General features: G+C 50.2%; 84 protein-coding genes, 4 tRNA genes and 2 pseudogenes (1 of these 90 running past the window's edge). 28 read left to right on the top strand and 62 right to left on the bottom strand.

All coding sequences use genetic code 11. The features are described 5' to 3' along the window. The first annotated feature begins 452 nt into the window (after positions 1-452). Positions 453-1,937: a peptide MFS transporter gene (locus ACVB80_RS09670; RefSeq protein ID WP_481081082.1), complete on the top strand. Its 1,485-nt coding sequence runs from the start codon at positions 453-455 to the stop codon at positions 1,935-1,937. 69 nt (positions 1,938-2,006) lie between these two features. On the opposite strand, the gene ACVB80_RS09675 is transcribed toward ACVB80_RS09670, so the two are convergent. Further along, positions 2,007-2,675, bottom strand: coding sequence for a hypothetical protein (locus tag ACVB80_RS09675; RefSeq protein WP_481081083.1), 669 nt, complete (start codon positions 2,673-2,675; stop codon positions 2,007-2,009). 43 nt (positions 2,676-2,718) lie between these two features. Further along, entirely contained in the window at positions 2,719-3,126 is a 408-nt protein-coding gene (locus ACVB80_RS09680; RefSeq protein ID WP_481081084.1) for a c-type cytochrome, read from the bottom strand. A gap of 109 nt (positions 3,127-3,235) precedes the next feature. Here ACVB80_RS09680 and ACVB80_RS09685 point away from each other — a divergent pair, with 109 nt between their 5' ends. From ACVB80_RS09685 to ACVB80_RS09700, 4 genes are all read left to right on the top strand, one after another. Further along, on the top strand, positions 3,236-3,826 hold the full coding sequence (locus ACVB80_RS09685; RefSeq protein ID WP_481081085.1) for a cytochrome b/b6 domain-containing protein: 591 nt from the start codon (positions 3,236-3,238) through the stop codon (positions 3,824-3,826). A gap of 14 nt (positions 3,827-3,840) precedes the next feature. After that, positions 3,841-4,269 carry a MarR family winged helix-turn-helix transcriptional regulator gene (locus ACVB80_RS09690; RefSeq protein ID WP_481081086.1) on the top strand — a complete coding sequence of 143 codons (429 nt, stop codon included), beginning with the start codon at positions 3,841-3,843 and terminating at the stop codon, positions 4,267-4,269. Between the two features lie 409 nt (positions 4,270-4,678). Beyond that, positions 4,679-6,115 (top strand): Na+/H+ antiporter NhaC, encoded by a 1,437-nt coding sequence (gene nhaC / locus ACVB80_RS09695; protein WP_481081087.1) that lies wholly within the window; start codon positions 4,679-4,681, stop codon positions 6,113-6,115. Positions 6,116-6,649: 534 nt separating this feature from the next. Next, positions 6,650-9,274 carry an ExeM/NucH family extracellular endonuclease gene (locus ACVB80_RS09700; protein ID WP_481081088.1) on the top strand — a complete coding sequence of 875 codons (2,625 nt, stop codon included), beginning with the start codon at positions 6,650-6,652 and terminating at the stop codon, positions 9,272-9,274. A gap of 58 nt (positions 9,275-9,332) precedes the next feature. Here ACVB80_RS09700 and ACVB80_RS09705 read toward each other — a convergent pair whose 3' ends face one another. From ACVB80_RS09705 to ACVB80_RS09790, 18 genes are all read right to left on the bottom strand, one after another. Beyond that, positions 9,333-10,829 (bottom strand): pilus assembly protein, encoded by a 1,497-nt coding sequence (locus ACVB80_RS09705; RefSeq protein ID WP_481081089.1) that lies wholly within the window; start codon positions 10,827-10,829, stop codon positions 9,333-9,335. A gap of 1 nt (position 10,830) precedes the next feature. Beyond that, on the bottom strand, positions 10,831-11,352 hold the full coding sequence (gene tadF, locus ACVB80_RS09710) for a tight adherence pilus pseudopilin TadF (protein ID WP_481081090.1): 522 nt from the start codon (positions 11,350-11,352) through the stop codon (positions 10,831-10,833). Continuing rightward, positions 11,349-11,942, bottom strand: coding sequence for a TadE/TadG family type IV pilus assembly protein (locus ACVB80_RS09715; protein WP_481081091.1), 594 nt, complete (start codon positions 11,940-11,942; stop codon positions 11,349-11,351). The genes tadF and ACVB80_RS09715 overlap by 4 nt, the downstream gene beginning before the upstream one ends. Before the next feature lie 66 nt (positions 11,943-12,008). Then, positions 12,009-12,629 (bottom strand): OmpA family protein, encoded by a 621-nt coding sequence (locus ACVB80_RS09720; protein ID WP_481081092.1) that lies wholly within the window; start codon positions 12,627-12,629, stop codon positions 12,009-12,011. Further along, positions 12,626-13,375, bottom strand: a complete 750-nt coding sequence (locus ACVB80_RS09725) for a hypothetical protein (RefSeq protein WP_481081093.1) — start codon at positions 13,373-13,375, stop codon at positions 12,626-12,628. The genes ACVB80_RS09720 and ACVB80_RS09725 overlap by 4 nt, the downstream gene beginning before the upstream one ends. Next, on the bottom strand, positions 13,372-14,232 hold the full coding sequence (locus ACVB80_RS09730) for a type II secretion system F family protein (RefSeq protein ID WP_481081094.1): 861 nt from the start codon (positions 14,230-14,232) through the stop codon (positions 13,372-13,374). Before ACVB80_RS09730 ends, ACVB80_RS09725 begins: the two co-directional genes overlap by 4 nt. Beyond that, positions 14,232-15,149: a type II secretion system F family protein gene (locus ACVB80_RS09735; protein WP_481081095.1), complete on the bottom strand. Its 918-nt coding sequence runs from the start codon at positions 15,147-15,149 to the stop codon at positions 14,232-14,234. Before ACVB80_RS09735 ends, ACVB80_RS09730 begins: the two co-directional genes overlap by 1 nt. 4 nt (positions 15,150-15,153) lie before the next feature. Then, positions 15,154-16,422 (bottom strand): TadA family conjugal transfer-associated ATPase, encoded by a 1,269-nt coding sequence (locus ACVB80_RS09740; RefSeq protein WP_481081096.1) that lies wholly within the window; start codon positions 16,420-16,422, stop codon positions 15,154-15,156. Further along, positions 16,419-17,693 carry a CpaE/TadZ family protein gene (locus ACVB80_RS09745; protein ID WP_481081097.1) on the bottom strand — a complete coding sequence of 425 codons (1,275 nt, stop codon included), beginning with the start codon at positions 17,691-17,693 and terminating at the stop codon, positions 16,419-16,421. Before ACVB80_RS09745 ends, ACVB80_RS09740 begins: the two co-directional genes overlap by 4 nt. Beyond that, positions 17,694-18,200 carry a hypothetical protein gene (locus ACVB80_RS09750; protein WP_481081098.1) on the bottom strand — a complete coding sequence of 169 codons (507 nt, stop codon included), beginning with the start codon at positions 18,198-18,200 and terminating at the stop codon, positions 17,694-17,696. It lies immediately after the preceding gene. Then, entirely contained in the window at positions 18,197-19,534 is a 1,338-nt protein-coding gene (locus ACVB80_RS09755) for a type II and III secretion system protein family protein (RefSeq protein ID WP_481081099.1), read from the bottom strand. The genes ACVB80_RS09750 and ACVB80_RS09755 overlap by 4 nt, the downstream gene beginning before the upstream one ends. A gap of 10 nt (positions 19,535-19,544) precedes the next feature. Beyond that, on the bottom strand, positions 19,545-20,342 hold the full coding sequence (cpaB, locus tag ACVB80_RS09760) for a Flp pilus assembly protein CpaB (protein WP_481081100.1): 798 nt from the start codon (positions 20,340-20,342) through the stop codon (positions 19,545-19,547). Beyond that, positions 20,339-20,800, bottom strand: a complete 462-nt coding sequence (locus ACVB80_RS09765; protein WP_481081101.1) for an A24 family peptidase — start codon at positions 20,798-20,800, stop codon at positions 20,339-20,341. Before ACVB80_RS09765 ends, cpaB begins: the two co-directional genes overlap by 4 nt. After that, on the bottom strand, positions 20,801-20,989 hold the full coding sequence (locus tag ACVB80_RS09770) for a Flp family type IVb pilin (RefSeq protein WP_481081102.1): 189 nt from the start codon (positions 20,987-20,989) through the stop codon (positions 20,801-20,803). A gap of 635 nt (positions 20,990-21,624) precedes the next feature. Further along, positions 21,625-24,234: a TIM-barrel domain-containing protein gene (locus tag ACVB80_RS09775; RefSeq protein ID WP_481081103.1), complete on the bottom strand. Its 2,610-nt coding sequence runs from the start codon at positions 24,232-24,234 to the stop codon at positions 21,625-21,627. A gap of 67 nt (positions 24,235-24,301) precedes the next feature. After that, complete coding sequence (locus ACVB80_RS09780) at positions 24,302-26,665, bottom strand: glycoside hydrolase family 31 protein (RefSeq protein WP_481081104.1); 2,364 nt, start codon at positions 26,663-26,665, stop codon at positions 24,302-24,304. Between the two features lie 126 nt (positions 26,666-26,791). Next, positions 26,792-27,955 (bottom strand): LacI family DNA-binding transcriptional regulator, encoded by a 1,164-nt coding sequence (locus ACVB80_RS09785; protein ID WP_481081105.1) that lies wholly within the window; start codon positions 27,953-27,955, stop codon positions 26,792-26,794. A 99-nt stretch (positions 27,956-28,054) separates the two neighbouring features. After that, positions 28,055-29,347 (bottom strand): glycoside hydrolase family 18 protein, encoded by a 1,293-nt coding sequence (locus ACVB80_RS09790; protein WP_481081106.1) that lies wholly within the window; start codon positions 29,345-29,347, stop codon positions 28,055-28,057. A 228-nt stretch (positions 29,348-29,575) separates the two neighbouring features. On the opposite strand from ACVB80_RS09790, the gene ACVB80_RS09795 reads away from it, so the two are divergent. Together ACVB80_RS09795 and ACVB80_RS09800 are read left to right on the top strand one after the other, a co-directional pair. Further along, a complete protein-coding gene (locus ACVB80_RS09795) occupies positions 29,576-30,451 on the top strand; it encodes a LysR family transcriptional regulator (protein WP_481081107.1) in 876 nt (291 codons plus the stop codon). A gap of 120 nt (positions 30,452-30,571) precedes the next feature. Next, a pseudogene (locus ACVB80_RS09800) lies at positions 30,572-30,835 on the top strand (transposase); the annotation flags it as partial. 170 nt (positions 30,836-31,005) lie between these two features. Here ACVB80_RS09800 and icmH read toward each other — a convergent pair. The 5 genes from icmH to ACVB80_RS09825 are packed head-to-tail and all read right to left on the bottom strand — an operon-like array spanning position 31,006 to position 35,583. Continuing rightward, positions 31,006-31,797 carry a type IVB secretion system protein IcmH/DotU gene (gene icmH / locus ACVB80_RS09805; RefSeq protein WP_481081108.1) on the bottom strand — a complete coding sequence of 264 codons (792 nt, stop codon included), beginning with the start codon at positions 31,795-31,797 and terminating at the stop codon, positions 31,006-31,008. Then, a complete protein-coding gene (gene tssK / locus ACVB80_RS09810) occupies positions 31,794-33,119 on the bottom strand; it encodes a type VI secretion system baseplate subunit TssK (protein WP_481081109.1) in 1,326 nt (441 codons plus the stop codon). Before tssK ends, icmH begins: the two co-directional genes overlap by 4 nt. Positions 33,120-33,133: 14 nt before the next feature. Beyond that, positions 33,134-33,634, bottom strand: coding sequence for a type VI secretion system lipoprotein TssJ (gene tssJ / locus ACVB80_RS09815; RefSeq protein ID WP_481081110.1), 501 nt, complete (start codon positions 33,632-33,634; stop codon positions 33,134-33,136). Then, on the bottom strand, positions 33,627-34,976 hold the full coding sequence (gene tagH, locus ACVB80_RS09820; protein ID WP_481081111.1) for a type VI secretion system-associated FHA domain protein TagH: 1,350 nt from the start codon (positions 34,974-34,976) through the stop codon (positions 33,627-33,629). The genes tssJ and tagH overlap by 8 nt, the downstream gene beginning before the upstream one ends. 10 nt (positions 34,977-34,986) lie before the next feature. After that, entirely contained in the window at positions 34,987-35,583 is a 597-nt protein-coding gene (locus ACVB80_RS09825) for a hypothetical protein (RefSeq protein WP_481081359.1), read from the bottom strand. Positions 35,584-36,421: 838 nt separating this feature from the next. On the opposite strand from ACVB80_RS09825, the gene ACVB80_RS09830 reads away from it, so the two are divergent. The 3 genes from ACVB80_RS09830 to ACVB80_RS09840 are packed head-to-tail and all read left to right on the top strand — an operon-like array spanning position 36,422 to position 41,656. Beyond that, complete coding sequence (locus ACVB80_RS09830; protein ID WP_481081112.1) at positions 36,422-37,741, top strand: type VI secretion system ImpA family N-terminal domain-containing protein; 1,320 nt, start codon at positions 36,422-36,424, stop codon at positions 37,739-37,741. Between the two features lie 18 nt (positions 37,742-37,759). Further along, positions 37,760-41,158: a type VI secretion system membrane subunit TssM gene (gene tssM, locus ACVB80_RS09835; RefSeq protein ID WP_481081113.1), complete on the top strand. Its 3,399-nt coding sequence runs from the start codon at positions 37,760-37,762 to the stop codon at positions 41,156-41,158. A gap of 12 nt (positions 41,159-41,170) precedes the next feature. Further along, entirely contained in the window at positions 41,171-41,656 is a 486-nt protein-coding gene (locus ACVB80_RS09840) for an Lrp/AsnC family transcriptional regulator (RefSeq protein ID WP_481081114.1), read from the top strand. 1 nt (position 41,657) lies between these two features. Here the strand turns inward: ACVB80_RS09840 and tssG are convergent, their stop codons facing one another. The 13 genes from tssG to ACVB80_RS09905 all read right to left on the bottom strand — a co-directional run bounded on the left by tssG (position 41,658) and on the right by ACVB80_RS09905 (position 56,933). Continuing rightward, positions 41,658-42,650: a type VI secretion system baseplate subunit TssG gene (gene tssG, locus ACVB80_RS09845; RefSeq protein ID WP_481081115.1), complete on the bottom strand. Its 993-nt coding sequence runs from the start codon at positions 42,648-42,650 to the stop codon at positions 41,658-41,660. Further along, a complete protein-coding gene (gene tssF, locus ACVB80_RS09850) occupies positions 42,647-44,395 on the bottom strand; it encodes a type VI secretion system baseplate subunit TssF (RefSeq protein WP_481081116.1) in 1,749 nt (582 codons plus the stop codon). The genes tssG and tssF overlap by 4 nt, the downstream gene beginning before the upstream one ends. A gap of 12 nt (positions 44,396-44,407) precedes the next feature. Continuing rightward, the gene (gene tssE, locus ACVB80_RS09855) at positions 44,408-44,818 is read right to left on the bottom strand and encodes a type VI secretion system baseplate subunit TssE (protein WP_481081117.1); all 411 of its coding nucleotides are present in this window, start codon (positions 44,816-44,818) and stop codon (positions 44,408-44,410) included. Positions 44,819-44,865: 47 nt separating this feature from the next. Beyond that, on the bottom strand, positions 44,866-46,344 hold the full coding sequence (gene tssC / locus ACVB80_RS09860) for a type VI secretion system contractile sheath large subunit (RefSeq protein WP_481081118.1): 1,479 nt from the start codon (positions 46,342-46,344) through the stop codon (positions 44,866-44,868). 9 nt (positions 46,345-46,353) lie between these two features. Beyond that, positions 46,354-46,863: a type VI secretion system contractile sheath small subunit gene (gene tssB / locus ACVB80_RS09865; RefSeq protein WP_481081119.1), complete on the bottom strand. Its 510-nt coding sequence runs from the start codon at positions 46,861-46,863 to the stop codon at positions 46,354-46,356. A gap of 32 nt (positions 46,864-46,895) precedes the next feature. After that, positions 46,896-48,431 carry a type VI secretion system protein TssA gene (gene tssA, locus ACVB80_RS09870; protein WP_481081120.1) on the bottom strand — a complete coding sequence of 512 codons (1,536 nt, stop codon included), beginning with the start codon at positions 48,429-48,431 and terminating at the stop codon, positions 46,896-46,898. A 5-nt stretch (positions 48,432-48,436) separates the two neighbouring features. Further along, entirely contained in the window at positions 48,437-50,416 is a 1,980-nt protein-coding gene (locus ACVB80_RS09875; protein ID WP_481081121.1) for a serine/threonine protein kinase, read from the bottom strand. Positions 50,417-50,585: 169 nt separating this feature from the next. Further along, positions 50,586-51,524 carry a hypothetical protein gene (locus ACVB80_RS09880; RefSeq protein WP_481081122.1) on the bottom strand — a complete coding sequence of 313 codons (939 nt, stop codon included), beginning with the start codon at positions 51,522-51,524 and terminating at the stop codon, positions 50,586-50,588. Between the two features lies 1 nt (position 51,525). Beyond that, positions 51,526-52,506 carry a DUF2169 family type VI secretion system accessory protein gene (locus ACVB80_RS09885; protein WP_481081123.1) on the bottom strand — a complete coding sequence of 327 codons (981 nt, stop codon included), beginning with the start codon at positions 52,504-52,506 and terminating at the stop codon, positions 51,526-51,528. After that, positions 52,487-53,764 (bottom strand): hypothetical protein, encoded by a 1,278-nt coding sequence (locus tag ACVB80_RS09890; protein WP_481081124.1) that lies wholly within the window; start codon positions 53,762-53,764, stop codon positions 52,487-52,489. The genes ACVB80_RS09885 and ACVB80_RS09890 overlap by 20 nt, the downstream gene beginning before the upstream one ends. 13 nt (positions 53,765-53,777) lie before the next feature. After that, positions 53,778-54,257, bottom strand: coding sequence for a hypothetical protein (locus ACVB80_RS09895; RefSeq protein WP_481081125.1), 480 nt, complete (start codon positions 54,255-54,257; stop codon positions 53,778-53,780). 8 nt (positions 54,258-54,265) lie between these two features. Further along, the gene (locus ACVB80_RS09900) at positions 54,266-56,344 is read right to left on the bottom strand and encodes a type VI secretion system Vgr family protein (protein WP_481081126.1); all 2,079 of its coding nucleotides are present in this window, start codon (positions 56,342-56,344) and stop codon (positions 54,266-54,268) included. Positions 56,345-56,414: 70 nt separating this feature from the next. Further along, positions 56,415-56,933 carry an Hcp family type VI secretion system effector gene (locus tag ACVB80_RS09905; RefSeq protein ID WP_481081127.1) on the bottom strand — a complete coding sequence of 173 codons (519 nt, stop codon included), beginning with the start codon at positions 56,931-56,933 and terminating at the stop codon, positions 56,415-56,417. A gap of 417 nt (positions 56,934-57,350) precedes the next feature. On the opposite strand from ACVB80_RS09905, the gene tssH reads away from it, so the two are divergent. Both tssH and ACVB80_RS09915 read left to right on the top strand, forming a co-directional pair. Continuing rightward, on the top strand, positions 57,351-60,023 hold the full coding sequence (gene tssH / locus ACVB80_RS09910; protein WP_481081128.1) for a type VI secretion system ATPase TssH: 2,673 nt from the start codon (positions 57,351-57,353) through the stop codon (positions 60,021-60,023). After that, entirely contained in the window at positions 60,010-61,578 is a 1,569-nt protein-coding gene (locus ACVB80_RS09915) for a sigma 54-interacting transcriptional regulator (protein ID WP_481081129.1), read from the top strand. The genes tssH and ACVB80_RS09915 overlap by 14 nt, the downstream gene beginning before the upstream one ends. A 56-nt stretch (positions 61,579-61,634) precedes the next feature. Here ACVB80_RS09915 and ACVB80_RS09920 read toward each other — a convergent pair whose 3' ends face one another. The 6 genes from ACVB80_RS09920 to ACVB80_RS09945 all read right to left on the bottom strand — a co-directional run bounded on the left by ACVB80_RS09920 (position 61,635) and on the right by ACVB80_RS09945 (position 80,990). Continuing rightward, positions 61,635-66,194 carry an OmpA family protein gene (locus ACVB80_RS09920; protein ID WP_481081130.1) on the bottom strand — a complete coding sequence of 1,520 codons (4,560 nt, stop codon included), beginning with the start codon at positions 66,192-66,194 and terminating at the stop codon, positions 61,635-61,637. Between the two features lie 143 nt (positions 66,195-66,337). Next, positions 66,338-67,399 (bottom strand): TolB family protein, encoded by a 1,062-nt coding sequence (locus tag ACVB80_RS09925; RefSeq protein ID WP_481081131.1) that lies wholly within the window; start codon positions 67,397-67,399, stop codon positions 66,338-66,340. Positions 67,400-67,469: 70 nt separating this feature from the next. Further along, a complete protein-coding gene (locus tag ACVB80_RS09930; protein WP_481081132.1) occupies positions 67,470-68,534 on the bottom strand; it encodes a TolB family protein in 1,065 nt (354 codons plus the stop codon). Between the two features lie 32 nt (positions 68,535-68,566). Then, complete coding sequence (locus tag ACVB80_RS09935; RefSeq protein ID WP_481081133.1) at positions 68,567-70,261, bottom strand: hypothetical protein; 1,695 nt, start codon at positions 70,259-70,261, stop codon at positions 68,567-68,569. Positions 70,262-70,890: 629 nt separating this feature from the next. After that, entirely contained in the window at positions 70,891-79,875 is an 8,985-nt protein-coding gene (locus ACVB80_RS09940; RefSeq protein ID WP_481081134.1) for an Ig-like domain-containing protein, read from the bottom strand. Positions 79,876-79,994: 119 nt separating this feature from the next. Next, a complete protein-coding gene (locus tag ACVB80_RS09945; RefSeq protein WP_481081135.1) occupies positions 79,995-80,990 on the bottom strand; it encodes a sugar-binding transcriptional regulator in 996 nt (331 codons plus the stop codon). Positions 80,991-81,428: 438 nt separating this feature from the next. On the opposite strand from ACVB80_RS09945, the gene tal reads away from it, so the two are divergent. The 4 genes from tal to ACVB80_RS09965 all read left to right on the top strand — a co-directional run bounded on the left by tal (position 81,429) and on the right by ACVB80_RS09965 (position 87,140). Beyond that, complete coding sequence (gene tal / locus ACVB80_RS09950) at positions 81,429-82,379, top strand: transaldolase (RefSeq protein WP_481081136.1); 951 nt, start codon at positions 81,429-81,431, stop codon at positions 82,377-82,379. 134 nt (positions 82,380-82,513) lie between these two features. Next, positions 82,514-84,505, top strand: a complete 1,992-nt coding sequence (gene tkt / locus ACVB80_RS09955; protein ID WP_481081137.1) for a transketolase — start codon at positions 82,514-82,516, stop codon at positions 84,503-84,505. Positions 84,506-84,715: 210 nt separating this feature from the next. Beyond that, positions 84,716-86,356: an ABC transporter substrate-binding protein gene (locus ACVB80_RS09960; protein ID WP_481081138.1), complete on the top strand. Its 1,641-nt coding sequence runs from the start codon at positions 84,716-84,718 to the stop codon at positions 86,354-86,356. Between the two features lie 157 nt (positions 86,357-86,513). Continuing rightward, positions 86,514-87,140, top strand: coding sequence for an outer membrane beta-barrel protein (locus ACVB80_RS09965; protein ID WP_481081139.1), 627 nt, complete (start codon positions 86,514-86,516; stop codon positions 87,138-87,140). Positions 87,141-87,155: 15 nt separating this feature from the next. Here the strand turns inward: ACVB80_RS09965 and ACVB80_RS09970 are convergent, their stop codons facing one another. Then, positions 87,156-87,602, bottom strand: a complete 447-nt coding sequence (locus ACVB80_RS09970; protein ID WP_481081140.1) for a MarR family winged helix-turn-helix transcriptional regulator — start codon at positions 87,600-87,602, stop codon at positions 87,156-87,158. A gap of 193 nt (positions 87,603-87,795) precedes the next feature. On the opposite strand from ACVB80_RS09970, the gene ACVB80_RS09975 reads away from it, so the two are divergent. Both ACVB80_RS09975 and ACVB80_RS09980 read left to right on the top strand, forming a co-directional pair. Further along, a complete protein-coding gene (locus ACVB80_RS09975; RefSeq protein ID WP_481081141.1) occupies positions 87,796-89,325 on the top strand; it encodes a YjjI family glycine radical enzyme in 1,530 nt (509 codons plus the stop codon). After that, positions 89,315-90,166: a YjjW family glycine radical enzyme activase gene (locus ACVB80_RS09980; RefSeq protein ID WP_481081142.1), complete on the top strand. Its 852-nt coding sequence runs from the start codon at positions 89,315-89,317 to the stop codon at positions 90,164-90,166. Before ACVB80_RS09975 ends, ACVB80_RS09980 begins: the two co-directional genes overlap by 11 nt. Here the strand turns inward: ACVB80_RS09980 and ACVB80_RS09985 are convergent. The 5 genes and pseudogenes from ACVB80_RS09985 to ACVB80_RS10005 form a co-directional block, all read right to left on the bottom strand. Then, a complete protein-coding gene (locus ACVB80_RS09985; RefSeq protein WP_481081143.1) occupies positions 90,141-91,082 on the bottom strand; it encodes a LysR family transcriptional regulator in 942 nt (313 codons plus the stop codon). The genes ACVB80_RS09980 and ACVB80_RS09985 overlap by 26 nt on opposite strands. Before the next feature lie 168 nt (positions 91,083-91,250). Continuing rightward, the gene (locus tag ACVB80_RS09990; protein ID WP_481081144.1) at positions 91,251-92,357 is read right to left on the bottom strand and encodes a carbohydrate porin; all 1,107 of its coding nucleotides are present in this window, start codon (positions 92,355-92,357) and stop codon (positions 91,251-91,253) included. Between the two features lie 422 nt (positions 92,358-92,779). Then, positions 92,780-93,238: pseudogene (locus ACVB80_RS09995) on the bottom strand (carbohydrate porin). A gap of 94 nt (positions 93,239-93,332) precedes the next feature. Then, a complete protein-coding gene (locus tag ACVB80_RS10000; RefSeq protein WP_481081145.1) occupies positions 93,333-94,937 on the bottom strand; it encodes a glycoside hydrolase family 32 protein in 1,605 nt (534 codons plus the stop codon). A gap of 87 nt (positions 94,938-95,024) precedes the next feature. After that, positions 95,025-96,014: a LacI family DNA-binding transcriptional regulator gene (locus ACVB80_RS10005; RefSeq protein WP_481081146.1), complete on the bottom strand. Its 990-nt coding sequence runs from the start codon at positions 96,012-96,014 to the stop codon at positions 95,025-95,027. A 222-nt stretch (positions 96,015-96,236) separates the two neighbouring features. On the opposite strand from ACVB80_RS10005, the gene ACVB80_RS10010 reads away from it, so the two are divergent. The 3 genes from ACVB80_RS10010 to ACVB80_RS10020 all read left to right on the top strand — a co-directional run bounded on the left by ACVB80_RS10010 (position 96,237) and on the right by ACVB80_RS10020 (position 99,699). After that, positions 96,237-97,670, top strand: coding sequence for a sucrose-specific PTS transporter subunit IIBC (locus ACVB80_RS10010; RefSeq protein WP_481081147.1), 1,434 nt, complete (start codon positions 96,237-96,239; stop codon positions 97,668-97,670). Positions 97,671-97,888: 218 nt separating this feature from the next. After that, complete coding sequence (locus ACVB80_RS10015) at positions 97,889-99,016, top strand: GGDEF domain-containing protein (protein ID WP_481081148.1); 1,128 nt, start codon at positions 97,889-97,891, stop codon at positions 99,014-99,016. Positions 99,017-99,051: 35 nt separating this feature from the next. Further along, positions 99,052-99,699 carry an HAD family hydrolase gene (locus ACVB80_RS10020; protein WP_481081149.1) on the top strand — a complete coding sequence of 216 codons (648 nt, stop codon included), beginning with the start codon at positions 99,052-99,054 and terminating at the stop codon, positions 99,697-99,699. Here ACVB80_RS10020 and ACVB80_RS10025 read toward each other — a convergent pair. The 5 genes from ACVB80_RS10025 to amrS all read right to left on the bottom strand — a co-directional run bounded on the left by ACVB80_RS10025 (position 99,683) and on the right by amrS (position 104,788). Then, positions 99,683-100,963, bottom strand: a complete 1,281-nt coding sequence (locus ACVB80_RS10025; protein WP_481081150.1) for a rhodanese-like domain-containing protein — start codon at positions 100,961-100,963, stop codon at positions 99,683-99,685. The two genes, ACVB80_RS10020 and ACVB80_RS10025, sit on opposite strands and share 17 nt — an antisense overlap. 20 nt (positions 100,964-100,983) lie before the next feature. After that, positions 100,984-101,313 carry a hypothetical protein gene (locus ACVB80_RS10030; RefSeq protein ID WP_481081151.1) on the bottom strand — a complete coding sequence of 110 codons (330 nt, stop codon included), beginning with the start codon at positions 101,311-101,313 and terminating at the stop codon, positions 100,984-100,986. Between the two features lie 3 nt (positions 101,314-101,316). Then, a complete protein-coding gene (locus ACVB80_RS10035; RefSeq protein WP_481081152.1) occupies positions 101,317-101,925 on the bottom strand; it encodes a cytochrome b/b6 domain-containing protein in 609 nt (202 codons plus the stop codon). 16 nt (positions 101,926-101,941) lie between these two features. Next, a complete protein-coding gene (locus tag ACVB80_RS10040) occupies positions 101,942-103,534 on the bottom strand; it encodes a tetrathionate reductase family octaheme c-type cytochrome (RefSeq protein ID WP_481081153.1) in 1,593 nt (530 codons plus the stop codon). Positions 103,535-103,726: 192 nt separating this feature from the next. After that, a complete protein-coding gene (gene amrS, locus ACVB80_RS10045) occupies positions 103,727-104,788 on the bottom strand; it encodes an AmmeMemoRadiSam system radical SAM enzyme (protein ID WP_481081154.1) in 1,062 nt (353 codons plus the stop codon). 82 nt (positions 104,789-104,870) lie between these two features. On the opposite strand from amrS, the gene amrB reads away from it, so the two are divergent. From amrB to ACVB80_RS10070, 5 genes are all read left to right on the top strand, one after another. After that, complete coding sequence (gene amrB, locus ACVB80_RS10050) at positions 104,871-105,656, top strand: AmmeMemoRadiSam system protein B (RefSeq protein ID WP_481081155.1); 786 nt, start codon at positions 104,871-104,873, stop codon at positions 105,654-105,656. Beyond that, positions 105,625-106,233 carry an AmmeMemoRadiSam system protein A gene (amrA, locus tag ACVB80_RS10055; protein WP_481081156.1) on the top strand — a complete coding sequence of 203 codons (609 nt, stop codon included), beginning with the start codon at positions 105,625-105,627 and terminating at the stop codon, positions 106,231-106,233. Before amrB ends, amrA begins: the two co-directional genes overlap by 32 nt. 71 nt (positions 106,234-106,304) lie before the next feature. Beyond that, positions 106,305-106,610, top strand: a complete 306-nt coding sequence (locus ACVB80_RS10060; RefSeq protein ID WP_481081157.1) for a hypothetical protein — start codon at positions 106,305-106,307, stop codon at positions 106,608-106,610. Positions 106,611-106,649: 39 nt separating this feature from the next. Continuing rightward, positions 106,650-107,249 (top strand): thiol:disulfide interchange protein DsbA/DsbL, encoded by a 600-nt coding sequence (locus ACVB80_RS10065; protein ID WP_481081158.1) that lies wholly within the window; start codon positions 106,650-106,652, stop codon positions 107,247-107,249. Between the two features lie 54 nt (positions 107,250-107,303). Continuing rightward, a complete protein-coding gene (locus ACVB80_RS10070; RefSeq protein WP_481081159.1) occupies positions 107,304-107,852 on the top strand; it encodes a GDSL-type esterase/lipase family protein in 549 nt (182 codons plus the stop codon). Between the two features lie 72 nt (positions 107,853-107,924). Here the strand turns inward: ACVB80_RS10070 and ACVB80_RS10075 are convergent, their stop codons facing one another. From ACVB80_RS10075 to ACVB80_RS10105, 7 genes are all read right to left on the bottom strand, one after another. After that, positions 107,925-110,117, bottom strand: coding sequence for a COG1361 family protein (locus ACVB80_RS10075; protein ID WP_481081160.1), 2,193 nt, complete (start codon positions 110,115-110,117; stop codon positions 107,925-107,927). Between the two features lie 338 nt (positions 110,118-110,455). Continuing rightward, positions 110,456-112,009 (bottom strand): L-lactate MFS transporter, encoded by a 1,554-nt coding sequence (locus ACVB80_RS10080; RefSeq protein ID WP_481081161.1) that lies wholly within the window; start codon positions 112,007-112,009, stop codon positions 110,456-110,458. Positions 112,010-112,228: 219 nt separating this feature from the next. Next, positions 112,229-112,302: transfer RNA gene (locus ACVB80_RS10085), tRNA-Cys, on the bottom strand. Positions 112,303-112,319: 17 nt separating this feature from the next. After that, positions 112,320-112,395, bottom strand: a tRNA-Gly gene (locus ACVB80_RS10090). Positions 112,396-112,409: 14 nt separating this feature from the next. Beyond that, positions 112,410-112,496, bottom strand: a tRNA-Leu gene (locus tag ACVB80_RS10095). A gap of 56 nt (positions 112,497-112,552) precedes the next feature. Next, positions 112,553-112,645: transfer RNA gene (locus tag ACVB80_RS10100), tRNA-Gly, on the bottom strand. Positions 112,646-112,796: 151 nt separating this feature from the next. After that, the gene (locus ACVB80_RS10105) at positions 112,797-113,042 is read right to left on the bottom strand and encodes a nitrite reductase (protein WP_481081162.1); all 246 of its coding nucleotides are present in this window, start codon (positions 113,040-113,042) and stop codon (positions 112,797-112,799) included. Between the two features lie 183 nt (positions 113,043-113,225). Between ACVB80_RS10105 and ACVB80_RS10110 the strand changes: the two genes are divergently transcribed. After that, positions 113,226-114,179 (top strand): CHAD domain-containing protein, encoded by a 954-nt coding sequence (locus tag ACVB80_RS10110; protein ID WP_481081163.1) that lies wholly within the window; start codon positions 113,226-113,228, stop codon positions 114,177-114,179. Between the two features lie 193 nt (positions 114,180-114,372). Next, positions 114,373-115,343 carry the 5' portion of a Na/Pi cotransporter family protein gene (locus ACVB80_RS10115; RefSeq protein ID WP_481081164.1) on the top strand. 844 nt of this gene lie beyond the right edge of the window, so 971 of the gene's 1,815 nt are visible here — the first part of the coding sequence; the start codon lies at positions 114,373-114,375; the stop codon falls past the right edge of the window.

A 115,343-nucleotide genomic window follows, 5' to 3' on the forward strand; every position in this document is an offset into this window, starting at 1 on the left:
TGGGCTCTGGGCTCTGGGCTCTGGGCTCTGGGCTCTGGGCTCTGGGCTCTGGGCTCTGGGCTCTGGGCTCTGGGCTCTGGGCTCTGGGCTCTGGGCTCTGGGCTCTGCAAGCACGGTTTCTTATCCAGATCTTACTGTCAACACGATAGCTCATCTTCCCACTTCACTTATCGCAAACTCCCCCAGGGCCTGGCGCCTCGTGCCCAGCGCCTTTAAATAACATTTCCTCATCCAACGTCAACTTAACCGTACAGAGTGTTTAATCTAATTAACAGCTTTGACACCAGCTGTACAAAATAAACACAATACAAAATTATCTAACCACATTGATTAGAAATTGTAATGTGAGCAATCGATAAAACACGAAATAAGGCCATTTTGTAAATAATTTTGTCTGTTACTATTATCGCCGTAATAAATACTAGTTTATGAATACGCAAGAGGATTTTGTTATGTGGAATAGACTAAACAAATCCATGATGTTCTGCCAAATGATGTTTGGCTTATCCTTTTACGGGGTCATGGTAATTCTTACCCGGTTCTTCCTTGAGAATCTGGGTTACAGCGAAGCCGATACAATGATGGTCGTGGGGGCCTTCTCTTCTATCGGTCCTTTGTTTGCAATCGCCGGCGGCTTTATTGCCGACAAATTTTTGGGCGCTTACCGCTCACTAACCATCGCATACGCAGGCTTTAGTGCAGGTTATGCGCTGCTGGTACTGGGTGCGTCGACTGTGAACATCCCGATGAGCCTTGCAGGTATCGCCCTGGCGAGTTACGGACGTGGCTTGATGTCCCCTTCTTACCCAAGCCTTTACAAGCGTACGTTCGCAACTCAGGAAGATTTCGAAAACGGCTTCCCGGTAAACTACTCAGTAAACAACGTGGGTGCACTGCTGGGTCAGTACCTGTTCCCGATGTTTGTACTGGCGATCGGTTTCTACGGCAGCTTCATGCTGTCCGGGATCCTGGCATTTGCTGCGCTGTTCATGCTGATCACTTTCCGCAAGCCTCTGCAGAACGTAGGTGCCGATATTGATAAAGCTCCGGTAAGCACCAAAAACTGGATGCTGTTCGGCCTGACTTCTGTTGCAATGATCGGCATGGTGTTCTTCATGTTCAGCAACATGGATATTGGCAAGAACATCGTATACGCCATTGGTATCGCGGCTATCCTGTACTTCATCAGCCTGATGTTTAAAGCAGAAAAAGCTGACGCACTGCGCATGGGTACCATCATCATCGTTACTGTGCTGACGACTGCATTCTTCGTTTACTACGGCCAGATGATGACTTCCATGACCATGGTAACCATCAACACTATGCGTGGTGATCTGTTCGGTATCATCCCTATCGCACCGGAAGCGTCAATGTCGATGAACCCGCTGTGGTGTATCGTGGCAGGCCCGGTTATCGCGGCGACCTTCTCTGGTCTTGAAAAACGCGGCATCAACTTCACGACCGCGACCAAGATTGGCTTCTCATTCATCCTGACGGCTATCGCATTTGGTATCCTGGCGTTTGCAGTGAAGAACGTTGGCGAAAACGTGATCATCCGTCCGGAAGTATTCCTGGTAATCCACTTCTTCCAGGCATTCGCAGAAGTAATCGTGGGTTCTCTGGTAGTGGCGTTCATCCTGTCGGTTGCACCTAAGCATATCGAGAACTTCTCTGTAAGCCTGTTCTCTGTAGCTATTGCCCTGTCAGGTATCGTTGGTGCGGTATTCTCGACGTCTATCGCGGCAGAAAAAGGCCAGGAGATCACCCAGGAGTTCGTTCAGACGGTTTACGGTGACTACTTCGGTCTGCTGACCATGCTGGCAGTTGTGATGATGGTTATCGCGTTCGCGGCATCAATCGCGATTCGCAAGATGCTGGCAGCGGCTGACAAGCACCAGCCTCTTGAGCAGAACGAACTTGCTGAAGCAGAAAGCTAATCGCTTATGTCTTCTGTTAAGTGAAAAAGGCAGCCAACTGGCTGCCTTTTTTGTTCTGCATACTTGTCTTTACTTCAGCTCTTCCATATTGAGCTTCTGGCCCAGGTAGGTCACTTCAACTTTGGCGTAGCCCAGATTTACTGCTTCAAACTGTTTGGACAGTTCTTTCGCCTGCTGCGCGTCTTTTGCCAGCATGGAAATCAGGTACACAGGACGAATATCACCACCAGCAAGCTCCTGTGTGTTCAGGTACGCAGAAGTGATGTAGCCGGATTTGTTCAGCGCGATCACACGGGCAAGGTCCACACCCAGCACACGGTCCATCTCCATGCTGTCAACATGATGATTCCAGGTCAGGATCACGCCATAGTTGTTGCTCATCGGAGTATTGTCCAGCCACTTCGCCCCCAGGTTTCGGATGTTGGAGATCTTCACCAATTCTTTTTTATACAGAGGCAGATGTGAAAGCTGATCCCGCGCTGCCTGTTCGTTGTCAGCCGAGATCACAAAGCGAAGCAGTTTAAGCGGTTTGCCATCAATCTGACTGTCGGTGATATACATATCTTTGATCACACCGGCATCGATAAGCTTTGCGAACTCAGTACGCTGCTGCGTCATGTTCGACATCACTTCACCAATATCATTGGTGTTCCATTCCAGTTCCACCCCATAGTCAGCGGCAAAAGTAACAGAGCTGAACATAACAGCGGCGGCAGTGAGCATTTTTACTAATTTCATGATTTTCTTCCTATTGTCGGTTGTCTTTATTGTGTTGTTTTATTTACCAGCGGGAGCGATAACTGCGGTGACAGGAGCGGCAGGTGTCAGTTGCCTGCTCCAGACCGTCCATCGCTGCCGCTGAATCCTGTTTCCCGGCAGCCTGATTGAGCTGCTGATAACCTTGTTGCATCTCACTCAGCAGCCGGCTGAACTTCTCCGGATTATCCCAGACTGCTGACTTTGCTTTGCTGCCTTCACCGCTTCCCTCAGGAAACAGGCCCGACAGTGACTGTGAGTAACGAACCAGTTTTTCACTCTCCAGGCTGAGCGTTTCCCAGGCCATGTCATTAATCAGCGCTTCGGCTCTGTCTGTAATCGCTTCTATTTCACTGAAAGCATGTTGTCTCTGTTCAACTTCTGCCGCGTTGAGCGTCAGCGGCAAAAGCGCCAGTACCATTCCCCACTTCATGGGATTCCCCTCTCGTTGGTTAGTTTCGATACAATTTACACAACAATTGTTGCGTGCGCAACTATTGTTGTGTAAATTTATTGGACATTCACTGAAGAGGAACACTGAGATGAAAGTTTGGGATTTACCAACAAGGGTTTATCACTGGCTTCAGGCCGGCCTGTTTATCGCACTTATGGCGAGCGCAGGGAACGGACCACACGTTATATTCGGGTTACTGCTGCTGACTCTGCTGATCTGGCGGGTCGTCTGGGGATTTATTGGCAGCGAAACCAGCCGATTTAAACAGTTTATAGCCAGTCCGGGACGTGTATTTGGTTACCTGCGCGGCAAGGAGCCTGAAAAGGCGGGGCACAATCCCGCTGGCGGCTACATGGTGGTTACCCTGCTCCTTGCACTGTTGATCCAGTGCATCAGCGGCCTGGTCCTCGCCGGCTGGCCTGAAGTATCCGATGCCACTTTTGAGCTGTTTGAATCTGTTCACCTGGGTATGACACGGGTATTACCTGCACTGGTTGCCATCCACCTGGCTGCCATTCTGGTATACAAACTGCTCTCTAAACCCCTGCTTTGGGCGATGATCTGCGGAAAACAGAGCAAACTGACCGGTGAAAGTGTGGTTATGGTTTCAAAATGGCGGGCGCTGGGGGTGTTTGTTGCCAGTGGATTAGTTACTATTGCAATAGTTGTATTAGCATAAGTTGATGAATAAATATGGAAGAAGAATTTGATCGTCAAAGCAGCTTCGGCTGGCTGGTAAACGTGGTAGCAAATCAGGCTGCCAAGGCTTTTGAAAAAGAGCTCAAAGAGCACGGGCTGACCCTGGCACTCTGGCCGACCCTGATGTGCCTGTGGGAAGAAGAAGGGGTAACCCAGCGGGAAATCGCCGCGAAATCCAAAGTGGAAAACTCCACTACCACCCGCACTCTGGACAAGCTGGAAAAACTGGAACTGGTTGAGCGCAGAAATGATCCGAACAGCCGTCGCTCGTTCCGGATTTACCTGACCGAACAGGGGCACGCGTTAAAAGATTCCCTTCTGCCTCTGCCGGTAGAAGTGAACCGGCAGATGCTGTCCTCACTCGAACCAAAAGAACAGCAGCAGCTGATCGCTCTGCTGCAAAAAATGGTGGCTCAGCTCTGATTCCCTGACGCCCCGCCACACAAACCGCCCGCTGTTTGCAGTGGGCGGGCCCCTCCTTCCCCCCTTCTTACCCCACCAGAGCGGCCTGAAACTGTATAAACACTAAATTAGCAAAGCATAAACACTCATTGACACAGGTTTTAAATTAACTACATACAAGTGGCGGGTAATATTTATCCAAGTAGCACATATTAACCAACCTACATACAAAATAATAATCTCTTGCAACGTTATTGCAATATAATTACCCCATTTATTAGTTGATAAATCTACCAAAAAGAAAAATTAAAGACGAATATCACGATTAACGACCAGAGATTCGAAATATTATAGGCATTCATGTAAGGTGAGCGACGAAAATCAGGGGGCGTTATTCCTCTATAACGTTCCGACTATTAAAGAGGCAACTATGCAACAAGCAACCACTCGCTTACCAAACCTTTTGCAGGTTATCGTGTCACTGGGGCTATTCCTTCTTTTAGCCTTTTCGTTTACTGCCAAACTGGACCTTCCCATCCAGCTGGCGCTGTACATTGGCTGGTTTGTGATCATCACACTGGGTCTGAGACTCGGCCACAAGTACAAAGATCTTGAAAAAGCCGCTCTTAACGGTATCTCCAACGGCCTTGGTGCTGTTCTGATCCTGCTGGCAGTGGGTGCACTGGTCGGTACCTGGATTTCAGGTGGTATCGTACCAACTATCATTTACTACGGTCTTAACGCCATCCATCCTTCGATTTTCCTTCTGGCGACCATGATCATCTGTTCCCTGACTGCGCTGGCAACCGGTACCTCCTGGGGTGCGGCCGGTACCGCCGGTATCGCAATGATGGGTATCGGCCAGGGTCTGGGCGTTCCGGCTCCTGTAACAGCAGGTGCAATCCTGTCTGGCTGTTACTTCGGTGATAAGATGTCGCCGCTGTCTGACTCAGTGATCCTGGCATCATCTATGTCTAACGTAGAAGTGGTTGAGCACATCAAAGGCATGCTGCCTGTTGCGCTGATCAGCTACATCATCACAGGTATCATGTTTACTGCGTTTGGCTTCCACTACGCCGGTAACATCGACATGAGCCAGGTAGACTCTGTTATCGCGGCTATGGAACAGCAGTTTGTCATTACTCCGTTCTCGTTTGTGCCAGTGGTTATCGTACTTGCCCTGCTGGCCATGCGTATGCCTTCTTTCCCGGTGATCAGCTTTGGCTCTCTGCTGGGTATCGTGTGGGCGGTAATGATTCAGGACGTCGACTTCCTGACCGCATTCAACACCGCGTGGGCACCATTCAGCATTACTTCCGGCGTTGATTTCATCGACTCTATCCTTAACCGTGGCGGCATGTCCTCTATGCTGGGCTCGGTAGCGGTTATCGTGTTCGGTCTGGGCTTCGGTGGTCTGCTGGACAAAGTAGGCGTGCTCGAAACCATCGCCAAACTGTTCGAGCGCCGCGTACAAAGCGCTGGCTCTCTGGCGAGCAGCACCATCACGACCGCGTTCATGGGTAACGTATTCGGTTCTGCAATGTACGTATCGCTTATCCTGACGCCTAAGATCTGTGCCAAAAACTACGATCGTCTGGGCTACCAGCGTAAGAACCTGTCACGTAACGCAGAGTTCGGCGGCACCCTGACCTCAGGTATGGTTCCATGGAGTGACAACGGTATCTACATGGCCAGCATCCTGGGCGTGGCTACCCTGTCCTACGCACCATTCATGTGGCTGAGCTTCGTATGTATTATCGTGACTATCTTCACGTCATACATGGGCTGGTTTGTCGATAAGTGCGAACCAACGGCTCCGGCTGCAGCTGAAGAAGAGCAGGCAGAGCTTAAGACGCAGACTGCGTAATGCTCTGACTCTGAGTGATAAGAAGCGCGGCCTTTGGGTCGCGCTTTTTGTTTATCAACGAAAACACTGTCTTCTCCCCGACAACCATGCCCCCTTCAGTAACTCCCGCCTCTTCTTAGCCATTTATCACTGGCCTGCCCGGATACTTCGTAAATAAAGTGAGCCTGTCTGTATCTTTACAGAGAGCAGACGCGAATAGCTCATTTCGCACTGAGTATGACTTCCGCCTCTCCCTGCCTCCTGATAAAGACTGCACTCTGTAACACCAGCCCGCAAACCATAAAATTATATTTATTATCAGGCACTTACCAGCATGGAGCACTTGACTATTCCCGCTTAAAAAACTAAATAAAGCTTCCCAAATAATTCATTACCTTTTCTGGCTTTTCATTTGTTGAACCCCTGCCCGTACAGCGTATTTTGATAGCCATAATTATATCTATATATCAATAACCTGGATTCAAACACCAACATCAGCCAGACCAAAATCCACTATGAATAATCCTCCAATGGAAACATAAGGCACTCAACAAAATGAAACGTAAAACAGCGCCCACTCCTGCGTTACTGGCTGTGGTAATTGCAGCAAGCTTCTCCTCCCATGCAACTGCTGACATTCATATTTCGCAATATGCCAAAGACAGCAGCTTGCTAAATACCTCAACACCACTACCAGCCTTCAACTGTCTGGTTGATGGCAACGAGCCAGAGTTCACCACCATCCAGCAGATCCAGGGCGAAGGCGGCCGCTCCCCTCTCATTCCGGATGGTCAGTACGAAACCAGTCATTCAGTGTTTGTAAAAGGCGTGGTTTCGGCTGTCACCAAAAGTCTGACCAAAGGCTTTTACCTGCAGGCCCTGGAGAGCGATAACAACCCAAACACCTCTGACGGCCTGTTTGTCTACACTAAGAGCGCGCCTGACCTTGCGCCGGGCGATGTGGTTTGTGTTTCAGGTAAGGTGAGCGATTTCTACAAGCGGACTCAGCTAAAATCCGATTCAAAGAGCTTTATCAAACAGGGAAGCCAGCAAGCTCCCGCCGCGACTAAGCTTATCGTCAATGAAGGAGAAAGCCTGCATCAGGCACTCGAACGCCATGAAGGAATGCTAATCGAGCTCGATGCTCAGTCTCAGTTGCACGTCACCCGTAACTTCAGTTTCGACTATGACGCTAAGCGCAACAATATGGTTCTTTCTCACAAAGAGCCACTGATGAAGCCAACCCAGGTTTTTGCGGCAAAAACAAAGCAGGCCATCGAACTGGCAGAGCAGAACCGGGTCAGCCAGGTTGTGATTGAATCAGACAACAAAGCCAAAAACGGTGAAGTCCCTTATTACCCTGATTTCGCCAAAGACGATAACCAGGATGGCAGCTCAGAAAACCATATCCGCCTCGGCTCAAGAGTGGAAGGCATGCAGGGCGTGGTTGATTACAGCTATGGCCAGTACCGCATTCTGGTAACCAATCAGCTGGACCGCAGCAACTTGGTCGATAAAGCGCTGGATGCACACGGCAGGGTCCTGTTTGATGTTGGCCGCAGGGATAAACCGGCAATTACCAGCTCTGGTCTGAAAGTGGCCAGCTTTAACGTACTCAACTACTTCACCAGCCACAGCGATATCGGCGGAGAGATCAACGCGACCTGTAAAGATCAGGCAGACGCAGATAAGAGCAAAGGCTGTAACCGCGGCGCCAAATCCCACGATGAGTTTCTGATCCAGCAGGCCAAAATCGTGAAAGCACTCGGGGCGATGGATGCGGACATCATCGGTCTGATGGAAGTGGAAAACAATGGCTTTGGTGATTCCGGCGCCCTGCATAATCTGGTGGAAGCACTGAACAGCAGCATTGATAACACCGATAGCAAATACCAGTACATCAAAGTCGCCGCCAAAGACAGATTTGAGGGTGAGTATTTCGGCAGTGACGCCATTATGGTCGCACTTATCTACCGCCCGGCAAAAGTATCACCTGACGGCAAAGCCGGGATCATCGAAACGCCTGAGCAACACGCCCTGAAAGGTGCTGCACAGCGCACCAAAGCGGATGGAAGCAGCGAGTCGAGCCCACAGTACGATAAGTACCAGCGCCATACACTGGTGCAGACCTTTGAGGTAAAAGGCAGCCGCACCCCTCTGACCATTGCAGTGAATCACTGGAAATCAAAAGGCTCCGGTTGTCTGGAGGACTGGGTAAACTTTGATGAAAACCGGGATCCGGCCGATCTGCAGGGCAAATGTAACCGCTTCCGGGTTTCTGCGGCCAAAGCTGTTGGTGATGCACTGAGCAAAAAGAAAGGTGACGTGCTGATAATGGGTGACCTGAACGCTTACGGTATGGAAGACCCGGTACTGGCGCTGACCGACTACAAGCCGTCAAAACTGGGCCGGAAACTGATCACTGCATCATACACGACTCTGGGCAAAGATGCGGAAGGCAATCCAAAACCTTACCAGCAGACCGGTGAAGAGCTGAAACGCGGGTACGGCTATATCAACCTCAATACCAAATTCCACGGCAAAGAGACCTTCTCCTACACCTATGGTGGCGAACTGGGCAACCTTGACCACGCTCTGGCAAGCAAGTCACTGGCTAAAAAAGTCCTGGATGTCACCGACTGGCATATCAACTCGGCAGAGAGCAATATGTTCGAGTACTCGTCGAAGTACACAGGAAAAATGCCGAAATATCACGATATGTTCTCCGCTTCTGACCACGATCCGGTGATCATTGCCATCGACTACAGTAAGTCACTGAAAGCCATGAAGCTGCCATCACAGGGCAAAAAGCTGAGTATCAGCTATTACCTTCCTGCCATCGCAGAAGCAGGCGATACCGTTACGGTTCGCTTAGCCAAAAAACCGGCGTTGACCGGCGCCTACAAAACAGTTGCAGCACAGAGCGCTTCCGTTCTTCTTACCCAATCCCACCTCGAAGAGGGTCTGGTGGATGTTGGGTTCGACCAAAAGCCGGAACCAGGTTCGTATCTGATGGAACAGGTGCTTTCCGACCCATTGGGCATCGAGAAGTTCTCACAGCAGGCAGAGGTCTCATTTGAGGCAGCTGATACACGGGAAACAGGGACTTCGGGTGGCTCTGCAGGCCTGGGGTTACTGATAAGTTTGCTGGGACTTGGCTGGCTTCGCAGACGCTGGTAATTTAACTGTAAAGAGCATCCCGATGGATGCTCTTTTTTTCAGGCTGGTACGGCTGTTGTCACCGCTCCACGTTATAAGACGCCGTAGAACTCAACAGATCCATAATCACATCATTGAGCTGGTTCAAATCCCTGACTTCGTAGATATGTTTTCCAAAGCACTGGCGGTAGGCCCAGTCGTCTTTATTGTTAAACTTAAGCCCGATAACAAACATCTCAAAATTGGTCTTCTCTCTGTTGCCGTTCACCGACATTTGTTTGCGGATATTGGTACACAAACCATTTTGGACCAGTGTCCGGAAAGAGTTGGTATTTTCCCCGCCATCGGATAGCACGAAAATAAAGCGGTTTTTGTTGGTCGCTTTTTCGAACTGACCTGGCGCGGCCAGCAGGCCCTGATACATGTGGGTGCCACCATTCGCTTTCATTTGCCGTATTGAATCATTGAAAGCATCGAGACTCCTTCTGCTGTCCAGAGGTTTACGATCAATGTTGTAATAGTAGGGCTTACCTTTGTAAGACTTACAAAAACTGCCGGAGTTAAACCCTCTGTAACCCATCTCCATTGGGGTAGAAAGAACATACTGACTTTTCAACTGCAGATCTGAAGCCGTTCTGGAGTAACTGATGTGATTTTTATAACCCCTCTCGCAGTACCGCCCACGACTATTGCAATCAAGAGCGGCGTTTCCATCCTCAGCAAGCCTCAGATATTTTTTGGCCACCTCCTCCTCTGAACCGGAATAATCTTCATCTTTGAACCAGAGATCCAGATCATCGTCGCTCTTTTTTGCCAGCTCACTAAACGCCTGTTCCTGCATCGGCCTTTCGAACCTGGAACCTGCAGGAGGCCGCAACATGGAACTGCAGTAATACCTGCCATTACGTTCCACTACGATTCGTTTGGTAAAAGGCACAAAGCCAAAACTGGAATCTTTTATCTCCTCTCTGGGGTGCTTCGCTTTCAGCTTTTCCGTCGCATCAAAAATCGTTGTCGTTACTGAGCGAATCGCTTTTTTCAGCTCTGTAAGCTTATCTCCGCTTTTCATTGAACCTGAGAAATCCGACACGAACACCACATCCACAGGTTCAAAATCGGTCCTTATCCTGGCTGCCGTCGCCCGGTTTGCCACTTTTTGCTCACGCTCAAACGACGGAAGATCCTGCATATGCAACCAGGAGTCTTTAGTCGCAACCCCGGTAAGCTGGTAATGATGGAGAGTACGGGTAACCGGCAGGCCAAACGGCACGTCAAACTGCAGGGTTTTCTTGCTCCTGTTGATGCTGAACTGAGAAGTTTTGATATCCGGGATCAGATAGCCCGCCCAGTTACGCGCAATAACCTGTGCCTGCTGCTGATCAAACACTTTGTCCTCACGCATGTCATCACTCTCAGAAATCGCAACTGCGGTCGCTTCCATCACATCACCAAGTTGCGCCTTATCGGTAATATAACGGGCTCCTTCAATCGCCAGTGCGCCGATACCGAGAATCGCTACAGCTACAAACGCGAAATAAATCGAAGCTACACCTTTTTGCCTTTTGTTCGACTGCATCTCAGCGCCCCACAAATAACGATGTTGACTGAATAACCCGGCGGCCGGAGTCAGACTCCCCCAGCATAACCGGCTCAAAGAACGCCGGAATGTGGCGGCATACTGTTACCCGGTATACATTGAGGGGAAACTTGCCGCCATAAGTTAACGAATTATCCACGGGTGCCGGGTGACACGGGATGGCACCGCTTCCCGCAAACAGGGTCTGCTCGCTCTGATCCCCCGTTTTTCGGCTGATACTCACCCGGATCTGAGCATCCTCTTCTCTCAGCAGTCGTTCTGCCATCTCATGGAGTTGCTTCGCCTGATTCTGATCGATGTCCCATACAATATCTTTACGCCCCTGACTGTAAAAGGCGCTGCGCTCTTTAAGTACCGACACCAGCGCGTACGAAATACGATTAAGCTGACTGCGCTGCACGACCTGATAACCGGCGTCATAAATGAAAAACAGAAACATCCCCATTCCAAACAGAACAAACACCAGTTCGATACTGAATACTCCGCGCTGTGCTCTTATCATGATGTTTTTCCTAAGTTAGCCCGGAACAGTGCCGTGTCCTGCACCACCAGCAAACGGCGGGTGATGGGTATTGCCCCGACAGCAGACGGGAAGAACAGAGGACGATAAGCATACGTCACCTGATACTCGGCCAGGGCTGCCTTACTCCAGACGTCACTGCCACGATAAACCTGCCGACTGACATAAGCCTTCGGATCGAGATAGGGTTGAACCGAAAGCTGATAATCACTCTGGCTGGTAAACACACGCATCAATGTGCTGGCATTATCTTTGAGAAAGGCGTAATACCAGATCACCAGGTCATTACCCTGCATCCCCTGGATGCGTTTACATTCGGCAATCGCGTCCGGGTCGCCCTGATAGTCAAGCTCGCAGTCCTGTCCCTGGTAATCCTTCAGTTGCTCGTTTTTCTGAAGCTGCACCCGGGCGTCTCTGGCCGCTTCAGATGTAGAGTAGTCGAGTACTGCACAAATATAAGTCAGCCGCGAGACCTCGAAGATAAACATGGTGAACATAAACAGCGCGATAAAACCCAGCGAGAACTCGATACTGAGTACACCCCGCTGGCGTGATGAAAATGAAAGGTTCATTGTTTTTCCTGCAGAAAAAAACGTTCAGCCGCCTGAGAGGTGGCCGTAACAGAAAACGTGGAGAGTTTAAATCCGGACTTCTACCCGGCGGTTTTTCTCCCTTCCGTCTGCGCTTGCGTTATCCGAAGCCGGCCGGGTTTCACCCCTGGAAGTTGCCTGAAGTGTTGTCGGATCGAGACCTTTTTGAATCAAGTACTGCTCCACTGTTTTGCTGCGCTTAAGACCCAGCGCCATATTGTAGGAAGCTGGACCCTTCGAGTCGGTATGTCCTTCAAGCGTAATAACGCGGGGGTTTTGCTTCAGCTCTCCGGCGACCCTGTCCAGGATCTGCAAAGAGGTATCGCTCAGCACAGCACGATCAAAAGTAAAATAAACACGAGCCAGCACATTCTCGTCTCCCGGCTTCACCTGAAGAACGTCGCTCTGCTGCAGGTATGCAAGACAATCCCCCGTCACATAAGAATCTGACACCAGCAAATCAGTGAACGGCATAACATCGATCTGATGACCTGGAACTTCTGCCAACATACGGCCGTTGCTGTGGTGGGTAATCACAACCGGTTTCTCTGCGCTGACCGTCAACTGCTGATTGAGCGTGCGGGTTTCACACAGCTGCTCCAGCAGTGTCGTTTGAGCCTGCAGGTTTGCGGAGATGGCGAACAGGGCGCCAAACAGCCATTTGTTCATGATGTTTCCTCGTCTGTTTGTGCCTGTCCGGTCTGCCCCGGCCAGGTATTCATATCGTTGTTGAGTTCGGCAAAGATGCGCAGCGCTTTTGGCTGGTCATACTCCTGCAGCAGCATCTGCTTAACACTCTGTTGCTGGCCTGATCGCATCAGGCTGATGATCAGGTTAGCCCTTATTGTCGGGTCACTCTGACCGCTCTGGTAGAGCGGCATCAGGCGTCTGGCGGCACCTGCGTAGTTCCCTTCCATCATCTCCAGCATTGCCAGATTATTGAGAATGGCACTCTCGTCCTCCAGGCCTAACCGGGCTTCAAAAAAAGTGTCCTTTGCCTGGTGGAAATGCCCCTCGCTGGCAAGAATGATCGCCAGCAGATTCTTGGCCGGATAGATGTCCTGGCCCGCAGCCAGACTGCGTTCAATATGGCTTTTTGCGAGCTGACACTGTCCGGCGTTATAGGCCAGCTGCGCCTTTTGCAGCCAGCATCCTGCCAGACGATCACAGCTTTTTTCCGGGATCTGGCTGAGGTAGTAATCCGCCGCCTCTTCATCCCCGGCTTTAACATGTGCCCCGGCAAGCTTTACCCTGGCCGCGTGGTCATCCGGGTTCTTTTGCAGACGCTCCCGGTAGAGCTGCATCAGTCCGGTGTAGTTTTCTGTGACCGACATACGCTGCTCATCGCTGACCGTCTCGGGGGCAGCCTGGCAACCGGCAAGCAGCACTGCCAGGCATAAAATCAGTGTTCTCATGGCATTAACCTCATTACACCCGGTGCGATAATCAGGATCACAATCGGCATCATGATAAAAATAATCAGCGGGATACTCATTTTGGCCGACAGCGCGCCTATCTTTTCTTCGGTTTCCAGCATCTGTACCTCCCGGATATCTTTCGACAGGGTGATCAGCACCTGATAGATGGAGCTGCCGTGCTGCAGACTTTGCAGCAGGGTAAAGGTAAAGCTGCGCACTTCCTGGGTGTTGATGCGCACCGCAAGTTCAGTCAATGCATCCTCCAACCCGGTCAGCCTGGCCCGCTCTGCGGTACGCTTGATGTGAAAGGCAAGGTGCTTGTCAAAGCCTTCCAGCTCATCAGCGAGATAAGTGAGCGCAGATTCCAGCGTCATGCCGGTCTGAACGCATACCGCCATCAGGTCGATAAGATACGGAAGTTCACGGCCAACACTCCGCTCTACCGCTCGCTTTTTTGCCGCCAGCAGAGTGTCCGGTACAACGATCACCGCAACCAGAGTCAGGACAACCGGCGGGATCACATCCAACACATCCCAGCCCTCAGCCATCACCAGAAACGCAGCAACAGCAAACGACAGGCCGATGATGCCGAACTTGGCCGGCAGGTAGTAAATCGCCAGTCCTTTGTTATAGAACCCGGCCTGCTCGAGCTTGTCTTCAAACTCTTCTTTGTTCTCGGCGCTTAACTTCTTCATAGCCTGGCGGAACCTGCGCCGCGCTTCAGACTCAACCTGCTCGGTTTCGAGCAGCTTGTTCATTCGCAGCCGCTGACGGGACTGGGCCGCGCTTCTCAGCAGGCTGAAAGCAACCACACCGAGCAGAAAACTCACTACAGAGAGCGTCATGGACGTCATCAGCCTATCCTCCGAATCAAAAACCAGATAATGCCAATACCGATCGCTTCACTGCCGATAAGGTAATAGAGGATCATCCTTCCCTGTGGGTCATGCAGAACAAAGTCGAAGTTTTCCGGGCTCATATACTGCATCCCGAAAAGGAACAGAAACGGGATTGCCGCGACTATCTTTGCCGACAGGCGCGCTTCTGAGGTCATCGCCAAGGTCTTTTTTTCAATTGAGCGGGCGTCAAACAGCACCCGGTTCAGCCGGGTCATCAGTTCTTTCAGCTGGCCGCCGCGCATCATGTTGGCGCGCAGAGTCACGATGAAAAACCGGTAACTCTTGTACGGGCAGTTCTGACAGGTACGGCGAAACACTTCGTCCGGCGATTCGCCGATCTGAAGCCGCTGCCCTACCCACTTAAACTCTTCCCCTGCAACACTGTCGAGCTTTTCACCGACAAACTGTATCGCCTGCATCACGCTCTCACCGGAGCTGACCGCACTGGTCATCAGGTTGATAGCATCAGGAAACGAAGCTTCAAACTGCTTCTGCCTGCGCCGGAGTAAAAGGCGGAACAGGATCAGGGTCAGTACCAAAGGCGTAACCACCAGGGCACTGACCGCAGGTGCAAAACCGAGAGCAAGGTAAATCCCCGTGAGGTAACTCATCGCCAGGCTTATCAGGGCAATACCGAACACGGCCAGCGCTAACCCTTTGCCTCCCAGTTGCCTGGCTGCGCTGTTCATGCGGAGCATGATCCGGTCTTTCAGTTGCTCCCCTTTAAGCGATGACAGATTGACCAGGTTGAGCTCATCACCCTGAGTTTCGTGGCCGTCTTTGCGGATATGCGCGGTCTTCTGTTTTTGCAGCCCCCGGCTGTAAAAAAAGGCCACCGCCCCTACAAGCAGCAGATAGAAATAGAGTTTCATCGGCTTACCTGAACGCTGCCATCAGCTCTTCATACAGGCCGAAGTAGCGGGCTTTTTTGGCCAGTTCTGAGCGCTGCATCAGGCCCGGAGTCATAAAGCGGCCGTTTATCTTCTCCCCCTCCCCCTGATGTTCGTCCGGCTCAAAGCGGAAGATCTCTTCTATCACCACGTTCTCCCCTTCAAGGCCGACCACCTCTGAAATCGACATCACCTTACGGCTTCCGTCATGGAGCCGGTTAACCTGCACTACGATGTTGACCGCGCTGACGATAGTGCGGCGAATCGCATCAAGCGGCAGCGACAGGTTGGCCATCATGATCATGCTCTCTACCCTGGCCAGCGCATCACGGGGCGTGTTGGCGTGCAGGGTCGACATTGATCCATCGTGGCCGGTATTCATTGCCTGCAGCATTTCAAATGCTTCCGGCCCACGGCACTCACCGATAATGATCCTATCTGGCCGCATCCGCAGGGCGTTGATCACCAGATCCCGCTGATTGATCCGGCCAGAACCTTCCGTACCGGCGACCCGGGTTTCCAGACGCAGTACGTGAGGCTGGCGCAGACGCAACTCAGCCGCATCCTCAATCGTCAGGATGCGCTCTTTCTCCGAGATATACTGAGACAGGCCATTGAGCAGGGTCGTTTTACCCGAACCGGTACCGCCTGAGATCAGAATATTGCAGCGACAACGCGCAGCGATCATCAGCACCTTAACCATTTGCGGACTCAAAGCGCCAAACTCCACCAGCTCAGGCAGGCCGATGCTCTGCTTTTTAAACTTACGGATAGATATCGCGGTACCGTCCAGACTGATTGGGCTTATCACCACGTTGACCCGGCTGCCGTCCGCCAGACGGGCATCTGCCATTGGGCTGGCTTCATCCACCCTTCTTCCCACACGGGAAACGATGCGCTGGGCTATCTGGCGCAACTGCTTGTCATCAACAAACGTCACGTCGGTCTTTTGTACCTGGCCGTAGCGTTCAACAAAGACCGCATCCGGGCCGTTAACCATGATGTCGGTAATGTCATCGTCGTCCATCAGCGACTGCAGCGGCCCGAGACCGGTCAGCTCATCTATAAGATTCGTGACAAACTGACGGCGCATGACCGCCGGAACCGGCTGCTCCAGACGTTCAACCAGCATATCGACCCCGTTGGTCAGCTGATTTCTGAGCTGCTCTTTGCTGGCGTTCTCAATCGCTGTGGTATCCAGTGCCTCATAAATACGGCTGCGAATATCAAGATAAAGGGATTTCGCGACACTCATGCAGTTAACTCCTTCCACTTACGGCCGAGGCGGCCAAACAGCGCTTTGGCCGGGTGAACTTTGTTCACCACTTTGCGGCCAAGTACCTGCATTGCCAGTGCCTGCATAGAACCGGAGAAACGGCCGCCAGCCTCAGTAAAGCGCTTACCCGAGAGCACCATCGCCGGAATGCTTTTCTCATAAGCGATCTCCAGATCAACACTGCGTTTGAGCTGCTGCTCGATCTCTTTGCGATAAAGCACACCATCGCGGAATGTCCGGTGCTGGTTCAGCACCACCAGAGCCCGGGGTGCCGGAGTTTCATTCTGCGCCGCCGCTTCAAGCCGGCTGAGTATCCGTTTGGCCGAGCGCACAGCAGAGACTGTTGGGTCGATAACCAGCACCACAGAGTCAAACTGTTCATGCAGCGCGTCATAATCGAGGGGAAACTCCCGGGAAGCCGACAGATCTTCCACCACCAGGTTATAACGGCGCAACAGCAGCGAAACCATGGCACTGGTATGGCTCTGGCAATCAGGGATCGACGCTCTCTGACCGTCTAATGCCAGTACTCCGATATCCCCATGCACTTTCTGCAGCATCGACAGGGCAGATTCCTCATCAAGCTGAGAAACCTTTACCGATGATTTGCTGACGTTAAGCTTGTTGTACTCATCGAGCCCCATCAGCACGTCAAGATTGGAGTCTCCATAACTGTGATCAACCAGCATCACCCGGGAAAAACTCTCCCGGCGCAGGAAACTCGCCAGTTCACAGGCGATAAGCGTACAACCGACGCCGCCTTTGGCACCGATTACCGCAATGCGTTTGGCAGTGCGCTCTTTACCAAGCCCGGCACCAGCGCGGTGGTTTTTCACCACATGGCGCAGGAAATCACTCAGCTCTGCTTTCACCACAGGCCAGAACAGGTAGTAGAAACCCATCTCTTTAAGTGAGCGGATGGTTGAAATGGCGTCTTCAGTGCCAATCACCACTACAGATGCAGAGTTTGGAAGTACTGCCGCCAGCTCGTTGATCCGGGTAATCACATCATCACAATCGGTCAGCTCGATCAGAACCAGATCCAGCCGCTGCGTATTACGGGTGAAAAACTCATCCCATGCTGCAGGCGTCATCTCATTAACATCCGGCGTACCGAGCGAATCAAAACGATATACTTCGCTCACCAAATCCCGGCAGTGTTCACTCTGATAAAACAGAACCGAGTTCAGGCGCTCATTGCTTTCCGAGAGGGATTCTGTGGCTTTCAGCGCTTCTGTCAGGTCTAACATTTACCGCTCCTTTGAAAGTTCAGATGCCACCGGAACCAGCGATGACGGACTGGCCAGGGACTTATTGCGGGCCCGGTCGGTAAAACAACCGTCCGTCGCTGACCAGATGTCAGCACTGCTGAGTGGCGCACACTCAGACATCAGCACTTCCGTACGACTTGCACGCAGCGTTAGCCTTGTTAAGCCTTTGGTGCTCTTTCCAACCCTGTAGCTGATGCGCGGCTGATAGCGAACCAGCTTCTTCTTCAGCAGGCTGACCGTACGGCCGGCTCTTTTTCCTGACGCCAGCACCTCGATATGCTCAGCGCCTCGCGTAAACTCACCGATAATGAACTGCTCTGCTTTTTCAGCAACTTCGGCGTCACTGCCGGATGATTTTTCGCTCAGGCTAAGCTCGCTGTTCACAGGAACCAGCACAGCTGAAGCGCCGTTTAGCTGGGGATGAGAGCAGCCGCTAAGCAGGCCGGTTATGATGATCAGAAGTGGGGCAATAAAACGCAGGATCATTGCTTAAATCCTCCTTCGGAAAGAAGCTGGCTGGTCGACGGGTACTGAGGCGCTTTTTCCAGACCAAACAGGCGCTGCACTGCAGTGCTGGCATGAATAACCGGCAACTGAATTTCAGACGCATGCTGGGCTTTAACCCGGTTGACAGTCGCAACAATCACCAGCTCGCGTTTCTCGCGCTTGGTGGTTGCATTACGGAACATCGCCCCCAGAATCGGGATATCCCCCGCCCCCGGGATCTTTGCCATGCCTTCAACATCTTCGCTGCTTAACAGGCCGCCGATCACAAAGCTCTCGCCATCTTCAATCTCCAGCGTGGTCTCCGCTTTTCTGGTACGGAGAGCAGGAATATAGTCATTCCGGAGCTTGTAGCCCTGATCAATTGAGCTCACTTCCGGCTTGAGTTTTAACCGGATACGACCGCTTTCCAGCGTTTTCGCCGCAAATGCCAGCTTAATGCCGTACTCTTTAAACTCAACGTTGGTGCCATGTGAGCTGCTGGTTACAATCGGCAGCTCGCCACCAACCAGAAAAGCCGCAGATTCACCGGACAGCACCGACAGGTTGGGCTCGGCAAGCATCTGCCCCAGAGTACTGTCGTCCAGCGCGCTGATCAGAGTGCTGAGATCCGCCGCTTTAAAATCTGTCAGCAGGAACTGGCCAAACTGCGAGCCCTGAGTCGCCCACTTAAAACCCAGCTCTTCGTTAAGCTGACGGCTGACTTCGGCAATCGAGAGCTTAACGTTGATTTGATCGCTGCCGCCAACTCTGAGCTTATCCACCAGGCCGCGGTACTCGACACGCTTTTGAAAGTCCGCTGCAGCAATGATCATGTCAGCCGGGCTGACATTTTTCTCGTCAGCCTGCTTACGCTTCTCTTCCAGCTTTTCCAGCTTCAGCAGCTCACCAACCAGCTCGATCACCTCAAAGTGCTGACTCTGATCCGTCACTTCACCACTCAGCAATACCTGCTCATCGATCGCTTCCAGTTTCAGGTTCTGGTGTGGGTAGTGCATTTTCAGCTGACGGTTCACCAGGCTGACGTCACGCACCACGCTGATTTTGCGGTCGTAGATTTTCTGGTTGTTCTTGCCAAACACCATGATGCGCGACTCACCGCGCTCCACGCCGAATATCACCAGCTTATGGGTATCCAAAATCTGATAATCCACGACCTCAGGTGCTGAAATAAACACAGTGCCGATCTCTTCGGCTGTAACGACGCCGGACGCGTCACCCTGCGCTATAGTCAGTGCAGCGGACCAGGCCGGCAAAGAGGCGCAGGCAGCCACAGCCAGCGCCATTCCGGCCCTGGCCATAATTCGTAAATGCATAGTTGTAACCTTATCCGCGGCGGGTGCCACGTAATTCCACTATCCCCTGATAGCCAGGCAGAATGTCTTTGGTCTGCGCCTGTGGCAGATACATCTGATGACGTGACTTATACACTTCCAGCGCAGACAGACGGCGGGCCAGTGTCAGCTTACTGACAAACTGATGAGGAACCTCCAGCACCAGGGTGACCTTCTGAGCTTTACCTTCACCTGCGTATTCTGACAGTTGCTGGTCGTCATAAGTTTTGCCCTGTACGGCAAGGATACGGACCTGGTTGAGCAACGGCTTAACGTCTATATCCATCCCCCGGAGCATATCAACGCTGCCTTGCTGCGCCATGTTCTGCTCCAGTGAGGTCAGCGACAGAATATCGACAAAGTCCCCGGCTCTGATCCCGCCTGCCAGCAGGTTTTGCTCAGCCATCATCAGGGGAAACGGCGTCATATCCGGTTTGATGATGATGTCGATATAATCAGGGTCCTGCGGCATCACCAGATCTCCGGGGCTCAGAATATGTCCGGGTTCAAAAGGGAGGCGGAACACGGCGCCTTTACCATAGGGAAGCTCGCTCAGAACATAGCCGGCTTCGCTTTCGTTTAGCGTATCGGCCGACACCAGACCTGAAGCGAAGTTTTGACCGGATCTGACGGCATTGGACAGCCGCCAGACCCGGACTTTCTTTTCTGCTGACTGAACCTGAGTCTGAGTGACCGAATCTGGCCCGGCAAATAAGACTTCGCTTAAAATGCCGTATACGCCGACACCCAGCGCAAGCAGTGCCAACAAATGAGTGAATCTCTGTTTCATAACCGGGATGGATCCAGTACCAGTTGAACAATATTAAATGTGCTGACGGCTGCGATAGCGATACCGTAAGGTACGCCCCGCGTTTTCAGCTCCTGATAGCCTGCGGTGAAATATGCCCAGCCAAACTGGAACGCCACCACCAGACCACCAGCCAGCAGAAAGCCAATCAGGTTCTGCACTGCCAGGGGGAAGGAAAAACAGAGCGAGTAACCCATCAGCAACTTGATATCTCCGGCGCCAAAAACTTTAAAGCGAAAAAGGAACAGCCCCAGAACAAAAGTTACTGACGATATAATCAGCCCCTGCCAGATCTGAGAAATATCCAGCATTGCCGCCAAAATTAAGCAAACGACAAAGTTAAGGCTGACCAGTGAATTACTGATCCGCCTTTCCTTCCAGTCTGAATAACAAACATTGACCGCAATAACGGTCAATATTGAAATCAGAATAAGCAGCACTTAAGCTTTACCTGCTTTACCGATATTGGTTGTGATATCAGTGAATGCTTTTGTGATTGCCTGGCCCATAGAACCATCTTTACCGACAATTGCGCCCAGAAGCACAGCCATAGCAACACCAATCATTGCGTACTCAATCGCAGTTACACCATCTTCGTTTTTTACAAACTGACTAATCAGATTTTTCATCGTTTTCTCACTTATCGAATAAAAAAGCTCCTGGCCAGAAAAATGAGGTTCAGCCGGACCAGGAGAGGAAATACTGTCGTAAATTTGACAGGGCTAGTGTCGTGAAAAATGATACTGACCACAATCCCACCCCAGAGCCGAACTCGACCTAAAAAGTTCTAAAAAAGCAGAAGACTCAGACAGTTAAGAAGGAAAAAACCACTAAAAAACAAATCAGAACAAACTTACACAAAAGCATAATAAATATTAGTTAAATCAGGGACTGGTAAAGTGGCTGAATTTGCAGTCACAAATCGGCGTCAAACAGGATAATAAGAATGACATGCGGAAAAGAATTTTGGGGGAAATGACGCCAAAAATACAGATACGGCAGCAAGTAGAGCGAAAACTCTATTTAAACAGCTAAATAGCCGGCAGGTTACGGGGCAGTGAACGGTAAAGGCAGATGCAATATAATGAGCCGATTTGACTAAAATGATCACACAAGAAATAAATAGCCAACGGTTTAGAAATTTAACAGATGGGAAAGTCAGAGGATTATGCAATATTCTGACTGAACGTTTTAAAACAGAGCAATTTCAAACCAACTTCCGGTTAAAACAGGGCTGCTAAATTAACAGCCCTGTATGGTTAGGCTATTTACCTGCTTCCAGAACAATATTATGAGCCTGCGAAACGTCGAGCTCTGACAGTGTGAGCTCCAGTTTATTTCCTTTCTGCCGCCAGCCTTTAAACGGTTTTCCGTCAACAGTCACTGACTTCACCTTCTGACCGCTCAGGTACCACTCCAGAGCAAGAGCGCGAACGGTTTTCATGCCCGGGTACTGACCCTGTGTGGTAAGGCTGAGTTGCAGAGTGTTATCACCTGTGCGCACTCTGAGGTTCGTTCTGCTCACCTTACCATCGCGATATGCCAGTGTCTTACCGTCATCTTCAAACAGGGTGAACTCCCCATCTGCGGTGCCAAACACTTTCACACCCAGCGTCTCCGGTACATCACTGCCCTGCTCCGGATTTGGGTTAAATGGAACAATCGCGCCTTCACGGGCAAACAGTGGCAGCTGATACACGCCGTCACGCTCAAGCGGATACTGCCTCAGCAGTTCACCTTTCGAAACGTGATATTCACCGGTATGGAAATCAAACCAGCCCCCTGCCGGAAGGTAAACATCGGTACTCTTAATATCCAGCTTCGCCACCCCAACACTCAGCAGGGCATCGCCCATCATGCGGTGATTACTGTGCTTCCAGGCCTGTTCGTCCTGCGGATAGTGATAGCTCAGCGCCGGGAAGAGCGGCTCCTGATGCCAGTACGCCTGATGAGCAAGAGAGTAGTGATACGGAATCAACTGGTAACGCAGGCGGATATTAGCCAGGTTGCTTTTCTCATCGCCAATCCGGTCCGGGGCGGTCTCTTTACAGTTACACAGATTTTCAGTGTGCGGGCGGACCGGCACATCAAACAGTGAGCTGTAGGCAAACCAACGGGTATAGGTCTGGTCCAGCTTGTCACGCTGTTTAAGCGCGCCGCGGTGGAAGCCGCCAATATCCGAGCCATAGTAGTCAATCCCGGACAGGGACATATTGGTTTGCATGCCGATATGCACCGCAAGACTGTCGACGTCTGAGCCAATGTCACCGGACCACATTGATGCGCCGAAACGCTGGATACCAGGTGCACCGGAACGGGACATCATGAACGGACGCTGCGCGTGTCCGTGGCGCTGGTACCCCTCAAAAATGCTCTCCAGCCATTTGTAGTTGTAGAGGTTGTGAATATCCGCATGTGGCTGACCATCAGCGTAAACCGCATTGCTGTTGTACATTTCCGGCTCGCCAAGATCAGTCCAGTGTCCGATAACCCCCATCTCAATCAGCGGCTCGCGTTTCCAGTCATGCCATTTGGTGGCTGCTTTCGGATTGATCCAGTCGATCATTCCACCGCGTCCCCACCACTGGCCGCCACCATCGGCTTTGGTATTAATCGCTTTTCCGGTTTGCGGGTCACGTGCCAGGTAACCGTCCGCTTCCATCTCACTGTGCTCCGGCAGGCCCTCACTCACGTAGGACTCCTCGATCAGCATCATGCCAATACCGTGCTGTTTCAGTTGCTCAATTTTCTTTTCCGGTTCAGGGAAGTTTTCTTCATCCCAGGTCAGGCTGCCCATCGGGCTCTGCGGATCATTGGCAAACACATTACCGAACCACTGCAGATCCATCACGACACCATCAATCGGAAACTGATTTTTCTTAAGGGTGGCCAGTTTGTCGTCCATCTCCTGCCAGTTATCAAAGCCGTATTCCGACAGCCACATGCCAAACATTTTACGTGGTGGCACCAGTGGCGCACCGGTCATAGCCAGGTAATTTTTACGCAGTTCTGCCTGTTCATCAGCGACCGAAACAACAAGGTTGACCTCACCATTCGCCGCTTTTATCTGCCAGGGTTTGGCGCTGAAATCCCACTCAGCGGAATAGACGTTATCCAGATAGAGAGAAAAGTCTCCCCCTTTGGGATTGGAAGCATACAGGATCGGGAACTGGGTATTTCCGGTTGCTCCGCCATCGAATCCTTCCATCTGATTTCCTGAATGACGGACCCGATCGTTCCAGTATGGATTGGTCACGCCAGGCTGCTGGAACTCCTGGCCAAGTCCGGACAGGTAGTATTTCGCATACGGCTCAAGCGTAAACTTTCCCTTTGTTGACGGGCACACCTGGGTAAGTTTGTGCTCACTGTCATTTAAGGTGACACACAGGGTTTGTTTATCAATGCTGAGTTTCATCGCACCGGTATTTAACCAGTCTGGCCCGGTTTTAAGCTGAGACGGACCACTAAACCGGCTCAGGTCCAACAGTTCGCCCTCTGCCTTGCTTTCACTTCCCTGGGCGTAATAACGGATACGGGCGGTGTCATCCGACAGCATGGTCACGGCCAGGTTTTTCGCCGGGATCAGTGCCGCTTTTTTCAGATCCGGATACAGGCTCTGCATCAGCTTTGCGTCAAGCTTTTCTTCCAGCGCCTGGCGGAATCCGGCTTCGTTGTAATAGGTCTCGCCAAACAGTGGGCGAAGCGTTTTGCTCAGCCCTTTGGCTTTAGCGCGCATCCGAAAGACATCGGCCGCTGAAAGCTGAAAAGCAGGCTGGCCCTGAAACGAAACCGGAGCAGGCACAGAGGCCGTGGCCAAAGGCACGGTTAACGTGCCCGCCGCCAGCAACAAAAAGGATTTGTGTACCACTGACATTTTAATTTCCTTATATTTAACAAACAGGGCGTGCTGGTTTTTCGGGGCCAACACGCCTTAATCACTCTTAATCGCAGTGCCTGAGCAGGAGATCAGTCACCATCTTCTTAACTGTGTCACTTATCTCCAGCTGACTTATGGCGCTGAGTTTTCGCGCCACCGAGACTTCCATACCAAGGATCCCGCCCCGGTGAGCCGGGTTATGGGCAGAGACAAATCCAATCTGCGCTTTGTCTGCTGCGGGTATGTGAGCGCTTTCCAGTGCAGCCATGACCTCAGCTGCCGGGTCATAGTGGCAGCCGGTACCTGAAGGCAGCGTAATATGGTGCGTCCCGGGCCCGCTGAGCTCCGCAGCCGGTTCAGCCTGGCCGGCAACATAAACCCGGTAACTGCGGCCCTCCGGGAGCAGGGTCAGATCACCTGCTGGCGCTTCAATGGTCAGCTCCAGGCCGTTATCACTTAAGCAGGTTCGAATGAGCGTAGTAACAGAGCTGCCGCTTTGGTATGCATCGCTGATCCCGTCATCTTCATACAGACTGAACTCTCCACTTCCCGGGAAAAGCTTCAGTTCAACTATCTCCGGATTACCCGTGTCGTTCCCCTGGTTTGAGCTCATTGGGATGATCGCGCCCGCTTTGGCAAATACAGGCGTCTGTTCCAGCGTGGAATACAGGGTATATTCTCGCCCGCCCCGGTAGTGCTCACCGGAGAAAAAGTCATACCACTCCCCTTCCGGCAGGGTGATGTTTTTCACGCTGCGCTGAAGCTCAGGGTCCAGCGGAGTCGTCTGCGGCGCAACAATCAGCTCACTGCCGAAATAGTACTGGTTCTGATAACGTTCACTCCCCCAGCCCGCCATATGGGGATGACGGCACGCCATAGGGGTAACCAGTGGCAGACCGTTGTTGTGATTTACCCACGCCATGGAATAGAGATACGGGATGAGCTGGTGCCGCAGGCGCATGTAGTCAGACGCGATACGCTCTGTCTGTGCATCCCAGCGCCACGGCTCGCGCTTACTGTAGTAGTTACAGGAGGAGTGCAGGCGCATAATCGGGCTGAACACGCCAAACTGCACCCAGCGCAGATAAAGCTGGGATTCCTCCAGCCCCTGAAAATGCCCGCCTATGTCGTGACTCCACCAGCCATAGCCGGCATACGCAGCATTGGCTGTAAAGAAAGGCTGAAAATCGAGTGATTCCCAGGTGACGTGCGTATCGCCGCTGAAACCAATTGGGTAACGGTGCGAACCGAGCCCGGCATAACGGCTGAAGGTAAATCCGCGCTTGTCGCCATTTCGTGCAAGGTCGAGGAAGTGGAAGTGGTTCAGCATCCAGAGCGGATCCAGCCCTTCGATGCCTGTGTTTTCTCCCTGCTGCCAGTCTATCCACCAGAAATCGACTCCCATCTCTTCATGGGGGTGATGGGCATGGCGGAAATAAGCATCCACAAAGGCAGGACTGGTAAAATCAAACTCAACCGGTTCGTGCGCTTTCGCATCCACCCCCATCGCCTCAGCTACCTGCGGGTAACAGGCTTCATGGCCCCGGATGCCCAGCGCCGGATGCAGGTTAAGTGAGGTATGCAGACCGCGCTCTTTCAGCCAGCTGATAAACTCGCCAGGCTCTGGAAACAGCTCGTGGTTCCAGGTATAACCGGTCCAGCCACTGCCGTATTGCTGAGGGATGTCGGTAAGGTGCCAGTCCATATCGATGATGCAGACGGAAAGCGGAATGTTCCGCTGCGCAAAGTTCTCGATAAGGCCTTTCAGCTCCGCTTCATCATAACGCCAGTACCGGCTCCACCAGTTACCCAGCGCATAACGGGGAAGCATAGGCGTGGCTCCGCTGACCTGGTAGAAGTCCCGGATCCCCGCTTCGAAATCATTGCCGTAAGCAAAGAAATACAGGTCTTCATTATCAGGGTTTCGCTTACCCAGCCAGCCGTTCTCTTCAAACACCTGCTTTGGCTGATCATCCCAGATCATATAGCCCTCTTCGGAGAACAGCCCCCGCTCCAGGCGCAGTTCACCGTCCACATCGTCCAGGGTTCGTGCGGTGCCTTTATAGTTGTTGTGCTCGCAAAACCCATAGCGCCAGATCCCGCTGCCGGAAATACTGTCCGTAGCGAGTTTGACCGACAGGGTAGCACGTGCAAAAGGCTGCTCTTTTTGATAGCGAAGATGGAAATAGCGGGTCGAAATCCGAAGCTCCTGCTCTGTTTCCCTAAGCTGAAAATCCGGAACCGGCTGATGACGATGCCAGAATGTCTGACTCGGCCTGTCTTCAAACTGCCCTTCCGCGCTGTATTCCATCCGGATCATCCGGTCTGTCAGCAGGGTAAAGCGGTAGTGCCGGCCACTGACAACCGCCTGAGGAGCCGCTTTACCCTGGTGAGAAAAGCGAAAATGCGAAGGGAGATCCACGCTCATGTTCCATCCTTAACCATCTGAATTTCCGGCAAGCATAACGTTTAACCCAACAGAGGTTAAACGTTTAGCCTCATAAGCGTGAGAACGATCAAAGGATGTGCAGATAAATGAATAACAGCGGAGGGATTAAGTTCGGGGAGCGGTGGTCTCGCCAGGGATCAGCTCAGGCTGCAGGGGCGCTGGCACAGTTCCGTACGCCAGTTTCTGCACTGCATAGTAACCCCGGTGGGTGATCGCCTGGCTGACTGTGGTCAGCCGGTAAGGGAGAAAATCGAGCAGGCTGAGGTTATCCATACCCAGTAGCGAGAAATCCTGCGGGATCTTCATACCGGCACGGCTCGCCATCCGGTAGACGCCTATCGCCTGAATATCGGACATCGCCAGCACGGCGTCTGCCCCCTGCTCCAGCTTATGCTGCAATTGCGGAAAGACCTGCTCAACCCCGCTGAATGAGGTTGGAGACTCGATCAACTCAAGCGTCACCGGCTGCGGGTACTGCTCTGCAAGACGCTTTACTCCCTCATAGCGTTCCTGATGCACCGCAGACAGTCCCAGTTCACCAAACAGCAATACGATATGACGGTGGCCAAGATCCAGCAGATGCTGCAGGGCCGTTTGTCCCATTTGTGCATCATCAATACTGTAGTTGGTGAGATGAGGGTTCTCGGGGTACTTTTGAAAGAAGTCACCGTGATCGACCACCAGAGTCGGAATGTTCCAGCAGGCAATGGTACTTTCCACATCTTCACTGAGCAGCCCAAGGGTGATCACCCCTTTAGGCCTGGGGCCATTGAGCAGTGGGGATAAGTCCTGCTTACTGCTGGCGCGCAGGGAACCAAACTGTAACTGGCAGGCGGAGGTTCCTTTCTCAATGCCGGAAAGGAAGTCCATAAAAAACGGATGCTCCTGACGCAGCAGCTTTTCATCTTTCTCTTCCGCAGACAGGCCCGGCATCAGCAGCCAAATCATGTTGCTGCAGCCCTGCTTGAGCGCCGCTGCGTTGTGGTTGCGGGCATAACCCATTTCCCCTGCTACCCGGCGAATGTGCTCAGCTGTGTCTGCCGAGACTTTATGTGCCCGGCCATTAAGCACATTGGAAGCCGAAGCAACCGAGACATTAGCCGCTTTGGCGACATCTTTGAGAGTGACACGGGACATAGAAGAAAAAGCATTACCTTGTGGAGTTAATGCAGAAGATACTACCGGTAGCAGCCTGAATTGGAAAGATTTGTTATCAGAAATGGCGACCAGGTTAAGTGCATCACCAGCCAGCAGCCGCCATACAAACACGCATAAACCCTTCCATGGGGCTTCACTGCGACGTCCTGTCGCAGAGAGTTTGCCTGACGACTACCGGCTGGTCACCAGGCTATGGTGTACCAATGAGAACTACTTCATCGCCTCATACATGGTTCTGGTCAGGTTCCCTTCCGGATCACCAGACAGCTCCCACGAGAAGATACCGCCCAGGTTGGCGTTTTTCGCCCACTCTGCTTTAGCGCGGATTGAGCGGGCATCATCGAACGAGATAAACACTTTCTTATCCGGGTTCCACAGATAAGGCGCCTGAGCCTGATCATCATACTTGTACTGGTAGCCCTGTTTGGTGCCGTAGTTTTTCATCAGATCCCAGAACATGAAGTAGCCATTCTCGCCGGTACCGAACTGCGCGCCCTGTTTGGAAAGCAGATCAGAAGTTGGCAGGCCGCCATCATAGTTCTGGGTCTCCTGCCAGCCACGACCATAGTAGGTAGCACCGATCACCAGCTTCTCTGCCGGAATGCCATGCTCGATCATCTGATTGATAAACACATCCGCGCCCATTCTCCACCAGCTGCGCTCAGTGGCGTGCAGGTTGGTCAGGTGCCCGGTCTGCTGACCCCAGCCGCCGAGGAAGTCATAGGTCATGGCGAACATGTTGGTCAGATATGGTGCTGCAGATTTCCAGTCAATCTGCGCTGCTTTCGGCCCAACACCAACAGCCGTTGAAAGCTCGTATTCACGTTTGGTGGTTTTCTCCAGTTTATCCAGCTCGGTACGCAGGGTTTTCACCAGCAGGGTAAAGGCTTCGCGCTCGCTCTGCTTCTGCGCGTCATCCAGCTTGGTTGCCGGATTCCAGGGAGACGTCGTCAGGCCGCCGCCGCCCGGGTATTCCCAGTCCAGGTCGATACCGTCAAAGAAGTCATATTGAGCGATCAGCTCCACCGCTGATTTGGAGAACTGCTCGATGGCTTTAGGATCTTTGGCCATGGCATGAAACGGTTCGGACATAGTCCAGCCACCAAATGAAGGAAGGATTTTCAGCTCCGGGTGCTCGCGCTTAAGATCCGCCAGCTGGGCAAAATGGCCTTTATACGGCACGGATACCTGCACTTTGCCGAAGTCCTTTTCCAGCGCAGCTTCACTGTCGACCACAATGGCGGTAAAAGGTGCCTTGCCCTCACACTGCTTCGCGATCAGGCTTTGGATCGTTTCACTGGCACCGGAATGAGGGCCACACATAGACAAAAAAGCGTAAATCACGTGAGTCAGATTTTCTGCCGGAATGTCCTGCACCGTATAGGGGTTATCTCTGTTAGCGTACTGCCAGTCAGCGAAGTAACCTGCAACAACTTTTTCATTCGCCATTGCAGGCATGCTCAGCGCCGACGCCACCAGCCCGGCTGCTATCACCTTCTTCATTTCATATCTCCCATGGTTAAGTGTTTATAAAGTAGACGCCTGAAAATTTGTTCAATGGCTGAAATATTAAAAAGGTGACCTGCAGAGGTAATTTATTTATTTTTCATGACGTTATTTCTAATTTTGCACATGGAATTTGTAGTGCCTCGCAAAGTTAAAGGTATAGATTTTGGCAATGAGAACGTCATATTATTAACCATCAGACTTTTAATAAGTGATTGTAATCCAATGCTCAACACTACCTGGCTCAACACCTTTATCCATCTGGTTGAAATCGGCCACTTCACCCGTACCGCTGAAGCCCTGTATATGACCCAGCCAGGCGTGAGCCAGCACATCAAAAAGCTGGAAAGCGCTTGCGGCTGTCCGCTGCTGATCCGCGAGGGTAAAGATTTTGAACTGACCGGGCAGGGAAAGGCGGTATATGAGTATGGAAAGAACCAGCAGGAACAACAAAAGCGTCTACTGGAGCAGCTTCAGTATGATGACCCCAACGCTGGCGAGTGCCACATTGGCTGCTCCGGCGCAATGGCCCTGAAGCTCTACCCTGAGCTAATCGCCATCCAGAAGCAGTATCCCGGCCTGACGTTTTCTGTGGAGACCGCCCCGCAACACAGCATCACCGCCGGTGTTCTAAATGGCGAGCTGGATGCCGGTATCGTCACCAATCAGCCTGACTCCCCAAAGCTCAGCGCACAACAAGTCTCGCAGGAATCCCTCTGCCTGGTGCTGCCTGCAGAATACAAAGACAAACCCATCGACCAGCAGCAACTGAGCCAGCTTGGCCTCATCAACCACCCGGACGGAATGCACTACCTGGGCCAGTACCTGCAACACAGTAGCCAGGAGCCTTTTGGCGTGCTGGATATCTCTCAGGTTCCGGTAAAAGGCTATATCAACCAGCTTCACCAGATCCTGCTGCCGGTTTCACAGGGGCTTGGATTTACGGTTCTGCCAGAAAGCGCGGTACAGGCCTTTACGCGGCCTGAAGAGCTGTATGTTTACCCTCCGAAGAAGCCGCTGACTGAGAGTTTGTATTTGATCTATAAGAAGAACCGGGAGCTGCCGGCGAGGTATGGGCATTTAGTGGGGTGTTTTGGGTGAAGAGGAGCAATTACTTTACTTCACTTTACTGGCAACGTGCTCTGAACAAGCTTGTAGTGGCCTAATAAGCCCAGACACCATTTGAGGTGGTAGAATCCCTACCAAAGAAAGAGGTGTTCCATGACAAGACAACATCGTTCATTTTTCGCTGAATTCAAACTTGAAGCGGCCTGTTTGGTACTCGGCCAGGGTTACTCAGTCCCAGAAGCAAGTCGTTCCTTAAACATAGAGGAAACGGTACTCAGGCGCTGGGTCAAACAGCTCTAGCAAGGATGTAACCGAAGTACGCCAACTTCCAAAGCCTTAACGCCAGAGCAACAGAAAATCCAAAAGCTGGAGGCCAGGAGCAGTCAACTAGAACGAGAAAAGGCCATTCTAAAAAAGCAACTGATCATCTGCAGTTGTCAGAAAACTGGCCATTGATGGAAAGGGGCTGCCACAAGGGAACTGCTGACTCAGGAGCTTTTGGCATGGTCAAGGGAATCAACCACTATTGGGAGAACCGGGGTTCCCCCGTTTAAATAGCGGGTAGTATTAAAGTCTGGTTCTGACAACTACAAAACCATTTCCAACAGCTTTTGATACTGAATATCAATTGCCAAGTATGTCACGGTATACATAGCTGCAAGCAGCAGCCCGCTCACGGCCAGGATCCATCGAGGGGGGATCACTTTTTTAAGTGGTTTGGAAATGTATTTAGCTTTCAGGTTAATCAGTCTCACCTGCTCCTGCTCTGCCAGTCGTTCATCCCTGACCAGACGATAGATTGTATTACTGATTTCCGACAGCTTATCACTGCCACGGTCTTCGCGTCCGTACCGTCCTTGAAAGCCCAGTTGCAACAGCAGGTACAGGAACTCAATGACATACCTGTATTTTCGGGGATCGCTTTTAAGACGTTCCAGGATAATGAAGAACTTGTCACCACCGGAGGTTTCATTATGAAACTCAGCCAACAGACTGTTTGAGCTCCAGTTACTGTTTGCCCCCCAATCCTGACGGCAAACCGCTTCATCCATTGCTGCGCACAGACAATAACGGATAACCAGGATGGTTGCTCTGTCGACTTCCATTTCGTTTAGCTTGCGCTCGCCTTTGCGTATTTCCCGCGCTACCTGTTCACGAAAAGGCATTGGATCATCCAGCCATGGGATCGAATCCATACACGACAGGCTCGCAACCAGCCAGGTAAACTGATCCACCAGAGGATTGACGCCAAGAGTTTTTATATCAAGATCCGCAACTGATATGTTCCTGGACAGATCCGGAGCAGGCATAACCTCCATGGGCTTGCCCGGCTCCGGCTGGAACAGAACGACAGTTACGTCGTCATCTATATAACTCATACTTTCACAGCCCAGAGTTGCAGTGACAGGTTAGCAAAATCACCAGAAACATGAACTGCAATCGCAGCGGAGTTCTTAAGTGCCTGCCACTCTTCACAGGCTCTGTCCAGCTCAAAGTAGGTGTAACCGGCATGATAAGGTAACTGCCGTGGCACTACAGGCATTGGCTTGATACCAATACCAGGCAACTGAAGGTTAATGAGCTCACGGATGTTATCAACAGAGCCAATCTTCGTCTGCGCAATAAACTTGGTATGCAATACATCGAGCGTAACATCTGCTTTGACTGCCAGGATTAGCGTCATCGATTCAACAATTCCGCTGTCAGGGATCGCGGCAGTGCGGATACCATAATTTTGTTCCTGCAGGGTCAATGGTATTGCACGCTGCTCAGACATCGTGCTCAGTGTCATCTTCACGTTGTGCAACGTTCTGGTGAAGCATGAAGTCAGGTCACCATGGTTATACCGGACAAACTCACTCGGCCGGCGGCTTTGTGAGCAAAGGGTTGCCAGCTCACCTTCCGCCTGCAGAAGGTATTTGTAATAACACTCCGGATGCGTTCCTTCGGAGCTGGCAAGATGCCAGAACAGAGGCTCAAGCCGGTTAATAGCCTGAAGCAACATAAAATCAGCTACGGAAGATACCCCCTGCTGATCAACCGCTCCCAGGCGGGCGACGATGGTTTCCGCACGGTGGCGGAGCATAGCGGCAAACTCATTCGTGAACTTGGATAGAACGCTGGAAGCCTGAATATCAATACAGGTTGGGATAAAGCTCTCATCCAGAAGAACCGAACCATCGGCTTTAACTTCAAGTATTTTCAGTACCGGAACAGAAGCAAAAGAACTCTTGTCTTCATGATCAAACATCAGGGAAAAGCGCAGTTTACCTACCTGAATCTCAGCCGTATCTTCCTGGCCATAGCTTGCATCTACGGCGCTTTCACCATCATTTTGATAGCGGGCTCCGTCAGAGGCATCCCCAAAAAGCTCCTGCCGTTCCGATGGCAACGGGCAGCACAGGTACACGACTTTCCCGGTATAAGTCGGGTCTACCTGCCTGATCTCAGGCAGGTCTGCTAACTCTGGCAGCTGAAACGGGGTCTGATCCGGCAGGATGCCGTCTGCACGGGTAATACCGATTTTACCCAATGACAACAGGTCGCTGTTAATCTCCAGTTTCCGCACACCCCAGTAAAACGGATTCGGAAACATGCTCATCATAGAAAGCTGTCTGGTATGAAAACGATCAAGCTGCTGAAAGTGTTGTGGCTTCATGAACATACCATCTTGCCAAACAACAGGATTAAATAGAGACATAGGTTAACTCATCCTCAGAAATAGGTTTGCTCAATACCGCGGGTGTTATCTGCCTTCATCTCACTGCCTTCCAGATTCAGACGAAGGAAGTAAGCCGTTTTCTCATCAATAGTTTCAACTCTGCGCCAGGATGAACCGTTGATCTCACGAAACGCCACAGAAAAACCAATAGCCCTGGTTGAGGGGTCAAGCTGGAAGACTTCGTGAACTTTTTCCCCGGGCTGAATCTCATACTCATACCGCTTTACAAACTCATCGCCCAGTGACTCTTTGTCATTCTCAAACAAAGCAAAGAAGTCCAGACTACGAAACAGCACCGGTGATGTCAGTTCATGGATACGGAGCACTACCGGAGAAGACTGCCCCCCCTCCCTCAGGTTAAGGGTGTCCTCAGCTTCAATGATCAGCTCAATTGATGATGATTCAGGGGTAATACCGGTGGATTCTTTAAACTGGTCCCACATACTGCAAGCCTGCAGCATCAGGACACACAATATGATGAGCCCTTTACGCATTGGTTTCCTTCATGATTTTGGTGTAGTGGTTTTTAATCTTTTTATCCAGACCAGCTCCGCCGGAGTCCAGATAATCCAATGAGCGCTGCTGGAAGTGCTGGGTATACTCATTCCACAGTTTCCTTTTGGAAACAAAGCGCTGGCCCGCAGCAAACTCCCCAAGAAAGCGGATAGGATCGTAGCTGTCTGTCTGTTCAGTCACCATAGCTTTCACCGCTTTGCCATAGTGAAGCCGGTGCGATTCCAGCTCATCCACTACCTGCTCTACCAGCTCTGAAGGAGCCAGCAGATCCTGCTCGTGTAGAGTCAGCATCAGGGAGAAGATATCATCTGCTTCATCGCTTTCGGATTTGAAAGAGGCGACGTGTTTCAGCTGTTTACTTAACGCGTCAAGGGAGAGCCTGAGGCTGGCCCCCATCTGCTTCATAAACTCCGGGGAGGTATGATTGTGATAGTCCTGAGGAACACCAAGCCCTGCAAAAAACGCTTCCGTCAGGTCGTTCCCAAAAGCCGTATCCACAACCTCCGGAGTCTCGAGTTCACAGGTAGCTGGCTCCGGGTGAGGCGGCGCTTCTGCCGGTGTGACTTCTTCCCACTGAAGCGGTTTGCCTCTGACAGATTCCTGGACTACTTCTGTGTTTTGATCAGGTTCAGTCGGCTTGCTCTGCTCAGTAATCTGCCCCATCCAGTCCTGAGGGATCAGTTCGGGAATATCAATGTGAGAGAAGACACTTTCCGTATCATCGGCAACCTGCCGGTTTGATGGCTCAGGCTGAAAACTTTCCTCTATCGGTCTGACCGGATCAGCGATAAGTGAATCTTCCTTTTCCATTGAGAAATCCAGATGAGTAATCGGGTCAAATGTATCGGCCTCGTCTTCTTTGGTTTCAATGAACAAATCTTCGATACAACCTTTATCATCGGAGGGAATGCTTTGTTCAGGCTCCTCCAGACAACAGAGTGGATCATCACTCATTCGTTGGGGAACAATATCTGCTGCAATATCTGCAGACAGCGAAGCCTGCTCAAATGAAGCAGAGAGCTCATATCGTCCCATCGCTATTGAGTCGCCTTCACATAACGCAATAGGCTGGTTTTTAAGAACTTTATTCCCGTTAATCAGAGTCCCGTTAGTACTGACATCACTCAGATAATAAGTGTTGCCATATACAGATACGATGCCATGAGTACCGGAAATAAACTTATCCCGGTCAGGCAGACTACAGGCGCTGCCAGGGCTGCGCCCGATAGCGCCGCCACCAGCCGGAATTTCTATGTGTTTGCTTCCGGTATATTCCTCCGGACATTTGATCACATGAAGAACCAGTTGAGGTACGGTCATCAGCGACTCCCTAAAACAGAAGAGTTACGGAAAGCTCGTAACCGCCCAATCCGCTGTTCAATGGCACCAAATAGGATGCCTGAGGAATGATTTGTAAATGTGCGTCCGGATTCGAGCCCAGTTTTATAACTGTTCCGACAGAAGCCACGCCACCAAACTCAAAATTTGATGCATCTTCCAGGGCTTCATATTTGTAGCCGTCGGAGTCCACTTTCCAGCGGTCAGAATATTTTGAGTAACCCAGTGACAAGCCAGCGCCTACGTAAGGCGTCATCCATCCGAAATCAGCTAAAGCAAACTGCGGAACGACCTGTAATTCTATGTTCTGTACTTCCTCGTATACGCCACCGACCGGGGCCTGAATGCTGGACTGGAGATAGTTCAGCCCAAACCACCACCGCCAGCGGTTGTTGTTCTCGTCAATCGGGCGACTGTGAGTCAGGCCGAATTTCAGTACGTCTGCGGTACCGCTTTTGCCCTGCGGATAATCCTTTGCGGATACACCAAACAATCCAACGGTAGCGCCATAGCGCTCTCCTTTTGCAAACGCCGGATTTGAGGTAACCAAACCCAGAGCCACCAACATAAAACAAGCTTTCTTAAGCACGCGTGTCATCCTATGAACAATATCAATATTATGCAGCGCGACATTAGCAGTGACCCGTGGAATTTCAACCCCATTCATTAAGATCAGTTAATATGAAGCCCCAGACAAACACTATCACTATAAATTCAGTGAGAATGGAGGAGCCAGAGACAATATTAGCAAAACCTGAACTTTTGCGTTGCGCAATTTATAAATAACTCAATCACAGGACTCTTATTTAGAAAATAGGAAATTATAACTTCGCAACGAGGCTAACTTTCTCCAATATTAACAACCCAAACCACTAACACTTTGAAAGAAATAGATTTTTCTATTTTACGCGCCAGATCATACTCTTTGGTAAATAAACAGTAGTACAAAATTCAAACAAAGATAACTCATGGACAGAGCGCAAACACAAAACTTTCGTTAACAGCTCACCCAAACTCTCACTGATCAGATTTCACACTAACAGCCACGTCACTCGTCATATTGACCAGATATTTTACCTGGAAGCAACTCAAACATCCATTTAGATTTTTCTAAAATTAGCAACCCAATACGAGATCTGACACGCACTTACCATTCACCAGGTAAACATCAGAAAACATAATACTAACATTTATGGGGTGCTTGATTTATGTGATCTGTTTTCCAAGCTGGCTCAAGCTTGATGTACGTCACATTTAGTGATTGTATCGGTCTAAGATGTGTATTTAGTCATTTAATTTCTCTGAATAGTGAATACAATCCTTGGTCAATGGCTGCTGTCAATATATTTCAATCTATCAATAAGGCAGCCTCAATAATATTAGAATAACCTCAATGATATAAAAACAACGTCATGGCTGGCTAAATAATGTATTTTTCTGACTTTACAAGACGACCAATTAACTCAGAATCTCCGACAGGTACAAACCCGAACAATCTGGACGCATTTTCTGACCTTAAACGTCAAATAAACGGGCTAAACAAGGTAGTTGCTTCCATATCATGGAAGAAAACCCTAGAGCTGTCCTCAATGATCCTTAAGGAGCACAGTAAGGACTTTCGCTGCGCGTGTTACTACACTGTAGCGGCTCTGCATGTTAATGGTTTAAAAGGTCTTGTAGATGGTCTGAGTGCTATTCACGATCTTACTGTTGTTTACTGGCATACAGCTTATCCGGAAGAATCAAAAGCGACGGCACGCATCGGCGCCTTTGAATGGATGCTGGATCACGGGGTAAAGAAGTTAAACAAGCTCCGGATCAGTGAAAGCGATCTGCCACTGCTTGAAACTGGTCACAAGCTGACTCTGAAAATCGAAGAGGAACTCAGACAATACTATGGTGTAAAAACACCGTCTCTGGGGCCAATTCGCCGGGTTCTGACCGAGTGGATAGAGCAGCTCAAAGAGCAACAGGCACAAAAAGAGCAAAGCATAAAGAAAGAAGCAGAGAAACCAGTTCCCCCCGCTCCACCATCGGGACCATCGGGCACGATACACGTCCAGGTTCAGCCTCCTGCGCCTCAGCCTGCCGCTGAAAAAGAGAAAAAAGAAGAGTCAAAAAGCCCGGCCAAGCCCTTATTGGTTGTCGCAATCATTTTGCTGGGCTGCCTGTTTACTCACTTTGCGTACCAGCAGTATCAAACGAGTCAGTTAAGGGCAGAACTCCTTCAGGCTGATGTTTCAAAACTAAATAATTTGCTGACCGGACTGAACGACCAGGATGCACGACATTCAGCCGATGTAAAACAAGCGGCACTGGACCGGGCAGAAGAGCTTCTCTCCGGCTGGGAAAAAGATCCTGTGCGGGTTCACCAGGCTCAGGAACTCAACTCGATCGCTCTGAAGCTAAACAATTTGTATCCGGATTCATCCACTGCGCAACTGCTGAAGAAAGTCTTTCTTTCTCAAAAAGACAGCATTGAGACTCAATATATCGTGCTCACCGACAAGTTCGGGCGGGCAAGAACAGCCATCGCAAATGCCAGACAAAGCCAGGATGGAAATGCTCTGAACTCGGCATATAACTACAGCAATACATTGTTTCCGTTGCTTGGCCGCATCGAATACGCAGAAAAAGAACAAAACATCCAGGCGCTGGAAAAAGCCCAGGCTCTGTTAAACGTATATCAGTACAGACTCAACCAACTGGCTGAGCAACGTACAACAGAAAAAACTAATAAACACTAACATCGTCAGTTAATCATTATGTTAAGCAGAAAACTGTTCCAAAAACCGCTGTGGCTGTCTACGCTGCTCACGGCACTGGTACTTATTGCACTAAGTGTGTCCTGGTGGCTGCTGGAGAAAGATTTCTACAGCATCACTTTCATCTCTGTCTGTTCAGGCATCGTCGCTCTGTTCGTTGCGTTCAATGTCTGGGTTCTGCTTAAGAAACGCAAGACAGCCAGGGCCCAGCACATAGAAACAGAAGATGAAATTCTCGCCAATGCCCTGGGAGCCTTGTTAAGCCGGGCTCCCAGAAAGCCGGTTTATCTTATTATCGGGAACAAAGGTGCAGGCAAATCAACGTTTCTGGCTGTATCTAATGCGGTGAAGCCCCAGGATAAGAAAAACACAGTCAAGAACGACTTTTTCGAATGGTTTGAAGCGGACAATGCTGTTTATATCAAACCGGATCAACGGCTTTTACTTCAGGATCAGTCAAGCAACGATCACCTTCTGTGGGAGGCCCTGATCGGTGAACTTATCCGTTCCAAACCACGCAAACCAATCGCAGGCTGTCTGTTATTTGCAGACCTTGAGTATCTGGTCGTTCACCAAACGGAACAAATTGAGTACACAATAAGTATGGTGACAGAACGTCTGGAGTACGTCTTCAGCCAGATTTCTTCTGCTCTGCCACTGTACCTGGTCATAAGCAAACTCGATAAACTGGAAGGTTTTAAAGAGTACATCACCTACAGCCCGCTGAAATCGCATTTGGAATACCTGTCGATCCCATTGAAAGAAGCGAAAGGTGCAGTGCGGGATTACTTCATTGACAGCTTCAACAACCTGGTTAAAACCATGGAGAAAAGCGCCCTGGATTCAACATCTCAGTCCAACTCTGTCGAAGAAAAGCAGGCGATCATGGCATTTCCCAAGCAGTTTGAACTGTGCCGTAATGAGGTACTGCGGATCGTCGAGCAACTGAACGAACTGAACAAAGGCTGTTACTCACTGGATTTGCGTGAAGTCTTCTTCACTTCCTGTCTGCAGGGTGGAAGAAAGTACAACCTGGTTGCGAAAAGCTGCAGCAATTACTTTAACTTACCTATCATCGCATCCCAGCACTCACATCTGAGTGAGACCCCGTATTTTACCCGCTTTTTGGTTGACTCTCACATTCTGCCGGAAATTGAATACGCGGGAGAGAACAAGGTTTATCTGCGCCGCCTTATCCGCAACAGCCGGCTTTCTATGGCATTTTCTGTCTGCGTACTTGCCGGGGGAGGCTATCTTCTGCAAGACACCCTGCAAAGTAACCTTCGCGTGATCAACACACTGCTCGGTATTGAAAGCAGCGCTGAACAACCGGAACCGGCATACCTGTCTCAGGTCAAACTGGATGAGGCCATCAGCAAAATCCAGCCCCTCTACAACGCCTGGATTGACGGTAACAAGGCTCTCGATGACCAGGTGGCCTCTCTTCACCTGAGCCGGCTTGAAGAGACTACCAAAATCGCTTACACGCAGCTGCTCACAGAAATCGAGCACTCTCTGATGCCGATTCTGGAGCAGGGTTATCGCCTGCAACTCAGCGCTTCTCAGGACAACTATGCTGAAACACTGAGTACACTGAAAGGCTATCTGATGCTTAAGGATGCCGGTAAGCGCGATATTGCATTCCTGAAACAACAGAGCCGGAAAACACTGACGCTCACCAGTGAAAATCCACAACAGGTCGGCCAGGTTATGCAATATCTGTCGCCTTATTTCAGCTCTGACTTTGAGCCTGTTGATATCAACATGGACCTGGTGCGCGCTACCCGGCGTAACCTGCTGGCCAGCTCTAAGGTGGATATGGTCTATGCCCAAATCCTGCAACAGGCCCATGATATTGACTTGGGTAAACTGGATATCCAGCGTGCCGTTGGCTTTGATTTTAATAATATCTTTATGGACCGGGGTGGACTTGACCGCCTGAACATCAACAAAGTTTACACGTCTACCGGGTTCAGCACCTTCTATCGCCCGCGTGTCGATTTGTTGTCTCAACAGGTCATCGTTGACAACTGGGTGCTGGGCTTATCCAACCAGATTATCCCAACGGATGCCGAACTTGATGAGTTTAAAGATAAAGTACGTAAAAAATACACCGATGACTATATCAGCTACTGGCGTAACGCTCTCAGTGAACTGAAAGTGCGCCGTTATGACAACATCGGTGATTTAACCAACGCGATCGATCTCGCTTCCGGCCCTTCGTCTCCGCTGACAACGGTCCTTAAGCAACTATTCACCAACACCCGCTTTTCTGAGTCGCACAAACAAAAACTGGTTGCCGGCGAAAAGAATCAACTGCTGGGTAAAGCGATTGAACAGGCCACAGACGCTGCTGAAAAAGTCATTCAGCCAGACTACCTTCTGATGAGCCGGGTTGAACAGGCATTTGGCATCATCAACCAGCTGCAAGTCAGCGAAACCGAAAACTCCCCTACTCCATGGGAAGAGATCGTAAGTGCGCTGAGCCAGGTCAGGACTTACATGAAAGGGATAGCCGACGCCCCCGATACACAAATGGCGGCACTGGCGGCAGCGCAGTACCGTATGAGCAGTACCGAAGCCGACCCGTTGATCCGGCTTAAACAAATTGCACAGAAAACCCCGGAACCGGTACGCAGCTGGCTGACAGACATCGTCAACCAAACCTGGGCCGTTATGCTCCAGGAAGCCGAACAGGGCGTACAGACACTCTGGTACAGCGAAGTGTACACCGAGTTCTCAAAAGTCGGGCTTAACCGTTACCCGTTTAATCGTCAGGCTCAAAAAGAAATCTCTCTGGAGGAGTTTGAAAAGCTGTTTGCAAAAGGCGGAACCATTGATGCCTTTATCCAGCAAAACCTGTCTCCTTTTTATGATACCAACCTGTGGGAGCCTAAGCGCGTAGACGGTGAGTATCTGGCACTGTCACCTGAACTGCTGGTACAGCTGCAGAACTACAACACTATCCGCAGCACGCTGATCAACCACAGCACCAACACGTTCCGTGTACCGTTCAGTATCAAAGTAGTGGATATGGACTCCAGTGCTATCAGAGCGACAGTTAACCTTGCAGACGGACAACTGGCCTACTACCACGGACCGGGCAAGCTTAAAGAACTGGCATGGCCACCAGAGAGCGGTGACTTTGGCATTTCACTGACTATCCAGGATGTCACGGAAGAAGGAAAGCAGCACACCTTGTCAAAAGAGGGGCAGTGGGCTCTTTACAGACTACTGGATGACTCAAATCTGGTTATGGCGGACGACGGCAGCTTCATCAGCGAAGTCAATGTTTCCGGACGCGAGCTCAAACTGAGCATACGCCCGCTGACACCGAATAACCCGTTTACTTTTGTGGAACTGTTTAGCTTCACACTACCTGAAAAAATCAACATATAAGAAGATAAAAATATGAGTATTCAAACGTTAGATAAGCTAGAGAAGAGGATCTCTCATTCAACACTGCGTAATCTGGACAAGCTGGACCGGAGAATTATCTCCAGTCTGCTTTCCAACGGACGGGAGTCCATCGCAAACCTTTCACGCAACGTCGGTCTGTCAAGGACCGCTGTTGCAGAACGTATCAGCCGCCTGGAAAAGACCGGTGTCATCAAGGGCTATACAGCCCAAATTCGGCTGGACAACGAAAAGCGCAAAGCTGCAAGCTACCTGTTGATTTCGTGCCACAATGGTAAAAAGACGGAGATCAGCGAGGCGCTGAAAGAGATCCCGGAGATAAGACTCTCGAGCATTGTAGGAGGGAGTTACGATATCATCGCACTGGTTGAAGCCCCTGACCTGCAGGATATTCATTTCTTGTGCGATGAAATCGAAGCCTTAAGCGGTATAAAAGAACTCAGAACTACCGTAGTTTTACACCAGCCGGTGAACCGCTAAGTTATAAACTTCCTATGGTGGATATCATAGCGTTTTCCTTAGCAGGTGTCCCCAGCCAAATTGTCTGACCAAGCGCGTTACCCCTGCCGTTCCCCAACGAATTAAGGGGTAGCGTGCTGCTTTTCACAGACAGTCTGAGATCCCAGGCCAAAGGATCACGAAGAATAAACCTCATAAACTCAATAATTGTCCTGTTTAACTCTCCTCCTGGTATAAATTTAACGTAAGTATCAAAGTCAATATCCCTGATACACAAATTGAACTTACCGGTTAAGTCCGGTAAAGAGCTTCCAAGATGGCAATCGTGGCCCAGTACGGTGTTCACCCGGCTAAGCCTGTTTTGCTGGCTCTCAGAAATCGCAACTCTCCGGTATACCCACTCCTCTATTTCAACGTTTTGCAGGCCAAAATAGTGGGCGACGACACCTGAAATAAGCTTGGGAGAGCGGGCGCGTGTAGAAAGTTGTCCTACATATGTCAGCAGTTTGGCCCGGTCAAAATGAGCAGCATCTATTTCCTGAATAGCTCCTGACAACCCCACCAGATTCAGCATATTGGCCGAAAACGGATCCGACGCATCACTCTGATACTGGATATGGTAACGATACTTTTTCCAGATACGATACAGGAGCGACAGGTAACGGTTATGGAAAAAATCGAAAAAGTGGCGCACCGGATTATGTTCATCCTCCCGCCCAGCCAGCTTTTCCGTATATGAGCTCGGCAACGGCGAACTTGAGCCATGCAAGCCAAGGAAGTTCACTTCAACCCTGGTGTAGCTCTGCCCACCATACTCCCACTGGTTTATCGACTCGATATCACTTTTGGGAAATCCCAGTGCAGGCGAAACGGCAAACTGCACGTATTCCTGACTGAAGTTTTTGTTTTTTCCCACCCCATGATAGCCGTGCTGAAGCTGATACGACTTCTCCAGAAGGGATACTGCCTGGAAGAAGCTGTAGGAATGGGATTGTTGAACAAGATGGTCAATCATAGAATCGTCTGCTGCCCTACTCTGCTGTCCCAGCGGTAGGTCTCTCCTGTTGCCTCATTGAATACCTCCAGCTCCGTAAACGAGTTGATACTGGAATAGAGGCGAATGAACTCATTGATCACACCAGCCAACAGATACATATCACCTTCGTTTACGAAAAAGCCGGAGTTCATCGTCAGAGCAATCTTGCTTCCCCGGACAGAGACACCACGAAACACGCGGTCAACAGGCTTCATCGCAACCGTTTTAATGCCATCAAGACGATGAATAGAGGCCCGGTAGGCCTGCCTGTCCACCCTTGAATGGAAGTCATAGGTAGACAACAGTATTTTGAGAACTTCAATATCGGTGATCGACAGGTAATTGAGAGACATATTCGCTATCAACTGCCATTGCAGCTCACCATTTACCTGAGGACTGACTGACTGGGTCGGCTTGGTGATATTGGTAAACGTAGCGTAAACCGGTGATCCCTGAGTGTTGAATCTGATATCACCAACATTCAGTCGTTCTGCAAGGTGCGCGTTGCTGCAGGTAAGTTTGGATAACACCACCTCAGAACTAAGCTGAGTCAGTTCATTGCTGTGCGAATGGAACGAAATGTAACGCTCCAGCCCGCGACCACTGATGCGCTCGCTGACTGTCGATTTGTAGAAATCCTGCTTATCGGTCTGATTGACCTGGTGCTCAAAAGATTCAAACTCTATCAGTTGCTTACGCTTGCGCTCGGACTTACTCCAGCTCTCTACATGATCGATCGAATACACTTCGAAATGATCCTGATTGCCGCTTTGAGGGCGAACCCGGTATTCATTTCTGTTGTGGTCCAGACGAACAGGGTCGCCATCTTTAGGGAACAGGTTCACTATTGGCGTGCAGTGAAGTTTGAAGTGTTTGTCCTTAACGACGACCTCTGCCGGTAACGCCCGTGAAAATACGAACGAAATTTTCAGCGTATTTCTCTGCGGGATACCTTTCAGCCAGTCGAGTCCTTTCAGATCAAAAAACATGTATTTTTCGGGCAACGAAAAGTATTCCTGTAAAAGCCGGTAACCGGAGAATGAGTTCTTCCCGTAAGGAAGCAGGGCTTCATTTTCTGAGTACCCCACCGGACTTAGTGCAGACGGCGGCAGACGCTTCGAACAGCCTCCCCCCAGATCCAGCTCAATATGATCGAGATACCGGAAAAGCCAGAGATAGAGGGCACGGGTTATATGAATTTCACCATGAAGATAAAAACGGAGCTCATCCAAACCAATCCGTGAGAGTTCTGTGTCATTCTCTGCGATGATGTTCAAACTAACTACAGAGCTGCTGCGGCTGTTCTGCTGCTCAGCTGAAGACAGCGTGATCGGGTACAGCGGAACGTCGTAACAGGTTCTGAACAGGCACTCAGTGCCTTCCACCGCTTCAGCGGCCATCTCAGCCCCTCTTGAGACAACAGTCTTCTCTGTTACGCTGCCCGGATGAGGAGTCAGCTCGGATATCGCCATAGATGGTACCGAGCGCATAAAATGTGGCCACAACAATGTGATCAGTGACTGCGTTAACTCAGGAAGTTCATCATCGATTTTCTCGCGCAACCTTCCGGTTAAGAAAGCAAAACCTTCCAGCAGACGCTCCACATCAGGGTCATTTCCCCCTTCACCAAGGAAGTTAGCCAGTTTTGGGTGGTACTGCGCAAATTCACTGCCAGCCTCTTTCAGGTATGTCAGTTCATCCTGAAAGTATCTGCTATTACTCACTAGAGTCTCTCACTAAACATTAAACTGTCCGTCAACACCCATAAATACATCGATATTCATGGGCACTTCTCCGCCGTTATGAAACACCTCGCCAGAGATGCTGAAACTAAGCTGCAGCGGATTCTGATTGTCCTGGCGATAGTTCACCTGGACATGCTTCAAACGCGGCTCAAACTTCTCAATCGTTGCCTTAATATTCTTTTGAATATTACGTACCAGGTTCGTGTTATTCGAAAGAACATCATTAAAGTCCGGCAATCCGTATTCCTGATCTATCTGCGCATTCCCTGAATGGGTATTGAGCAGATCAGCAAGATGAAGGTGGACCGACTCAATCAGATGCTTATGCGAAACGACCCGCTGATAGCTGTTTTTAGGCTCACCGAGCTCAATGCGCTCCAGCAGCCTGTATCCTTTTTCCATAAATCCCCCTGAGAAGGCGGCCATTAAACTAATGACCGCCTGAACGGTTAGTTTTGATCCAGCTTGCCTACCAGAGACAGGTCAAAACTTGCGCCCATGTACTTGAAGTGAGGACGCACTGAAAGGGATACGCGGTACCAGCCCGGATCGCCTTCTACATCCGCCACTTCAACTTTTGCAGCGCGCAACGGACGACGGCCACGTACTTCTGCCGGCGGATTTTCCTGATCTGAAACATACTGTCTGATCCACTTGTTCAGCTCAGTTTCCAGATCAGTACGCTCTTTCCACGAACCAATCTGCTCACGCTGAAGCACCTTAATGTAGTGTGCCAGACGGTTAATAATGAACATGTACGGCAATTGAGTACCCAGCTTGTAGTTCATTTCCGCCTGCTTACCTTCAGGAGTGTTCGGGTAAACCTTTGGCTTTTGAATAGAGTTTGCAGAGAAGAAAGCTGCGTTGTCAGAACCCTTACGCATGGTCAGAGCAATAAAGCCTTCTTCTGCCAGTTCAAACTCACGGCGATCAGATACTAGGATCTCGGTAGGGATCTTGGTTTCCAGCTGACCCATTGACTCATAGTTGTAAACCGGCAGATCAAAGACTGCACCGCCACTCTGAGGACCAATGATGTTCGGACACCAGCGGTACTTAGCAAATGACTCACTGACTTTAGTCGCCAGCGCATAAGCAGAGTTACCCCACAGGAAGTGTTCGTGGTTATCTGTAACCAGTTCGTTGTAGTCAAACGCCTTGATTGGGTTGTCTTCGACTGAGTACGGATTACGCAGCATAAAGCGCGAGGTACAAATCCCCAGGTAACGTGAATCTTCATGTTCACGCAGACCGCGCCATTTGGTGTATTGCGGACCTTCAAATACCGATTTCAGATCTTTCAGATTTGGCAGTTCCTGGTACGAATCCACGCCGAAGAACTGAGCCGAAGCCGAAGTAATAAACGGTGCGTGAGACATCGCCCCTACATTTGCAAAATACTCAAGCAGCTTCATGTCAGGTGATGTTGAGTTGAACTGGAAATCACAGATCACCGCACCAACTGGTTTACCACCGAACTGGCCGTATTCACGGGTATAAATCTGCTTGTAAAGGCCTGACTTCACCACTTCCGGTGCATCGTCGAAGTCATCCAGAACTTCATCTTTCTTTGCAGAAATCAGCTCAATCTGGATGTTCTCACGGAAATCTGTGTGATCGACCAGGTACTTCAGACCACGCCAGGTAGACTCTACAGCCTGAACCTCAGGGTTATGCAGAATCGCATCGACCTGGTTCGACAGTTTCATGTCGATCTCACCGATCATCAGGTCAACAAGAGCCTGATCGACCTTGCTGGAGGCGCTGTTGCTCAGCAATTCCGCAATAAAGGCTTCGACTCCACGTTTGGCAACATCAAATCCCTCATCGCTCGGTTTCAGGCGGGTTTCATTTAAAATGCTGTCAAGCAACGAGCCACTTTCAACGAGTGCAGCTTCTTGCTCCGGCGCTTGTGCTTCTGTGCTCATCTTATCCTCTTACTCTTCCTTTGCGGTTTCTTTGTCATCGCCGATATTCAGCTCTTCCAGCAGTTTCTTGCGAGCCTCTTCATCCTGAAGAACCGAAGCAATCTTCTTGCGGAATGCCGGTACATTGCCCAGCGGACCTTTCAGTGCAACCAGTGCTTCACGAAGTTCCAGCAGACTGTTCAGCTCAGGAACCTTCCTGGCGATTGATTCCGGTGAAAAATCACTCATTTTATTAAATGTCAGATCCACGCCCATCTGAGCGCCTTCTTCATCAGACAAACGGTTTTCGACATTAACTTTGACATTTGGCGAGTAGCCATCCATCACTTCGTTAAAATTATCTTTGTCGATATTAACCGGGGTACGATCCTCAATTGGTGTCTCATCTGCTCGCGCAGTGAAATCTCCAACCACCATCATACTCAGCGGTAACTCGACATCTTCATTTACGTCGCCCGTAGCCGGAACGTAACGAATATTAATTCGCTCTTTGGGAGCAACCGAGCCATCACGTGACATACTATAGGTTCCTTCTTATTTCTTAATTACAGTTAGTTGTTGGCGACCCACTCCTGATACTTTTCTGGCATGTTTGAGTTATCTGAATACAAACTCTCAAACGTGACATGTACAGCCGCATCAAGTTGTGAGCATAATTCCGGCTCCCATTGATCCAAATTCATTTCCTTTCTGATTGGCCACAACTTTTCAATATATGGCAAACTTAAAGGAATCAATCCGACCTGATGATATGCCTTAATAAGCTTTAAATAATTTATAAACTGACTTCTGCCGGAAGCGTTATCTTCCAGGCGCTGCGATATTTCAGAAATGACCTGAGGAAAATTATCCTCACTCACCACGGTATCTTCCGGTTCTTCTGTCAGGATGACTCTTTTAGCAGCGCCTTGTGGTTCAAGCCATTTCCTGCCTGCTTCATCCAAATATGCTGTTCCGTCAGCAAAAGAGAGCGTCTTCAGCTCAGGCAATCGCCCAAGCATTTCATTAACAGACTGTTTTACCGCTTCACTTACCGCCTTCCACCCCAGCTTGTCCAGATAACGGCCAAGCAGACAGTGACCAGACAACCAGAAAGGAACACTGGTAAGCAACTTTTCCAGCCGCATGATCAGCGCTTCATCCGGAGCGCTTACATCCTGGTACTCCTGTATCGAATCCTGCGAAACCGCAAGCCTTATAGGAGTGAGCCCTTCGCCATCATGAGGAGGAACTTCAGTAACATCCATCCACGTCAGATGACGATTAATCCGGTAACCAAGAGACGCCTTCGGATCCTGACTGAGGATCTGTTCAGCCACTTTCTTCAGTGTTTTCTGAGAGGCTGAAGTACTGGTGAAATCCAGATCATAATCAGATAGCGTAACTTCCTGACGTGCAGGCTTTGGAGCCGGTGCCGGCGCGGATACTGCTGGTGCAGGTTTGGGCTCCGGGGCAGGCGCAACCGGTGCTGGTTCAGGCTGAGGAGCCGCCGCTGGCTCTGCCTCAGGCTTTGGCTCAGTTGCCACCGGGGCAGGCGCTGCAGATAAAGCAAGCTGCTGACGCAAAGGAGCGATAACGCTGCAAAGACCGTAGAAGTGAACCTCAGTATCTGTATATACCCGCGGATATAGCTCTCCGACGTCACGGATCAGATCTTCAATCTTCGCCAGCTCTGAGTCGGATGCTGCAGCTTCAGGCAACTTAGGGATGCAGTTTTCCAGCTGCCCCATCAGCCATTCCATCGCCCCGTCCCGCGCGCGTTTGCGCTTTGGGTGCAGATCTGAACCGAACTGAGTTAAAAGTTGTTTTATTAACTCAAGGCCTGAATAGAGCCCGGCAAACCCGTGCTTTTCTGTATATGCACGGGTCAGATAACAGGCCGCTTTAATATCTTTACTGTGCTGGCTGAGCACTTCCGTCGCATTGGCATTCACCACCGACCAGTCCACTGTTTCACCAAACAGAGAGCCGAATTTTTTCACTTCGGCTTCCATAAGCTCAAAGCAAAACTCATATTTTGCGTCTTCTCCACAGGGAGAAGAGTCACTGAAAGGATTCAGAAGATCCGTAATATTTACTGTCGACATGTTGTTCAGATCCGGGATGAATTATATTGCTTGAGCACACGTTCCATCGTCACAGCACCTTCAGCATTGCTGCTTTTGTGGTATCCCGATGACAGTTTACTGGCAGTAATCTTGTTAAGTTGCTCTTCAACTTCGAGGAAACGTTCAGGGTTAACGTTCTCCAAATCCCGCAGGGCCAGCTTAAGCTTGTCCGGTGCAAATACATTTGCCCCCTGAACGGTGTTAAACAAAATAAATTCAGAACGTTTAACTATCAGTTCGTTTTTTAATCCGGCTAATTCCTGATCGCCGGAAAAATAGCGCATCGCGCTGGAGATCTCGTCAATTGCACGGGAATAGTAATTACGATCGGCAAGACGGTGCGCTCTCGCCATTACTTCATTTTTCACCCGACCCGGTAAAACGTCAGAGAAGAAATACGCATTTGCCTGAGAACTTGCCCACGCGTTCTTCATATACTGATCAACCGACGCCCCGTCTCCTTCAATCACCATATCGGCCAGCGCTTCCCTTGGCAGACCGTAAACGTACCCAAGCTCATAACTGTTATCAGCGAGTTCATTTAGGCTGGCCACAACTGAAGTCAGCTTGTTATCAATTTTCTGGCCGGGAAGCCCCGCCTGGTCCAGTTCAGCCTGGATAGCAACTATCTGGCGCTTTATTTCCGAAAGCTTCTGAGGCTGGGTCTGAATCGCGTGTCGCTGAGATTTCACCTGGCTCTCCAGCTCGTCATAATTGCTGCGCCGGACATCCATTTGAATTGAGTAGAGATCTGAGTAGTTTTTAACGACTGAAACATCATCCGATGACTGTGACACAGCACTGCGGATACTCCACGGATCCTGAGAGAAAAGCCTGATAGCTTCACCTGTCGCTGCCATATCGGGGACAGATAACGTCTGCCTTTCACCGGTAACAGGAGCATCCTGGGCAAAGTTACGGGAAACCAAAACGCCCACAAGGGCAACTACCGCAACCATCATAGTGAGCTCAAGACACTTCATCGCTCCCAGCTGGAGGCCCTCCACCGGATTAAACCGGGTCAGGACAAGGTCTGCATTTCGAAGGCTGTTAAAAACCGGAGCGTTTTGCAGAGCTTTATCACTGATATCGATTTTCGACAGAGACTGTGCAAAAGAGATCGGTGTGTAGCCGTGCTCGCGGGGTTTCAGAATAACTTCTTTGAGCAGGCTCCAGACATGCCTGGGTAACCGGTGACTGCGATGACGGGATTTAAACTCGTGCTTCCAGTCACGGCTTTCGGTGTTACCGTGGAACATGTGATATGTGATCACAGCCAAAGAGTAGACATCATCCTGTGGATGAGCTCTTCGGGTCTGAACAAAGGCCGGAGAGGTGTATGACAGACTGGCTTCACAGCGCTGCAGCCGTTCACCGATAGCCTGGGCGGCGCCAAAGTCAATCAGTTTAACCGAGTCATCTTCCCGGATCAGAATATTAGCGGGCTTCACGTCAAGGTGGCAGTATCCCCGGGTGTGCATATATTCGAGCGCCCCCGCCAGTTGGTAAATCAACCATGCAATATGGTCATGGCGAAATCCTTTGTTGGCGTGGCGCACAATTTTCTGTGCGAGGGATTCACCTTTAACCCACTCGTACATGAAATATGGCGTTTCAAATTCAGTCCCGACTTTTACAAAAGAAGCGATAGACGGATGCTGACAGCTCTCCAGAGCTGTTGCTTCCGCGATGAGTTGCTCGTCCATACCATCGGCAGCCGAAGCAGACAGCGTTTTACAACACAGCTGCCTGTCAGGATTTTCTTTGTTCGCCAGATGATAAAGGACCGTACCGGACTTTTTAGACTCGATCGTATCCAACACATCAAACTGAGAAAACAGCACGTACTCGAGCTTGGGCAGTTTTTTTCTTTCGACTGCCTGCTCCCGTTTTTTCTTTTTCTCTATCGCTTTAACAACAAGGTTGTTAATAAAACTATCCTTGCCGCTCTTATTATCGGACAAAATTAACTCTTTAGCGCCAACTGAAATTATTATGCGTGAATCTTAATTATTCAGGTCAGCTGTTTTCAATTGTGAATTGCAAAACAAACACAATGGCTATAAGAAAAGTTATTTTGCCTGTCCTGAGGATAAAATTGCTGTTAAATGCACAGGTTTCCCTGGTGTTGAATTAGACCCCTTCCAGGACAACCATAGTATGGGAGTTATCCGCGTCATACAGATAAAGACTGGCCACCCGCTTCGCCTCCAGTTCATTGCTTGCCAGAGACATACACACCGGCCCGGAGCTGTTTCGCAAAAACCCCCACAGTTCATTCGTCAGCCGGACGTTGTGTGGCTCCGGAAAACACTCAGTTCTGGCCCCCACTGCAAAGCCGTAATCTTCAGAATGACTGCGGCAATTGCGCATATCACTATAGCTGTAGCCAAAAGACCGGTGGTGCCGGGCAGCATTGCGCACCAGACTTGTCAGGCCGCCCTGATTGAGCAATGCCCGCGTGCTGTTCAGGTACAGGATCTTCCCCTGTGGTTTCAGCTTGAGAGTATCCACAACATTACGCTTTGTAAGAACAAAACCGGCCCCGCCCTCACTGACGATAACGCCCCATGGATTACTGCCTGATATCAGTTCCTTACGTTTTGCATACTCTTCAAAGTCCTGCTCCGGATTATCATAGGAAACACATAACAGAGCATCGCAGTCTGTCACCGCGCGAACAGACGTCTGGATAAACTTTCCGCCTGATTCCTGAACCACCTCTATTCTGGACAGGAACCTGCTCCACTCCTGCTCCTTAAGCCATTCGAGAACATTACTGGTATCCAGTGTTTCAGGGACAGAAACCCTGACCGGAAGTGGTTTTAACGAAGGAGGCAGCTTATCCAGCAGGGCATTAATCAGCAGGCTGATTGCCTCGTTGCACCGCTCCACAGGTTCAGAACTGACCAGATACTCCAGCTTACCCGTCGATTTGGGCTCAGCTTCATCAAACGGATCATTCCTGCTGCCAAAGCGCCCGAGATCGGCTTCAGCCGTGGCGACTGCCAGCTCACAATCCATTCCTGTCGGAGCGACCAGCTCCGAGTTCAGAATATAGATTCCCTGCATACTACCCCCACCTTACTCCACTTGATTCAATCTTCTCTTCGAGCCCCTGACTCTCAAATGCACATGAGTAGGTCAGGCTGACCGTTTGAGTCCCGGTATCAATAAACAGTGTGTGCAAATCCATTGGCCTCTCCAGCGCGGTGCCATCACGAAGCATGACATACCCCTGCGCCCTGTCATGAGGGACCAGAAAGTTAAAACTGAAATCCGGGTGAAAACCTGCCGCTACGACACGCTCCCCACCTGTCATAAATCCGTTGCATTGTTGGTCATCAGGTGCTGACTGATAGAAATCAGGATTAAAATCAGAAGGATAAAGAGGCTTCCGGTTGTCAAGCCATTCCTGATCAAACGTACCCGCCAGTTTTGCCCTCTGGCTGAAAAAAGGCGGGACCGCGCCAAAGCCGTACACATCAACTTTGGTCGTGTCTGGCTTCCAGTCCTGATCTGGTTTGAACACGGAAGGAACGCTCTGGGCCGTAAGTTCACGAACCGAACTTCCTGCACCGCATCCAATCCGGTTTCTCTCATCTTCTCCACCAATCGCCAGCGAGTAGTCCGTTGCCCGCTCCACAAACTCGATCGGGTGAGAAACGGTCACACTGCCAAGCTGGTCTACCCAGAATCGTTCGCCTGTTACCTTCAGCGTTTTATCAATATGCCCATCGATAAACAGACGACAAAGCATCTGCTTTTTCGGAGCACCCGCTGGTGTCCTGGCTTTCCCGTAAAGGCAGACATCGGTCGCTTTTTTACTGACTACCAAATCCTGATCGCAGTACATTGCTGAAAATCCGGCCTCTCCGGCATAAACCGGCTCGTCGAGGATCTGACATTCACTGTTGTCTTCAATCCATGTCAGCCCATCAAAACGAAACACTCTCTTGGTCGCCAGAACCCAATGGGATCGCCCTTCGTGGCAACGGATGAAGCGGCCTTTTACAGGCGCGGCCCCTCCTTCATCAATACTCCAGAGTTGCATGTTGCCCCCTCAGGTTAAACCGTTCTTTGGCATAGTTATGGCTGCGGAACCTCGACAGAATACTGAGCTGTTTTGCTTCACTCCACCAACTGTGCCAGGGGAAATACGCTTCGCATATCAAACAGAGCTCCATCCAGATCCAGCGCCTGAACTCTGCATTAAGGTAGGGGGACTGAAGAGCAGACAGAGAGTTGTGGAAGGAAAGAGTACTTCCCATCCTGCCAGATGACCTGGCCTGCAAAGAATACTCCTGCCACCACTGGTCGACATCGTATAAAACGTCATGGCAGGTAAGCTCTCCACCGACCTGCTCCGGCTTCACAGGCAGTGCGTCACCAAAGATCAGATACATGGCTGAGATCCAGTGACAGATCAGAGACTCATCAACCTCATCCGGGGAGTTGGTATCCATATAGAACCGGAGCTCATCCAGCAGCTCCGGCATTCGCTCAGGCACTCCGGCAAGGCCAAATGCAATCGCGGAAACAGGGTCTGTAAGCTCTATCGGCAACAGGTTATCGTTGAGGATCTGATCAAACAGCTCCGTATCCTTCCCGTTGTCCGCTACGCGCTCAACAAAAGAACGTTTATCAGCCCGGCTCAGCAGCGATTCAAAAGTTACATCGCGCTCCATCAGCCACTCAACACTTGGCGCATGGTTTTGTGTCGCAAGGAAGCGGCGAATCATCAGCTCAGATATGCTGTTTTTTTCATCATCCAGCAACGCCGTTGCCGTGCGCACTGTAAGATCTCCGCGGAGCAGTAACATCTGAAACAGGCACTCTGAATGCTGAGCACCCTGGGCAAGCAAAGCCTCAGCGAGCAATGTCAGTGACTCGTTCTCTGCCCGGCAGGCCAGCTGCAGCCAGTCTTCCTCACGACACTCATCAAGCAGGCAAACTGCCCACATCAATGCATTCCCGTTGACGGCCTTTGCCTCAGGATCCAGCAAAAACCAGACGACACTGAGCGGCTCAGCAGCCGACAGGGTAAGTATGTAAGCCGGGTTCCGGCGAAACAAAGCCAGCATCACCCGTTTGAGGCGACAAAGTTTATTCTCCGTCACCTGCCAGTATGACTGGGAAGAGCAGGGAAAACCTTTTTCATAGAAACGGTTTTGCTGCATAAGAAGAAATGTCACTTCCTGAGCTGCCAGCACGGCTTTTTCCTGGCAAAAGCAGGTTTCCGGGCTGTCAGGAGCAAACGCCTGAAGCTCTGCAAGCTGTTCACGGGCATCTTGTAACTGCTGAATGATCATCGACTATCTGAAATTAATTAATGGAAACCGTCGCACCGGCGATCTTCTGGGTCTGCTGAGCCTGAGAGGCAACATGTTTGCCTTCAGTAACCACACGTCCATTCCGCCCATCAAGCTTCACAGACGCATCGCCACTATGAACCACAACCTGCTGCTCTGCTTCGAGAACTATTTTTTTTGCACTCAACCTGAGTTCATCCTGCTCAAGAATCGAGAAGAAAATATCCGTTACAACCGGCAGGCTGATATCGCTGTTTACGAACTCAATCCGGCACGAAAGCCGGTTGTCGACAGCCATTTGCAGTTCGCTGCGACGAAATCCCCGTCCCAGTCGGGCACTGACAGATGTTCCAAAAGGATTTCCTTCAAAGTCGACCCTGACTGAACGGCTGTCCTGCTGAATGTCTGTGATCCAGCCAAAGCGCGAGACTCCGGCCTGCGCATCCTGCGCAGCAGCCAGAGTCTCAGGAGCTAATGCATGTTGCTTTATCATTTCCTGCATCAGTTGACCGCCACCTTCGCACCATTGACGATCACTTTGTCACTGCCAACGATGGAAATCGAACTGCCACTCAGCTTTATAGAACCATCAGCACTCATCACCAGTTGAGAAGCACCTGTTTTGAGTACAATGTTCTCACCACTGATGACCTGAGTACTTTTATCGGACTGATAGGACGTATTACCGGTAACGCTGACGGTGAGGTTTCCTCCAATAGTGGAAGTATCATCCTTACCAATTTCCGTTGTCCGCTGCATTCCAACGGACAGCTTGCTGTTCTCACCGATACTCAGCTCATCATTCTGACCGATTTTTGTAGTACGGTTCTGGCCGATACTGATGCTGACATCTTTGGCAACAGAGTTCGTTTCATTGGCGTTATAAGTAACGGTGACATCCTGCTCCACGACTTCTGTGAATGTGCCGTCTACTTGAGTAGTCTTGTGGCCTTTGATGGTTTCACTGTGGTTTCCGTCCACCTCGTTGGTCTGGTGGCGGCCAACCTTCAGGAACTCATCTTCACCGATATCCCTGTAGCGGTTACGCAGAACTTTGGTCGACATATCACGCTGAGCATGGAAGTAGATCTCTTCCTGGTTTGCCTCATCTTCAAAGCTCAGTTCGTTGTAGCCATCACCTTTATGGGTTTGTGTGCGAAGAACGGTGCGGGTTTTATTCTCCGGCAGGCTATATGCCGGGTTATGAAGACCATGGTACACCGCACCGGTCACCAGTGGACGGTCAGGATCGCCTTCAAGGAAAGTGACAACAACTTCGTGGCCAATGCGTGGCAGGTATACGGCTCCCCAGTTCGGAGCGGCCATCGACTGACTGACACGGATCCAACAACCGGACTCCTCGTTGTACTCTCCGTAGCGATCCCAGTGAAACTGGACCTTGATCCGGCCCATTTCATCGGTATAGATCTCTTCCCCTGCCGGGCCAACTACCACCGCGGTCTGAGGTCCGTCTACAACGGGAGCCTCATGTTTTTCTGCGCGGAAAACTGTATCTCCGGGTATGCAGACAAAGCGGTTCTCATAGGTCGTGGGTAATCCGCTTCTTTCTTCTTCATGCACCTGGGGATCATGTCCGCTGTGCATTACGGCCAGCAGTGTAAAGTCCCGATTGAGGGCTTCGCGCGGGTGGCGGGTAATATTGAAACTGTAACCAGGGATGAGACGCATCACACAGCTGGAACCTTCAACCTGATGGCTCTCTACGTGGTGAGTGGAAAGCCACTCGCCGACACGGGTCGCCCCCAAAGCAGGGTCGGTATAACGTCCAGGATAGTCGTACTCAGCCAGATCAGTATCCAGCTCCCGGGCGGAAACAGTTCCCTGAGGGATGCGCGGATGATTGTAGTTATAGTCACCATAGGCAACTGAGCCGGAACGAACCCGGTCAGAAGTCTCGAGACCAAAGATATGTTCACGGTCCGGCACTCCGCCAGCATCACCATGAAACAGAACCGGCCCTATATACGAGGCATTCGCCGGAGTAGACATCAGCGGCTTTATGGCATCGTTACTGTCGAGCAATACCATTGTATGTGTTTCGGCAGAATGCTCGAAGTAATACCAGATCCCGTGCTCTGCAAGCATACGCTGAACAAATTTCAGATCAGATTCACGGTACTGCAGTACATACTCTTTAGGGGGGTAGTTTCCGGACAACTCCCAGCGGTAATCCGTGATCCCTGCGTCAGAAAAAACGGCCGTAACAATGTCTTTTACCGACTGGTTCTGAAAAATACGGCAATCCTGCCTCTGGCTCAGGAACCAGGCATGAGGAACCAGAACCAGTTCATAACGACTGAAACGCCTGCCCTGCCCCAGATAACGAAACTCACTGACCATACCGTGAAATATCCGGGATTCGGCTATGCCCTGCCCATAAACCGAAAGCGCAGCTGACCGGCGCATCATAGATTCAAAGGTGATATCTGCATCAGGTGAAAGCAATGACAAAGTAACGCGATAAGGTTCTGATACTTTCTCAGTCACGTTAAAGCTCTCTACCCTCAGCTCAGCTCCAACGCCTTGTACATCAACTTTAAACTCAAGTTCATTTCCCATATCTTTTACCTGATACAAATACTAGAAAAGGGCCAGGAATCCTGGCCCTGCGTTATTCCGCAGCTTTTTATTAAGCTTCGCGTGGTGCACGCCAGTCGTCGTTACCAGCAGTACCACAGTTTTCGTGAGTTACTTCGATAGCACGGTATGTCAGCTTCAGCACTTCTTCTACAACGCGGTCAGAAGTTGATGCGTCCTGACAGTGAGACATGCGGGTTTGCATATCAACAAGCAGTGCGTCGATCAGTTTGATGGTGTAGTAATGCTCTTGCTTACCCTGAGTTGAAGTACGGTAGAAACGGATCTGACACTCTGGCAGTTTTTCACCACTAACCAGTGCGTTGAACAGCAGTGGAGAACAACGGTCCTGCTGCTTGGTCACGATAACCGGACGGTGTACACGCTGGCCTGTTGGCTGACCGCTTTGTGGGTCACGTGGTACAGTCAGAACGTGGTCCAGTTCCTGAACCAGGAACTCATCTACGTGAGCTTCCTGCCAGGTGTTACCTACTGAGTCCGCAGAGTAAGCGTCTTTAGTAATATCACCTTGAGTTTCACCTTTGATTGACATATATGCTGGAGTTGGCATCGTTATTTCCTTCTTAAATACAGTTTTAAATTACCAAATCGCTATTCACCGCGATATGAATTGTATATTGCAACCAGCGTGCCAACTTTTAAATCAAACAAAAACAACAACTTAAACTAACAAATCTGTTTTTAATCCAATTTCCTATCCAATTTTTTGGATTAAATAACAATTTCTTGTTCCCAGTCTAAACCGGGAGCAGGAAATCACAAAATCGCTCGAAACAACAAGCAAAACGTGCAATTTAACTAGCAATATAATCAATTCAACCAAACAGGAAACAGACGGGCCGTTAATATATCTGTCACACCCTTCAATCTCACTGGAAAACACCCTGATTTCAGGCCGTTCAGAGAAGGATTTTTTTCAAAATAAGTATAATCGTGCTGTTTTTTTACTCATGAGAATAATTCAGCAATGATTAACATCAACCTCAGTTCATTAATTCAGCGTCTTCACCCACTGGCAAAAGTGGCTCTGGAAGACGCGGCGGCTTTAGCTGTTTCAGGCCGCGCCTCTGAGGTTCAGATAGAGCACTTCCTTCTGAGCCTGCTTGAGCGCCCTAACAGTGACTTTGACATTCTTCTGAACCACTTTGAGTGCTCTGAACACCTGCTAAGGCAGTCGGTTCAGTCCTCTCTGGAAAACTCTGCAAAAGGTAACGGCGGCAAACCCGTGTTCTCTGCCCTGCTGATCGAATGGTTACAGGAAGCCTGGCTGCTCTCTTCCCTGGACCTTTCCCAGACTCAGATCCGCTCCGGTGCACTCCTGCTTACTCTTGTCAGCAACCCTCTTCGTTACGGCCAGCGCGGTTACGCCGAACTGCTGGAATCCATCAGCGCAGACAACGTAAAACGCAACTTTGCAGAGCTGACCGCCAGCTCAATCGAAGCTCAGGTAGCTTCCTCTGAATCAACCCAGGCACGTGAAGAAGGCTCGGCACTGAGCAAGTTTACTACCGACTTTACGGGCAAAGCCCGCAACGGTGAGATCGACCCTGTCTTCTGCCGTGACCAGGAAATCCGTCAGATCGTCGATATCCTCGCGCGCCGCCGCAAGAACAACCCTATCGCAGTAGGTGAGCCAGGTGTGGGTAAAACCGCTGTAGTCGAAGGCCTTGCACTTAAAATTGTTCAGGGTGAAGTGCCGGATAACCTCAAAGGCGTTGAGCTGTACGGCCTTGATATGGGCCTGCTTCAGGCTGGTGCGTCAGTAAAAGGCGAGTTTGAAAAGCGCCTTAACGCAGTACTCGATGAAGTGAAAAACTCACCAACGCCAATCATTCTGTTTATCGATGAAGCCCATACTCTGGTTGGTGGCGGAAACCAGGCTGGCGGCAGCGATGCAGCCAACCTGCTAAAGCCTGCCCTTGCCCGCGGAGAAGTAAAAACCATCGCAGCTACCACCTGGTCTGAGTACAAAAAATACTTTGAAAAAGATCCGGCTCTGGCGCGCCGCTTCCAGCTTGTGAAACTCGACGAACCGTCGCCAGAGCAGGCAGCGCTTATCATCCGCGGCCTTCGCCCGGCTTATGAGAAAGCACATAACGTTTACGTACGGGATGATGCTATCAGTGCAGCTGCGGCACTGTCTGCGCGCTATATCTCGGGACGCCAGCTGCCGGATAAGGCTATTGACGTACTTGATACCGCCTGTGCCCGGGTCAACATCAGCCTGAACGCGGTTCCTGCGCCTGTTGAAACGCTGCAACAGGAACTGGCCGCCCAGAGCCGTGAACTGGAAGCCCTTGAGCGCGATGCACTTCAGCAGACCGGCGATAAGCACAGCCTGGCAACCATTCCTGACCTGAAAACCGCAATGGAAAACACCCGCGCGGAACTGGAGACGCTGGAAGCACAGTGGAACCAGGAGAAAGAACAGATCCAGCAGATGATCGCCCTGCGCGCGCGCCTGCACGAACTGGTGACAGAAACCGAAAAGCCGGAGCTGACATCAGAAGACGATTCTGAAGAGACAGAAGTCTCACCATACGCAGAGATGGATGAAGAATCGGTACGTATCGCTATTTCTGCCTGTCAGGAACAGCTTGACGCTATCCGCCAGAGCAATCCTCTGGTTCACTTTGAAGTAGGCCCGGATGAAGTCAGCCACGTGATCTCAGACTGGACTGGTATCCCTATGGGCAAAGTGCTGCAGGACGAGTCTGAAACCACGCTGAAACTGAAACAAAGCCTGACTGACAGCATCAAAGGCCAGGAATTTGCTATCGACGCACTGGCAGAAGGGATCCAAACCGCGAAAGCAGGCTTGGGTAACCCGGATGCACCAACCGGCGTGTTCCTGCTGGTAGGCCCGAGTGGCGTAGGTAAGACCGAAACCGCCCGCGCGATCGCCGATCAGCTGTTTGGTGGTGAGCGCTTTATGACCACCATCAACATGTCAGAATTCCAGGAGAAACACACCGTCTCACGCCTGATCGGTTCTCCTCCGGGCTACGTCGGTTATGGTGAAGGTGGTATGCTGACTGAAGCCGTGCGTCAGCGCCCTTATTCCGTGGTTCTGCTGGATGAAGTTGAAAAAGCCGACCCTGAAGTACTGAACCTGTTCTACCAGGTATTTGACAAGGGTACCCTGAATGACGGAGAAGGCCGGGCCATCGACTTCAAAAATACCCTGATCATCATGACCAGTAACCTGGCGACTCACGAGATTGAATCACTGGTCCAGCAGTCTCAGGATATCGATACCAATACAATTGCAGAAGCGATCCGTCCGGCGCTGAACCAGCACTTCAAGCCGGCTCTGCTGGCCCGTATGTCGGTACTGCCGTTTGTGCCGCTGTCTGACGAAGCAATGAGTGACATCATCCATCACAAACTGGGTAAAGTCTCTAAGCGCCTTCAGGACAACCATAAACTGTCACTGAGCTACGGTGACAATCTGGTTGAATTCATCCTGGGCAACTGCCGCCTGGCAGAAACCGGCGCGCGCAATATTGACGCGGTAATCAACCGCCAGTTGCTGCCTCAGTTATCCGCTCAGTTGCTGACTCAGGAAAAAGATGATGCCCATACACAAATTGTGATTTCAGTGGACGAACAGGGAACCGTTGGGTATGCATTCGAGTGATCTCAATGGAGCTCTGCTTGCGATCAGCCAGTCCCTGGCTGACCGCAATCAGCTGACTTCCACTCTGGATGCTGTGTTGGCTGCCGCAAGGCAGCTGACCTTTGCCCGGCACGGGATCATCTATGTACTTGATCAAACCGGGCAGTCTCTCAACCCCAGCATTGTCCAGCACAATGACAAGGCGATGACCGACCATCCCTGGCCTTCAATGGTTATTGATGAGCTCAGCGACAGTGACCCTTTCGGCTTTGCAATACGTAATGGTGAAGTGGTACTGATCAACGATCTCTACCAGTACAACGGGTACGACTGTGAAACCGTCTACCAGTCCGAGCGGGCGATGCAAATCCAGAGCACCAACCTGCTCGCGTGGCCGCTTATCGATCATCAGCAGAAAAGCGTCGGGCTTCTGGTGCTGTTTGATTTGGGCGCGATTGACGATGAAGCCAGCCTGCAGGCCTTCACCCAAATAGCCGCAACCAGTATCCGCCAGGCGATCTGGCTGGAACAGTATGGCTGTATGGTTAAAGACCTGACTGCCGACAACGCGGCTCTGAACCGGGAAAACCGTCAGCTTAAACAACGTTCCACGCCAGGCTATGACGGCCCGATTGCAGAAAGTGAGTCTATGCTCAGCGTACTGAAACGGGTGGATAAGATCCTGCCGCTTCCGGTTGACGTACTGCTGCGGGGCGAGACGGGTGCCGGTAAGGAAGTGATTGCCAAATACATTCACGATAACTCCTCCCGCGCCAGCAATCCCCTGGTAGTACAAAACTGTGCGGCCATACCAGAGCAACTGCTGGAGTCCGAGCTGTTTGGGCACAAGAAAGGCGCATTTACCGGCGCAGACAAGGACAAAATTGGCCTGTTTGAAGCCGCAAACGGCGGTACCCTGTTTCTCGATGAGATAGGCGATATGCCGCTGCTGCTGCAGGCCAAGCTGCTCAGGGTGCTGCAGGAACGGAAACTTCGCCCGGTTGGCTCCAGCTCTGAGATAGACATTGATGTCCGGGTTATCGCGGCAACTCACTGCAATCTTCATCAGAAGATAAAAAACAATGAGTTCCGGGCTGACCTTTTTTACCGCCTCAATGTATTCCCGATTACCCTGCCGCCGCTGCGCGAACGCCGGGACGATGTTCTGCCTCTGGCTGAGCACTTTATCCGCCATGCCAGTCAACACCTGCAACTTGCGCAGGCTCCGGCACTGAGTGCGAAAGTGCGTCAGCAACTGCTGGAATACCCATACCCGGGCAACGTGCGGGAGCTGAAAAATATCGTTGAACGTTCACTGCTGCTTTCAGATCTGGATACCATCACCACCATAGATTTCGGTGAACTGGTACCGGAGGCAGAAAACCAAAGCGTTTCCCTGCCGGAAACAAACCTGGATATGCCGCTGAAGGACGTCGTAGGACAGTACGAGCGCAACGTGATCATCGAATGCCTCAACGCCTGCAACTGGCAGACCAAACGGGCAGCCGAGCAACTGTCACTGCCGCTCAGTACACTGAATCATAAGATGAAGAAGTATGAGATAAGTCCGGCGTGATGGCTGGCTGATAAAAGAAAACCGCCCGTTTGATTTGGGCGGTTTTTTTATTAGTGTTAAATCTGCATTAACGCTGCTTGTGGCGCGTCAAGTGAAGTTGAGTGGTCTTCTATCCATTTTTTAACCCACTTTTTCCTTGCTTCAGTATCCATCTGCCCCCAATGGCGGTATACAGGCAGGTTGTCCACTTTCGTTTCTTCAATATCCGCACTCCAGGGCATGCCTGTGAAATAACTCTCTGCTTTAGGAAGCAATAACTGAGTATCTGGCACGTCATAGCTGACATTGACGCCAGTCTGGCGCAAATGCCCAACTTTAAGCTGTAAGGCATACATGGACTCCCCATTGAGCATCTTGCCAAATGGGCGTAGTCCCTGGATTCGTTTGCCATTTGGCGCTGAGTATGCAAAGTCAAATTTCATTACATACATATGCTTTTTCGTTGTGCCTGCCAGCTTGTTTCCGTACTTACTGTCATTCTTCTCCAGGTATTCCATTGACTGCTCAGCAAAGTTCGCGAGGTCACTTTCACCACCGGCCAGTAAGGACTGATGTCCAAAGTCAAAGTCGTAGTCATACGTGTAACCACCACTATTGTCTTTTGAAATCTGCATTGTTTTACTCAGCGCAACCTCACCCGAGTAATACATATGAGAATGCAGAACCGGCCCATCACCTGCAAGTTGCATGGTGACCGGACTGCGGTTTGGATCCAGCCCCATTTTGTTGTAATCACTATGCGCAGTTTCATCTCCCAATACTGCAAAGTAAAGGCAAAATGACTGTTCATTGCTCCAGTCAAACTGCCTGGTGACCTCACTGTAGTTCCATTCATCAATGAACCTGAGCTCACCACCAATCTCGACCGCAGCTAATGTAAAGGTTTTACCGCTAATCAAGGCAGGTGTGTTCTCTCTTCGGTTTGCAGACTGGCTCATAACAAAATCTTCAATCAGAAAATCACTGTCACTGAATCTTGTCTCCCGGATGTACATACCGTCATAAGCTTTTTGCTCACGGTATTTATCCGTTACGCCATAAGTGAGAGAGTCTCTTGTCATCCTCATGCCGTAAGCTTCTCCTGTGCAAGCCAGTTCCAGTTTCGAGTGACCTAAAAAGAAAGCGTACTCCATCGCATGGAAACCATTTTTCTCCCTGAAATACTCAAAATCGCTCTTAAAACTGAAGAGGGCCTTGGCCTGTGCCCACAAGTTAACCGCACACAGTGGCTTCAAACCATGGATCTCATACATACCAAACCAGTATGTCGGCTCAAACTCAACGCCGCTCAATAACGGTTCTCCCTGCCCATCAAAGAACACCTTTATTAAGCCATCAGGGTCTGCAAACTCGGAACAGGATTTATGGGTAAACAGTACATCATAAGCCGGGCCGTCAATATCCAGACCGGTCACCACCGCCTTGTAGGACAATGGGCTAACAAACACCGTTTTGGCTTCATCCGTGCCAGCTTTATTCAGGATAACCTGAACTTTTATCCGGGTCTGAGGGCCAATTCGTTCCCCTGTTTTTGCCTTATTCTTTAACCAGTATGCATACGTCACCCACTTCTGACTACTTTCGTCCATTACCAGCAGGCGGCTGAAACCAATATGGTCTTTGTCAATGTGATGTTCGGACAGGTCAAAATCCCGGCTAAAAGACTCCAGCGCTTTTTCTGCTTTGTCCAGAAATAACGCGGTTTGTACAGGAAAGCCGCTGTTAAATCTGCCGGAAACCTTATTACTCCACTGCTGAGCATAGCAGTTAGCAGAATAGTAATTACTGGTTGGGTTATAACCAAACCGGTTTATCCAGCTCTGGGCCAGTGTATTACCATCCAGTGTCGAGATCTCCCAGTTATCACTCATCACATACTGTTCAATAAACCGTCCGACCTGGTACTGCTCAACCAGCTTTTCCTGACTGCCAAACCTGGAAGAAATAATTGCCAGCAGCTCTGACAGGGAGTTGAGCGCATACGCCCTTAACAAAAACCGTTTCAGCAACTCATCCCGGCTGATCTGGCTTTTCAGGTGTGCTGACAAATCTGCTGCCGACACCTCCTGGGTTTCAATCTTATGGTTTACTTCATGATATTGCTTAAGAATCCGCTGGTTGAGTTTACCCAGAGTGCTCAGATCGTTTTTGACTTTAAACTGCGCTTTCATCTCAGCAAACGTATTCTCACCATAAAGTGAGTCGAAAAAATCCGCCGCAGTGCCTAAGAGTCCGAGCGAAGCATCGCCAATATAGTAAAACGCGGCATAAGGAGCAGCCGGAGTGAGAAGCGCCACACTGCACATCGCATCCAGTGCAGACACTATCAGCTCTTTTTTGTGCTCTTCTGCCTGCATTAAATGCGCCTGCCAGAGCTGATGAAGACTTTCCAGCTTCATCGCACCTGTGCGGCTTGGTGGCAGGGAAACTTTAAAATCAGGAATGACCAGCCTTATCTCTACCCGGCGGTCTATCGCTATATCAGCGGAATCTGAAGTATCTTTGGTATCGTTATAGTTAGCTGCACTTCCGCGGGTAAGCTGGCTTTTACCAAAGTACTGTTTGACCAGACGTGGTTCTATTGCTTCTCTATCCTGCGCCGGGGCCAGGATAGCGTCACTGATAAAGTTGGCGCGCATCTCAGAGACTTTATAGTTGTTCTCTTCACTACCGATAAGCCCGGCGTGGCCTTCAATCACCACCTGATAATCCGGATTCTCTTCAAGCAACTGACATAGCTTAGCGCAGATAACTTTAAAATCAGTGTGCAGTGGTCTTATCTCGTTCTCGAGTAGTGCCGAGTTAAATTTAAAGTGCAGGTGGATCGCAATACCCTGCTCATCCAGGATTATTCTGGCATCTTCTCCCAGTTTCTTCTGAACCGCTGCGGCTTTCTCCTGCCACAGCTCTTTTGAATCATATTTCTTAACAAACGTCAGGTGCTTAAGGTAACTCTCAGCCAATGTCTCCAGATTCTGATAGGCACTATCCGCGTCAGTAATAGCACTGCTGTAACCTTTATAAGTCTGGTAGGCCTCCAGTGCTTCTGCTCCGGTACTGACCAATGGCATCCCTTTGCTGAGTAACGCGCCCTTAGCCCAGGACTGAGACAGACGCCCGATACCACCCACTATGTTTCCGGAAGCAGATTTATTCCCAAGCTCATACATCCGCTTAATATAGCTGGTATCAAATATCGCTTTCTTAAACAGCAGCCCGGCGGTCTGCTTAAAACTCAGGTTTCTTCTGGCAAGAATCTTTGCCGTTTTCAGCTTGCTCCAGCCGTCTTTCTGGGCAGAGATCGCCGCATTCATCGCCAGGCCATTCATCACGATTGGGGGGATCTGGGATTTCTCTGAGTTTTCCCAAAGCGATAAGCCTATGGTCTGCGCGATTTCTTTAGGAGTGCCATTCAACTTAAGGCCCTCTGCAGAAACAAAATCTGACGTCAAAGACTCAGTGGTTTTAGTAATGGTGCCCGCCAGTGAAAGCGGCGCCAGACCCGGGTAACTCTTTACTTTATGGGTAAGACCCTGGGTTACATAGTCACTGTATTTCGGCAACCTGTCCGGAAACTGTTGGATCAGGGTTTCTTCCAGCGTCACCATATCACCGCAAACGCAGGCGATTTTGCCAAGACCGGGGCTGGGCTTAAATACCAGTTTTTCATGCAGTTCATAGCTGTACATGTTCTGGGGTTTGGGCTTGGTTTTTTTGTCTTTCTTGTCTTCTTCTTTCACAATGAAGACTTTTTTAATATTGGCCTGTTTGACGCTTTCCGGCAGTTTTAAGCCCTTCGCCTGGTGAAGCTCCTCATATTTTCGCTGCCAGAACTCTACCCGGATCAGATAAAATCCGTCATCAACCTGAGCAGGATCGAAGTTGAACAACGCACATGGCAGAGCGTCAGTTTCATCATCAAATGCCGGTGCCATTACAACCTGACTTGCAATAACCTCTTCGCCAGCATCAGCAACACTACCTGCTTCAACCTCCCTGACCGGCCTGACCAGAGAGACCTCCGCTCCAACATAGAGCGGGTCGCTGAACACGACCGCACAGGTATGCATGGCCGGCATTAAAAAGCCTTTAATTGGCTTATCTTCAGCCAACCTTTTTTCCCGCCAGCGGTTATAGGCCTCCTGCTGAGGGCTCAGCACCAGCCCTGTCTCCGCTTTATAAGCCGGAGCCAGTTGTGATGGCAGGATTTTTGTCAGCTTAAAGGGCACACTCTCAACTCTGCTGTCCACCGCCTTAACAAAGCTCTGCAGATTGTCTGCCAGTGCGCGGGGCTCCGCTGCGCCTTCTCCCTGTGGCTCACCAATCATCTGCGCCAAAAGGTTTAATGGCGGAAAACTCAGTCTGTAGTCGGCGTCCGGCTTCAGCTTTTCTACTCTAGCGGCATGGTGCAGCAGCACCCTTTCCTCATTGTTCTCTTCCGGTGAGTCCCCACCATCAGCCTTATCTTCAGCCTTTTCCTGTTCCTCCTTGGTCACCTGCACCTGTTCAACCGGGAGGCCCATCCCCAGTTCCATCAGCTTGCCTTCGATGTTCGTGCCCCAAAGGCGGATATCTTTACCACCGGAGATATCGGCTAGGATAGGGGTCAGAGGCACTGGACGGATTTTTCTATCTAGTTTATGTTCCTCAGTAAGATCGGATTCTTTATGCCAATTAAGGAAAGCGACTTCTGAAGCCTCTTCGTCAATATGAAAAAAACAACCAAAAAGATAATATTCTTGCTCTAAACTACGCATTTTTATTTGGCCCCCTTAAACCAGAGGCCATTATTAGCAAAAGCGTTGTACAGGCTCATCGCCTCTAAAGTCCGGTTATGACCTAATGGGCGCCAATCCCATGCTTTCATTGTCTTATAGTCTCTGACGGCGATAACTGTAGCATGAGGAACTTCGGTCCCATATCGCCCCCCCACCCCAACTATATATGGCATTGGTGTTGTATTTACTTCTACTTTACCGTCCTGTATATCGATAAAGAAAGTATTTTTCCGGTTAGATGCCCAGGCATATTTACCCGTAGGACTAACGGAACGATATTCAGAACGGGCATCTTCTATAGAAAGCCCCTTATTCCAAAGAATCAAGTCCTTTCTAGCACCACTTTTTTCATCAAATATACTAACCCCTAAGTCAGATACTGTAATTCTATTATCATTATAAATTAAGCCAGTATCATTTATCCTAAAGTCTACCTTTTCCTTTTTATGCGTCTTTACATCCCACTTATAAACATCTTCCACACTGGTCCGGAAGTAGAGATAACTGCTGTCCTCTGCCCATAAATAACCAACCGGGCCACGGTGATCATTTAGCTCATAGGTTTCCCCTGTTTTTAAATCATAAACGGCATTACCTGCCACAGCACGGCTATACGCCAAATAACGGTTATCAGGCGAACGGGCTATTTTTCCTTTTCCGCTTAAGCCTATTTTTGGGTCATCTGTTACCAGCCTTAAGTCGGTACCATCGGTCTTCATACTCCAGATTTTGGCTTTTCTTTCGTATTTAGTATACATAGGATCATCTTCATCCCCCAGGTTGGCCCAGAAAAACTGAACCCTTGGCAGATCATAAGAACTGGCATCGCTGAGATCTTCCCTTGGCCACTCTTTGGCACGGTAGACAAAGTATTTAGGGAACAGCTGTTCCTCTGCGGTAAATACCCAGTCATATCCTTCCGGCAGACCTTCACTCATCTCCATGGTGTAGTAGTTGTGCTCGCTGACGTAAGTGCGGCCATCATCCTCGCCGCATGCCGCAAGCAAAGTTGTTGCCAATAATATTGTTAGTAGTTTTTTCATTGTTTTTTCCTGTCTGGGAAAATTTGATTATTAATTGTCACTTTATTCAGAATACTTTTGGGACGCATGATTATTTGGCCACCTTAAACCAGAGACCATTATTAGCAAAGGAGTTGTACAGACTTATTAGTTCGAGAGTACGATTATGGCCTAAAGGACGCCAGGTCCAGGCGTTCATAGTTTCACGATCCCGGACCGCCATTACCATAGCATGGCGATTGGAAGAGAAAAACCGACCATTCAGGCCCACTATATAAGGCATACCAGTTGTATTTACTTCTACTTTACCGTTTTGTATATCGATAAAAAAAGTATTTTTCCGGTTAGATGCCCAGGCCAATTTCCCTGTAGGGGTAATAGCGCGATAATCAGGCCTAACCTCTTCAACTGACAACCCATCTTTATACCAGGAAGAACTTTCTATTCTCTGGCCTGTACGTTCATTAAAAGTCACTACACCACCATCCGCCACAACATACCGACTCCCTTTGTGAATAACAGATGCATCAGTAAGATAGAAATCAACCTTCTCCTTTTTATGCGTCTTCACATCCCATTTATAAACATCTTCCACACTGGTCCGGAAGTAGAGATAACTGCTGTCCTCTGCCCATAAATAACCAACCGGGCCACGGTGATCATTTAACTCATAGGTTTCCCCGGTTTTTAAATCATAAACGGCATTACCAGCAACGGCCCGGCTATACGCCAGATAGCGGTTATCAGGCGAGCGGGCCATTTTTCCTTTTCCGCTTAAGCCTATTTGGGGATCATCTGTTACCAGCCTTAAATCAGTACCATCAGTCTTCATACTCCAGATTTTGGCTTTTCTTTCGTATTTAGTATACATAGGATCATCTTCATCCCCCAGGTTGGCCCAGAAAAACTGAACCCTTGGCAGATCATAAGAACTGGCATCGCTGAGATCTTCCCTTGGCCACTCTTTGGCACGGTAGACAAAGTATTTAGGGAACAACTTTTCCTGTGCGGTGTACGCCCAGTCATAACCTTCCGGCTGTCCTTCACTCATCTCCATGGTGTAGTAGTTGTGTTCGCTGACGTAAGTGCGGCCATCATCCTCGCCGCATGCCGTAAGCAGAGTCACAGCCAGTAGTATCGTTAGTCTTCTTTTCATTATTATTGTCTGATAAAAAGCCGTTTCACTCATTAGCCCAGTAACTCTGATAACGGGATTTCTTCCTCGATCACAACAAAATGCTGCGTGCCATTGCCAGGGTTACTGTGTGCACCACGGACCAAATCAACCGTCTCCACCTCCGGGGGCGGGCAGGCGAAATACAGGATAAGATACCCTTCTTCATCCTTCGTTGCTGAGCGTATAAACGACTTATAAATCCAGTCGTGTTCAGTATTTCGGATAGCAAAGAAATCATCATCCTGATCGACACCTGGTTCATACTTATAGCGAATAGCAGGCCGCGCACCTGCCGGAGGCAGTTTTACAGCAGCGATGTTCGATTCTGTCTGACTGTTAAGAAGTGCAGCTCCTGATGCGTTCTGCTGAGCCTGACTCAGCGCGATAATTCTTTCTCCGGCACCGGCAAATGACTGATTATCGCTGTATGCTGACAGCGCTGAAAGTGGGATGGAAACAGAAGCTGGATCCGCTTCAAGCTCAGACAACTGAGCCAGTGTTAATAGCTCCCTGCTGTAATGCAGATAACACTCCTGCACTTCACCATTTATTTTATACGGCACCCATATATGAGGCAGAGGCATGCCTCTGGCGATACGGTTTATATTCTCTCCGGCTTTAAACGGGCTGGGTCTGGTAGTAAAAGAAATAGCGTCCATATCAAGGCTCGTGAACTTAACTTCGACTTCCTCTTCTGTCAGCCCGAATACCCTGCCTGTTTGATCGTGCCCCAACTTTCCGGAGAAGACCTTTGTTCCTTTCTGATATACCTCAAAAGGCTCATCTCCAAGGTAGCCACCGGAATCTATCAGTGCCCCATCAATATCTATGTGCCTCATTTTCATACCGGATGCGGGATCACGGTTACGATAATAGTCGACATCAACATCTGCAAAGTAGCAGCCTGACGTGACTTCCAGTTCCCGCCACACTTTGTTTTTCCACACAATATAGAAGTAACCGGATTTATGAAGTTCATAAGCCTCACCTGCCGGTATCACAGGCAGAACCGGGATCAGGACAGTCTCCCACTCCTCCATCCGGGTCTCTTTTTCTACCGGCTGAAGGTTATCTGCCAGTTTCAGAAGGATTGGGGTCGGCTGATCAGTACAGGGGATTTTGATGTACAGCGTTTTATCTTCAGCCTCAAGATCTTTAAACGTAGCCAGGCTGCGGTGTTTGTTATCCATATCCGCTTTCGCTGCGGTCACTTTCTCTTTTTGTGCTTCTGTTTTTCCCAGCATCAGACAGGCTGCATTGTTTGGCCACTGTCCGGCAAACTCCACCACAATTTTGTAGTCTGGTGACGGTTCAACCGGGGTATAGGTCATCTGTTTGGGCAGAGCCACATCATCGGTGACGGTATCGTAATTAGCCTTTACATACTGTGATTGCCCCTTTAACCGGGCAACCCGCTGTTTCAGAGCTGGGTAACGGGAAAACTGGGCCTCAGAGAAAGCCTGTTTGCGGGGAAACGAAGAGAGAGCAAACCAGCTGCCATTTTGTAACTCTCTGCTGAGAGCGGCGAGTATCCCCTGATGTCCCGATACATGAGACAGGGAATCCCGCAGCGCAGTCGGAAGCTGTGAACGAAGATCGCCTGGATTTGGCGTGCGCGAGAACTGCCCGATGAGCTCATCAGGCAATATAACATACTCTAAGTCTTCGCCGGCAAGACGAGACCCGGGTACAAATTTGCAAAACATGTGCATTGTGTATCTCCACAACCCTGTTCAAAAAGGTGGTTGCGGTGATGTTAAGCTGATAAGGCTTAAGTATACGATTTGGTTCGGGAATAATACCTGATTACTGAACCATATGCATCACCGGTCTTTATTTTTTTATGCTACCAGCCTCACAAACTCAGTCGTGCTCATAAGACTGGCTGTGTGTGCTCGGACAACTGCCCAATTCGCTGCTTTAAAGCCGGATAAGGGAAAAGCTGAGCTTCTGAGACAGGTTGGCTTCGGGAAAAAGAGGAAAGTGCAATCCAGCTACCGGTTTGCAGTTCGTTGCCAAGAGAATTGAGGATTTCCTGCAGATCAGACGCGCGGGGTAAAGATTGCCAGAGTTCGTCCGGTAATAATAAACAGAGCTCGTTTACACACCGTATAAGTGACAGCTGACTGATCGCTTCGTCAGGTAAAAGAATGTACTCCAGCTGATTATCAGTAAGCTTCCGGCCAGGTACAAGTTTACAAAGCATGTACATTGAATATCTCCACAATCCTGATGACTTGGCTGCGGTGATGTTAAACCGTTAAGGTTTAAGCGTCTGATTTGGCCCAGAGGGAATCCCTTCCCTGAGCCAAATACATCACCGAGCCTTAACTATTTATGCTGCCAGCTTCAATATCTGAGTGGCGTTGTTGGTGGGTTGAGCTGTGGCAACATTATGGAATGTTGCTGGTTTGGTGAGGGAGGCTGTTGGTTGAATCACTTCCAATGTAAACGTCGTTAACGCAGGCTCCGCAGGTGCTCCTTGTTTGTTGCTGCCGGTCACCGTGACATTAACTGTACCGCTCGTGCCGCCGTCAGTCAGATCCAGTTTTGAAGTGCTCCAGTCGCCATTGGCATCCACATTCACTTCTATCGGACCTGTGACTTTAGCGCCGGTCAGATTGACGGTCACTTTGTCATTCAGGCTAAAACGTGTGGTTGTGCCTGAAATCGGGAAGGCTTTTGCTGCGTCTCCACCCACCGGGCCTGAGATTGCGTTGATGGCGATTTCCGGTGTCACTTTCACTGACGCGAGTTTATACGGGTCACCGGCATTACCCAGTTCGTCGGTAAAACCATCGATTATCACGTTCAGGCTGGTGACGCTCTCATCAATCACCCCAGGTAACTCTACATCGGCTTCCCACTGGTTCGCTTCGCTGTTCCAGGTCATCGCCGCCGGTGTGCCGTTCTCTACCGAAGCAACCGGATCCTTCACTGTCGGGGTGAAGGTCGCGGTGACTTTTACCGTTCCGCCCGCACTCTGGTGCTCAGGGAGGATATTCACCGTATTCACCACCGGCTTATCCAGTGATAACTCGAACGTCTTAGGCAAAGCTTCCACCGATACACCCTGTTTGTTGCTGCCGGTCACCGTGACATTAACTGTACCGCTCGTGCCGCCGTCAGTCAGATCCAGTTCCGGAGTGCGCCAATCGCCATTGGCATCCACACTCACTTCTATCGGACCTGTGACTTTAGCGCCGGTCAGATTGACGGTCACTTTGTCATTCAGGCTAAAACGTGTGGTTGTGCCTGAAATCGGGAAGGCTTTTGCTGCGTCTCCACCCACCGGGCCTGAGATTGGGTCGATGGCGATTTCCGGCGTCAGCAACAAACTATGAATACTTTCCACACCTTCATTCCCATCACCATCTGTAAACTCTTTAATAGTCACAGGAACACTCAAATCCGCATTATCAGCCAGTGGTACCTTAATGCTCTTTTCAAACAGGGTCTTATCGGCCTCGCTTACATCCATTTCAACCGTATCACCACCGATGGTGATCTTCGCTCCTGTTACTTCGGTACTGAACTTTGCTTTTACTAACACCATATCCTGAGGTTTCGCATGTGCAGGCTCAAAGGTCACTTGTTCCACAACTGGAAGTACACCTTTTACTTCAATAGTCGTTTCATGCCCTTTACCCGGAATCGTGTTTTCACTCTCGTATAAGTCATCAGCCACCCTAATGGTGACTGACTTGTCTGCTCCCGCAGGTGATGTGTACTCCGCACTCCAACTACTGGCGGGGCCTTTGCCCCATCCAGTAGTATCAAGGCTTCCAGTATCACCACTGTCACTTGCTGTTAGTTGGATATCTTCAGGAGTAAATTTCACAACCGGTTCGCTGAACGTAAACGTCACCTGAGTGGTTTTCCCCCCTCCCAGCCTGGATTCTTCAGCGGCAATTGTCAGGGCAGGTGTGGTAGCAGCCTTGACTGTTACAGGTTCTTCCCTTGGTATAGCATCCAGTTTTGTCATATCACTGGCTTTAATTTCAACCGTGTAATCTCCAGGTTTCACCCGGGACTCAAAAACAAACGGCTCTTCCGGGTTCTCAGGTGACGTGTTAAGAGCCATCGAAATAGTACTGACACCCTGCTGCTTCAACACTGCAGTTACAGAGTTCTTATTCAAGTTCGGGTCTGTAACGACGGCTTTAATCTCAATATTGTAAGAACCGTTTACAGGCTTCATATCTGACTGTTCAAGAACAATCGCGCCAATCTCCGGTTTACCGAAGTCGATGTAACTGCCCGCACCCGATTCACCGAACGGTGTGTCCTTAAAGGTGAAAGTCGTAGTTTCCCTGCCGATACTGTCTGTGACAACCAGTTTGGTTGTGTACTTGCCTTGCTTATCATCTGTTAGGGGTAGCTGTGACGTTGCAGTATCACCCACAAAGGTTCCACCGACCTCAATAGGCTCTTCTCCAGCGTTGTCCGAAGTCATTGTCAGTGTCAGTTTAAAGCTGGCAGGAACAATACCGCTACCGGGCTTAACCGGTGCCTTAACCGTAATGTCCTGCTGACGTTTTCTGTAGACGATATTATTATCGACTTTTTCGGATTCATCACCAAGCTCCAGCGTAACTACAGGAGTACTCAAGTCGACAATAATAGGTTCCCTCTCTGCCAAACCGACATTATCTATCGCTGTAATATCTACCTGTAGCCGAGGCAGGCCCTTGATAAGGGATGAGTCAATATCTACATAGTTAAAGTTCTCTGTTTTTGTCACCTCAGGAATATTTGATGCTCCGAAGGTATAAGTAACTTTGTTGAGCCCGCTTCCAGGTACGGGGTCTGAAATTTCAAACTCTAAGCGAGTCTTAGCCGGCATTCCCTCTACCGGAAGTACCTTATAAGTATCCCCAATGACTGGCTCTTTATTATCAAGCCTGAGTGTAATCTCGTCCGGGGCTGTATTCCCCCAGATATCTACCGCCTTGAGCGTTACCTTGACATTATCTTTTTCATAGTCCTGGCTCAGCGTTCCGCTAAATGTAGAACACTGCTCGACAGGGTTATTACCTGGGCATGGTTTCATATCAGAGAAGTTCTCTCTGTTATCAACAAAGTTATACTTATCCGAACCAACTTCAACAAAGACATTATCCATCTTACTCTCGGCAAACAAGGAAGTCTTAAATTCAAACTCAACCTTGTCCCCGCTGATATATTGGTCTGACGTGAGACTTATTATTTCTGAGGAAAATTCACCACTTGGGATATCCAAGATAACACCTGTTTCCTGAAGAGGGTTTCCTGCCTTATCTTTAACACCGAGCATCTCAACTTTTTTCTGCAGATCAATTGGGTCAATAATGTCGTTATAAAGCTCGTAATAGGTACAGCGATACCCTTGCTGTCCGGCCCCGCCTGACAACCGGCTACAGTCTTTAGCCTTAAATTCTCCACGATAGGTTTTCAACATCGGCTGGGGCTCAATATCCAGGTTGGAGTGGTCATCGAGAATATCCACGCTTAGTTCCAGACGCTTCACCCTCTTATCGCCTTCGGTCAGAATCCTTACCCAGTTTTTATTCAGTGTGAGTTTCTCCCGGTCTTTGACATAAGGAGGCTCAATATCAACCATATTGAATGAGAACTTCTGAACGTTCTCTGCACCATTCGCGCCAGTCGTTTTGGTAATCAGTACCACAGGTGGCCTGGTATAGTTCTTTTCAGTAATGCCTACAACACACCGAGGAACCACGGAGTTTTCTACTGAGGCATAAGGCTGTTCTTTAGGCTCAGGGGCATCGTCACTGTTGTACTCTTCGCGTACCCAGCACTCAAGTTTCGTGAGCGCAACCTGACTGTCAGTGCTGAAAGTAACGTCCAGGGTGCTGCCTGAAATATGCGTGTCAAAGCCTTCCGGTGCCTTAAGCACAATACCTTCGGTTTGAACACGAAGTTGGGGGGTCAGCGTGGTGGTTATCGCACCTTCCTCTCCCGGATTGACCCTGGTTTTACTTACCACCTTAACCTCAACAGAGTAACTGCCATCTGCAACAGGTGGAATAGTACTCTTCCAGATATCTTTGCCCTGCTCCACCCGGCTGAAGTTAAGGGTTGAGCCGGCACCTTCAGAGTTAACCAGTTTATAGCTACCGGTAACCGAATCTATACCACTGGGATCGGTTGCCTTCACAAACAGGTCTACCGGTTCCTTTTTGGTTATCGGTTTGTTGGTGATATCCTCCCCACTCTCGTTGTATTTAACCTCAAGCGATACCTGGGGCTTCGCATTGTTGACCTTGACAAGGGGAAACACCTTTTCCGATACATTTTTCCGAATATCTGTAGCCGATATTTTGATATAGCTGCTTTGCTCTGCGGTAAAGGTTATCTCATTGGAGTTTTCCTCAAGATTTTTTCCCTCATCTCCCGGCTCTGGCTCGCTGCCGGAATAAACCCAGTAACGTGTCTCATTCCTGTGCACCCCTTCCTGAGACCAGCTTCCGTCCGCAGCGTAATCAAGCGTACTCAGGATAAACTTGAATCCCGTTCTGTAGTAATGGTCGCTGTCGTAGTTGGTCAGGCTGATACCTGGACCTTCTCTGTCAAATTTGGTGCGAATTGCGTTACTGGTGCCCTCAAAACCATAATTATCCTCAGCTTTTGCCAGTAGTGTTATGGCTTTATCCCCGCCTTCCAGCTGGATTAGTTCGGTATCCGCTTTGTTCAGACGGATACTAAACGGCTGTTCCGGCGAGTCCGGTTTGATACCATTTGCAAGCAGCTGTACTTCACTGCCGTTATTTAAGCGCTGATAGATATTAATCTCTTCTACACTTGAATCGTCAATAGCTTTGGCGAACTTGATATCAAAGACAGGCCCCATGACAACCGTGCTTTGAGTTTCCACATCAACAACGGGACCAGCAGGTTCCGTTTGCAACTGAAATTCGGGGCCTTTCTTATCCACTTTGAACTTATGAATGCCACTTGCTGAGTTGGATGGATACGCATCGTTGCTGGCTTTTATCTGAAAGTTATTCTCTTTACCATGCTCAAAATGTTCAGCCACCAGTTGAACCTGATAGTTTGGCTTTTCGCCAGTCAGATACGCTGGTCTTTGTTTACAGTTTTCACTCTCTTGGCTGTCATCACACGGCGTCAAATCAAGAGGCACTACCCCCGGGCGGACCAGCTTAACTTCAATATCTTTAGCCGGGCTGAGGCCCCAGGTAATTACACTGTTTGGAGTCCACTTTGAATTACCACCAATAAAACCGGAGGTAGCATTAGAAGTAACTACCGGTGCTGCTGAGTCGACATTGATACTGAACTTTGGCGCATTAATATCCTGCGCAGTCACTTTATTGCCCAGCTTATCTTCCGCTTCCACAGCAAGTATCCAGAAGCCGTCTTCCAGTGATATAACTTTAGGGTCATCTCCTCCGTTGTTCCCCAGCCTTAATATCAGCTGACCTTCATCATTTTTATGAAAGTTATCTTTCCCCAGGTTCTTAGGCGTATGTTCAGCACTGCTCAGTAAGATACGGCGCTTTTCAGTCAAGTCGCCAACAACATCACTGATAACAAACTTTGTTTCATGCGCAGCACTCAGGTTCAGGAAGCTGTTTTCGTCATACCCTGAGTCTGCCGGAAAAGGGGGGGTAAAAGTCACTGTCGGTGCATCATTGTCAACAATGTAAACTTTTTCATATGGCGCCTCACCATACCCGTAGTTATTCCCTTTTAAATCAGCCACGCTGATGCTCAAAGCCAGGCGCGCGATATTGGTGTACTGAGGGGAGTCAGAATTAAAATCAAACCGATACTGCATACTGTACTGCGTATTATCCGGTTCAGGATGTACCTCGGTGTCATTTATCTGAGTCTGTTGTCCGCTATTATCCACCCAGAACATATTGAGACGTGGTGGCTTATTATCCTGGTCAATCCCTGAGGGGTCAGTGAGTTCAAGCAATGAACCAACAGTGCCAGCGATATACCACTGTTTATTTAACTCAATTTTTCTGCCAGTTTCAGGAGTCAGTTTTGTTTCTGGCGGCTTGATATCTATTGAGGTCCCTCTGTCTTCAAAGAGCGCTTCGCCATTGAGTTCCGGGTAGGCCGTTGCATACAGATCGGCATAACCCATCGCAATATGGACAGGAATACCTTTAGATATAGCATAGTCATAGTAATAACCTGCAAGTTCACCTCTGTAGGTATTCGCTGTGATCTCATAAGTGCTTAGTATAATCGGCTTACCGTCAACCCCTTTTCCGTTTGGTTTGCCGTCTGAGGAAAAGTCTTCATGAAATGCTTTGGCGAAGTCGGCACTCGAATGTACCGGACTCTTGTCTGACATGGTCAGCAACGCTTCAAGCAACAGCCTGTGTTGATATTTTCTGCTTGGATTATCGGGAATTATCCCTTCCATTTCTTCGTTAGAAGCGTAAGCGGTGTGAATTGGATGAAAACCAAAGAATGTGCTGGAGCCCTGAGTCAGCATATTGTCCACACTAGTCAGGATATCCTGAGCTACCTGATCATTCTTCTCACTGCTGTTATTCCACAGATAATCAAAAAATCCGCTCTGGTACACAGCCAGTTCGGTGATGTAGATTTCAGTCGAGTCAGTCAGCAATATATAAGCCGAAAACTCACTAATTGGAGAAATGTTAACCGGGAGCTTTGACTTTCGGCTCCACTGATTGTAATAAGTTCTGTCACCCTGGCTGTGCACGGATACCTTTACTACCCTGCCAACATATTCCGAGTTAACGGAGCAGCCTGCGATGTCCAGTGCCTGCTGAGAAGGGTCTCCAACCAGTTTTTCCGGGGTGGTTATACAACTTCCGGCAAACTGCGCCTCACCATTTTGAGCAAAAACCTCAAAGTTCACTTTTGCATCGATAAAAGGGGTTACAACTGATATCTGAGGAAGATTGAAAGTAGACTTAAACTGTATATCTGAACCGTAGGTAGTTTTATTACCTGATTCATCTTCGATGGTGATGACCAGCTTCTGAATCTGATTATCTTTTACCTGCTTGAACTCATTCCCCAGAATCTCCTTAACATAAGGAATATAATAGGTAACCGAACTAGCAAAACTGTCGTTGAATTCTATCTCTTCGTGTGGGATCTCGTTATCCGAGCTTCTTGCAAAATTAGTAAAAACAAGCTGTTCATTTTCATATACAGAATACTTAACAGTAACCTTAATTTTTTCTGCTGACGTTGAACTGGCAATATCATCACCATCGACATCACTCACCCTAAGACTGATATAGGGGATATGATTTGTATTTAATACCAGAGGATCGAAGTTATCAAAGTCGACCTTATGACTGGCCTTCAGACCATCTTTTGCGTATTTGTAATCGATATTGAGGTATTTTTTATCACTTATATTAGCAAAAGTACTGCTGGAATAAGGCTCATAACTGAGCTGCTGCTCCCCGTTTACATCACGGATAAACTTCATGTTGCCGCTTGGGTAGGATAGCGCCAGCTTAGGAGGAACCATATCAGAAAGCACTTCTATAGTGTCTCTGCCTTCATTGCCCTGCTCATCTACCGCCCAGACTTTAAGGCTCGTTCTGCCACCTTCAAACTCGCTGTACCCAATCTTAGTACTAAACTCACAGTGCTTTCCATAACTGCTCATAACCGCCCTGCAGTCAAGATCCTGCGCTGCACCACCGTTAATCTGGTACTTGGGGTTAGAGATAGAAGAAAACGCCTCTTTAATCGTCCCTTCCAGCAGATAATCCACCTGGTTATTTGGGTTAAAAGACGTAGTCTCCTTGATTTTGACGTCCGGTGCTTTGTTATCCCAGTCAAAACCCACCTGAACGCCGTCACCTGAAGTCTCATTTCCAATCACGTCTTTCGCGCTAACCACAAGCCGCGCTTGTGTTGCATCCACCTGGTCCAGAGCCGTAGTATCAACCAGTACATTCACGGTTAAAACCCGGCTGCCCGAAGTAACCTGATCGGTCAGATTACAAAACCCGTCACCAAACCCTTCCTCGGGACACTCAAATAGTTGCGACCAGCTTCCCTGGCTGAAATATTGAACCGATGCCTTGACACTCTCCACCCCTATATAGTCAGTGAGTTTGAGCTTCACCTGGTCCACCTTAACCAGTACATCTGAACCATCACGTGCTATCTCCGGAGCATCTTCATCGATCTTAATTTCATCCCGGTCCGGAACCACTTCGCTGCTGCCTGATCCGGTACCAAGCAGATTAATGCTCTCAGCAAACTCCTTGTAATACACAGGCTCCGTTCCGGACTTGTTCAGTGTACTGCTGTTGACCACCACCATTACATGTTGAGAAAGCTTGTTGGTGTAGAGGTCACTGGTGACAGGTACCTGGCCAAAAGAAATAGGTTTTTCGACACTTCTGACCGGATCAACTTCATAACCATCTAACTGACCGGTAGAGCTGACATCCCGGTACTGAATATCTGACAAATGGAATGAGGTATAGATTTTTTGGCTTTCTTCAACATCAGAATGTTTTGCCAGCTCTTCTCCGGCATAAGAAGAGTAAGCCGTTAGCAGAGCACCATACTTGTGTCCATCGGTTGCGACACTACTCTGCCCGCCTCTTGTAATATCAACAGGCTCAACAGTGGTTACGTCAAAACCATACATGCTGTTTACGCTGTGAACCGCAGCGTTCAAAGCAGTTTGATAGTGCTGCCCTTTTTTCTGATTTCTGTACTCTGCAAGCCCTTTGATCATATGGGTTAGAGGCGTGATCATGACTTTCGCGTCATCACCCTCTGAGTAGTTAAAAACAGCATCAAATGTCAGGGACTTACCATTACTTCCATCGACTGGTTTTTCAGTTACCGGATCCACATACTGACCTCCCCTAGCTTCAATAAGCACAGGCATCGGGCCGCTGGTAACAGAAAGAGAGTAGCCGCCTCTGGAGTCAGTCATACCGCTGGCCAGAGACCGGCCTTTCTTCCCATCTCTAAACTCCCACGCAGTAACCGATGCTCCCGCTACCGGAGCATCAAAAACCACACCCTTTATTGACCCGGTAACCCGGTCTGGCGGACGCACGTTACTGCCTGAGTCACCACCACCGCCGCAGGATGCAAGCAGGAAAATGGTGATAATGCCAATGAATAACTTATAAAATGGGAACTGACGATACATAATCTGACGCTGAACATTAGAATTTCCAGCGATTATATTTGGTGGTAAAATCAGCGCAACGTGGCAAAAAGACGGTCGCCACATGGCGTTTTCCCTGTATTTTGCAGCTATTACTTGCCATTTTGTTTTTCTTTGTAAACTAATCCACTTATCGGGACGGCATTTCACCTAAGTTCCTCAAAACAGAAGAACGTTTTTTTTTGTAAATAACCGTTTTATTGACTCACTACAAATTATTCAGTACCGGGAAGAAACTGAAGCCAGTTCCCCGGTACTGTTTCTGCACACTATTTTTCCTGAACTTCCAACCCTTTCATCTGCTCATCCAGGTTAAGCACTGTCAGCGCGTTACTTACGCTGGTCGCAATCACATCAATGGCTCCGGTGCGCAGTGCGCCGAGCAGGGCCAGTGGTTTGCTGTTTTCTGCTGCGATGGCGATGACTTCTGCGATTGGGCGGAACTCGTCGATGCCGAGGCCGATGACCCGGTCGTTCATGGCTGTGTCGGTTACCTGCCCTTTGATATCGAAAAAGTCGTAACCAGCAAAGTCCCCTACTACCCCTTCCATCAGGCGGGACTGGACGACTTCGTCTGCAGAGAACCAGCCGAGGTCTACCATATAGCTGTTCTCGCTCATGTCACCAATACCGACCAGGGCTACATCGGCTTTACGGGCCAGGTCCAGGGTTTGTTTGACTGTGCTGTTCTGCATAAAAGCCAGTTTTTGGTCTTTGTTTTCTGCGTAAGCCGGGGCGTAGAGGGTTTCTGAGCTGCCGCCGTACTTTTTAGCCAGCTGACGGCAAATATGGTCAGCGTTGAACTGGCCGCCGCGGGGGTGAATACCACCGATGCCACAGACGAACTTAACGTCACGCGGGGTAATTACGCCGACATGGTGGGCAACCGCAGATACGTTACGTCCCTGACCAACGGTGACGACCATACCGTTTTTAAGGGTGCTGCTGAGGTAATTGGAGACAAGGCCGGAAACCTGGGTACGCTGCGCTTCTTCATCGGGCTGATCCAGAGCGACCAGTGCCCGCTTTACACCAAAGCGTTCAATAAGTCGCTGCTCAATCTTGGCGCTGAAGACCGGGTGATACTTAACGGTGATCTCCACAATCCCTTCGTCACGTGCCTGCTTTAATAAGCGGCCGACTTTAGCGCGGGAGATAGAGAACTTTTTGGAGATCTCTTCCTGAGTTGCGCCATCCTGATAGTAGGCGACGGAAATCTCTGTTAACAGGTCGGTATTTTCAACCGAAACGTCATTGCTGCTCATAGTCAGGTCCTGTAAAAGCGGTTACATCTGTTCAGCCGCTGATCATACGTCAGCACCCTGAACAAATGCAACATTCGCTCACGGACAATACAAATGTTCACATCACAATTTGCACCATTTTTATGCTGGTCAAATTTCCCGCACGAATGAGCAAACGTTTATATGCCACAAGGGCTGCGGGAGAGGTGAAAAAAGGTTGATGTAAGTCACTATGTGGTGGTTTCCCCCGTTGACTTTGGGTAGGTTTGGGATAAGTATGGATACATCATTTACTCACCAATTGAACGGATGCTCAAAGCAGATGTTCAACTGGTAAAAAGAATCCTTAGTTTCGTCCGGCTAAATGAGCAGATGTAACTAAACTCTTTTTTAAACCGCTTGCAAATGTCCGCGCCATTTTGACGCGCTGAGCCAAAAGCCCAATATAGGATGATCACAATGAGCAACAAGCTAGAGCAACTGCGTAAACTGACTACTGTTGTAGCCGACACTGGTGAAATCGATGCGATTAAAAAGTACCAGCCGGAAGACGCGACGACCAACCCGTCTCTTATTCTGAAAGCAGCACAAATCGAAGAGTACGCACCGCTTATCGACCAGGCGATTGAATACGCTAAAGGTCAGAGCGGCGACAAAGCTCAGCAGGTTCAGGACGCTTGTGACATGCTGGCAGTAAACATCGGTAAAGAGATCCTGACGACTATCCCAGGCCGTATCTCTACTGAAGTTGACGCTCGTCTTTCTTACGATATGGAAGGCAGTGTTGCTAAAGCACGTCAGCTTATCAAAATGTACAACGATGCTGGCATCTCTAACGACCGCATCCTGATCAAACTGGCTTCTACCTGGGAAGGTATCCGTGCTGCGGAAATCCTGGAGAAAGAAGGCATCAACTGTAACCTGACTCTGCTGTTCTCTTTCGCTCAGGCGCGTGCTTGTGCTGAAGCGGGTGTATTCCTGATCTCGCCATTCGTTGGCCGCATCATGGACTGGTACAAAGCGAAAGAAGGCCGTGACTTCGAAGCAGCTGAAGATCCAGGCGTACTGTCTGTATCTAAGATCTACAACTACTACAAAGAGAACGGTTACAACACTGTCGTTATGGGCGCAAGCTTCCGTAACATCGGTGAAATTCTGGAACTGGCTGGCTGTGACCGTCTGACCATCGCTCCTGCTCTTCTGGCTGAACTGGAAGCCGCTGAAGGTACAGTTGAAGCGAAACTGACTGCTGCAAACAGCGCTGGCGAGCGTCCTGCTGCAATGACTCACTCTGAGTTCCTGTGGGAGCACAACCAGGACCCAATGGCTGTTGAAAAACTGGCTGAAGGTATCCGCAACTTCGCTGTTGACCAGGGCAAACTGGAAGCGATGATTGAAGCTAAGCTTTAAGGCCCTGGGCCCTGGGGGAGTTCGCTGACTGCCCTTCTCCCCAGAACCCAGGACCTAAGTCCGCAAACCAAATTCTCCGGAGGTGCCCATCGCACCTCCTTACATAAATTTTTAAGATAATTTCGGAAAATATTATGGATCGTAAACATCTTGCTAATGCAATCCGTGCTCTGAGCATGGACGGTGTTCAACAAGCTAACTCTGGTCACCCTGGTGCACCTATGGGTATGGCTGATATCGCTGAAGTACTTTGGCGTTCTCACCTGAACCACAACCCACAGAACCCGGAGTGGGCTGACCGCGACCGTTTCATTCTGTCTAACGGCCACGGCTCAATGCTGATTTACTCTCTGCTGCACCTGAGCGGCTACGAGCTGTCTATCGACGATCTGAAAAACTTCCGTCAGCTGCACTCTAAGACTCCTGGTCACCCTGAGTACGGCTACGCACCTGGTATCGAAACTACTACTGGTCCTCTGGGTCAGGGTATCACCAACGCTGTAGGTATGGCGCTGGCTGAGAAAGCTCTTGCTGCTCAGTTCAACAAAGAAGGCCACGACATCGTTGACCACTTCACCTACGCATTTATGGGTGACGGCTGTCTGATGGAAGGTATCTCTCACGAGGCATGTTCTCTGGCAGGTACTCTGGGTCTGGGCAAACTGATCGCATTCTGGGATGACAACGGCATCTCTATCGACGGTCACGTTGAAGGCTGGTTCTCTGACGATACGCCTAAGCGTTTCGAAGCTTACGGCTGGCACGTAATCCCGGCGGTTGACGGTCACGATCCAGAAGCGATCAACGCAGCGATTGAAGCGGCGAAAGCAGATCCTCGTCCTACCCTGATCTGTACCAAGACTATCATCGGCTTCGGCTCACCAAACAAGTGCGGTTCACACGACTGTCACGGTGCTCCTCTGGGTCACGAAGAAATTAAAGCAGCACGCGAATTCTTAGGTTGGGAACATGGTCCGTTTGAAATTCCGCAAGAAGTCTATGCAGAGTGGTCTGCGAAAGAAGCAGGCGCAGCTAAGGAAGCAGCGTGGAACGAGAAATTTGCAGCTTATGAAAAAGCACATCCAGAGCTTGCAGCAGAATACAAACGACGCGTAAGCGGCGACCTGCCAGCACAGTGGGAAGAAGAAGCGAGCAAGATCATCGCTGAGCTTCAGGCTAACCCGGCTGACATCGCTTCACGTAAAGCATCTCAGAACGCTCTGGAAGCATTCGGTAAGATCCTGCCTGAGTTCATGGGCGGCTCTGCTGACCTGGCACCTTCTAACCTGACCATGTGGTCTGGCTCTAAGTCTCTGACTGCTGATGACGCGTCTGGTAACTACATCCACTACGGTGTGCGTGAGTTCGGTATGACTGCGATCATGAACGGTATCGCACTGCACGGCGGCTTTGTTCCTTACGGCGCAACCTTCCTGATGTTCATGGAATACGCACGTAATGCAATGCGCATGGCTGCACTGATGAAAGTTCAGAACATCCAGGTTTACACTCACGACTCTATCGGTCTGGGTGAAGATGGCCCGACTCACCAGCCGGTTGAGCAAATGGCTTCTCTGCGCCTGACTCCTAACATGAGCACATGGCGTCCATGTGACCAGGTTGAGTCTGCTGTAGCATGGAAACTGGCTATCGAGCGTAAAGACGCACCAACTGCACTGATCTTCTCCCGTCAGAACCTGGCTCAGCAGCCACGTGACGAGCAGCAGCTGGCTGACGTAGCGAAAGGTGGTTACATCCTGAAAGACTGCGAAGGCAAGCCAGAGCTAATCCTGATCGCTACCGGTTCTGAAGTTGAACTGGCAGTTGAAGCAGCAGCTCAGCTGACTGCTGAAGGCAAGAAAGTACGCGTAGTTTCTATGCCATCTACTGATGCGTTCGACAAGCAGGATGCAGCTTACCGTGAAGCGGTACTGCCATCAGACGTTACTGCACGTATCGCTATCGAAGCGGGTATCGCTGACTTCTGGTACAAGTACGTTGGTTTCGACGGCCGCATCATCGGTATGACTACCTTCGGCGAATCTGCACCAGCAGGTGAGCTGTTCAAGATGTTTGGGTTTACTACCGAAAACGTGGTGAACACAGCAAAAGAGCTGTTGAACTGATATACCCCCAATTGCTCTTAATTCAATGCCCCGCTACCGGTTTGTAGCGGGGCTTTTTTATGTATGGAATTCAGTGAGTAAGGACTTAAGCACGCCTCTGCAGGACAAAAACAGGAAAAACACACAGTAGCATTTGCAACATTTGCGATTGCAATAAACTGTTACAAATGATAATTTTCTGGCACACCTTTCCAGCAGTACAGCTAAACCATGAATGAGTTGAACATCCGCCGCCTGAAGTTGCTATGTAACCAGTTTGCCCCAAATATCCCCTACGAAACGACGCTCGATTCCCTTGAAGAGACACTGGTCTGCTCACGCCGCAATATTTCAAATATCATGCGTAACCTGTCAGATCTGGGCTGGGTAGAGTGGAATCCGTCTGTAGGGCGCAGCAAAACCAGTTCACTCATGCTCAACATTTCTCTGCGTGACGCTCTCAGACAGACCATGCAGGAGGAGCTCCAGGCCGGACGATCCCGCCTGATTGCCAAACTGCTGGAACAGTACCAGCAAACGGCTCTGGAAGCTCTTGCCCTGGCTACCGAGGCCAATGCAAACCACAATACCATTCATGAGCAGTTCCAAATTACCAATTATCCAAAAGTTGATATCCTGGACCCTATCAAATCATTTCGCCATGCAGAGCTGCAGATTGTTCGCAGCACTTTCGACACCCTGCTGAATAAAAATTCCCACGGTTCGCTGTTACCTGGTATCGCCCACGACTGGGAATTTGACGACAAAACGATGCAACTGTGGATCAGGAAAGACGTAAAGACCCACGCAGGAAAACAGCTGACTATTGCTGATATCGTTACTAGCCTTGACCGCACACGGAGCCAACAGGGGCCACTGCGCTACCTGTACAGCCAAATCGAAAGCGTCCGTGAAGCGGAAAATCACTCACTCAGAATTGAGCTGACCAGGCCTAACCCCCTGTTTCCGTTTGCCCTTACCAGTCCTTGTGCTGGTATTACTCTGGAAGAAACCCGGCATTTCTCAGATGGCAGAGAAGTGCGGACAGGCACCGGCCCATTCAGAGTCAGCGACTGGAATGATGAGGAAATCGTGCTGGAGAAACACCACAGCTATTTTGGTCAAACTGCGGTACTGAGCAAACTCACGTTGACGCACGGCCAGCCTGGGCAGAAGAAATGCAATCAGCAGGCATCGGGGAAACACACCAGCACCCCAAAACAGAGTTATTCCTATCTCTGCGCACAACACCGGGAGGAGAGTCAGGTATCACATTCTCAACTCAGAATCCTGCTCGACTACCTTTCATTGTCACGGGCAGGCTTTAAGGCGGGAACACCTGTGTTGGGCGCAACCCTTGAGCCTGCAGAGCTTACAAACAGCCTGCCACCGCCTCAGCTTAGCGGAAGAATCGTTATTGCTGAGCCCAGATGGAATGTTGATTATCTTCTTAATTTGTCTGAGTGGGTCAAACAAGTAATCCGTTCTACAGGGCTGGTTGTTGATACCATCGAACTGGAGGATGTTGCCAACCCGGCAAGTATCAAAGAACACGCTGATTTGCTGCTGATGGCAGAAATTGTTGAACAGCCAAAATGTTATGGCCTGTACGAATGGCTTTTAACCTCCACCTGCCCACGCTTTCTGCATACAGAAAAGCAGTTTGCCCGCTACCTGGACAATATCAGCAAAGCAACTGAGCATCCGGAGCCCTGTGAGAAACTGGCCGAAATAGAACAAACCATTGTAAAACAACAACTGTATACTCCGTTATTCTTAGGCACCAGCTTTCAGATAAAGAACTCTGAGTTAAGTGGCACACACTTTAACTCACTTGGTTACAATGCTTTCCATAAGCTTTGGGTCAATTGAAATTAAAATATTATCTCATTCTAATTTATCTCAATCTGATTTAATGACAGATATATTTATAAGGAAAAATCGCACTTCAGGTGTGCCTGTTTAAATTTGGTGACTGCGCCATAATGCTCCCGACAAATAAAACAGGTTATTACCGGAGTAGTGGTATATGAGTATCAAGAAAAATGTATTAAAGCTGACTGTTGCAGCAGTTAGCATTGTGTCTGCTTCAGCGTTCGCTGAAGGTTATGTTGGCTTCGGCGCAGGTCAGGCCATGTTTGGTGATGCAGAGATTAACACCCCTGTAGGCAGTGGAGACTGGCCTGTTGATCAAAATGCATTCTCCGCCAGAGTCTACGCAGGTTACAATTTTAATGAGTATATTGGCGCAGAAATAGTCGCAGGAAACATTGGCAGTGTAGAAGTTAAAAACTTTCCTATTGAAAACTATGAAATTAACGTAGAAGTTGAGTCCATAAAATATATCAGCCTCCAGCCTAAGCTAACATTCCCTGTAACAGAAAAATTCTCTGTTTTTGCAAAAGCCGGTGTTGGAATTAGCTTTATCGAGGCAAAGGCTTCTGATTCAGATGCGCCGGAAAACGCAGTAAAATACAGTGACAGTACTTTTTCAACAGCATTTGGACTTGGTTCAGAGTACTTAATTACCGAACACCTTTCAGCCCGCGTTAACTGGGAATATACGAAGCCAGTCGTTGATCTGTCTCAACAAGCAGGTATAGAAGTAGGCCTGAACATTCAGCAGATCTACGCAGGTATCAACTACCGCTTCTGATAACAAATTCGGCCGTTACCGAAACAGTTCCGGCCGTCTCGCAGACAGGAGTTTCTTGACCAGCGAAATCAGATGATCCCGCTCTTCATCTGAAAGGTGACCAAGGAACTCTTCATTACACTCACGAGCCTGAAGCGTTGCCTGAGGTTCAATAGCACGCCCTTTATCCGTCAAGAACACCAGACGGGATCGGCGGCTTGCGGGATCTGGCCTGCGTTCAACCAGACCAAGAGACTCCAGCGAATCCAGTACTCTTGTCGTCGTATATTTGGCCGTACCACAACGCTGGGATAACTGAGTCTGGGTAATCCCCTCTTCTTCCCAAAGTGCAAACAGAGTAGGCCAGTAAGTCAGTTCAAGCCCCATACTGCGCAAGCGGGTGTCCAGCCCTGTCGCCAGTTCCTGACCCAATACCGCTATCAGCCAACCAAAGCTGTCCTGTCGCTCAAGTTTGTGTTCCACTTTGTTCTCTTTCTGTTCATCCTGTGCCGCGTTAAGTCTAACGGCATGAAAAGGCAAGTAAAGCGAAAAACCGTTCCCGCTAATCCGCCCCTCGAATTTCCATAATGGAAAAGAACAATTCTTTCTATTTCACTATTGGAAAACAAGCATCACGGATATAGTAAAACCATAACAATGATATGGAATTACCCTTATGTCCTTCGAACAAAAGCTGCGCAGTATCATCACTGACCCTAATCTGAACGTTAAACAGAAGAACAACTTCCTTGCGCTGGAAGCAGAAGCCTCTCTGCCTTATGTAGATGTGGCAGCGGACGTCATCCAGGCGATGGATGATGGCGTGCTGTGCGATATGTTTGAGGGCCATGCGCCGTTCAAGCCTCGCTACGTGTTACCGGACTATGCGAAGTTCCTGAAACAGGGCTCAGAATACCTGGAACTGGACGCACCCCAGACGCTTGATGAAGCGCTTAATGCACTGACGATTCTTTACCACCACGTCCCCTCAGTAACTAATATCCCGGTTTATCTGGGCCAGCTTGATGAGCTGTTGCTGCCGTTTTGTCAGGACATCAGTGAACAGGCGCTGTACCAGAAACTGAAGCTGTTTTGGATCATGCTAGACCGCACCCTGCCGGATGCATTTATGCACGCCAATATTGGCCCGCGCGACAACATTGTCTGCCGCACTATCCTGAAAGTGGACGCAGAGCTTAAGCAGATCGCCCCTAACCTGACCTTTATGTACGATCCAGCTGTGACTCCGGACGATCTGCTGCGTCAGGCAACAGGTAACATCTGCCAGACAGGTAAGCCTCACGTAGCAAACTACCCGATGCACGCAGAGACATTTGATGAGCGTGGCTTTGGCATTGTGAGCTGCTATAACTCGCTGCCACTGGCCGGTGGTGCCAATACCCTGGTGCGCATGAACCTGAAGAAAGTCGCGCAGCTCAGTGAAGACAGTGACCACTTTCTCGCCGACGTTCTGCCCCGCTACTGCGACCTGATGTATCAGCTCATCGAAGCCCGCAGTCAGTTCCTTCACGAGGAGTCCAACTTCTTTAAAGGTTTTCTGACTCAGGAAGGTCTGATTGATGAAGACCGTTTTGCGCCTATGTTTGGCATTTATGGAATGGCTGAAGCCGTGGCAATTCTGCTGGAGAAAGCCGGAAGTAAGGCCCGCTATGGCCACGATACCTCAGCTAATCAGCTTGGCTACGCGATTTCCAAAGCACTGGATGCCATTGTGACCTCCACTCCGGTTCAATACGGCTATCAGGGGCGCGCCCTTCTGCACTCTCAGGGCGGGATCAGCATTGATGACGAAGTAACGCCAGGTGTGCGTATCGCCTATGGTCAGGAACCAGACCCAATCACCCATATTCAGGCGCTGGCACCACATCACCAGTACTACCGCTCAGGGATCAGCGAGATCCTGACCCTGGATGAAACCGTCAAAGCCAACCCGGAAGCGGTGTATCAGTTGTGTAAAGGTGCGCTGGCAACCGGGCTGCGCGAGTTTACCGCTAACGTAGACTCCAACGACCTGATCCGCATCACCGGCTATATGATCAAGCTGTCCGATATCGCTAAATTCCGCGAGGAAGGCTCACGGACCAATACCACCTTCCTTGGCGCGGAAGCTGCGGAAAACACCGCCGTTCTGCAGCGGGCACCACGGGTAGTCAGCCATGAGATGAAACCGGTTTATGAGAGCTGAAGTCAGTAAAATCCTGCCCTTTTCCTGTGTAGACGGGCCAGGCAACCGGATGGTTATCTTTCTTCAGGGGTGCAACTTTGCCTGCCAGAGCTGCCATAATCCCCATACCATCAACTCGTGCAATCACTGCGGTGATTGCATTGAGGGCTGCCCTGCCGGGGCGCTTACAATGAAAGAAGAATTAATTGAATGGGATGCTGAGGCCTGTACCCACTGCGATGCCTGTCTGGAGGCCTGCCCACGCAATGCCAGCCCCAAAACCCGTCACTACAGCGTTGAAGAGATGCTGGCAGAGATAAAACGCCGGGCTGCGTTTTTAACCGGGATCACCATAACCGGCGGTGAAGCTACCATGCAGCTCGGTTTTATCGTTGATCTGTTTAAAGCGGTTAAGCAGGACTCTGAACTCTCGCACCTGACCTGTATGGTGGACAGCAACGGCACATTGAATGAAGCGGGCTGGGAGAAACTGTTGCCATGGCTTGATGGCGCCATGATAGACCTGAAAGCCTGGCACCATGACACTCACCTCTGGCTGACCGGACGTAAAAACCACCGGGTGCTGCGCTCGGTCTCATTGCTGGCTGAGCATGGCAAACTGCACGAGATCCGGCTGCTGCATATCCCGCAGCAAACCGACTACCATGACCCGGAACTGGCCGGTTTTCTGGCCCGGCTTCCTGGCCATATATTTATCCGCTTAAACGCCTTTCATACTCACGGGGTAACCGGAGTGGCATCTGAATGGCAAAGCTGCAGCGAGCAGGAACTGACAGGGCTTGCAGGAATGCTGCTCGATCATGGAGTCAGCAACCTTATCCTTCCTCAGGTGTATCAATAGAGCGGCATACCTGCGTGATCTGTTCATACAACCAGCGCTGAGCCGGGTCATTCATGCCCGGCTTGTGCCACACCAGGCTGTAAGCCACTTCCCCATACTGAAACGGCAATGGCCGGGTCACCAGGCCACGTGCCTGCATGGCGTGTTTTGCCCACTGTTTTGAGCTGGTAAACAGCAGATCAGAGTGATGACACATCAGCGCCGCGCTGCCAAAATCCGGTACTGAAATCGCCACACGCCGTTTGCCATATTTCTGCGCCAGCTGAAGCTCAAAGAATGGCACATTCAGGTCTTTGTCCTGAATCCCGATATGCTGACAGGACAGATAGTCCTCCACGCCTAAGCTTCCCGCTGCCAGCGGGTGTTCAGGGCGCATCAGGCACACCATTTCATCACTGAGCAGAGTTTCCCACACCAATTGACCCGAACTGGCCGGTGGCTGACTTTTGTCATGCGGCAGCAGGATAAAGTCCAGATTGCCCTTGATTAGCGCGTCAAACCCCTGCCCTTCTTTAGGCAGGATCTCCAGCCGGATATTCGGCGCCTGATCCAGTACCTGCGCTGAAAGCTTTGCGGCCAGCAACTCAAAGGTACTTTCGCGCATAGCAAGGGTAAACCGGCCCTGATAGCCAGACGGGTCAAACTCTTCGCGGGTCAGCATTTGGTTCATCTCACTCAGCATCTGACGCACACTGGGCCCCAGACGGCGGGCAACCGGCGTTGCCACCAGCCTGTTCCCATGGCGACAGAACAGCTCATCATCCAGACTGGTACGAAGCTGAGCCAGGGTTTTGCTCACTGATGAGGGCGCGACACAGAGCCTCTCAGCGGCTTTGGTTACACTGAGGGTATCAAGCATCACATGCAGGGTGACAAGGTGCTTCATGCTGATACGGGAGAGTTTGATTAAGTCCATAAACAATAAAGAAAATGGGGAAGGCAACCAGCATAGCAAAGGGGGCCGGATACAAAAAGGCCCCTCTCAGATAAAAGGGGCAAGACAGGACTTAAGAATAGTAACGAATAGTTTGCCAGAAATCTGTTGGAGAATGAGGGGCCTGGCTGCCCCCTCATCCCTCAGGTTTTAGAAGAAGTACTTGAAGCGTACACGCATGCCGGTGTCTGCGTCTTCCGCGAACAGATTCGTCTCTTTCTCTGCATCTACTGTGGTGTGGTAAGCCCCCAGATAGATAGAGAAATCTTCGACTGCCAGTACATCAGCGAACTCATAAGACGCATACCAGGTACCAACGGTTACATCGCCTTCATAATGACCAGAGATCTCGTCGTTTTCGTAAGTGTTCAGCGCGTGAACATAACCCAGACCGAAGCCATTCCACAGGGCATTCGCACCGAAGGTGCGGTTGATTTCATCAACTGCATCCATGTATGCAACGTTCAGGTTTACACTCAGGTCATCCTGGGTGTAGTTGGTGGTCAGGCCGTAACCGGTACGCTTGGAGATATCTACACCAGTGTCGGTAACTACCGCATCTTTAACCAGGTTAGTTTCCATAGAAACTGCTACGCCAAAGTTACCCATTTGGTAACCAACTACCGGACGTACCAGAAATGCGTCTTTTGCAGCCTCACGCTTAATCGTCGCACCATGGTATTCGGTACCTGCAAACAGTTTATCGCGTTTACCCAGCATACCTGCTACTTCTACATACAGGTTGTCAAATGACTGGCTGTACATAATCTGGCCTTCACCGCCACGGCCACGCGCTTCTTTCATCTGGTAAACGTATGCACTGCCGTCAGTATACAGGTCGTTCGCTGTATCACCAGAGTACTCAAGGAAGGTGTCCTGGCCTACCGGGAACATGTCAAATGACTCGAAGCGACCCATGCGGATATTCCAGCCGTCTTTCTCACCAAAACCAAACCACGCATCATCAAGATTTACGGTACCGCTGGTATCCATCAGAGGCTGTGCTTTAAACTGGAATACATGACCAGTGTCGGTGTAACGCTCGCCCGCAAATTCAAGAAGAATACGACCAGACTGATCAAATTCTTTAGTATTATTGTCGTTTGATTCACGATCCTGGTAGTTGAAATCAAATTCAACATCACCACCAATCGCAAAGTTACCATGTTCGTTATCAACAATGCTGATACCCGCATTTGCAGACAGAGCTGTTGAAACTAATACTGCAGCAAGAGACAATTTAAATGTGCTTTTCATATCTATACCTAAATATTTTGGAATTAATATTCAGAGGTAATAAGCCAATTTATCGGTTGGCTTTTTAATTATTGGGAACCACCCCTGAACTGGTTTCCATCATAGGAGGGAGATTTTTATTGCACAATCGCCAAGCATAAGAATGTGCCGCATAGATCACAGCTTTAGAAAACCAGAATTAAACTATAAAATACAATGACTTGATGTTTTTTTATGTAAAAATTGATATTGTTTTACCGGCACTGATATTAATCTCAGAAAAATAACACTCCACTAACATTGTATCGAAATTGTTCTGTGACATTCATCACCACAATGGTTTCACAACAAACAAAACGCGCCATGACTTTTTACTTTGCACAAAATGAAAAACCCGCCGAAATTGGCAGGGCTGAGAGAGGAACTCAAATTTTATTTTCAGATCAGAACAGATATTTAAACCAGGCACGGAAACCGGTATCGGCATTCTCTTTAAACCAGGTTCCGGCTGTATCATTATCACGGTCAACAGACGAGTGATATGCCCCCAGATAAATTGAAAAGTCAGGCACACCCAAAATATCAGCAAAGTGATATGAACCGTACCAGGTATTTACTTTAACGCCACCTTCATAAAAGCCGGTAATTTTATCATTCTAGCAGGTATTGTGCGCGCGAATATAACCCAGAGCGAAATCACTCCACAGACCATTCACGCCGTAAGTACGGTTGGTTTCATCAACCGCGTTCATGCAGGCCATGTTACCAATCAAGCGCCAGTTATCCGCTTCGCAAGCCACCATTACACCGTAACCACGCCAGTCAGACACATCCACTGCGCCATTCTTTGCTACGACTGCATCTTTCACCAGGTCCTTCTCAATCGCCACAGAGATCGGCAAGCCGCTCTCTTTGTCGGTCAGCGCAGTACACGCATAGTATAAAACCCACCGTAAAAGGTGGGTTTTATAAAAGCCTTACAGAGGTTTACTGATCTTATATAAACGGTGCCCTGCTGCTGTGCAGTGGCCACAGAACACCACAGCTGACCTCTCCAGTACAGTAAATCCTGGTCGCGTGCTCCGGTGTAAATACCCGGCCGGAAAGTACCTGCTCTCCGTGATTCACGAAGATTTCCAGGCTGGATACATCAGATAAAATGGTCAATGCTACCGCTTCACCATCCAGCGATAATGTCCGGATCCTGTCGCCATCGCGCTGAAGGGTATGAGTCCGGTCAAACCAAAGTGTTCCTGACTCACTGTCGTACCTGAGAGAAACATAATACTCGCCATCACTATGAAGCTTGAGCTCGCTGCCAGGTGACATTTCAACGTCCAGTTCAAACTGCTTTCCGGCGTTCACGCCATCGGTCAGCGTAAGCTTCTCCCCGCGCAAAGACTGGTACTCCCGGGCGGGTTTCTGAATCAGCCTGCCATTTTCATAACTCAGCTCGCGGAGCGCACCCAGCTGGTGAACCCAGCCTTCATCTGCGCTTGGCTGGTCAACTTCATCGGGCAACCCCATCCAGCCGATCATCAGCCTGCGGCCGTCAGCGGCCAGGGTGCTTTGGGGGGCATAGAAGTCAAAACCATAATCGAGCGGAGTAAAGTCACTCAACGCCAGTTTCTCCCCGGCATTTTCCCACTGCGCTTTTACGATGCCATTATGGTGCGGGATGGTGTGGTAAGGACTGTCAGACTCAATTCCCTGTGGACCAATCACTACAAAATACTGCCCTGCCAGTTCAAACATATCCGGGCATTCCCACATATAGCCGTGCCCGCCCAGTTCGTCTCCCATAAGGCCAAGGTAGTCCCAGTTTTTGAGATCCTGTGAGTGATAAATCGCAAGGCGTCCGGTCAGGTCATCGCGCTGGGCTCCCAGCAGCATCCGGTAACCATCGCCAAACGGGATAATTTTCGGATCGCGGATATGCTCCGTCACACCCGCCGGAGGCGCCGCAATCACCGGGCCCTGTTTTTCAAAGTGAATACCGTCATCAGATACTGCCACGCACTGAGTCGTCAGGCGCTGCCGGTCACTGCCAACCCGGACATTACCGGTATAAAACAGCTTCAGCTGGCCGTTGTGGCTGAGTGCATGACCACTGAACACACCGTGACTGTCGTACCAGTCTGAAGGGGTGAGCGCAACCTCCTGCCAGTGCCAGTTCACCAGGTCAGTACTGGTCAGGTGCGCCCAATATTTGTCTTTGTGGGCACAGGAAAATGGATACCACTGATAAAAAAGATGGTACTGGCCCTGGTGAAAAATGAAGCCATTGGGATCATTGAGCAATCCCTGTGGCGGCGTAATATGCCAGCCAGGACGGTGGGCACTGTCGCAGGGCTGCTGAAAATCCGCGAGACGACGTCGCTGCTCTGCTTCAATATGGCGGCCAAGCTGATGGCAAACCGCTTCATCCGGTCTTTGCTCACCACTGAGGCGAACCTGATTCAGTTCTGTATCTGTCTCTGCATGCTCAAAGCTGTGTTTCTCAAGTGAGGCCAGCTCAAGCAGTACAGACTCTGAAGTGCGCAGCACTCGTGTCAGGTTCTGCGAACCACCGCAGCGCTGCAGTATCTCTTTTGCGTTCATCTTCACACCTGATATTTTCGGGAACGTTTGCAAAATAGCTGACAATCCAAAAAATCGCAAGCGTCAGAGGTGAGATCTATGCGCGTTCTAACAGGTCTGACGCTCTACTTCAGTGAACGAAAGTATGTGCTTACTCATCAGCTGTGGCTTACCCTCTATCAGCTCCAGCATCAGATTAGCCGCCATTTCTCCTGCTTTATCAAAAGGGTAGTCAAAGGTAGACAGTCCTGGCGAAACCACCGATGACATCTCATCATTACCCACGCCCAGTACTTTCACATCCTGGCCCACTACTTTGCCAGCCTGCTGCAATCCCTGGATGACACCAATAGCGATGCGGTCCGTTGCACAGAACACGCCATCAAGCTGCGGATATTGCATAAGCAGTTCGCCAATCTGCTCACGGCCGGAATCAATGGAAAACTCCCCCCGGCTGTGAAACAGCGCAGGCCCCGCTCCACAATGCATCAGCCCCTGTTCAAAGCCCTGAGAACGGAGCTGGTCAACCGCAATATCCTGGCTGGTAACACCAATGAATCCCACCTGCTTTGCACCGGATTTAGTCAGACGCTGAGCAGCGCAAAAGCCAACCCGGACATCATCATGAATCACGCTGGGTATATTGAACAGTGAACCGTCCTGCCCCACCAGCACTACCGGAACCCGAGAGTTCTGAATCGCATCAACCAGTGGCTGGTCAATATGGGTCGCGTAAAGAATGATCCCCTCAACACGCTTCTGGTTAAACAGCTGAATGAAGCCCTGCTCTTTCTGATAATCAAGCTGACTGTTAGCAAGCAGGACATGTTTTCCTTGTTTTTCAAACACTTTGCTAAGGCCATCAATCCCCTGCCCGGAAGCATTTGAAGCTACACGAGGGACAATCACACCGATCAGATTAGTCTTTTGTGATTTCAGATCTTTGGCGACCTGGTTGACCATATAGCCACACTCTTCAATTGCCTTTCTGACTTTGACCCGGGTCGCTTCCTTAACACCGTATTCATCGTTGATCACCCGCGAAACGGTCGATTTGGAGACCCCCGCAGCCTGTGCCACATCATGCAGACTTGCCATAGTTCCTGTTTGTCCTGAGGTTTTTGGGATTGTTTGCAATTTTATCCTCTTTCCAGCTCCGATTGAACGGTCAAAAACCGATAAGATTGACAACAAGAATACTTTTTAGACGATCTGATTCACGTTTTTTGTACTTTTTCTTTGACGAAATCCTGTCCCGGGTGAAAAATCCGTTTTGCAAACGTTCCCGAAAAATTAATTCCGACCCTACGGAGAGATGTTATGGATTACCCTGCTGTAGCTGCCAACCTGCTAAAACTGCTGGGAGGCAAAGAGAACATTCAGGCCCTGGCCCACTGTGCTACCCGGCTGCGCCTGGCGCTGAAAGACGAGACCCTTGTGGATGAAAAAGCGATTGATGATCTCGATGGTGTGAAAGGCCAGTTTAAAGTGGCCGGTCAGTACCAGATCATATTTGGCTCCGGTATCGTGAACCAGGTTCACGCTGAGATGGCCAAACTGACCGGTATGGCCGAGATGAGCACCCGCGACGTTGCTTCTGCCGGTGCTGAGAAGCAAAACATCGTTCAGCGCGCAGTGAAAGGCCTGTCTGACATTTTTGTTCCAATTATCCCGGCTATTGTGGCCGGTGGTCTGCTGATGGGTGTGTTCAACCTGCTGACAGCCCGGGGCCTGTTTATCGACGGCCAGTCACTGATTGAAGCTAACCCGGGCATGGCCGACCTGGCTGGTATGATCAACACTTTTGCCAACGCACCTTTTGTTTACCTGCCGGTACTGCTCGCCTTCTCAGCCAGTAAGAAGTTTGGCGGTAACCCATTCCTTGGCGCAGCGCTGGGTATGCTGATGGTACACCCGGACCTGCTCAACGGCTGGGGCTTTGGTGGTGCCAGCGTGGCGGGCAATATCCCGGTATGGAACATCTTTGGCTTTGAGATCCAGAAAGTCGGCTATCAGGGTTCAGTTCTGCCGGTACTGGTTTCCGCCTTTATTCTGGCGAAAGTCGAGAACGGCCTGCGCAAAGTGATCCCATCGGTACTTGATAACCTGCTCACGCCGATGCTGGCTATCTTTATCACCGGCTTTGTTACCTTTACCCTGGTTGGCCCGCTGACCCGTGACATCGGCTTCCTGTTGGGTGACGGCCTGAACTGGCTGTATGACTCTGCCGGCTTTGTTGGCGGCGCTCTGTTTGGCTTTATCTACGCACCGTTTGTAATCACCGGTATGCACCACAGCTTTATCGCTATCGAGACTCAGCTGCTGGCGGATATTGCCGTTACCGGCGGTACCTTTATCTTCCCGATTGCAGCCATGTCTAACGTTGCTCAGGGTGCTGCGGCCCTGGCAGTTGGCTTTACCACTAAAGACTCCAGACTGAAAGGTATCGCCATGCCATCAGGTGTGACCGCACTGCTGGGGATCACTGAACCGGCAATGTTCGGAGTGAACCTGAAACTGCGCTACCCGTTTATCGCTGCAATCACCGGCGCGGCGGTTTCCAGTGCCTTCATTACCCTGTTTAACGTGAAGGCTCAGGCGCTGGGCGCGGCAGGTCTGCCGGGCATCATTTCAATTCGTCCGGAGAACATCGGCTACTACGTGACCGGTATGCTCATCTCCTTTGCTATCGCCTTTGGCCTGACTCTGCTGCTGGGTATGCGTACCAGACAGGCACAACCAGCAACGGCATAATCCCCCTCAGGTTGCGGGTTCCCTGTGCTCTGCCCGCAACCTTTTTTGCTTTTCCTTCAGCAAAGTCCCCCGGTGTTTCACCTGTCCTGAATACTGCCGCGTATGGCGTACCACCCGGGCAAACTCATCAGACCATCATACTGTTTACATTTATTTGTGGTGCTCCGTTTCACCTCTGTGAAATAATGCTGTTTTTATAAGCAACAAGCAGGCTTCCGGTGGCGCACAATTCGCATAGCTTTATTACCGAAAAGCTGGTTGAAGTGGTGGAAGACCGCAGACGCCGACAGGACCTTATGGTCAACAGTCTGACAATACTGGGCATCATTTTCCTGACTGGCTTTACCTGCCTTAATTATCTCAAGGGAAACAGCGCACTGGCCTCCACTCTGCTGCTGTTTACTCTGTGGGGTACCGGCAATATCTGGCTGCTCAAACGCTACCGCAATGCGGGCATCGTGAGCCTTAGCTGTATTCTTTACCTGTTAAGCCTGATGCTTATCTGGAGTGGCGGATTTGATAACACCGGCATCCTGTGGGTTTACCCCATAATTGCCATCAGTATTTTTATCAATCCATTCAAAAACGGACTCCGTCTGACATGCGCATTTCTGACCATTATCAGTGCGCTGTTTTTGCTGGAACATCAGATTGATCTGTTACCGGCAACCTACAGCACAGCCACCGAGGTGCGTTTTGTGCTTACCCTTGCTGCACTGTGTGGCATGTGCCATATCCTGGTCTACTTTCAGACCAAATCCGATGAATACCTGCTGCAGATGCATAAGGAAGACATTCATACTCTGGCGTATATGGACTCCCTGACCGGCCTTGCCAACCGCAGCGCATTTCGCTCGGTACTGGCGCACAGTGTGCTGCAGAAAAAGCATGCAGCTGCCGCACTGATGTACATTGATCTCGACAACTTTAAACCGGTTAACGACCAGTACGGGCATGACACCGGCGATCTTGTCCTTGCTGAGTTTGGTCAGCTCCTGAAGGAACTGACCCTTAACTACCTCGGCCCCGCTACAGGACCATACAACGTGGGCCGCCTGGGTGGCGATGAGTTCGCGATTTACCTTTCCGATCTCACCGACTGCAGCAAAGCTGAAAACCTGGCTGCCGAAATCCTTAATCTGTTTAACAACGCTCAGTTCAGTACCCTGCGCGATAAGCAGCATCAGCTGTCTGCCAGTATAGGTATCGTCATCTTCAGCCCGGCCAGGATGAAACCTGCCGAAGCCCTCAATCAGGCAGATAAAGCCATGTATCAGGCCAAACAGGCCGGAAAAAATGACTACATAATCAGAGGTAAGTCAGATTTTCAGACCATCTCTCCGTGATAAGCTGCAACTTTTCAGCCCTGGGAGAAGCACCGATGAACAAAGCACTGCTGTTCGACATGGACGGACTGATTTTTGATACCGAAGGCATGTATAAACAAGCCTGGCAACGGGCGGCAGCCGAACAGGGGCTGGAGCTGACGGATGAGTATTATCAGAACTTTATCGGCACCCAGGACCCGGAATGTGAGCGACTGATGCTGGCGAAGTTCGGCGATGCGCTGGACCTTCCCCGTTACCGCAAAGTGGTCAAAGCACTCCTCTGTGATGAAAGAGCCAAAGGCATCGCGTTTAAACCGGGATTCCACCAGCTCTTCTCTCTTGCCCGCGAGCAGAGCAAACTCTGCGCTCTGGTCACCTCTTCTCACCTTCCTGAAGTACAACACCATTTTGATGGCTCTGGCTATCTGGAGCAGTTCGATACTCTGGTAACGGCAGAAGATGTGGAAAACGGTAAACCACAGCCAGACTGCTACCTGATGGCGTGTGTAAGACTCGGAATTGAACCGGCTCATGCACTGGTGCTGGAAGATTCGAACAACGGAATGCAGGCCGCGCTGGATGCGGGCTGTGTGGCAGCAATGGTCCCGGACATTCTGCCACCACGTGATGACATTTCAGCCCGGGCCCATTACATTCTGGACAGCCTCGATGAGGCGTGCGCCATTATTTCACCAGAGTAAGACCGGTGTCTTTGGCTACGCCGAGGAAGTCGTCATTGAGGAAATGAACGTCTTTGTAGCCATGTTTTTTCAGTGTGGCGTAACCAAGAGATGCCCGGGCGCCCGCTGCACAATGCAGGATCACTTTCTTATCTTTCGGCACCATCGCCAGTTTACTGTCGAGTGCTGAAAGAGGAATATGCACTGAGCTTTCAAGGTGGCCCTGTGCCAGCTCTTCGTCATCACGCACATCAATGATCACAGCGCTTCCTGCTTTCACCGCTTTGGCAAACTCTTCACCGTCTACCGCACCTGGTACCGGTTTCTTCACATAAGTCAGCTCAGTGCCAGGTTTGCCCACCGGCCCCTGCCAGTCAGCCACGCCGCCTTTAAGGATGTTTACGTTGGCGTATTTCCAGAACGTCAGCAGCTCGTAGGCTTCAATGGCATCGTCACTGTCTTCACGGTCAGAAAGGATGATGATCGGTGCTTTTTTATCGCGAACACCCAATACCAGACGTTTCTTAACCGGGAATTTTTCTGCGTTCCACTTGTCGTGCATATCCGCCAGCTCAGAAGCCGGCATGCGAACTGCACCTTTCACACTGCGCATACCATTTTCACGCACATCCAGGATCACGTGGTGAATATCGAGGTTTTTCGCCAGCCAGTCTGCATTTACATGGGTCGGATACACGTCCCCTTTCCACGCAGGGTAACCTTCCACGTACGCTTTGGCATTGGTATAACCATGCTTCATCGCGATCTTCATCGCTTTCGGGCTCAGCGGACAGGTCACGCCGCCACAGTAAAACACCAGTGGAGTGGCTTTGTTTTTTGGCAGCCAGTAAAGATTTTTCTCAAGAGAGGTCGCCGGAGTCGCTACGGCACCAGGAAGGTGACCCACATCATAAACACCTTTCGGACGGGCATCGCCAAGGAAATAAGCATCACCGCTGTCCATCAGCTCTTCCAGTTCATCGGTAGAAATCACCTGCTCAGGTGGCAGCTTGACCAGGATACGTTTGATCTTCACCGCGACGCCGTCATCATTGACCGTAGCCTTAAACTTGGTGTTGACCGTCAGATCTTTGAACGAATCAGCCTCGACCAGCTCAGTCTCATCGGTAAACTTCAGCACGGTGACATCACTGGTTTTTGGGTTCAGGTATTTAATCACCTTACCCTGCACTGAAATTGATTTGATCTTACCGGTGATCTCACCGGCTTGCAGATACCAGGGTGCTAACAGCACCACCAAAACCGCTATCCATTTTTTGAACATAACTAACTCTCCTGGTTAACTTAGTTACATGCCGCCATTTCACCACTGTCTGCCGCATACTTCATGGCAAAGTCTTTAATGTCCGGCGCGATTTCCTGGAACTTGTCGCTTTTCAGGAACGCTTCCGATTCAGGATGTTTTTTGGCGTACTTTTTGATGAACTTAGACGCATCTTTTTTAAACATACGCTTCCACTCAACTTTCAGATGCTGAGAGGCAAACTCCTGACCGTTATAGCCAAACAGCGGGCGCAGATACTCAAGATAGTATTCCTGCCCTTTGGTGGCATCAGCCTGAGCACCAAACGCAGCCAGAGCCAGTGCAGTTGCTAAGAATAGTTTTTTCATCATCCGTTACCCCTTTGATTCATCATCAATAACTTCTTTACCGGTCAGCATGGTTTTAAGGTGACTCGACAGCTTCGCCCCCATGGTGATCAGATAAATATGCCCAATTAAAAACGCCAGCAGCGCGTATGCACAAAATGTGTGTATTGCTGCCACCCAGCCAATCTGGTCAATGATCCCTGCCGCCCTAAGCTCAGGGAAGAAGAAGAACACCAGCCCGGTAATCACCTGCAGTGGCACCAGACCAAACAGCACTCCGAGATAAGCCAGGCGCTGAAGCGGATTAAACTTGTTTTCCGGTGTCATGTGATGCGGGTGTGGCTGGCCAACAAACACGCCATACAGATAGAAGCGCATAACACCATCAATGCCTTTCATATCCGGAACAAACTGCTTCCATTCACCGGTAGTCAACACCCAGGTAAATATCAGCACCACCAGCGCGGTCCAGATAAAACCGCCAATATGGTGCATGTGGCTGCTCTGTTCAAAACCAAACACATCAATCACGCCGTGGATGTCCAGACCAGTGACGATCAGCATGATGATCAGCAGTGCCTGAGCCCAGTGCCAGAAGCGTTCAAAACGTTTATACAGTACGATGATTTTTTTCATTTCTCTGGCCTCCGCATTACTTGTTCTGCGCTCTGCGCCCGCGAGTGATAATCCGGTATCCGGCATGCAGTACTACGCCTGCCAGTACGCCAAACACGGCTAAAATGCCAAACCACTCTACCCAGGCATAGCGGTCGCGACGGACCAGATAGAAGTCATCCAGCCCATCCAGCCGGCCTGGCCGACTGTGACATGAATCACAGGCCACGGCCTGTTCTGCCGGAGCCACCATGTGCTTGATTGGCCAGTAACCCTGGGTTTCGATGAAGCCGAAATTGCCGCTGTAGGAGACTTCATTGAGTTTCGCCCCGGCTTCCAGCGCTTTAGGCCAGTCGAACTCTGTCCAGAATGCGCCGGTGCCTTTTTTGCCGTACAGCTTGATTGGCAACATGTGGTTCTGCTCGCTGTCATACGGCTGTTTGCCCTGGTGGATCTTAAACGGCCAGATACGGGCTTTCGGATCGTTGTAATCGCCGGTTGGCGGGTTGATGTCGATTGGAGCATCTTCAGGATCAAAGGTGTCGTGGAACGTCATCTGCTTCAGCTCACCTTTGTACCAGCGATACTCCGGCACCACGTTTTTACCCCAGGTAAAGGTGCCTTTTTTGCTTACGTAAGCGTGGTGTTCAACACCATCAAACTCTTCATCCACCACGAATGGCTTGCCGTCTTTCAGCTCGCCAGCCGTAGACCAGTCCCAGGACAGCTTGGTCAGATATGGGCCGCGCGCCATTTCAGGAATGTGACAGGCGGGGCAGGAGACTTTGGCGGTATGGTTGTCGATATCGCGCTCGTTATGAGGTGTTGGCCCGTGGCAGCTCTCACAGGAGACGTTGTTTCCTTTGCGCTCGTCACGGCGCATATCGGTTTCATGGTCAATGAAGGCGCTGCGATCGTAGTAGCGGCCGGAGATCTTATGCTCATCTGCGGTATGGCAATCCTGACAACCAAAGTTGAGCTTATCCGGGCTCATGTGAACATCCAGCTCAAACTCTGGCGTGATCAGCGAGAGATCGGTATCGCCATGTTTTACCCCATTGCCGCCACCACCAACTGCGTGACAGGCCAGGCAGTTCTCACGGCCAGGCTCTCCCACACGCTGGGCAACAAAAGAGAGGTCAACGGCTTTACCTTGCTTGGTGTCTTCGTAATACGGATGACCGGACATGGCAGCAGACTTTTTGTAGGTGCCGGTTTTGTCATGGCACACCAGGCAATCCACGTTTTCTTCTGCGTCAAACTCAAAGTCTTCATTGCGCCAGCCGTAGCCAACGTGACACTGGGTACAGCTCTCGTTACCCCGCGCAGAGACACAGTAGTTGTTAAAGGCGTTCTTTCCTTTACCTTTTTCTACTCCATCTACGGTTTTTTTCCAGGTCCAGTGGAAGGTTTTATGTACCTGTTTGGCCGCTTCGGTATGACATTCAAGACACGCTTCGGTGACATCCGGTGCGTAGTCAAACTCCTGCTTGAGTATCTCGAAAGTTGAATGATCGGCGGTACTGGTTGGGGTTAGTGACGCTTTGGCCTGTGGCGCAGCAGCATCAGATGCATGAAGCACTCCACTGAAACCAAGCAACATCAGCGCAATGATGACCGGTCTTTCCATGATTTCATCCGTCTAAATTATTATTTACTAATATACACATAGCTAATATAGCAGAGATAACCACTAATACTTTATGGTTATAGGTGATAAATCATGGACTTATTAACCAGATCACGCTTTTTTTTTAACCTTTAAGTAACCTTAAATTGACCTGAGTCATTTTAATTCATTAATTACTTGTTTATCAGAAGGTTAAAATCTGACCGGTATACGACGGGCACCAAACCCGGAAGAAAAGCGCCGGAACCGCCCCGGCAGCTGATGATGACAGTGCAGACAACGCCCCTGCTCGTCCAGCTGGTAACCCCCCAACTGATACCAGTCCCGTTCGATCACTTTATTACGGCAATGAGGACAATAAGTACTGTCTGCCTGACTGGCATGCACATTACCGACATAAACAAACTGCAGGCCGCAGGCGTAAGCTATCTCCCGTGCCCGGAGCAGGCTCGCCGGAGGAGTTGCCGGTCTGTCCGTCAGCTTGAAAGCGGGATGAAAAGCGGTGAAGTGGAGCGGTACATCCGGGCCAAGCTCGCTGACAATCCAGCCACACATCTCATTAAGTTCGGCTGCGCTGTCGTTTTCACCGGGGATCAGCAAAGTGGTGATCTCCAGCCAGGCCTGGGTGGAGTGATAAATGTACTTAAGGGTATCGAGTACCGGCTCAAGATGACCGGCACACAGTTTACGGTAGAAGGACTCACTGAAGGCTTTCAAATCCAGATTCACGGCATCCATCTGAGAAAAAAAGTCAGCCCTGGCCGGTTCGAGAATATACCCGGCGCTGACCGCGACACTGTACACCCCTTTTTCACGGCAGGCTTTGGCGGTATCGAGCGCGTACTCCAGAAAAATCACCGGATCATTGTAGGTGTAAGCCACGCTGTCACAGCCATGACGCACTGCAGCCTCTGCAATGGCCTCCGGGGGGGCCTTTTCGCCCAGCGAGTCCATCTGGCGGGATTTGCTGATGCTCCAGTTCTGGCAAAACTTACAGCCAAGATTGCAGCCTGCCGTACCAAAGGAGAGCACCGAACTGCCGGGATAAAAGTGATTGAGGGGCTTTTTCTCAATCGGGTCAATACAGAACCCACTGGAGCGGCCATACGTGGTCAGCACTATTTCCCCATCCTGCGCCTGGCGTACAAAACAAGCCCCGCGTTTACCCTCTCTCAGGTGACACAACCGGGGGCAAAGATCACAGACCACCCTGCCGTCATCCAGCCTGTGCCAGTAACGTGTTTTTACCTGCATTGCATACTCCGGGAATATACCCATCAACTTGAATATTATTTTCTATACTAACTATAGTTCCTGCACCGAAAAGGCACCCGCTATGATGGTTCGAGCTCCCAGTGTTGCCGGTCAGTTTTATCCCAGCGACGCTGTTCATATTAAAGATCAGCTTCTTCCCTGGCTTGAGGGAAACATCGCCCCTGTTGATGATATCCGCGCCATAATCGCCCCTCACGCCGGGCACCAGTACTCCGGCCAGACCGCAGCGCTCGCCTGGCGGCAGGTAAAACACTCCCCTCAAGAGTTCTCCCGGGTACTGATGATTGGCCCAAGTCATCACTTTAACTTCGACGGTATCGCCCTGCCCGGCTCTTTTGAGTTCGCCACGCCACTGGGGGATGTGATGATCGATCAGGGGGTGATCAGTGAAATGGATGACCATTCTGAAGTCCATATCTCTGATGCGGTGCATGCCCAGGAACACTGCCTGGAAGTTCAGTTACCTTTCCTGCAGCTGTGCCTTGATGACTTCAAACTGATCCCGATCCTGACCGGGAACATACTGCCCGAACGCCTGGCTCAGCTGTTGGCCCCGTACTGGAGCAACGATACCCTGCTGGTCGTAAGCAGCGATCTGAGCCATTTCCACCCATATCAGGAAGCGACAGCACTCGACCATACCACCTGCGAAAAGATTGAAAACAAACAGGCAGACCTCACCCCAGGACAGGCGTGTGGCTGCACCGGGATCAATACCCTGCTTCACATGATCTCCAGACCGGTGTACAGGATTGAAAAGCTCGGCTACACCAACTCCGGAGATGCCGGAGGAGACAAACGGAGGGTGGTCGGCTATGCCAGTTACCTCATCCGCGCCGATTTCTGATTCCGGCTTTAAAACCCTGCTGGAAGTAGCGCGCAAAGGCGTCGATGACTACCTGCGACACGCGCACGCCAGCCCGCCGGATGAGAGCAGCTTTGAGCCGGAGCTCACCCGCAAAGGAGCCTGCTTTGTCACCCTGACCGTCGCCGGCCAGCTTCAGGGCTGCCTGGGAACACTGGCTGCCACACAGCCGCTTGTCTGTGAGGTCTATGACAAAGCGTTTGCCGCCGCGCATCAGGATCCGCGTTTTTCGCCGCTGATCGCACCCCAGCTCAAAGCGCTGAACCTGGAAGTTTCGGTGCTCTCCCCGATGGCCCCTCTCCCGGTCGAAAGCGAGTCTGAGCTGCTGAAATACCTCGCCATCCATAAACCCGGACTGGTGCTTCACGAAGGTCACCGGCGGGCGGTTTTTCTTCCTCAGGTGTGGGAACAGCTCCCTGATCCAAATCAGTTTCTTCTGCATCTGAAGCGCAAGGGCGGCTGGCCGGACCGGTATTGGTCTGACAATATCCAGACGGAGATCTTCACCGTCTCTTGCCACAGTCAGCCCTATCACGACATTGATGCAACCCTGAGTTAACCACGGCAGATTGATGAGGCAGGTATCACAGTGCTATGATGCCGGTCCGGACTTCTGTATTGTTGCTGTAAATGGATAAACTTCTGCTCGCCCTTGCTTCCGTTCTGCTGGTATTTTGCCTGGCAGGTGGTGAGCTTGTGCCTGATGTTTCCGCTCATACACACCATACAGAGACTCTCAAAGAGACGGCGGCATCCTCTCCGTCCGCTCATCACTGCGGCAGTTGCCCGGCCAAGTTGCCGCTGACAACATCCGCCCTGCTGCTGGTCAATCCCAACGCGAGACGTGCCCCTTTTATCCATGAAATACCGGAGAAAACCGCCTCTCTGGCTTCGACCCTGTTCCGCCCTCCAAAATCACTCTGTTTAACCGTTTAAAAACTTTAAATTACGAACAAACACAGAGAGATAGTATTTATGAAAAAGCTGTTTACGCTTTTTGCCGGCCTGATGCTGGCGTTTTCTGCCCAGGCGGCTAAATTTTCCGAAGGCGATCACTACACAGTTCTGGCACAGGAGAAATCCAAATCTCCGGAAGTGACCGAGTTTTTCTCCTTTTACTGCCCACACTGCTACCAGTTCGAAGGCATTTTTCAGAAGCTGAAACAGGAACTGCCTGAAAACATTAGAGTGCAAAAAGCACACGTTGCCTTTATGGGCGGCGACATGGGTATACCGGTAGCAAAAGCTTACGCCACCATGGTATTGCTGAAAGCAGAAAAGACTATGTCACCAGTGCTGTTCCAACAAATCCAGGAACGGAAACAACCGCCACGTACTGAAGCGGAATTACGCCAGCTGTTTACCGACAATGGCATCGACGGAGCGAAGTTTGACTCTGTGTACAACAGCTTTGTCGCCGATTCCATGCAGCGCCGTTACGACCAGATGTTCCGCGATGCGGGCCTGCGCGGCGTGCCTGCGGTGGTGGTTAACAACAAATATGTGGTCAAGACCGGAAAAATTCAGTCTCTGGACGAATATATTGAGCTGGTTAAGTACCTGACCACGCTATAATACCTGACCCAATCCGGCCCTGCGTGCAGGGCCTTTTTATGCGGCGGTTATACGATGAATCCCGAGAATCAACCTCAAACAATCCCTCAGTCTGAACTGGTTATGTTCGGTGACTCGATCACCGAATGGGGCCCGTGGAGTCAGGCACTGTCAGTGTTTCAGCCTGTCAACCTGGGCATCGCCGGTGATACCACGGCAGGCATGGTCCGCAGGCTCGATGCCAGCCTGAATGCGCAACCAAAACTGGTGTGCGTCATGGCCGGAATTAATGATCTGGCTCAGGGCTGGAGTGCAGAGCAGACCTGGCAACGCTACCGCACCATGCTCGATATCTGGCGGGAGCACCAGATTGATATTCTGGTCCAGCCTACCCTGTATGTCGGCGCTCCGCTGGCGGCGCTGAATCCGCAGGTAGCCGAGCTCAACACTCTGCTTAAGAGCTACTGTGAGCAACATCAGCTGAACTGGCTGGATATGAATACCGTCCTGGCCCCGGAGGGTGTGCTCGGGGCGCAGTACAGCGATGATGCCCTCCACCTGAATGCGGCTGCCTATCAGCTGTGGGTTGAGCAGTTGGAACCTCTGCTGGTCGCATTCCTATAATAACCGCCCAATAAAAAGCCCCGGCAATCGCTGCCGGGGCTTTCATCTCTGTTGAAAGGCAGTTATCCCGCCTTACAGCGCAGACAGGTCAATCACCCTCATCTCATACTCGAATGGCGCATTGCTGCTGCCGGTAATGTACTTTGATACGAATGCAAACAGGTAGCGGTTATCCTCCGAGAACAGCAGGTGCTGAACAAAGTGATCTTCAGGAGTTCCCACTGTTACCGATTTGGCTGATTTGATGAACTGCCCTGACTCTGAAGTAATATCAAACAGCTCTATCACACCTGCACTCTTGTTAAACCGGGCGGCAAACGTACCATCAGGGGAAATACCCGTACGATGGTTAGCCTCTTTCACGCCGCCCGCCAGGTTGCCAATCAAACGCAGGTCTTGATCATAGATGGCATCATGGTAAGCAATGCGACTCCCGTCAGCACTCATACTGAACAGGTCATAGTCAAAGTAGTCACTGTTTAAAGTGTTGAACTGAAGGAAACGTTTGTCACGGGCACTGTACAGATAGGCCTTATGAGTACTGCTTGTAGCATTACCCTGTGCCCAAATCATGTGCGTGCCATGCTGATTCAGAATAGCTATCGGAGAGTAAAGCGAATCGAACTTAATATCAGACTCCACCCAGCCAGGTACAGTGTATACCGTTGGCCACTGATTGGTGTCAGCCACCAGCGTCTCTCCCGAGTACAACTGACCGGCAAATCCATAAGTGTGATAATGACAGTTCGGGTTGGTTGATACATCCCATTGCTTCGACGTCAGGTCATAACGTTTGAACTGACAACTCCCGTTACCGGTTAATATGCTGTCCCCGTCAGACGACAGACCCAGACCTCTGACATCATCATCCGAAATGCTGCTTACCTGCCACTGGCCGCCCTGCTGGCTCAGCTGCTTGAGCATGTTGTTGCTGTTGATGTAAAGCACATCCCTCTTCGGATCCAGAATAACCGGCCCACGGGTATAGTCAGGCAGCGTAACACTGCCGGTAACAAACTCCGGCTTGTTCCTGACAATCAGTTTCACCATCCCGTCTTTTGCCGGGATCACGGAGTCAAAACCAAACTGATACTCACCAGCCACATCGTGATTAAATGTCACTTCTACTTCATTGGCGCTGATTTTCGTTGCAGAAGTAAACTCAGGGCTGAGAGCCAACAGTTCGGCCTGAGCCAGATTGCCCAGACCATTGCCATACAGCCTGATTTTGTTCTGCTCACCCAGGTAGAGCACATCCGGCACTACATTGGTCACCTGTTTAAAGTCCAGCACCAGGTCAAATTCTACCCGTTCGGTACTCTCAAAATAGCTGCCCGTTGTCTGGTGGGCGATCTCAAACCAGAGTTTATGCGTACCGTTTTCAAGCTCTTTGAGCTTATCCTCCCGGATTTCAATCGAAAGCTCATTGCCGGTTGGAATGATATTCAGATACGGACTGAAGTCAGCAAGGCGCCAGGTGATGGACTCCGAATCCATACTGATTTGCTTGTGAAGCGATAACACACTGGCCTGGCTCTGATTGTCCAGCCTGACTGTTTCAACCACTGGCATTGTAATGGTCGGCTCAGCCAGCCGGTACACTACAAGTACCGACTGCTCAGGAACGCCGGCACGGATAAAGGTCACCTTCGCAGAGTAGCTGCCCCAGCCTAGCTCTGTAGTTACTGGCTGCGCTATAAAACCATTTGCGGTTCTCCGGATCTCAAGCCAGTTATTCTGCTGATCACGGTAATCGACCTGCACTGTGTACTGATCAATGTTCGCAGCAGGTACAGTGCTGACAGCTTTCCCCTGTGGCAGATCCGTTTGCCCTGAAACCGCGGCGATCTCAAGTGGGCGATCAACGTTCAGCGTGATCGGCAGGTCCTGCCAGGAAAGAGAGTTGGCATCATTGTCACGCGCGGTAACAAAGCGCAGGGTAGCTCGGTAGGTACCCGGTGAATCCGGAGCCGTAATGTAGACAGGAAACGTGGCAAAGCCATTCCCGCCAGTTCCGTTCCCGACACTCAGCCAGCCCGGCAAAACCTGACCTTTTGGTGCTCCAACCAAAACGCCTTGCCCTGTATAGCTAACCGAGACAGCAAAGCTCTGAGACTCACCCGGATAAGCCTGCACAGTCGCACTGCTCTGACTCAGACTAACTGTAGTAGTAGCAGACGAACTGTCCCCGCCGCCCCCACCACCACAGGCGCTCAACAGCGCAACGGTGGTCACAACTAATAACCTTTGAATATAAGTACGCATACTTCCCTCTGCACAGCCGCAAATCTGCAGCCTGATAACCTGTTAAAGACACCCCGTTCAAAAGAAACGACCATCCAAAAAGCAAATCAACAGAGAGATTACTATGCAATAAACTTATAGATTAAATACACATTACAGACGCCTTTATAAATTGCGAGTCATATAGCATTATCTACAATAAAACCAAATAGTTATCGGACAATAACGTAACAAAAGATGAAGATGGTGAAACCGGGATTAATAGGTCCGGGACGAGAAAGAAAAAAAGACAGGAGTACAAACCGCGCAACCCCGGCCCTTGCTGAGATTGCGCTGTACCAGTTAAGCCCGCGCCACACCTACTGGAAAATAATAATCCCCTTTTGCAGCGCATTAATTATTCCCCACGCAATAGGTATGCCTACAACCAGCCATGCCAGCGGAAGAAACAGTTTTTGAGTGGCGGTATTCGTTTTCGCCGATGGTTCAGCAAGCACTTGTTTATTGTTGTTTGCGATAGCCTTCTCCGTTTCCAGCTCTTCATCAGTCATGTGGAACTTTTCCTTAACCGGCTTAACGAGCAGATTCAGAATAAAACCAATCACCAAAAGAAAGGCCAGTATTTTAAAGCTGAAGTTGTAGGCGGCAGCCGGATCTATACCCTGTGCCAGCTGATACTCCCGCAGGTAAGACATCAGCATTGGGCCGACAATCCCGGCTGTGGACCAGGCAGTTAACAGTCTTCCGTGGATGGCTCCCACATGTTGAGTACCAAAGATATCCGCCAGATATGCCGGAATCGTGGCAAACCCTCCGCCGTACATGGTCAGGATAACAAAAGTGATCAATACAAATATCGAAATATACTGATTTAATCCGGCCCAGGGCGCAGCAAAATACAAAGCTGCCCCTAAACCAAAAAATATGGCATACGTGATTTTTCTTCCAAGATAATCCGATAAAGACGCCCAGAAAATCCTGCCAATAATGTTCGACAAAGATAACAGGGCAACAAAACCCGCAGCGATTGCACCGATTACAGCTGCATCAAAGTTACTGGAAGCAATTTCCTGAAACATGGGTTTGGCCACGGCCAGCACACCAATGCCCGCTGACACATTTAAACAGAGTACGCCCCATAACAGCCAAAACTGTGGCGTTTTATGGACGATATTGACATGAACATGATGAGAGGAAATCATTGTAGTGTCATTATCCACAACGGGCTCCCATCCCTCTGGCTTCCAGTCATCGGCCGGCACTCTGTAAGAAAAAGCACCAATGGTCATGGCAATAAGGTATATGCAGCCCATGATGAAAAAGGTCTGGGCAACGCCATAAGTATCGATCAGTGTTGCCGCCAGTGGCGTTCCTATCATCGCACCGCCACCAAACCCCATAATTGCCATGCCCGTGGCCATGCCTCTGTGATCCGGGAACCATTTAATCAGTGTTGATACCGGAGAAATATAGCCAAGCCCCAGGCCTATACCACCAATAACGCCGGAGCCTAACCAGATTAACCATAACTGATGCAGCGAAACGCCTAACGCAGACACCATTAACCCCCCGCCCCAGCATAACGCCGCCGCAACACCCGCTTTTCTCGGGCCCGCGTTCTCCAGCCAATGACCAAAGGTGGCCGCAGCAAGACCTAAAACTACTATGGCAATAGCAAACGTCCACACCACATCACTCATAAGCCAGTCACAGGAACGGGTAAAAACCCTGTCCCAGAAACCGACCGATTCAGCACATACCGCGCCAATAGATGTAGTTAATGGGGGCCAGAATACACTGAATCCATAAATCATTCCGATAGACAAATGAATCAGCAGAGCAGCAGGAGGGACCATCCAGCGATTAAAAGATTTATCTGCAACAATTCTGTTTTTAGCCAGAAAATCAAACATAAATGCCCCCGTAATAACCATATTATTAATATGAGTATAGGGGGAGTGTTGAACTTTTGCTTTCAGGTTCAGTGAACATACAGGCATACGGACAGTCACCCGCAGTACAACCGCTCCACCAGCAGCGTGGATGTTTTGATGGTATTTGGAAAAACTCTGAAGCGCAGTACTCTGCAAAAAGCAAAAAGCCCTGACATTTCTGTCAGGGCCTTCTGATAATGGAGGCGCGTCCCGGAGTCGAACCGAGGTCCACGGATTTGCAATCCGCTGCATAGCCACTCTGCCAACACGCCAAATTCTCTATAGAATCTGGAGCGACACACGAGGTTCGAACTCGTGACCTCAACCTTGGCAAGGTTGCGCTCTACCAACTGAGCTAGTGTCGCATTAAACTTTTTGATGGTGCCCCGGGCCGGACTTGAACCGGCACAGCGCGAACGCCGAGGGATTTTAAATCCCTTGTGTCTACCAATTCCACCACCAGGGCAACATTACATTGCGATGGAAACACCATCTGGTACCGCTTACGCCATACCTTGAATCTGGAGCGACACACGAGGTTCCCTATCTGTTGAAATAAACAGGCGTGACCTCAACCTTGGCAAGGTTGCGCTCTACCAACTGAGCTAGTGTCGCTTTGTCTCTCTGCGGGCTTCCCCGTGAGAACGAGGCGTACTTTAACGGATTGAAAAAATCCGTCAACACTATTTTTTATCTTTTTGAATCAAGTGACTAAAAAGCGATCCCCGCGGTATAACCTGCAACCAAAGCGGACAGAAAAGCACCATTACAAAGACGCAATCTCCTTGTCCAGCTGATACTTTTTATCCGTGACTATCTTCTCCAGCACTTCCACACGCTCAGTTAAAAGCTCTATCTGACGCTGCATTTGTGCTTTTTCCTCAGAATGCCCGTTTTGTGCCGCTTCCAGCTCCATGGATTTTACTTTTTCGCGGTGACTGAATACGACTTTTAAGATCCCGCCACCAAAGATGGCGCCAAATATGATCAAAATGGTCAGGACTTCTCCCATAAACTTCTTACCTCCTCCTTAATCAAGCTGAGATGATGATCGCACAACCACAACATACCAATGAAGCAAAGACTGCGATTTTCGATTGATGTCTCATCTTTGTGCTGCCGTGCCAGCTGTCCTGAGTAAAACACACATTCGGGCCAGGCTGGCTACACTTGAAACAACACAGGGAGAAAATCAGTGAACCAGAAACCGGCACTGCCACAAAAACCGCCTGCAGAGTTTGGACTCAGAGCCGACAGAGGTCTGTACAAACCTGCCTGCCGCTTCTTTCTTCAGGAGCTGGCTCATGCCCGGGCTCATGAAAAGGGAATGATTCTGGATCAGGACAACGAATACACCCACCAATACCGGGTTGCTCTTCGCCGCTGCCGCGCCCTGACGGTCTTGCTCAAAGACCTGTTTGAGCCACAGGCCCGTGAAACAGCAAAATCGACAATGCGCCTTCTGATGCAAAACACCAATCTGCTGCGTGACATCGATGTGTTCCTCGAGCAGGCAGATGATTACCACAACAGTCTTCAGGAAAACAGCCATGGGTTGAGCCTCTTTTTTGCCCACCTGCTGCAGACCAGGGCTGAAACACATCACCAACTTTGTCACTGGTTAAGCTCCGCAGAGTATGAGCAGCACTGCCAGATGCTCCACCATTTTTTTTCATCCATTAGCACTAACTCACATCGCCGCCTTCCGGCCCGTGAGTATGGGCAGAAGCAAATATGGAAATACTTTTCCCGGATTATAAAACAGGGACGAGAGCTGGAAGCACACAGCCCGGATAGCCAGCTTCACCGCCTGCGCATTCAGTGTAAAAAACTTCGCTACCTGCTGGAATTTTTCCGTCCTCTGTTTGAAGAAAATGGCATCGAACAGCAGATCAAAGCACTGAAACGGCTCCAAAACCTGCTGGGTGCCTTTAATGATACCGCCACTCAGTTACAGTTCTTCAGCGACTATCTTGAGCACCACCCGGCTCAGGCAGCCAGCCGGCATGCTATTTTCCTGCTGGCTGAAATGACCCGCAACGAGCATGAAAGCACTAAAACCGGAGTGCTCCTTCAGGTTGAAAGCTTTATAAACAAAGAAAACCAAAGCAGTTTCAAAATGATGTACTTTCCCGAAGCCCGCTCCTGATACCCTGGTTGGATAATTACAAGCCACCGGTCCCAGCAGGGCAAGCAGGGCAAGCAGGGCAAGCAGGCTTAATACCAGCACTATTGTTGATACATATCAACAAGATAGCCAATTGAGCAAATCATAACCACCACCAGTATATTTTCCTGACTATGCTTTAATGAGTAGTAAAACAATAAAAATGGTCGTGCCTATGAACGCATTCTACTCCTTCGGCGCCCATTTGCGCCTTATCTGCTTCGCAGTGGTCACCCTGTTCTTCCCATTCAGCACTTTAGCTGCTGAAAGTAGCGGAGATATTCATTACCTTCCCATGAGTGTCGGATTGCTGGGGGGGCTGGCGATCTTTCTCTACGGGATGGAGAAAATGTCCGATGCCCTGAAAAGAGCAGCCGGCAACAAGATGAAAGTCTGGCTGGCCAAACTCACTACCAACCGCTTCACCGCTATGCTCACCGGTACCGGGCTCACCGCATTAATCCAGTCATCTTCTGTCACCACTGTGCTGCTGGTCGGTTTTATCTCTGCCGGACTGATGTCGATGCCGCAGGCAGTCGGTGTAATTATGGGTGCCAATATCGGTACCACGGTGACCGCACAGATCATCGCCTTTAAAGTCACCAAAGCGGCGCTGGCTATGGTAGCTGTTGGTTTTTTGATGTTCTTTGTCTCCAAAAAAGAGACCACCAAACATTACGGTAATATGCTGTTCGGGCTGGGTATGATCTTCCTTGGTATGAACCTGATGAGTGAGGCGATGGCCCCACTACGCACCTATCAGCCTTTCATTGATACCATGGCCCACATGGATAACGTACTGCTGGCCATTCTTATCGCAGCGGCGTTTACTGCCCTGGTTCAGTCCTCTTCCGCTACGACCGGTATCGTGATCGTGCTCGCCAGTCAGGGGTTCATTCCTCTGGAGACCGGTATCGCACTGGCGATGGGGGCCAATGTGGGGACCTGCGTTACCGCACTGCTGGCTTCCATCGGCAAGAGCCGTGAGGCAATGCAAACTTCTGCGGTTCATATACTGTTTAACATCACCGGAGTACTTATCTGGCTGCCGTTCATCGGTGCGCTGGGAGCCCTGAGTGTGCAGATCTCCCCGTCTCACCCGGAACTCGTTGGGGTGGAGCGCATGGCTGCTGAACTGCCACGCCA

It is taken from the genome of Vibrio sp. 9-16B-A1, from assembly GCF_056726165.1.

Excerpts from the sequence above, each read along its gene's own strand:
- ACVB80_RS09750 (WP_481081098.1), bottom strand. The coding sequence starts at position 18,200 with ATGATCCTGCGTTTTATTGCCCCACTTCTGATCATCATAACCGGCCTG.
- ACVB80_RS09780 (WP_481081104.1), bottom strand. The coding sequence starts at position 26,665 with ATGAGCGTGGATCTCCCTTCGCATTTTCGCTTTTCTCACCAGGGTAAA.
- amrA (WP_481081156.1), top strand. The coding sequence starts at position 105,625 with ATGCCAGTTACCTCATCCGCGCCGATTTCTGATTCCGGCTTTAAAACC.
- nhaC (WP_481081087.1), top strand. The coding sequence starts at position 4,679 with ATGCAACAAGCAACCACTCGCTTACCAAACCTTTTGCAGGTTATCGTG.
- ACVB80_RS10025 (WP_481081150.1), bottom strand. The coding sequence starts at position 100,963 with ATGTTCAAAAAATGGATAGCGGTTTTGGTGGTGCTGTTAGCACCCTGG.
- ACVB80_RS09720 (WP_481081092.1), bottom strand. The coding sequence starts at position 12,629 with ATGAACAAATGGCTGTTTGGCGCCCTGTTCGCCATCTCCGCAAACCTG.
- ACVB80_RS09965 (WP_481081139.1), top strand. The coding sequence starts at position 86,514 with ATGAGTATCAAGAAAAATGTATTAAAGCTGACTGTTGCAGCAGTTAGC.
- ACVB80_RS09905 (WP_481081127.1), bottom strand. The coding sequence starts at position 56,933 with ATGCCAACTCCAGCATATATGTCAATCAAAGGTGAAACTCAAGGTGAT.
- tssE (WP_481081117.1), bottom strand. The coding sequence starts at position 44,818 with ATGGAAAAAGGATACAGGCTGCTGGAGCGCATTGAGCTCGGTGAGCCT.
- ACVB80_RS09935 (WP_481081133.1), bottom strand. The coding sequence starts at position 70,261 with ATGTTTTGCAAATTTGTACCCGGGTCTCGTCTTGCCGGCGAAGACTTA.
- ACVB80_RS09675 (WP_481081083.1), bottom strand. The coding sequence starts at position 2,675 with ATGAAATTAGTAAAAATGCTCACTGCCGCCGCTGTTATGTTCAGCTCT.
- ACVB80_RS09885 (WP_481081123.1), bottom strand. The coding sequence starts at position 52,506 with ATGCAACTCTGGAGTATTGATGAAGGAGGGGCCGCGCCTGTAAAAGGC.
- tssM (WP_481081113.1), top strand. The coding sequence starts at position 37,760 with ATGTTAAGCAGAAAACTGTTCCAAAAACCGCTGTGGCTGTCTACGCTG.
- ACVB80_RS10020 (WP_481081149.1), top strand. The coding sequence starts at position 99,052 with ATGAACAAAGCACTGCTGTTCGACATGGACGGACTGATTTTTGATACC.
- ACVB80_RS09790 (WP_481081106.1), bottom strand. The coding sequence starts at position 29,347 with ATGAAGAAGGTGATAGCAGCCGGGCTGGTGGCGTCGGCGCTGAGCATG.
- ACVB80_RS09930 (WP_481081132.1), bottom strand. The coding sequence starts at position 68,534 with ATGAAAAGAAGACTAACGATACTACTGGCTGTGACTCTGCTTACGGCA.
- icmH (WP_481081108.1), bottom strand. The coding sequence starts at position 31,797 with ATGAGTTATATAGATGACGACGTAACTGTCGTTCTGTTCCAGCCGGAG.
- ACVB80_RS09690 (WP_481081086.1), top strand. The coding sequence starts at position 3,841 with ATGGAAGAAGAATTTGATCGTCAAAGCAGCTTCGGCTGGCTGGTAAAC.
- amrS (WP_481081154.1), bottom strand. The coding sequence starts at position 104,788 with ATGCAGGTAAAAACACGTTACTGGCACAGGCTGGATGACGGCAGGGTG.
- ACVB80_RS10105 (WP_481081162.1), bottom strand. The coding sequence starts at position 113,042 with ATGGGAGAAGTCCTGACCATTTTGATCATATTTGGCGCCATCTTTGGT.
- ACVB80_RS09895 (WP_481081125.1), bottom strand. The coding sequence starts at position 54,257 with ATGATAAAGCAACATGCATTAGCTCCTGAGACTCTGGCTGCTGCGCAG.
- ACVB80_RS09680 (WP_481081084.1), bottom strand. The coding sequence starts at position 3,126 with ATGAAGTGGGGAATGGTACTGGCGCTTTTGCCGCTGACGCTCAACGCG.
- tssC (WP_481081118.1), bottom strand. The coding sequence starts at position 46,344 with ATGAGCACAGAAGCACAAGCGCCGGAGCAAGAAGCTGCACTCGTTGAA.
- ACVB80_RS09755 (WP_481081099.1), bottom strand. The coding sequence starts at position 19,534 with ATGCATTTACGAATTATGGCCAGGGCCGGAATGGCGCTGGCTGTGGCT.
- ACVB80_RS09735 (WP_481081095.1), bottom strand. The coding sequence starts at position 15,149 with ATGAAACTCTATTTCTATCTGCTGCTTGTAGGGGCGGTGGCCTTTTTT.
- ACVB80_RS09740 (WP_481081096.1), bottom strand. The coding sequence starts at position 16,422 with ATGAGTGTCGCGAAATCCCTTTATCTTGATATTCGCAGCCGTATTTAT.
- tssJ (WP_481081110.1), bottom strand. The coding sequence starts at position 33,634 with ATGCGTAAAGGGCTCATCATATTGTGTGTCCTGATGCTGCAGGCTTGC.
- tssG (WP_481081115.1), bottom strand. The coding sequence starts at position 42,650 with ATGATTGACCATCTTGTTCAACAATCCCATTCCTACAGCTTCTTCCAG.
- tssH (WP_481081128.1), top strand. The coding sequence starts at position 57,351 with ATGATTAACATCAACCTCAGTTCATTAATTCAGCGTCTTCACCCACTG.
- tssK (WP_481081109.1), bottom strand. The coding sequence starts at position 33,119 with ATGTCTCTATTTAATCCTGTTGTTTGGCAAGATGGTATGTTCATGAAG.
- tadF (WP_481081090.1), bottom strand. The coding sequence starts at position 11,352 with ATGATAAGAGCACAGCGCGGAGTATTCAGTATCGAACTGGTGTTTGTT.
- ACVB80_RS09960 (WP_481081138.1), top strand. The coding sequence starts at position 84,716 with ATGAATGAGTTGAACATCCGCCGCCTGAAGTTGCTATGTAACCAGTTT.
- ACVB80_RS09975 (WP_481081141.1), top strand. The coding sequence starts at position 87,796 with ATGTCCTTCGAACAAAAGCTGCGCAGTATCATCACTGACCCTAATCTG.
- ACVB80_RS09890 (WP_481081124.1), bottom strand. The coding sequence starts at position 53,764 with ATGATCATTCAGCAGTTACAAGATGCCCGTGAACAGCTTGCAGAGCTT.
- ACVB80_RS09745 (WP_481081097.1), bottom strand. The coding sequence starts at position 17,693 with ATGTTAGACCTGACAGAAGCGCTGAAAGCCACAGAATCCCTCTCGGAA.
- ACVB80_RS10005 (WP_481081146.1), bottom strand. The coding sequence starts at position 96,014 with ATGGCAAGTCTGCATGATGTGGCACAGGCTGCGGGGGTCTCCAAATCG.
- ACVB80_RS09990 (WP_481081144.1), bottom strand. The coding sequence starts at position 92,357 with ATGAAAAGCACATTTAAATTGTCTCTTGCTGCAGTATTAGTTTCAACA.
- ACVB80_RS09725 (WP_481081093.1), bottom strand. The coding sequence starts at position 13,375 with ATGAGAACACTGATTTTATGCCTGGCAGTGCTGCTTGCCGGTTGCCAG.
- ACVB80_RS09840 (WP_481081114.1), top strand. The coding sequence starts at position 41,171 with ATGAGTATTCAAACGTTAGATAAGCTAGAGAAGAGGATCTCTCATTCA.
- ACVB80_RS09670 (WP_481081082.1), top strand. The coding sequence starts at position 453 with ATGTGGAATAGACTAAACAAATCCATGATGTTCTGCCAAATGATGTTT.
- ACVB80_RS10035 (WP_481081152.1), bottom strand. The coding sequence starts at position 101,925 with ATGAAAAAAATCATCGTACTGTATAAACGTTTTGAACGCTTCTGGCAC.
- ACVB80_RS10060 (WP_481081157.1), top strand. The coding sequence starts at position 106,305 with ATGGATAAACTTCTGCTCGCCCTTGCTTCCGTTCTGCTGGTATTTTGC.
- ACVB80_RS09685 (WP_481081085.1), top strand. The coding sequence starts at position 3,236 with ATGAAAGTTTGGGATTTACCAACAAGGGTTTATCACTGGCTTCAGGCC.
- ACVB80_RS09980 (WP_481081142.1), top strand. The coding sequence starts at position 89,315 with ATGAGAGCTGAAGTCAGTAAAATCCTGCCCTTTTCCTGTGTAGACGGG.
- tssA (WP_481081120.1), bottom strand. The coding sequence starts at position 48,431 with ATGTCGACAGTAAATATTACGGATCTTCTGAATCCTTTCAGTGACTCT.
- ACVB80_RS10070 (WP_481081159.1), top strand. The coding sequence starts at position 107,304 with ATGAATCCCGAGAATCAACCTCAAACAATCCCTCAGTCTGAACTGGTT.
- ACVB80_RS09795 (WP_481081107.1), top strand. The coding sequence starts at position 29,576 with ATGCTCAACACTACCTGGCTCAACACCTTTATCCATCTGGTTGAAATC.
- ACVB80_RS09775 (WP_481081103.1), bottom strand. The coding sequence starts at position 24,234 with ATGTCAGTGGTACACAAATCCTTTTTGTTGCTGGCGGCGGGCACGTTA.
- ACVB80_RS09730 (WP_481081094.1), bottom strand. The coding sequence starts at position 14,232 with ATGACGTCCATGACGCTCTCTGTAGTGAGTTTTCTGCTCGGTGTGGTT.
- tssB (WP_481081119.1), bottom strand. The coding sequence starts at position 46,863 with ATGTCACGTGATGGCTCGGTTGCTCCCAAAGAGCGAATTAATATTCGT.
- ACVB80_RS09705 (WP_481081089.1), bottom strand. The coding sequence starts at position 10,829 with ATGCAGTCGAACAAAAGGCAAAAAGGTGTAGCTTCGATTTATTTCGCG.
- ACVB80_RS09915 (WP_481081129.1), top strand. The coding sequence starts at position 60,010 with ATGCATTCGAGTGATCTCAATGGAGCTCTGCTTGCGATCAGCCAGTCC.
- tagH (WP_481081111.1), bottom strand. The coding sequence starts at position 34,976 with ATGACCGTACCTCAACTGGTTCTTCATGTGATCAAATGTCCGGAGGAA.
- ACVB80_RS10030 (WP_481081151.1), bottom strand. The coding sequence starts at position 101,313 with ATGATGAAAAAACTATTCTTAGCAACTGCACTGGCTCTGGCTGCGTTT.
- ACVB80_RS09985 (WP_481081143.1), bottom strand. The coding sequence starts at position 91,082 with ATGGACTTAATCAAACTCTCCCGTATCAGCATGAAGCACCTTGTCACC.
- ACVB80_RS10040 (WP_481081153.1), bottom strand. The coding sequence starts at position 103,534 with ATGGAAAGACCGGTCATCATTGCGCTGATGTTGCTTGGTTTCAGTGGA.
- cpaB (WP_481081100.1), bottom strand. The coding sequence starts at position 20,342 with ATGAAACAGAGATTCACTCATTTGTTGGCACTGCTTGCGCTGGGTGTC.
- ACVB80_RS10065 (WP_481081158.1), top strand. The coding sequence starts at position 106,650 with ATGAAAAAGCTGTTTACGCTTTTTGCCGGCCTGATGCTGGCGTTTTCT.
- ACVB80_RS10080 (WP_481081161.1), bottom strand. The coding sequence starts at position 112,009 with ATGTTTGATTTTCTGGCTAAAAACAGAATTGTTGCAGATAAATCTTTT.
- ACVB80_RS09945 (WP_481081135.1), bottom strand. The coding sequence starts at position 80,990 with ATGAGCAGCAATGACGTTTCGGTTGAAAATACCGACCTGTTAACAGAG.
- ACVB80_RS09770 (WP_481081102.1), bottom strand. The coding sequence starts at position 20,989 with ATGAAAAATCTGATTAGTCAGTTTGTAAAAAACGAAGATGGTGTAACT.
- ACVB80_RS10000 (WP_481081145.1), bottom strand. The coding sequence starts at position 94,937 with ATGAACGCAAAAGAGATACTGCAGCGCTGCGGTGGTTCGCAGAACCTG.
- ACVB80_RS09880 (WP_481081122.1), bottom strand. The coding sequence starts at position 51,524 with ATGCAGGGAATCTATATTCTGAACTCGGAGCTGGTCGCTCCGACAGGA.
- ACVB80_RS10075 (WP_481081160.1), bottom strand. The coding sequence starts at position 110,117 with ATGCGTACTTATATTCAAAGGTTATTAGTTGTGACCACCGTTGCGCTG.
- ACVB80_RS10010 (WP_481081147.1), top strand. The coding sequence starts at position 96,237 with ATGGATTACCCTGCTGTAGCTGCCAACCTGCTAAAACTGCTGGGAGGC.
- tal (WP_481081136.1), top strand. The coding sequence starts at position 81,429 with ATGAGCAACAAGCTAGAGCAACTGCGTAAACTGACTACTGTTGTAGCC.
- ACVB80_RS09700 (WP_481081088.1), top strand. The coding sequence starts at position 6,650 with ATGAAACGTAAAACAGCGCCCACTCCTGCGTTACTGGCTGTGGTAATT.
- amrB (WP_481081155.1), top strand. The coding sequence starts at position 104,871 with ATGATGGTTCGAGCTCCCAGTGTTGCCGGTCAGTTTTATCCCAGCGAC.
- ACVB80_RS09830 (WP_481081112.1), top strand. The coding sequence starts at position 36,422 with ATGTATTTTTCTGACTTTACAAGACGACCAATTAACTCAGAATCTCCG.
- ACVB80_RS09925 (WP_481081131.1), bottom strand. The coding sequence starts at position 67,399 with ATGAAAAAACTACTAACAATATTATTGGCAACAACTTTGCTTGCGGCA.
- ACVB80_RS09900 (WP_481081126.1), bottom strand. The coding sequence starts at position 56,344 with ATGGGAAATGAACTTGAGTTTAAAGTTGATGTACAAGGCGTTGGAGCT.
- tkt (WP_481081137.1), top strand. The coding sequence starts at position 82,514 with ATGGATCGTAAACATCTTGCTAATGCAATCCGTGCTCTGAGCATGGAC.
- ACVB80_RS09715 (WP_481081091.1), bottom strand. The coding sequence starts at position 11,942 with ATGAACCTTTCATTTTCATCACGCCAGCGGGGTGTACTCAGTATCGAG.